Origin of the sequence: Bradyrhizobium sp. LCT2, assembly GCF_009931255.1 — a bacterium.
GTDB lineage: Bacteria > Pseudomonadota > Alphaproteobacteria > Rhizobiales > Xanthobacteraceae > Bradyrhizobium > Bradyrhizobium diazoefficiens.
On the sequence record NZ_CP034432.1, the window covers coordinates 8,088,117 to 8,203,459 of the forward strand.

Below are 115,343 nucleotides of genomic sequence, written 5' to 3' on the forward strand. Positions count from 1 at the left end.
CAATTCGCTGGCCGACATCATCGGCTGGAACGGCGACAAGAGCGATCTCTATCGCGAGATCGGTCGCTTCGTGTTCGAATACAGCCAGCTTGAGGCCGAGTTGCGCCGCATATTCCGGAAGAAGGTCAGCATCGATCTTGAGCACAACGACATCATGACGGCGGCTTTCGACTTCGCGAAGCTGGTCACAGCAATCCTCGCCGCATCAGCAATCGAGGAGGACCGTCAAGACGGCAAGCCGGATCCCGTGCTCGTAAAGCTGCTGAAGGCGCCTGCCACAAGGTCAACGAAGCTCGCGTCGCCGTTGTGCACGGTCGTTGGTCGTCGACCTACGGCGGAGATCGGGTCTACCAAGTCGCGCGCGGATCGATGAAGCAGCAGAAGATGTTCGAGTACGAGGGCGACCTGGACGAGCATTCGGACGCGATCGTCAAGCTACGCACAGACGTTGTTGAAGCCGTCCGCGCGGGCGACGAACGTCGGGGGCCGCCGAAGAAGAAGCCTATCATTCGCAAAAAGAGGGTCTGAGGAATCTGCGGTACAAATGATTGAGCCCGCACATTGGCCGATGTGCGGGCTCCCCTCGTTTAGAGGGTGGTTGCTAGGAGATACAGGATGGCCATGGCCACGCCCGGATCTATTGAAAGGCTTATCTTCACAAGCTTTCTCCTTCTGGTTGGAGGGCTTGGACCAAGCGGTTTCAGTGTTTTCGGCACCGCGCGATGCCTGCATTGTTTGTGGCTATCGGTCACAAGTCGTGAGGCTTTCGGCCCCAAGTCGTCCGGTACGACGCGTTGTCCGGCTAACGAGCGGTGCGGCTTTTGTCCTGGCCGCGGCTCCGAGGGTATATGACGCCCCGGACACCGGTGGGTGTACCTGAAGTTGTCTCAAATTGCCATCACTTCTCGCTGAAATCCGAGGCGGAAATGTCGCGGCCTGGACGCCGAGAGGCGCTTGAACGCTGGCCGGAACACGTCGCTGCCCTACCCGCTCAAAAACCGGGACGCGCTGACGTTGTGAAGAGGGAGGCCGGCCTCTCTCATCCGGTTTTCACCCACCGGGCTGCGGCGGTCCATTCGTAGCTCAATGAAGCTGGTCTGCGGGCAGTCAGCGACTCGAACCCCTGACTCCCGAAGGTTAGGCCAGCCCTGTTCTTAAGTAGAGTGACGCCGGTCTTTGCCCTGGCAAGCACGCGGCGCGGGAGGCTGACAAGGTGCACGAGCAGCTCGGCAAACCCGGCGACAAGGTGGTCGATGCGGCCAAGGCCGCTGCCGGTACCGCTGTCATCCTCGGGGACAGCAAGTAAGTCCGCCCTTACCCGAACGATGCCAGGCGGGGCCGTTGAGACGGCCGCCTCGCAAGACGTCGTGCACCGCGGCCACTTTTACTGCCTTGCGAGTTGTCGAGGGTTCGAGTCAGTGGAGCGAATAGAAGCCCCGACCCGAATAGTCCGGTACTGGTTATGCATCGAGGGATACCCGGCGACGGTCCGGCCGAAGCTGGGCATTCGTCGCACAATGACAGTTCCTCGTTATGCGGCTGCTACCCGAGCGGGGGGCGGAAATTATTGCGGAGAATAACCGTTTTAGTTCGGTCCTCTCAAACGGTTCGCGAGGGTAAGTCATTGAAAGACTTGGTGGGCGCACCAGGGCTCGAACCTGGGACCCGCTGATTAAGAGTCAGCCACGGGCCAAATACAATCAATGACTTATCGGTCGCACCCCAGGCTTATCCGGCTGAAATGGGCATCCGTCGCACGAGCATAGTCCTTCGTTGCTACAGCCATCGCCGCCCAAGGCCGTTCAACTCCCTCGAAGATTCAAGTCTCGTACGGCGACAAACGCGCGGTTCGTCTCGGCAGCACGGCGCTCCTTCCCTTCCAAAACCTCGATCAACGATACCTTGCGCGAGAGTACCTTGTAGAGATCAAGTCCGTCGGCGCAGATCAAGTTGGTCTGGCACCCTCGTGAGAACGCCTCTAGCCCCTCGGCCGTGAAGCCGGAATTGCTAACGAACAGTCCGCGCGACCAGGACGCCTTTCCGCCGACTTTGCCCGAAAATGTCATCAGGTCAGCAAAGCCTATCTGAGGCCCGTGCCATTTCGCTTCCACCAGGTAGGTCTGACCATGCAGCTTGAAACTGCCGTCGATCTGCTCGCCGACGAGACGGAACGAGCCACGCGGCGCGAGCCCGAAGCCGGCGAACAGGTCGTTGAGAAAACCCTCGAAGCGCAGGCCTCGCGCCTGGGGGGCGAGTTTGGTGATCTCGATAAGCAGCGTCGCGAGCTCCTGCGCCTTCGCCGCACTCAGCGTCGACGGTGCCTGCGGCATAGGCTCTCCCGCCTTCGGCGATGCGAAGCTGCCGAGGAAGCTCGGATCGAGCAACTCCGGAATTTTGAATTGCACGCCGGGAAGAAGGCTGTTCAGCCGATCAATCTCTTCGCGGCTCAGTGGATTGCCCTTCCCGCGCCGGTAGGTCATCGCCTGTCGGACGATCGCCACGATCAACTTCGTGAAACACGACCTGCGCTGTTCGAGCGTCGCGGTTAGAAGCTGCACGATCGCGGGCCGCTTGCTCCCGGGGCCCCATAGATCGCCAACGCCAGCCTGCGCGGCAGCAAGCGGAAATGCGGTCCTGTTGTTTCCGCTCCCGGGAAGGAAATCATAGAGGAGGTCCGCCAGGTCTTCGACCGCCTGGGCTTCACGAAATGACATCATAGACTACTCGCCCTCGGCCTCCTCCATTCGCGCTTCAAGTTCATCCAGGAAAGGCGAGCGCCCCCAATGCATCCTGCCGCGGCCCGTATCGACGTAACCGGAATAAAGCATATGGATTTCGTCCCGAGCGCGTGTCAGGCCGACATAGAAGAGCCGCCGGCTCTCGCGGCGGGCGGCGGGCAATTCATTGCGCCAGGGCAAACTCCCGAGATCGAGCCCAACCATGATCACAACATCGTATTCGCACCCCTTCGCGGAGTGCAGTGTCAACAAGTTCAGGTGCCGCGGAGAGCCATCGCGGCCGCCAAGGCTCGCCAGGTCGAGATCGGCGAGCGGTCCCCCGACCGCCAGAGCCGCAGACATGCGATCTACCTGCTCGTGCTGATCAGCGAGACCCGGCTCGGCCGCCATTAGCGTATCAAGCATACCTGCTCGCATCCCGGCCACGAAATCCCGAGCGAGTCCCTCCTCGACGCGAAGGGACCACAGAAGCTGCGTCAGACTCCGGGATTCATCTCTCGCCTGGACTTCGGATATCCGGGTACGATAAAATCCGACCCAGCGGTCGAGCAGACCGCGCAACTGTGGCCGGGCCTCGCGCCAGCCGCCGGCGCACCACGCCGCGCAATCCTCGATCCAGCTCGTAAGCGCGACTTTGCGGTAAGGTGCCGCAGTATCGACACGGACGAAATCGATGCCCGCGGCAGCAACGGCTTCCGCTACGACGTCGCCCGCCCGATAGTCCCGGTAGAGAATGGCGATGTCACCGAGCGCGCGTCCGGGCTTGGCCGCTAGAGCTGCCGGAATGATCTCTGCTACCGCGTGTGCCGCCTGTCCTTCAAGGCCATCGGCGCATTGAACGAATTCGATGACCGCCTGCCGGTCCAGGTCATTCGACCGATACCCGCGGGCCTCGCCGAGCGCCATTTCGGACGCGCTGACGATGCGCGACGCCGAACGATAGTTGAGCTGAAGCTGAACCCGCTCGACATCAACCCGCTCGGCCAGCTCTTGGAGCAGTGCTCCGTCGGCGCCGGTGAAGCCGTAGATCGACTGGTCGGGGTCTCCCACCGCAAAGAGCCGAACGCCGCCATCGAAGGCCACACGCTTGACGATGCGATGCAACGCCACGCCGAGGTCCTGATATTCATCGACCGCGAGGACCGGAAATTTCGCCTGCAACAGGGGCAGCACCCAGTCATGCTCTGACACCAGGCGCTGACCGAACACCACAAGGTCATCGAAATCGACAAGGCCCAGCCGTCGCAGCTCGGCCTCATATCCCTCCGCCCAAGCGGCGAGTTCCGCCTCGCTCGTCCAAGCGATCGACGTCCTGTCGAGGACCGACCGTCGATGCCGCCCCAGGTCCATGGGCTTATTGGGATGGCCAACGCCGAACAGTCGATCACCGATGCGCTTCATCGCCTGCTCGCTCTGCCGCTGCGTGGCCACGGCGAGCGGGAACGGCACCGGAAGATCGGCAAGCCGGCCATAAGGCATGAGGAGATGCCTCAGGCAGAAACCATGGACTGTACCAACAAAGAGATTGGGCGACTCGCGCAGGCCCAATCGCTCGAGCCGGCGTGTCAGCTCGCGCGCGCATTCCTGGCTGTAGGTGATGCATGCCGCACCGCGCGGCGCGCGGACGTCCTCCGCCATGATCCGCGCGAGCTTGAGAACCAGCGTCTTGGTCTTGCCGCTACCGGGCCCCGCGAGAACGACACAGTTTCCCGTCGAGTCATAGGCCGCCTGCTGACCCGGGTTGCCGGCCAGATCGCCCGCTTCGGCAAGATAGGCAGCGCTGACGCTACGTAACGGCATCGCGGATATGCTCCAGCGCCTGCCGGATGTAATCCGGGCACGCATCCTCATCGACGTGCGGCGCCAGCGCCTGCGCGAACCGTCCTTTGCCAATCCGCTCAATGACCTTGATCAGTTGCTCCTCGTCGAGACTGTCGGTGTCGTCGACCCATCCCTGGATCAGGTCGCGTGTCGCTTGGCCCATCGAAAGTTCCTGTTCGATGACCTCCTGCATCGCCTCAGCGAGGCCGCCGGCGAACAGCTCCGGCTCGAGCGTGTTGCTGTTCACGAAATACCCGAACGCCTCCGCACGCGCGATCACGGCGTCGGCATCCAGAGGCGTATAGTTCACGCCGTCTTCGACCAACCGCAGGACATTGATCAAGCGACGTCGGACCAGTGGAGGTTTCGTTCCGTTCGGGTCGCGATCGGTTAAAATGACATGCGGAATGTTGAGGCCCTCGGGACCCAGTAGCTTGACGTAGGGCGTGAAGTTCGTGCCGCTGACCGAGCATACTGTGATGCCCAGCATGTCGAGCGGAATGTCCAGCGCCTCGGCGAAGGCAGGCACGAGAAACCGCTCCGCGTCGCCCTCGACCAGGATGACCCCGCGAGCGAAGAAGATCTCGCCACGGCTTACGTCGATGTAGCGCTGGAGGTCCGCCTCGTCGCGCTCGTCGAGCGGCGCCTTGGCCGTCGAAACGGCGATCGTCGCATTTGTCGCCGCGTCTTGACGAAGCAGCACGACCGACCGGATCGGGGTGACGCTCGCGATATGCGGCGAATGCGTGGTCAGGATGGTTGTGAGTGGCGGCGTCTGCTCCTCGTCATCCCCGCCGCTGCCGAGGAAATAGCGGTAAACCAGACGTTGGACGTGCGGGTGAAGGTGCGCTTCCGGCTCCTCGACGACAAAGAAAGTGTGGTCGCGCTCGCCATCCGTCACGAGCCGATCGAGTTCCAGGCTCTTGAGCGCCAGGAAGATCAGGTTGGCGGTCCCAAGGCTGGCATCGGAAATGCCGCGCGCACCATTGTCGATCAGGAGACGCAGGCTGCGCAGCAGCGCATCAACCCGGGTCGGCGCGAGGCCGAGCGTCAACGGCACCGCATGTTGCTCGCCGGCGATCGCGATCAGCCGCTGGCCGATCCGCTCGGCGGTTGCGACCACTTCATCATGGCTGACCAACTCGGCCTGCGCCTCGTTGACCTGCTCCTGGATTTCGGCCCGCGCGTCTTCATCGAGAGAGGTCGCCAGTTCCTCGATCAAAGGCCTTAGCGGCGAATTGCGCCAACTCGACAGATCCTTCTCGGCATCGCGCAACGCGACCTGCACGTCGAGCGGAAGCATCCGTCGCAGCGACGGCCCGATGGACATCTCCGGATCGTTGCCGCCAAAGACGATGTACTCATAGTCGGCAATGCTCTCCGGATCCCGCCCGAGATTGGCCTTCGGTTGGAAACGGTAGGTGAGACGCGCAACCATCGGCGGCCCCGGATCGACCACGCAGTCGTTGAGGTGCGCCATCAACCGCGGATCGCCCGTGAAGTCAGTCAGCTCGACCGCGACCTCGATCGTCTCGCCAAGCTTGTCTTCTCCTAGACCATCCCAGAATTGCTCAAGCCCAAGCTGCCGATCGCGTTCAGAAAGACCAGGGTCCAGAATCAGTTGCAGCGCGCGGACGAAGTTGCTCTTGCCGACCTTGTTCTCGCCGACGATGACGATACTTTCGCCGGTCTCGACGTCGATCTCCGAGAAGTTCGCGAAGTTGCTTATTTTTACCCGTGATATGCGCACTCTGTCCCCGCCTTCTTATTCCGCCCGCCGATTAGCCCACGCGACAATATCGGCGCAGCGCGCCCTTAGCACCTCGAAGGGTTCGGCATCTTCCAAGAGCAGGCCGTTCTCGACCATATGGCGATAGTCTCTTCCAGGCTTTCGAGGCATCTCCGCCGGGCGTGAGCTGCAGACCGCCGTTGACGACGACCGCGTAATCGATCGGGTTGCGATCGGCCGCCTTCTCGGTGAAGAACATGCCCTTGTGGCGCACGACCGCACGCCAGCTCTCGAGCAGCGATAGCCGCATCCGCCAGACCGGCCTCATCCCAGCGCAATCGTCATCCAAGTGGCCTCGAAGCGATCAACGCGCAACCGCTGCTGGACGCAGAAGACGTGGATAGCCGTTGCCTCTTCCCAGAAGGTTCGCTCCGCATGCATCACCCGCGGACGAGCCGTCGGAAACGGACCGCATCTCAGCCAGCTTTAGCAGCTCGACCTCCTCAACTGTGATGGTGATGCCGACCTCACGAAGCGTCGCCGGCTTTTTACTCGCAAACATCAGACCAAACCCTTTCGTTGCGCGAAGCGGTTTCGCCCGCGCTTACGGTTGACGCAAGGCCTGGGGGGAGCCACAACGCTCGGCGTTGCGGGGGAGAACGCAGGACTTACCACCAGGCGACGAGCGGCGCTGTACGAGGCGCTGCACGTCTTCCGCACTTATCTGTGATTCCCTGAAAGATGAAGCGGCGATTCGCGATACGCGCAGATTATACCCGAAAAAATGGGCGCATTTCCTGTGGATGGCTTTTGAGTTTTGGAGAAAACCAATAGGACACAATGCCCTACCCTGTGGAAGCTCCTGTCGCCCAAACGTCAGTTTATGTTGACAAATTGCAGTATACGGCCACCCGCCGTTATTAGGATCATCCGCAACACAACCACGAACTTAAAAGCAAAGAACGGAGCAGCTTAGTTCAGCACACCAACTACCGAAGTAGGTTTGTGCTGCTGATTTTGTTGCCTAGCCCAACTTAGCTCGGCTGCTGATCAGCCTGATCCTGGTGGCTAGTACAGCTCAGCGTCGCATATTTTCTACGTCAAATCCCAAAACAGCGCGCAATTGCTGCACCGACCCACCAAACACGCCGGAAGAAAACGCAGCAGATATCTAATCTCGCCTAGACCGACGGAAGGGGCTCGAATGTCTGTTGGGGGGAAAATCGTGCAACACGAACGGCCGCAATGCGTCTGCGCAAGCACTTCCGCCTAACTCGCACGCGCACCAATAGCAACGTCTTCTCTCCTGGTCCAAGTCGGTACTGGGTCGAACACGAAGTGGCTAGACGCACGGGCGCATTCGGGTACTGCTCACTGTTCTGCGGCGGCGCGCGCTCTCCAGCCCAGGCTCATACCGCAACGCGGGGCAGTCGCCCCAATCACTTGGGCCCACATGCCACGTGATCGCTGCTGCCGCCGGCCTTGGGCGGTTGCCGCGACGATCAACATCGGTAAGCTCACACATCGAGGGAGGCTTGACGCCTACTCGAGCATTAAGGGGCGCTGCGAGCAGACCTCCGCGGAGAGGCTCTCAGGATAATTGGCCAAGGTTGAAGCCTGGCACCACAAACTTCATCGTGACTAACGGCTTGCCCGCCACTCGACCCTTAAGCATAATTTTGCGGCGGATAAAACCAAGACCAGCGGCGCGATGCCCGTAGTCGCCGAGGATCTAAGCGCAACGGGGCGGCAGGGCTATTTTGCACTCGTCTATAGCGCGACAATCAGGGGTTCTTCCGCATATTTGGTGCAGCTTGAGCAGCTGGGGTTGGATAGGTTGGGCGGTCGTTCTCAGGCAGCCAGAAGGACGCGTCGACGCAATAGCGGGTAGCTCGCCCGACCATACATTTGTCGTTTGATGGCTTTGATCCTGCTGATCTGGCCTTCGACCGGACTGGTTGTCCAGGAGGTAGTTATTGCCGCTCGGACCGCATCGATGTCGCGCGCGATGCCGTTGGCAAAGCTCTTGAGCTCGCTGTTGGCTGCTTGTGTGATCCATTCATCGAGCTCGGCGATGTCGCTACCACTGAGAAGGGACACAAACCGCTTCGCTAGCTCCGCCGTCGTGGCGAGTTCCGGAGCTCGCGCAAACAAGTGACCGAGGAACAGCCTGGCGTCAGCATCGATCTGATCCAGATCCCGACTCAAATACCAAGCACAGCGACGACGCGTGGGAGCTTTCCAGGTCGGGTGCGGTTGTGCTGCTCCTCCCGAGTCTGCATGTGCACGCCTGTCAGCGGCCCATCGCGCGACGGTCACTCGACTTCCAGTATAACCCTGTTGCTGAAGCTCGCGCCAAAGCTGCTGGCCCACCTGGCAGCCGGAGGCCCACCGCGCTTCCAGCCATGCCTCAAAGGGCGCGAGAAGATGTGAAGGTATGTGAGGACGCGAATGCTCCGGTTCGCCGCCAGCGGCCAGCCAGCGCTGAACCGTGCGCCTGTCGACGCCGAGCAGTTGGGCGATCCCAGATGTCGGGCAACCTTGCTCGCGTAGGCGACAGATTTCATCCCAGCGTTCGCGTCGTGCAGCCTTTCGATCCGCCCGCAATTGTGCAAGGCCGGGCGGCAGCAGTGGAACTGCCAGTCTTCGGTCGTTGCACGGACGCCATGATTTGCACGGCGGCGGCTACGTTGTGACGATGGCGGCCGACAGCGTGGCGCAGGGCCTCACCTAAACTGTTGAGCAGGTGCCAACGGTCCGCCACCTGCACCGCGTCGGGCGCGCCGCAGCGTGCGCCATCAGCATAAAGTCCCGCACGGTCGCGGGCTACGACCTTGATGCCCGGCCAGCGCTTCAGCCAGCGCGCAACACTGTCGGCATTACGATCGGGAAGCAGGTCAAGCACGCAATTGCGCTCCAGATCGCAGATGATCGTTCCATATCGCTGGCCACGACGCCAAGCCCAATCGTCGATGCCGACGACGGTCGGGGCAACGAAATCCGGCAAGGGAGCCGAGTGAACCATTCGGAGCAAGGTGTCGCCGCTGACCGGCATGGCCAGTTTGCGCGACAGGCGCGAGCCGGGCTCTCCGCCGACCGCAAAGCCGATCGCCAGTTGGCTCTCGCCGAGACGGGTTGTGCGTCTTGCTTTCGGCCGCACCGTTGCCGGTAGCCGCTCGGTGAATATCTGACGCGGGCATTGCGGATTCGCGCATCGAAACCGTCGCGCGTGAAGCCGGATTTCGACCACCCGACCTTGCCACGGCAGATCGGCCAAGCGTCGCACGTAATGGCTGTGGACGCGACCCGTCTGGCAGCCGCAACAGGGACAGAGCGAGACCGCTGACTTCGGCCGAGCCACGAGCACCACCCTGTCCGTCTGGGGAAGGATCTGGACAATCGAAAGCTCGGGAGAAATCAGCGAGCGGAAGGCATGAAGCAAGGCGAATCACGAGCGTCGACTGCGATTCCAACCTTATGCCCTTATTCGCACCGTCCGTGAATCCCGCACCTTGCACCAAATATGCGGAAGAACCCAATCAGGATGAGAGCGGCGCGTCAATCAAGGGTTCTTCCGCACATTTGGTGCAGCTTGAGTAGCTGGGGTTGGACAGGTTGCCCGGTCATACTCAAGCAGCCAGAAGGACGCGTCGACGCAATAGCGGATAGCTTGCCCGGCCATACATTTGTCGTTTGATGGCTTTGATCCTGCTGATCTGGCCTTCGACTGGACTGGTTGTCCAGGAGGTAGTTATTGCCGCTCGGACCGCGTCGATGTCGCGCGCGATGCCGTTGGCGAAGCTCTTGAGCTCGCTGGTGGCTGCTTGTGCGATCCATTTATCGAGCTCGGCGATGTCGCTGCCCCTGAGAAGAGACACAAACCTCTTCGCTAGCTCTGCTGTCGTGGCGAGTTCCGGAGCTCGCGCAAACAAGTGACCGAGGAACAGCCTGGCGTCAGCATCGATCTGATCCAGATCCCGGCTCAAATACCAAGCACAGCGACGACGCGAGGGAGCTTTCCAGGTTGGGTGCGGTTGTGCTGCTCCTCCGGAGCCTGCATGTGCACGCCTGTCAGCGGCCCATCGCGCGACGGTCACCCGACTTCCAGTATAACCCTGTTGCTGAAGCTCGCGCCAAAGCTGCTGGCCCCCTGGCAGCCGGAGGCCCACCGCGCTTCGAGCCATGCCGAGAAGGGCGCGAGAAGATGTGAAGGTCTGTGAGGACGCGAATGCTCTGGTTCGCCGCCAGCGGCCAGCCAGCGCTGAACCGTGCGCCTGTCGACGCCGAGCAGTTGGGCGATCCCGGATGTCGGGCAACCTTGCTCGCGTAGGCGACAGATTTCATCCCAGCGTTCGCGTCGTGCAGCCTTTCGATCCGCCCGCAATTGTGCAAGGCCGGGCGGGAGCGTGGAACTGCCAGTCTTCGGTCGTTGCACGGACGCCATGATTTGCACGGCGGCGGCTATGCTGTGACGATGGCGGCCGACCGCGTGGCGCAGGGCCTCACCCAGACTGTTGAGCAGGTGCCAGCGGTCCGCCACCTGCACCGCGTCGGGTGCGCCGCAGCGCGCGCCATCAGCATAAAGGCCCGCACGGTCGCGCGCGACGACCTTGATCTCCGGCCAGCGCTTCAGCCAGCGCGCAACACTGTCGGCATTACGATCGGGAAGCAGGTCAAGTACGCAATTGCGCTCCAGATCGCAGATGATCGTTCCATATCGCTGGCCACGACGCCAAGCCCAATCGTCGATGCCGACGACGGTCGGGGCCACGAAATCCGGCAAGGGAGCCGAGTGAACCATCCGGAGCAAGGTGTCGCCACTGACCGGCATGGCCAGTTTGCGCGACAGGCGCGAGCCGGGTTCTCCGCCGACCGCAAAGCCCATTGCCAGTAGGCTCTCGCCGAGGCGGGTTGTGCGTCTTGCTTTCGGCCGCACCGTTGCCGGTAGCCGCTCGGTGAATATCTGACGCGGGCATTGCGGATTAGCGCATCGAAAGCGTCGCGCCTGAAGCCGGATTTCGACCACTCGACCTTGCCACGGCAGATCGGCCAAGCGTCGCACGTAATGGCTGTGGACGCGACCCGTCTGGCAGCCGCAACAGGGACAGAGCGAGACCGCTGACTTCGGCCGAGCCACGAGCACCACCCTGTCCGTCTGGGGAAGGATCTGGACAATCGAAAGTTCGGGGGAAACCAGCGAGCGGAAGGCATGGAGCAAGGCGAATCACGGACGTCGACTGCGATTCCGACCTTATGCCCTTATTCGCACTGTTCGTGAATCCTGCACCCTGCACCAAATGTGCGGAAGAACCCCTGATTGTCGCCGGAGTCTCACCTTGATCGCCGCCGTGCACTCGTCGGTGAGTAGCACCGCAAGCAGATTTCCACGAGGAGCGAGCAAACAGGGCCGTAGAGTTCACAGCGAAGTGGACAGGAAAATCGGAGACGATGTCTCGGCTTGAGAGAGGTCCGCAGTTCGAGCACGGGGCCCACTGTTCGTCCAGTACTTCATGTCTCTCCTGAAGGTGGCACGATGACCCGCGCTCATTCTGCGATTTCCGTCACGATGCAGCAACCTATGCAACGGCCGTCTTCTGGGCACGTCCGGACGGTGATGCAGTTTCCACCGCGATCTTCGGGCCACCAAGACGGGCAGCCGGGGGGTGGAGGGAAATCGATCCCGTACTGCAACCCGTTCCTACTCATGCAAGCTCTGGAGCCGAACGGCCCGTCGACGCCATCCGGCCCACAAATGCGAAAGCGAGACCTTCCGGATGTCCTATACGGAGTGCTCGATCAGGCCGAAATCTCAGACGACGGAAGCGTCGTCCTCATGTTTGGCACGGTCGCCGGAGACTGGTTGCAGGCGCAACTTACCTCGGCGGTGACTGTCCCGCTCGACCCGGCAGGAAGCACACAGTTCTACGCTTCAATGCCTTTGTATCTGCTCGAAGTCCGGTACGACCCGGTTGACGTGATCGCGATCGGCGGCCCTACATCTTTCGGTTCGTCGATCGAGGCAGCGCTTCTGGCACTCGAGGGCATTTGGGTGAGAATAGCGCTGGCCTACGGCGGAAGGCCTGCAGCCTTGTTCGACAATCTGTTCGGCCCCGCGATCGATGTCGGGGTGGTATCGATAGAACCAGCCGCACCCGATGCCGGACAGTTCCTGAATTCTCTCGATCCGCTTGATCCGGTGACGGGAGTGCCGGACGCAACTGAGCAGGAGATCGAGAACGCGCTCCGCTCTTCGTCCACCTTAGACGAAATCGCGGTTTACGACGTAGGGCAAGGTTCGGCCAACGGACTCATCTCGAATCAGGAGGTCGTCTGCTACTTCGATTTCGGGGCGGCGCCGCTCCCAACGCCTTCACGTTCCCCGCAGCGCTTGCCTCGTTCTGCCAGTGCAATACCCCGCCGATTATCCTATCGCATTGGGATCACGATCACTGGTCTTCGGAGGGCCGCGATACCCGCGTCCATACGCAGACATGGATTGTGCCGCGACAGACTTCGAACAGCACCAAACGTGCGCCTCATCACTCTTCACTCATCAAGGCAATCCAAGCCGCAGGCGGCTCCATTCTGGTTTGGCCGTCCGGACTGAGCACGAAACGGATTGGTCAGCTTGCAATCAGTCTATGCACCGGCTCCTCGAAAAACACCTCCGAGCTGTCGCTTGAGGTCCATCCGCCGTCCGGGGTCACTGGGCTACCAGTACTCATGCCGGCCGACGCCGGATATGACGATCTCCGCGTGATTCCAGCAAGCGGCCAACATGATGCCATCCTGTGTCCCCACCACGGCGGCCGTTCGAATTCCCCGCACATCCCGAAACCCCCTTCCGGATCGTATCAGAGACTCATCTATTCCCTCGGCACTCGCCTGCGGCGCAGACCTGGACATCCAGCAGAAGTAAGCAGTCTCAGTTCGTATCCGAATGGCGCTAGATCTTGACGGCGATGCTCGTCCCTACATCACGCCGAACGGGGCGGCGAGATCAGGTTAATTCTCTGCCCCATGCTTACTGAAGGCCATCTTACACAACGCTGCAAATATCAATCCCTCGCTTCCGGCAAGTCGCTAGAGCTTCAACTCGATGTCGACGATAGCGCGTTTGCCGATCTTGTAAGGACCCCAGGAGTTTTTGAGCTCATTGCCCCCCTTATCGAGGCCTTTGACCTCGATTGCGTATTGAGCATCCGAAGCAACCGGACGACCTGCAGTCTGTGGGTAGCGTCCTTTGTCGCGCACGAAGAACCGCCAAAACTTGTTTTTTGGTGATGAACCTGGAATCGAGCCAGCTACGGCGTCGTTGATCCATACGGCTACGGTACCGACGGCCTTATCGCGCAAAAGCGTGACAGCTACCCACGCATGCTGTTCGTCCAGTTGTGGCGGCGGAGGTTGCTCCTCGACGCTACTCGGGCGAAAGCCGAATGCCTGGAAGACCTTATTAACACCAGCGCTTCCGCCAGCCACAATCATTGCTGTGAGCAGTGTCCCTGGCAACCCGTTCCAGCCACCCAGCTCAACCGTCCTCGGTGTATCGGTGTAGATACCGATCAGCTGGTTCGCGATATCAAGATTGAACAACAATACCAAGGCGAGCGAGAAAATGAACGCGACTAGTGGTTCATCACAGTGATTTTGACGTTTTGATACCGAGCCATTCGAGGATCGGCAAGCTTTCCGGTGGCACGAGGATTTCGATGCTTCTGGGGACGCCGGGTTGACGTCGGATGAAGCCGTTTCGTTCGAGGGTGACGATCATCTGATGGACCGAAGGCGGGCTGACGCGGAAGTGGCGCTGGATGTCGGCTTCGGCGGGGGGACGTCCGAACATATGGGCGTAGGTATGGATGAAGGCCAGGTAATAACCCTGCTTCTCGGTGAAGCGCGCGCCTGATTTTTGACTCATCGTTGGATTCGTCCCGGCCTCCGACAAGGAGGCAAAGCATGAATGTACGTTATCGGGTCGAATTGAGCCAAGCCGAGCGCGACGAACTGACGGCGATGCTCGGCGGCGGCAAGCACGCCGCCCGCAAGCTTAAGCGGGCGCAGATTTTGCTGGCGGCCGATGGAGGCTGCCGCGACGAGGAGATTGCCCGGACCGTGAGTGTCAGCCTCTCCACCGTCGGCCGGACCAGGCGCCGCTTCGTGGAAGGCAATATGGAGCGGGCCCTGAGCGAGGAGCCGCGTCCGGGCGCTGAGCGCAAGCTGACCGGCAAGGAGGAAGCCCTGCTGGTGGCGACCGCATGCGCCAAGCCGCCCGCTGGCTGCAAACGCTGGACGCTGACGCTGCTGGCCGACACGATGGTCAAGCTCACCGATCACAACAGCCTGTCGGGCGAGACCGTGCGTCGCCGGCTGGCCGAGAACGACCTCAAGCCGTGGCGCAGGGACATGTGGTGCATTCCCCATGTCGACGGCGAATACGTTGCCCGCATGGAGGACGTGCTCGACCTCTACGCCGAGACGCAGAATCCCGCCCGGCCGCTGGTCTGCTTCGACGAGACCCCCATCCAGCTGATCGGCGAGGTGCGCCAGCCGGTCCCGGCCCAACCGGGACAGCGCGAGCGCTACGATTACGAGTATCGCCGCAACGGCACCGCCAATCTCTTCGTCACCTTCGATCCACATCGGGGCTGGCGCAACGTCAAGGTCACCGACCGCCGCGCCGCCGTGGACTACGCCCACTGCATGCGTGATCTCGTCGACGTCCATTATCCCGACGCCGCCTGCATCCGTGTCGTGCAGGACAATTTGTCGATCCACAAGCCTGGGGCGCTGTATGAGGCCTTCGCGCCCGCCGAGGCCCGGCGCATCCTGCGCCGCCTCGAATTCCACTTCACCCCGAAGCACGCCAGTTGGCTCAATATGGTCGAGTGCGAGATCAGCGTGCTACAGCGTCAGTGTCTCGGCCGCCGCATCGACGATCCCAAAAGGCTCCGAAACGAGATCGCAGCATGGCAAAAGAGGCGGAATAAAACCCGAGCCCGCATCAAATGGATGTTCACAACAGAAAAAGCCCGCACCAAACTCGGCCGCGCCTATCCAGCCACCGCCAAAGAGTCATAATCACTGTGATGAACCACTAGTGCATTCGTGCTGCGGGAATCGAAATAGCTGAGAAACGGCCGCCAGCGGAACAGAAGTGCAAGCCCGTTTTCCACCAGAACCGCAAGAATGAACAACACGAAGAGCGCCTTGAACGAGGCATCATAGATGTTTGGGCTGTCCAGCGTCGGCGCGCGCGGCCGCACGCTGATCTCGATCGGCGTCTGGGGCGCATCGCCGATCTTGTAGCTCACCTTATCCTCGAGCTCACGCGCCCCGGCAGGCGGCAGGTAGATCAGAGTCGTCTGCGGGTTCGGACCTTTTGTCTCGGATAGGGCCACGGCTCCTCCCGACCCCGCCCGGGGCCACCTCGACTTTTGCATATGCTGCAGCAACGGGGATCAGCACTAGAATGGCGAGAGCTGTTGCAGCCCGCCGCGCAACATCGAAATTCATTCCATCGCCTTTCGTTCTCAAATTTTCCTTAGCGGCAATTCTATCGCTATTCCCTTGCCCGCGATGCGCTGACGGATGATCTCGAATCCGAGTTTCTGCATCGCCGTATAGGCTTCTCGCCCCTCCCAGATCGCATTGATACGCTCGCGCAACTCGTCCTGCTCCTCGCTGCCGGTCAGGACAGCCGTGCAGTATTGCTGCAGCAGTGCACGTGCGCTGCCAAAAGCAAGCTTGCGCGCCTTCACCAGGACCTCGCGGCGGTTCAGACCCAACAGGTGAAGCGTCTGCTTGCCCATCTCGGTTCTCGCAACGACCTCGCCGCTGTCCAGAAACTGCAGGTGATCATTCGGCTCATCCTTGCTCGGATTGATGAGCAGTGCGATCTCCTTTTTTTCTTCATCGGGCTCGGATGCGCGGAATCCGTCGACCGGAAAGCGATCCGCTTTGCCCGCGCCCTCGTCCTTGCCCGCGCCGTGTTTGCGATAGCGGTTGCAGTCAATGCAGGCGGGAAACAAGTTGTCCCAGTCGTAAGCGAGCCAGTAGTAGCCGGGATGATCGATTTCGCCCCACTTGCTGACCTTGACTTTGATTGGCTTGAAATTGTCGTCGGCAACGCGGCCCTTGGGACGGAAATGCTCGACGTCGCCGGGCTGATTGCTGCCGATCACAGTCTCGCAGTACGCGCATTTTTGATTGAACAGCTTCAGCAGAAAGCTCATGTACTTTTTGTAGAGCTGGTCGCTGACTGTGGTGTCGCCCCGTTTCTTGAACTCCTTGATCAGCTCGCCACGCTCACGCGTAGCCTCGGTGAAGACGTCCTGCCAGGACGGGTCCTGTTGGGGGTCTTTTGCTACCCTAATCATGAGACCACCTTCGAATTTTCTGTGCTAGCCGCCTCGAAGTGCTTGCGCAGGGTCTCCATCTGTTCGGCCGACCACTCCTCTGGCTCTGTGGTCTTGGCGACGGCGGCCTCGGTGATCGCGCCGTAGCTCACATTGTTGAGACGCTTGCCCAGCTCCTGCAGCTCCTTCTCCTCGGACTCGGTCCTCTTCACCTTCTCGAAAAGGTCGTAGTAGCGGTGGATGAGGCGTTCCGTTTCCGGATTGCGGTCGGACTGCAGGCCGAACACCACGCTTGTCAGGATTTCCTGGCTGCTGCGACCGTAGAAATCGAGGTCGAATGGCAGCGGGCCGACGCGTCCGGTGCGCCTGTCGCGCTCCAGCACGCACATTTCCTTGGCGCGCAGCGCACCTGCGAGCAGCGGCGAATGCGAGGTAGCGATCACCTGGACGTTCGGGAAGAATTTCTTCGATAGTTCGACGAGTCGCCGCTGCCAATCCGGATGCAGATGGGCGTCAATCTCGTCGATCAGGGTGATTGCATGCTGCTTCTGCGGGTCAGATACATGCGGATAGAAGTCGTACATCCGTTGCACCAGCACGCCGAGCCAGTTGAAGATCGATACCATACCCTGACTCAAATCATCGAACGGCACGTCCTCGGGCGAAGCAGCGTCCCTGTCATCGGTCTTCACACGGATGACATAGCTGCTGTCGAGCGGTGCAAGTTTGCGAAACATGCCTGGCACTACATCGCGGATCATGTCGTCGAGTAGGGTCTTCTTCGCCAAAGCGCGTGCATCTCCGCGGCCGGCTTGCTCCAGCACGTTGATCAGCCACTGCTTGAAGCTGCCGAGTCTGCGATCGACCTCACCGCTCACCAGTGGCAGCCCGTCCGCGGGCTCCGCAAGACGAGCCTCGATTGGAGCCACACCCTTCGGATTGATGGTAGGGGCGCCGCGCAGGGCCGGGAAGCCGAGCACGAGCGCCAGACCGCCTTGCACCGGGGTGGTCGCGCTCGCCACCACCGATACATCGCGATTGCGCACGAGCCGCGTGCGCAGAACCTGCGAGCCGAACGTGAGCTCGATTGTCGCTTCGCTTTTCCCCACCTGGAGCAGGCGGGTGGCAGCGGCCCCCGCTTCATTCCCGCAGAGCGCAAGACCGATGGCCCGCAAGATGCTCGACTTGCCGCAGCCATTAGGACCGAAGATCACCGTCCATGCGGCCCCGGGGACGCCGGAAATCTCCGTCTGGAATTTCAGGTCGAGGTTCTCGAACAGACCAATATTGGTTAGCTTGATCGCTTCGATCCGGCTGGTCGCGAACTCATGGGACGAGCCTTGCGGCCGGGCACGGGCCGGCGCGGCGGCGCGGCTGCGGGCGGCCAGCTTCCCTACGAACTCCGTTACCGCGGTGTGGGTCGCGTCCGCAGTGTAGGGCAAAAGCGTCACGCCGAATCGCGATAGCGTCGCACCTAACAGGCCGATGTCATGGCGATCGGGCACGAGCGCGAAGTGCCGGTCGCCCGTAACCTCCAGGTCGACGCCAACCGCCTGAAGGAACTGCTCTAGCGTGGTGGCGCCGACGCCGATGAACATGAAATTCTGCGTTTGCAGCAAGAGCGCCATCTGGCGCTGAAACTCCGGCCAGCGCGCGAGGTTGCGGCGGAATTCGGTCATCGACAGCGACAGGGAATCGGGCCGATCGAGATCGCCCATCGGCCGCAGGAACGGATGCGTACCGCTTTTGATCGCGTTCGGCAGCTCGCTTGCTTGGTCTAGCGCGAACTTCGCCCAGCCGGACTTGGTTGCGAAGATCCCGTCTGCCAGCGTGTCGCGCGCGAGCGTAATGGCGCCGCGCCACGCAAGATCAGCCAGAGTCGTGTGCACCGAACGATTCGGCCGCGTGCCGGAGACGATCTGTTGCATCTCGCGCGCGATGCGCTCGTGTGGGACCGCGGCTGCGATTGCATCCATGACTTTGTTAAAGCCATCGCCTGACACGGCCAATTTTGCCTCGGCTTCGACGCTGTCAATCAGGCTCTTCGGCAGCCCATCACGCAGCTGCTCCACTAGCCGGGCCACGAATGCCGGGCCATCCGGGAAACCAGCCTGCGCGGAGGCGCCCCCGCCGAGCGCCAACATCGCCCGCCCTTCCGCAAGTGCCGTTAGTAACGTCGGTGGCAGTTCGGGTGTCGGCAGTACCGGCCGCGCCACCGCGCCTGCCTCCGCTTCGGGCTGTTTGAACGGAACCACAATGGGTGGATCGAGCTTCTGAGGCTTGCCCCGAACAGTACGGAACGCGACGAGGCCGAACAGGGCAAAGAGTACCACGCCAGCCGCTGAGAAGCCGATCAGTGTCAGCAAGGGGCTGCGGACTGTAATGTTGAGAGGGTTCGACTTGATACCGGCTTCGCGGTCGATAAGGTAGACGATATGGGACGAGCCCCAGTTGATGCCGAGGAACGTTGAGCGCACTTGGCTATCGAGTGTGAAGACAATCGATCCCTTCATCCGATCAACGCGTGAGTTGCCTGCGCTCGCCTGGGGTGAATCAGGAAGGCGCGTCGAGGCCACACCCCGAACGATAGTCTCGCCATCGATCGCGATTGCCAGCCGATCCAACGCCTCGCCCATGCCCAGTCGGGCGCTCGAGTCGTCCACATACCGCACGAACAGTTCGAAATACCCAACCGCTGCGCTGCCCAGGATTACGGGATCCGGCTCGACGTTGCCGAGACTAAGATCAAGGATCTGGAGCGGGGACCCGAGCTGGACGGGCACCTCAGGTTTGGCTGGTGCTGACTTTTCGACGGCCGAGCGCTGTTGAGCGCTTGGCGACGTCTGCTCTACATTCAGTGGCATCTTCTGGGCGTTCAGTGGCTGCTGCTGAACGTCCTGCGGAGGTGCGGCACTGCCTGGCTTGTCCATGGCAAGTGAAGGTGCTGCGGCGATCATCAGCGTGACAACTGGAACGGCAATCGCGCGTCGCGCTCGCCACACGGAAATCAGCATCGCACGCATGGCAAAATCCCCTCCCCGTTTCGGCAGCCAATTTCAGATCGGTCCCAACTCTGGGCCGTTCCGGCCTGCACGTCCTTAAACTGTCGATCTCTCCGCAATTTGCCACGATTCACTGACTGGCTCTTAAAGCAAATGTCTCCGTCAATGTGCCGGCGCGTCACCGCTGCCGGGGGCAACTAGGTCACAACAACTCGCCCTTTCGCAGGTCCCAGTATCGACGCTCGGGCCGCAGCCGCGGATCGGAGAACAGAGCTAAGCCGTCGCCCTGAATGGCGATATCGAGATCAGCATCTGGCTCCGAACCTACTTCGATCGGCGCTACCGTTAGGTTGACCGTGTCTGGAACGCGCTCAAGGTTGTTAGCAACGGAGCGCAGAATCTCCTTGGCCGACGTTTCATGGATTCCGAACAACAACGGCTCGCGCCCCCACCAAGGCCACCATGGGACTCCCCGCGACGAACTCGTCCAGAAGGGACCGCTAGAGTGGTTTACAACCCAGAACTCTTGAATAGAGCGATCCGGACCTATGTCCGCAACTCCTCGTCCGTCAAGAATATTGCGCAGGAAGCCTGCAGCGATGTCGGCGCCGCAGAGGAGAAAGGCTGATTCATAGTTTGCATAAGCTATGCGGCCGCTTGCCGTTCTCTGTTCACGCTCCCGACGAGGGCCACCATCGGTGGGCCCGCCGGGACCGCCGGGCCCACGGGGCCCGTGTCTCCTTTGCTCGAGCTGTCGCCGCAACTCCTCCTGCTGTTGTTGCCGTTGCGGTACCTGTTGCACTTGAATTTTCTGAACCTGGCGCGGCCCGTAAGTTGCGGCGGCTGACAGTGAGTTTACTTTCGTTTTAGCCTTCGCCGCCACCACAGCGATCGATTCAGGGCTCGCAACCGCCAGTGTCGACACCTGTTCACCTACGGCGCCCGGGGCGTGGTCGCCCTGAATAGCGCCGAACGCAATTCCATATCCGCCGGCCACGATGACATCACGGGCTGGCTGGCCAATGACATGCTGCACTTGTTCCGCAAACGCCTTGCGCGAAAGCGTCCGTATCGCGGCGCGTTTTGCCCGGACTCTCGAGAGGCTTCCCTTAGCTTCGGCGACCACAACGCTTTTTGGTTGGAAGCCATACTTGCCGGCAGGATCGTAAACAAAATCCGGCCTTCTCTTTTTCGAGTCAGGATCGCCTACGGATGGACTAAGCTCGATCTCCAGTACATTTGCTCGCCAATGAAAGCCGAGGCGCTCCATCACGAGATCTGCGACAGCCACTCCCATTTTCGCAGCCAAAGAGGTCAGATCTTCATCCGGAAGGATATCGACCTTTGTCGTGACCGAAAACTCGGCATTCCGAGGACTGACGAAAAGATTTATCCGCTCAGCATGACAAGCCGCGTTCGAGTGAGCGAGCCATATCCTCTCCTCTTGAGATAGATTTGGGACCGCAGACTGGAGCGTCGTTGTGCGAACGAGCGATAGGACCAAATCCTTCCAGCTGAAGAGAAGCGGACTTGCATACGACAAAGTGCCTCCTTCATGCGTAAGAGGATGAGCAACTCGGATGGTTTGCAAACCGGTGATCCGCTTTTTGGCGGGCTTCCAATTCATTGGTACACCCAAATTTCTTGATAGAACTATGAGCTCCACGAGCGACGTCTTGGAGAGCCCGGGTTTTTGACGCCTACCCGTTTCCCGTCGTCCCGACGTAACAACACGTGATGCTTGCAATATCAAATGTATACTACCATACCGCCTGGGTGAATGGAAGGAGGCCTCTCCGTTACCGCGTGTTCGTATCCAGTCGTCCTGACGTGGATCTCCTTATGGACGGCAGCGGAGGGGCTACGTACTCCCAGATTTCCCGAAAATAAACCCGCCAAGATTACCAGCGGATAACTACCCTCCAAGGCTTTCAGGCGACGGTGTCTCAGCCACTTAAACCTCCCATCGCCAAGGTCGCGAAGAACCCCATCAATACCCGTTGGTAACTCAACCTGAACCCGAGCCGTAACGAGGCTGATCCATTGCTTTTTGGCCGAGCACGACCCACGGACTCAAATGGACGATGTACCGGGCAAACTTTTCTGGTCGAGGACGAGAAAATAATCTCCGGCTTTGGAGACCGGCATGACGGAAATTGCCAATGAACCCGCTTGTGACGCGCCGTCAGAGAGCGAGTTGTCTATCGGTCAACTGCAAATCATTACCCAAGTCTGACGCATCATTTATGCTTCTTCTGGAGCGAAATTGCATTTTTCCAGCGCGATCAACGCATAGACTTCAGGCCGCTCACGGCCGTCCGTCAGACAGCACCGCCTGAGAGCTGGCTTGCCGAATTCATCGAGCTTGCACCAAAGTGACGGTCGAGGTTTTTGGTAGCGCATCCTTGGAGGTGGCGGCGGTTATCACCTGTGACACCAAATCCAACACCTGCAGTGAACGTGCTTCTTCGGTGCTGCCAAAGGCAGGTGTCGGGATGAAGAAATTCTCGCCACTGTACGAGACGGCAGCGGCCGCTCCGGCGGGGGCTGGAACGGCCCGCCTGACCTCGAAAAGGGGAACCGTCAGTCTTCGGTTGTCCTTTTCGACCAGTACCTCGGGTACAAACGGATGCGTCGAGTAATTCTGGGCCGCGATCAGGTCGCCGAGATAATACAGAATCGCTTGGGTGGTACGCGGCTTGAATGGCAGTTCAATCTCGAGAAGCCGCAATTGTCTTACAAACGTCTGGAAGGTGACCATCGCACATAGATCACGGCCAACATTTAGCAGTGTCATGGTCGCATGGGTTTCCGGAAAGTCTCGGCAGCCGGCGTTGTCAAAGCGGTCACGATCCCGTTCCATTGCGTCGCAGATATCAGCATCACGTTGATTGGCTCTCGCTCTGCACTTCGCCGCCGCTTCGGCTGCGATCCGTTGCCTTTTTTGCACCGGAAGCGTGTACTCTTGTACAAAGATCAGCTTCACCAATTCCTTAGGAAACTTCAGCTGATCGAAATACTCGACAATGCTGGGCGGCAGCGGACGCTGCAGCTCCTGGGCGAAAGCCGCATAGTTCAGATTGTTCATCGTGAATGATGTGAATCCGCCATTCACGTTGAGCGTAGGATTGATATTGTACGTCGTGAGGCCCAACGGATCGAAATTGAACGTCCCCCCAGCAGCCCCCGAAAAAGTCGGAGTCGCAGCGACGTCTCCGAAGCCGACGAAGGACATCGGCGCACGTTGACTCGCTCGGACCGCATTCAGCAGGATTTGACGATTGTTCGATTCGGCAATGGCTTGATTGTAGGCGTCAGCCTTATGTTCAAGCTCGCCTCGTGTGCAGCCCGTAGCGCAAGCCAACAACATCATCAAAGCAACAGCACGACGTGCTGATCGCACCCGACATTTCAATTGAAAGCGCACAGCCCCCTCCTATAACCCAAAATAGTTACGTTGCGTCCATCGCAACCGGGAGTCAACGGGCAGTCAGTGGAAACCCAGGGCATGCTTGTGATCGGAGAGAGCGTGGCACGCTTCGCAGGATGAGCGGAGGGTCCATCACCCAATGGGTCGGTCGCTTGCCAATTCTACCGAAGCGTGTATCGTTATTTCCGCCCTTTCATAAAACCTACTTTGTATGTTCGTAAGCATATTGCGGAGCGGCATGCCAATTGATGGATGCTCCTCTAAGACCAACCTCTCAGCATGAAGCTATTGGAGCGTTTCTGATGTCCGTGGACGAGTTCATCGACAGAGCCCCCTCCCAGCCTGAAGAGGGAATTGGCCTCGCGCTCTCTGGGGGTGGCTACCGTGCCATGGTATTCCATGTCGGGGCACTGATCCGACTGAATGAGCTGTCGCTGCTGCGCAAAATCAAACGGATCTCCAGCGTGTCCGGCGGCTCAATTACCGCTGGGATACTCGGTTCTAACTGGAAGAAGCTTACTTTCCAGAACGATGTTGCAACCAACTTCGACATCATCATCAACCAAGTAAGATCCATGGCTGATACCACTATCGACGCTGGTGCGATCATAGGTGGCATCCTGCTGCCCGGCTCCATCAGCGACCGCGTCGCAAAAGCTTACGACGATGTCGCCTTGAAGGGGGCGAAACTTGCAGATCTTCCCGACGATAGCCAACCGGGCAATCCGCGCTTCGTCATAAACGCGACCAATATTCAGACGGCGGCACTCTGGCGCTTTTCGCGCAACTACATGGGCGACTACAGGGTAGGATTGGTCGAGCGCCCGGATGTTCCGCTTGCGAAGGCCGTGGCTGCGTCCTCGGCCTTTCCCCCGATCCTGTCCCCGTGCGAACTCGATATCTCACAGGACGTCGTGAACACCCCAGGGGCTGACCTTCACCGCGAGCCCTACACAAAGACGGCGATCTTGAGCGATGGCGGAGTGTATGACAATCTCGGCCTGGAGACGATTTCGAAGAGGTACACGACGTTGCTGGTCAGCGACGCAGGACAGAAAATCGCTCCTGAGCCTGATCCGCATCGGGATTGGGCCCGCCACTCCTTGCGCGTGCTTGATACAGTGGACAACCAGGTCAGGAGTTTGCGCAAGCGACACCTGATCGATTCCTTCCAACGTAAAGACCACACGGGAACGTACTGGGGTATTCGGACGACCTTCGCCGACTACAGGCTTGGCCAGGATCCGCTTGGATGTACGACCCGCAATCCGATCCCCCTCGCTGAGGTGCCGACCAGACTGGAGGCGATGCCCAGGAATTTACAGGATCGGCTCATGAACTGGGGCTATGCCATCTGCGATGCGGCCCTGCGTGCACATATTGATCCGGCACTGCAGACGAAGCTTGGCGTCACCATAACCCCTCCGACGCAATTTCCTTTTGCTGGTGGATATTGATCGTGCGCGAGCCCAGCTCTCCCGCGTTCCGACGATTGCGCGTCTATGCGTTCGACCCTTCCGCCTCGACCGATCTGCGGACCGCGACCATGAACGCGGCAGTGATCAAAGTACCCTGGGAACAACTTGAGGCTGGTCCAACGGGCGAATACCTTGAGGTGATTGACGTAGACCCCGCGAGTGGGGCGTTTTACGAACCGGTTGACCTGAACTCACCGCAGCTGCTGGCGCAAGACGGGCACGCTCCATCGGAGGGCAACCCGCAATTCCATCAACAGATGGTTTATGCGATCGGCATGACGACGATCCGCAATTTTGAGAGCGCGCTCGGGCGACGTGTTCTTTGGGCGTGGAGATGGGCGCGAAGGGACGATCTGACTGCGTATAAACGCAGGACTTACATTGGCAAACTCCGCATCCATCCACACGCGCTGCGTGAGGCCAACGCATACTACAGTCCGCAAAAGCGAGCTCTCTTGTTTGGCTACTTTCGGGCCAGTGGTGAGGACGTTGGCAATAATTTGCCGGGCGGAATGATCTTTTCTTGTCTGTCGCACGACATCATCGCGCACGAGATGAGTCATGCGATTCTGGACGGCATGCACAGAATGTATCTTGAGCCGAGCAATCCCGACTCGCTGGCATTCCACGAAGCATTCGCCGACATCGTTGCGCTCTTGCAGCACTTTACTATGCCCGAGGCGGTCAAGAACCAAATTGGACGGCTACGCGGCGATCTCTCCCAGCGATCGCTACTCAGCAATCTTGCTCTGCAGTTCGGCCAGGCGATCGGCAACTACGGAGCTCTGCGCGATGGGATCGACAAGATCGACCCCGTGACCGGTCTTCCGGACGCACGTGCGATTGCGCATGTGACGGAGCCACACGAGCGCGGCGCCATCCTTGTCGCGGCGGTCTTCGACGCATTCGTAACCATTTATAGAACCCGCGTGGCGGACCTTATCCGAATGGTTACTGGCGAAGGCGAGCGCTTTCCCGACCGAGATCTTCATCCCGATCTGCTAAACCGGTTGACTGCGGAGGCGAACAAGACGGCAGGCCATGTCCTGCGGATGTGCATCCGTGCGCTCGATTATCTTCCTCCCGTCGACATCACGTTCGGCGACTTTCTGAGAGCGGTTGTCACCGCCGACAGCGATCTCGTCGCTGATGATGATCGTGGATACCGCATTGCCTTTGTGGAATCGTTCAGAAGAAGAGGTATCTACCCGCGGGATTGCCGATCCTTGGCAGTCGACAGCCTGTTGTGGGGGGAGCCGGACGAGGACGTGGCTCTCGGATGGCTCGACGGAATCGACACGAGCCACAAGGAAAGCCGCGAGGATCTTTGGAAGCAAGCCGTCGATAACGCGGGGGTCTTCTATGGACGGCTGAAGGATCGAAACAGATTACCGGCAGAAACTCTCCGCAAGATGGGATTGGCGCTTGATGACGACGCGCCGAAGACGATCAGGCGGTCGATCAGGGATGGCGGAGCCCCGGCTTTTGATGTTCAGTCGGTCCGAACCACGCGTCGTATCGGTCCTGACGGCGAGGAACTTCCACAGCTCGTGGTGGAGATCGTCCAGGAGCGCAGAGGCTTCAGCGACGCCAAGGACCAAACGAACGCCGACGCATCAGGTCACCGGTCGCGCGGGGCGGACTTCACCTTCCGCGGCGGCTGCACGCTGATTATCGACCTTCATTCCGGGAAAGTTCGGTACATCGTAAGCAAGGACATCTTAAGCGCATCGCGACTCGAAGCGCAGAGGCGTTTTCTGTTTGAGCGTGAGACGGAGTCGCTCGGAGCTACATATTTCGGTCTCGATTCCCGCGAAGAGCCGTTCGCCTTTCTGCATCGGAACGGATAACGCCATGTTGAGCGCACGAAAAACGGCAGCAAAGCGAAAGACTGCGAAAAAGACAGCATATAAGAAGCAGGCGCGCAAGAGAGGTGCCCCCTCTGCTCCATCTCCTGAAGCGGGACTGGATAGCGCGGCGGATGCAGTGTCAGACGCAACACCTGCACGAGCCAAGCCCGGCCACATCTCCGTTCGCATGTACAACAACATCCTCGGCGACTGCTTTCTGATCAGGGTTCCCGTCGGCCCCGAACGCGACGTGAAGATCTTGATCGATTGCGGAGCGCTCCAGGGAATGCCGTCAGCGGCGGACATTATGAACGAGATCGCCGCTGACTTAGCAAGAACGACGGGTTCTCATCTCGATGTCTTGGTGGTCACCCATGAACATTGGGACCATCTGTCCGGATTTTGTCAGGCGGAGACTATTTTCCGAAAGTTCGAGATCGACGAGCTCTGGCTTGCCTGGACAGAGAACGACAAGGATGCGGATGCGGCACGGATTCGTGCGCGACGGCAAAAGGCACTTCAGCTCCTGCTGACGCTTGACAAGCACTTCGGGCCGGCCGCAGCCGCTCCGGACGAGGATGACGAAGAGGCAGCAACAGCGCAAAGACGCGCAGGACAACGCGATGAAGTGAGAGAGCTGCTTGCGTTCACGGGTCAATCGCCAGGTGCGGCTGCATCGAGGATGGATACCGGAGCCATTCTGACGATGCTCAAGGGGCTTGCCAAAAAGGTCAGATATTTCACGCCAGGCGCGGATCCGATTCCCCTGCGCGCTGGAATTCCCGTCGAAGCATACATTCTCGGTCCTCCGAAGGATACCAAGTTTCTCCTCCGCAGCAACCCGCGAAAGGGAGAGGTCTACCTGACCGACGAGAGCGCTGGACTCGGCGTCTATTTGGCCGCGGCGGTTCAGCTGGAGAAAGAAGCCATTGCGCTTGATGCTGACGAAGCCAGAGCCATCGAACTTTCGATGCCCTTCGACAACCAGCATTTCCGCCGGCTTTCGGAAGTCGAACGGGAACAGAACCAGCCTTATTTTTCCGAACGCGAAGAATGGCGGCGTATCGACCGCGATTGGCTCGGCGCCGCGGAACAGCTGGCTCTGAAGCTCGATTCGGATACCAACAACACGAGCTTGGTTCTTGCTTTCGCGTTTGGAAGCAAAACTGATCCTCGCGTGTTGCTCTTCCCGGGAGATGCACAGGTCGGAAACTGGGAGTCTTGGCAGCAATACGTTTGGCCGAGCGGCGCCAAGCGAGAAGACCCAGCCGCTATTGACATACAAAAACTTCTAGCCGCAACGGTGCTCTATAAGGTCGGCCATCATGCCAGCCATAATGCGACACTGCGGGCCAACGGACTTGAACTCATGACCCATCCAGATCTTGTCGCCATGATTCCGGTGAGAGAGGAATTCGCTCGCAAAACGAAGCACTGGAACATGCCATTTCCCTCGCTACTGGCACGTCTTTTGGAAAGAACGAAGGGGAGAGTATTGCGTGCAGACAAGTCTTTGGATGATTTGCATGCCGACCGGGATCACCGTCAGGACAAACCAGGCGAGCTCAGTCGCGATGACTGGGAATCCTTCTTCGCGCGCGTCAGCGCAGGTCCCAAGTCAGCACATTCAGACGCAGCACCGCTGTACGTAGAGTATTCAATACCGCTCGCATGAGCACCAGCGAAAGAACGCAGCGCGCACTTGACGTTTCAGGTATGCGGGTTCACAAACCCAGGCTGGGGTTTGGTTTATTGGATCGAGAGCGTCATCGTCCGAACGGCTCGGCGAATGACTGGTCTAACGGCGCGACCTAAGATAGATGTTGTGCGCTCAATAGGGAATCCTTCGACTTCGACAGGCAACGATTTCCTAATAGATCGCGGGGGCTGCAAATCTTCGCTCATCTTGTGCGTGGCAGCATGCTGACCGACGCTCAGGTCATGAATGGAGGGTAATCTTCTTCCGATGGGCCATAAAAATAGTCGTTGGAGATATACCAGCGCCCGGAAGATCGCGGACCGTAGATATAGCTATTGTTGATGTAGTACTGGCCACTGTTGCGCGGCCCGTAAATTGAGCTGCTGCCGGTTTGATGGACACCCGGTTAAGCTAATCCCACCTTGCGCTCGAACTCAACCGGGCTGAGATAGCCGATGGTCGAGTGCCTGCGGGTCGTGTTGTAAAATCGTTCGATGTAGTCGAACACATCGGCGCGTGCCTCGTCTCTGGTTCGATAAATCTTGTTGGCCGTACGCTCGGTCTTGAGCGAGGAGAAGAAGCTCTCCATCGCCGCGTTGTCCCAGACGTTGCCGGAGCGGCTCATGCTGCAAACGATGCCGTGGTCGGCCATCAGGCGCTGGAACTGCTCGTTGGTGTACTGGGCGGATTCAAACGGTCGTCGCAACACCAGTTGTTTTCACTCATGACAGCAATTCGTCAAGCGCCTCCGCCGGGGTTTTCCAGCCTAGAACCTATCTCAAAATTGTCGAAACAGGATCACAGGCAAGCGAGCTGGATGAAGCCGAGGAAGTTTTGCGGATAGAACTCCCAGCGGACCAGCAGGCGCCGCCGCCACTGTATCCAGGCGAAGAAGCGTTCGACTAGCCAACGCCGAGTATAACGACGGAGCCTGCGGCCGTCCTGGGTGAGCGACCTCACTCGGTTTGAACGATGTGGCGCGATCATCTCGATGCCTTGTGACCGCAGTTCATCGTCGAGCGCATCGCTGTCATAGGCGCGGTCGCCGATCAGGTTCTCTGGCTTGGCCTCGATCATGTAGAAGTCGAAGCAGAGCTGTACCAAGCGCACTTCGTGATGGTTCGCGGCATGCGTGCTCACTGAAAGCGGCAAACCGTGGCGATCCACAATCGCCATGATTTTTAAGCCCTTTCCGCGCCTCGTTGGGCCGATCTCTGCACCGCCGCCTTTGGCCATCGCAAAGGTCGCGTCGATGAAACACTCCTCTTCGTCGAGCAAGCCTTTCTCGCGAAGTTCGTTGGCGATATCGGTCAGAACGCGTCGCAACACTTCATTGCGACACCAGTTCTGAAAGCGACGATGTACGGTCTTATAGTTCGGATAGCACTGCGGCAGCATGTGCCACTGCGCGCCCGTGTTCAAAATCCAAAGAGCGGCTTCGAGAACTTGACGCGTCGCAATCGGCTTCCGGCCCGGCCGGCCGTCGGCAAGGTGCTCTTCCGGAAAGTGTTGCCGGATGCGCTCCCATTGCTCGTCCGTCAGCCGAATCATCTTTCCTTTATAGCCGATCGACGCTGATCTTCAATTTTGAGATAGGTTCTAGTGTCTTTCTCGGTCGGGCATTGAGGGCCGCTGCCACAGCGGATATCTCGTCGGCGCTGTGGATGCTCAGGTCTGTGCCTCTCGGGAAGTACTGCCGCAGCAATCCGTTGGTGTTCTCGTTAGTGCCGCGCTGCCAAGGGCTTTGCGGGTCGCAGAAGTAGACCTGGATACCCGCATCGATCTTGAGACGATCGTGCTGTGCCATTTCGGCTCCCTGATCCCAGGTTAGCGAGCGGCGCAGCTCTTCGGGCAAAGTGATGATGGTGCGCGTGATCGCGTCGCGCACGGCTTCGGCCCCATGTCCCGCGAGGGCGGGCCCGTTCTTCGCGCGCGGAGCTTCGCCATGCCCCGCCAACCGTGGAAGGTGCAAGAGCATCGTGAAGCGCGTCGTGCGCTCGACCAGCGTGCCGATTGCCGAGCTGCCAAGACCGAGGATAAGATCTCCCTCCCAATGTCCCGGCACGGCTCGATCGGCCGCTTCAGCGGGGCGCTCACTGATCATGATCTCTGGCGAGACAAAGCCCTTGCCTCGCCTGCGTACGCGCGCTCTTGGCGTCCGTAACACACGCCCTGTTCGCAAGCAGGCCGTCAGCTCGCGGCGTAGCGCCCCACGGCCCTGAACGAAGAGGGCTTGATAGATAGCTTCGTGGCTGATGCGCATCGTCTTGTCGTCCGGGAAGTCGATCGGCAAGCGTCGGGCAATCTGCTCAGGGCTCCAGGCTTTGGCCCATCGCCGATCCTTGCCGGCCCATGCCGGCGGCCCTTCCACGGAACGGCGGGACCAGGAACGGGAGTGCCGCTCGGAGCCACGACGACACCGGCAAGTCGCTCTTCCACATAAGTGCGCAAGGTGGTGTTGAGCGCAAGCTTGGTCAGCTTCGGACGACAGGCCGATCGATCTGCATGCCACTGGGCAGTCGTCGCCCGGTATTCCAACCCGCCGCTGCGGGTGGCCGCATTGCGCCGCAGTTCACGGGAGATTGTCGAGGCAGCCCGCGCGAGGCGGCGCCCAATCTCCTGTATGGAATGACCCTGCACCTTGAGGAGTGCGATCTCCTCGCGCTCTACCAATGAGAGGTACCGCCCAGAGAGCGGCTTGGCCGAAGATCTGAACATCGCTGGTGGCATGCCCCCCGCCTTTCGGAACCATCTGGTACCGACAGGTTGCGACACTCCTGCTTCGAGCGCAGCCTCTTCGCTGCTCAGCCCGCTGGCGATCGCCCGCCAGAATTTATTCTGTTCGTCGCGCCCTGCAGCAGACGGCCGCCCTGGCGATGGCAATGGCGCTCGTCCTGATCGTGCCGATCGCCGCTTTCGAATGTTCACCGCAACCTCCAACCTCGGAGTGTTGCGACGACCGCTTGAATCCGCCCTGACTGCCCTGGTCGGAGTGATGCAACAGCGCATCCGGCTTGCCGCGTCGCCAGACGGCCATCAACAATGCGTCCGTCACGAGTTGTGCCGTCATGGCCGCACTCATCGACCAGCCCACCACGCGACGTGAGAACAGGTCGATCACCGCTGCGACATAGAGCCAGCCTTCGGCCGTCCAGAGATAGGTGAAGTCGGCGATCCATTTCTGGTTGGGACGCTCGGCGGCGAACTGCCGGTCAAGGAGGTTCGCCGGTACGGTCTCGAGCTGTCGATCGCCGTCATCCTTCGGCAAGCGCCGGCGTCGCGGCCGCGCCCGCAAGCCTTGCAGGCGCATCAGCCGCTCAATCCGGTGCAGGCCGCAATCCGCCCCGTCGGCGAGCAGGTCACGCCACACCCGGCGTGCGCCATAAGTGCGGTCGCTGGCGACGAAGCTGGCCTTGACCTTGCCGCCGAGCTCCTCGTCGCTGCGGGATCTGGCGCTGGGAGAGCGGTTCAGCCAGGCATGGAAGCCCGACCGCGACACTCCCAGCGCATCGCATAGCCATGCCACCGGCCAGATCGTCCGGTGCTTCGCGACGAAGGCGAACTTCATGTCGCTTCCTTCGCGAAGTAGGCTGCGGCCTTCCTAAGAAACAACCATCTCAGCGTCACACGGAACAGCTTGCAAAACAAAGCCCAGTGACTTGGCGCGCCGCTTCAGATTGGCGAGGACACGGCTGCGATATTGTTCCTCATAGTGGTCCGCACCCGGATCCCTGTAGGTCATGCCGTGCCTGAGGGTGTTGTAGAATAGGACCGCAATTTTGCGGGCGGTCGCCGTCACGGCCTTTGCCTTGCCCGCACGAGAGGACAGCCGTCGATAGAATGCTCCGAGCGCCGTATCGCTCCGCCCGATAGTCGTGGCCGCCAGCCGTAACAACGCCGCTGCTCGACTGGACGATCTCCGCGTGCGCGAAGAGAGCAGCTTGCCGCCGGAGATTTTGTTCCCCGGTGCCAGGCACAGCCAGGAGGTGAAGTGCTTGGCGGTCGGCCATGCCCTGAGATCAGTGCCGCATTCGCCAATGAGCTTTAGCGCAAGTGAGGGACCCAACCCATGGATCTCGGTCAGATCGACGCCGAGGACACCGTATAGCGCGGCCCTGACATCGAACGACGGCGTGTTGACCTGCTTGGTTTTCACCCGCGGCCTGGATAGCTTGCCGACCGGCTTGATCCCTCTGTCAGTCAGCGCCGCTATCAAAGATTCCAGCTTGCGGTCGCAGTCGAGCATCTTGGCCTGGTAGGTGTCGTAGAGCTCCAACGACTGGGTCAGCGCGAAGACATGTTCGTCCCGATCGTTGCCGACCAGTGCGGCGCGGATCGTCTCGACGGAGGAATGGCAGCGAACATCGCGATAGGTCGCCAACACGTCGGGATTGCGCTCGCCCGCGACAATAGCTCGGATAATTCGCATCCCGGTCGCGCCGGTAATGTCGGAGACAACGTGATGAAGTTGCAGGTTCATCTCCATCAGGGCTTTTTGCATATGCTGGATATGGGCGGCTGCGTATTCCACGAGTCGCTCCCGCTGACGCAGATAGGCGCGCAGGGTTGCGATCTCGCCATCTGGGCGGAAGCTCCCGCGTAACAGACCGTAAGAATGGAGCTGGCGCAGCCATGCGGCATCGCTGACATCTGTCTTGCGCCCAGGCACGTTCTTGGCATAACGCGCATTGACGAGAATGACCTCGAACCCGCGCTGCTCGAGAATCTCGTAGGCCGGGATCCAATAGACCCCGGTGGATTCCATCGCCACACTGGTCACGCCACATGCCTTGAACCAGTCCGCGATATCGTTCAGGTCCTGCGTAAATGTGCCAAACGCGCGCACCGGTGCGTCGGTGCAGGTCGGGTCGACCGCTGCCATGTGCATTTTTGATCCAATGTCGATGGCGGCCGCACCAACATTGACCGGCTTCAATTCCGGGCGATTGCCGGTCGTCGTCTTGGACATCACAATCCTCCGTCAAAATATGAACGGGAGGGTCTGGGCTATGCCAATCGTCATCTTCCTAATCGGGATCGCCGCCGAAGCGGCGTCACCACTCTCAAGTTCGCATGCGCCCATGGACCACGTTTTTTAACGGGGACTAACCTCCAATAAGCCGACGGCCGCCACCCTCCGCAAGGTGAGGATAGCACGGGCAGTTTCTACCGCGCGCAGGCGGGCAACGGCCCGCGATAGTTTTTTAGGATATCCCGCTCGGCCTTCAGCTTGGCGACCTCGCGGCGCAGCCGCTCGATCTCTTGCTGCTCGGGCTTCATCTGCCCATGGCCGGGAAAGGCCTGCACCGGGTCAGAGCCGAACTCCTTCACCCATTTGCGCAGTACGTTCTCATGAACCCCCAGGTCGCGGCCGGCTTGCGCCACGGACACCCCGCGCTCCCTGACAAGCTTGACCGCTTCGATCTTGAACTCTCGGCTGAACTTCCGTCTCTGCATGACCAACCTCCGGCTTGATAAAACACCCAATCTCGGTGTCCATCAAACCGGCAGCAGCTCAAATGTAGTTGTTGCGGGAACTGACCGCCGTTTGTCGGTCCATAGATGTAGCCATTCTTAATGTAGAATTTTCCGCTTCCGCCCATTCGCGAGCCTCGCCACTCTTAAGTCGGTTTGCGTTGCAGCCTGTCGGGCGTTGTCGGTCTCATCCTGCGCCCGGCGGCCGAGCAAAAGGAGAATCTACGCCCCAAGAGCGCAACACAAGTATCCTCTATAGGCAGCAAATATTACAACATGATTCTGAACCTCCGCGTTCCTGCTTAGCTTTGTCTGTGTTCAGCGATGCGGGTAGCGATAGCGACGCAGAGACGATCTGGTGCAGTGAGTTTTAGGACTGAAGACGTTGTGGCGAAAAGCGCCGGTGGCAATTTCCACTCAAGGTCGATCTTGAGCCAGGACAGTGATGCCCTTGTGAACCGCCCCGGGTTTGCCGGAGGCCATTTGGTTTAAGTTATGCCGCCATGGCGGGTTGTTCCAGCATGGCGTAGTAGCGTTGCTCTGCTTCGGCCGGCGGTATGTTGCCGATGGGCTCAAGGAGCCTTCGGTTGTTGAACCAATCGACCCATTCCAGGGTAGCGAACTCGACGGCTTCGAAGCTGCGCCATGGCCCACGCCGATGTATCACCTCGGCCTTGTAGAGACCGTTGATGGTTTCGGCGAGAGCATTGTCATAGGAATCTCCAACGCTGCCGACGGAGGGCTCCACGCCTGCTTCAGCCAGGCGCTCGGTATATTTGATCGAGACGTATTGGCTACCCCTGTCGCTATGGTGCACGAGGCCGCCGCGATGGACCGGCCGTCGATCGTGCAGTGCCTGCTCCAGAGCATCGAGCACGAAGCCTGCATGCGCCGTGCGCGAGGCTCGCCAGCCCACGATCCTGCGGGCATAGGCGTCGATCACAAAGGCGACGTAGACAAAGCCGGTCCAGGTCGCGACATAGGTGAAGTCGGAGAGCCAGAGAACGTTCGGCCTTGTCGCCTTGAACTGGCGGTTGACGTGATCCAGCGGGCATGGCGCAGCCTTGTCGCTGATCGTAGTCTTGACGGATTTGCCGCGGATCACCCCTTGCAAACCCATGTCCCGCATCAATCGCGAGACTGTGCAACGGGCAACATCGAAGCCTTCGCGCTTGAGCTGACGCCACACCTTGCGCGCGCCATAGACGGAGAAGTTCTCCTCGAACACACGCCGAACCTCGATCTTCAGCCTGGCATCCTGCTTGGCGCGTACCGACAACTTGGCCGGATCGCGCCGCTTGGCCACATGGGCGTGGTAGGTCGAGGGGGCGATCGGCAACACCTTGCAGATCGGCTCGACCCCATGCGCCCCACGATGATCGTCGATGAAGGCGATCATGGCTTGGACCGGCGGTCGAGCTCCGCCATCGCAAAATAGGCGCTTGCCTTGCGCAGGATCTCGTTGGCCTGCCGAAGCTCGCGGTTCTCCCGTTCGAGCGCCTTCAGCTTCTCGGCCATCTCGGTTGGAACGCCGGCCCGCTGCCCGCTATCGACCTCGGCCTTCTTGACCCAGTCATGCAGCGTCTGCGGCGTGCAGCCGATCTTGGCCGCGATCGACGTCACTGCCGCCCAGCGCGACGGGTGCTCGCCGGCGTGATCCAGAACCATCCGAACCGCTCGGGTCCGGACCTCGGCTGAAAACTTGTTCGTTGTCTTGCTCGTCATGGCTCCATCCTCTCAGGAGTTGGAGCCTCCGGCAAACCCGGGGCGGTTCACTTGAAAGATCACAGCGATCTTTGCAGTGCTGAGAAAGCACGATGAAAAAGTGAGGCAGCTGTTGACCGGCTCGGTCGAACTCTTGTTGTCGTGAACGCGTCTGCGCCGGCCGGCAACAGGAAATCGTCGGAGGTGCAACGGCACTCCAGTCCTGAGTGCGCGCTGATCCACGCGATCACTATGAACTAGCGAGAGAGTGACCTAAGTCTGAATAGATGTGAGCAAGCGCTTTATCCGGAAGGGGCGCATCCCGCTTCGACATAGCTGGAAAATTCGAAACACAGAAATACACAAGAAGAATAGCCGACAATCGATAGGTGACCAACTCCTTGCGCCGCTGCAGAATGATCTCGCGCAAGAAACTCTTCTCAGACCACCATTTCCTAAGCTCGCTTTCAAAGCTCTCGCTGACCAGTTTGGCGTAGTGATCGACCAATAACGACTGCAGCGCCCCCTCACTGGACTCAACACCGAGCCATTCCGAGTAGCAGGTATCGAGAAGCCGGGATATTTCCTTCGACTTAGCCAGCGCCTCCTCAATCTCGTCATTGACCGCGGTGAAGTAGTCGCTTGTCGCTTCAATGAGCGCCATGCTCTTGGCGGCGGCGCGCTTCAATGCCGGGGAAGCTTGGACATTCGGCTTGTAGATGGTGTCGTGCGTGAGCTCACTATAGGCGTGTTGTAACAGTGTCCGTACCTGGACCTCACAGGGCAAGTCAGCCCAAATCTCAACCTCCTCAAATCGGAATGGCAAGCGCGATCTGAGTATGTAGTGCACCGACTGATAATCAAACTCATATGGCCGCGCTTTCTGCTCTTGCAGGTAGTCGCGCGCCTTCTCGGCTATCCAGTCGTCGATAGACAAAATGGCCTCTTGCACTTTGTCCACGTCATTTGCCAACAGGACGACGAAGCGAAGTCCGACCTTGTCTTCGATTTCGCTATATGGGTCCTGATAGCCTTTCTCGCGGTAAAAGGCCTTTTGAAGTAGTGAGTCGTCCTGCTTGGTGCGCGCTTTGACTGGGATCTTCAGGAACGCCTCAAGTGAGAGCGGCGAAACAGTAGCTTCGATTGCTCCACAAAGCCTTTGCGCGACGAATTTGCCCCAAGCCGTATAGGCTGGAAGCTCCTTGCGCCAGCGGTCCAAAAACTCTGCTTCTGTCACTATCGCTCGTCTGTCATTGAGTGACGGATTGTCACACGGGTCCAGGTATCTGAGCCTTCTCCCCCGAAATCTGATGCGGCTCCTGTCTCGATCACGACATCATGCGAATTTAGAGCATCGGTAGAAACGGAAAGCTCAATTTCTGCTCCGAAACGAAATCGCCGCCTGCGCAATCGTTGTCCCATCTGTGTGATGTCGCGGACGATGGCGCGGGACGGGAATCTGTTTGCCTCCATGAAAGCTCGGTAAGCATCACGTGCATCGGCGGGCAGATACTGCGTTGCGTATTCATTGCTACTGAAAGTATTTGCCGTCTCTGTCTTCACGAACGTATGCAGAGCATCCACAAGATCCTGCTTCTGGTCCCGCGAAAAACCGGATCGTCGAACGAAGTCCTTAGTGAGATCAAAAAATCGAGTGGTTTCGTAGGCTCCGTCTTCCATGAGGCCGCAGCCAAGGAACGCATCGTAGAAGTAGAGCGCAGCCGCCTCGCGATGACTTTTCGAGATATTGGTGTCGAACACATATGCATCCCAGCCATTTGGAGGAGCGAGTCCCGCCGAGGTTTCAACGAACATGCCGATTTTGTATAGTCGCTGAGTGGGTGTGAGGAACAAATCATCCAGGAATTCAGTGAATGTCGCATCGCGGCTTCTATACCGCCGGAATCCCGAGTGTTTCTCAGCCTTGATGACGCCGACGTACCTCCGGTTTCCTGCGCCTACTGTGCCGTCAAAAACAAGAACAACCCCGCCGGGGATGGACTGCGAGAGCTGCACATCGGCGAGCCGATCGGGCACTCGTCTCGAAATGGAAAGAAAATCAGTGTCGGCGGCGGCGACCAACTCCTGCACGTCGTACAGGTGGGAGCCTGGTCCATGCCGAATGATCCGCATCTGTAGGCTCTTCTGTTCTGCAGCTAGCGCTGCGGTCACTCGCTGCCGGAATTCAGCAATGGCGTCGACGTGAAGCTGCTCAAGAGCCTCGGCGTAGGATGGCTGCTTGCGCCTGCGGTCAGCCTCACGTTCGAAAACCTCGTGAATCGAAATTCGTTTGACGTTCAAATTTTCAAAAATCATGACCTCATCCCCTGGTTAGGACTGCAACCAGAAGATGAAAGATCCGTCAATGTCCGGCCGAGATGAATAGAACATATCAAGAACTGGCGTCAAGCACTTTCGTGCTCACTATCATTCCTGGTGCCGCATAGTTCACGTGGGAAGCTATATTGCTGGTACTCAAACTATTTTTTGTGCGGAGTTGCTTCATTTCCGAGCTTTTTCCTCGTTATGCCTTTGTGACGACAGGAAGGGTCCAGAACCCCACCAAAAGAGCCTCCAAGAACGTCCCGTTCGGGACTATGTTATTTTATTGGCCATCAGTTTCGGCAGAAACGTCCCGATCGGTTCTTTTTCATGTAATTCGGCCCGGAACCTACTATTATCGCCCCGATAGGGATGATTATGCCGAAGATAACTACCAGCAAAACCCTCGGAAATCTGATCCGAGATGAACGCAAGGACCAAGGCCTAACGCAGGAACAGCTTGCGGGCCTGACCGGGGTCGGCGTGCGTTTCGTGCGCGAATTGGAAGCCGGAAAAGAGAGCTGTCAGCTCGGTCGCGCGCTTCAGGTCGCGGCCGCATTGGGTCTCACCGTTTCAGTCAACAGCCGTCGGGAGACGCCCCGATGAACCATCTGCTGGATGTCTATTTCGGCAGCGTTAAGGCCGGCATCCTCAACCAGGATGATGCCGGGATGCTCAGCTACAGCTATGACACCGGCTACCTTGCCGGTGGGGCAGCTCGGGCAATCTCCTTTTCCATGCCGCTACAGGAGGCCCCCCACCCGGATCGCATTGTCCGTCCCTTCTTTTCAGGCCTTTTGCCCGATGAGGGCGCCCGGCAACGTCTGGCTGGTGCGCTGGGGATCTCGGCAGGAAATGCCTTCGGTCTCCTTGAGGTGATTGGTGGGGAATGCGCAGGCGCCTTGTCACTCTATCCAGCCGGTCAGGCACCTCCCTCCTCCGATGACGACGGTGTCGAAGTGCTCACTCCTGCCCGGCTCGAAGAAATTCTGGGCAAACTCCGCGAGCGCCCCCTCCTCGGCGGAGAGGAGGGCGTGCGGCTGTCGCTCGCCGGAGTGCAGGACAAGCTCGCCGTTTGTCTTGAGGGAGAGAGAATTGGACTCGCCAAGGGCGGGCGGCCGACCACGCACATTCTGAAGCCCTTCATTCAGGCGCTGGAGGGAAGCGTCGAGAATGAACTCTTCTGTCTGCGCCTAGCTGCGCTCCTGACGCTGCCTGTGCCTGACGTCCAGATGCGACGGCAGGGGGCCATTTCATATCTTCTAGTCGAGCGCTACGACCGTTCGAGAGACAACGATGGCACCATCTCGCGCCTGCATCAGGAGGATTTCTGCCAGGCGTTGAGCGTTCCTCCAGAGCTCAAGTACGAGGAGGAAGGAGGACCTGGGACCGAGCGTTCACTAGACCTCATCGGTCGCGCCACAGCACGCCCGGCAGCCGACCGGTTGAGCTTCATCCGCATGCTGATCTTTCACTATCTGGTCGGCAATGCCGACGCGCATGGGAAGAACTATGCTCTGCTTTACCGAGGCGAGGTGCCGGACCTCGCCCCGCTCTATGACGTCGTCTGCACAGCAGCTTACCAGCGCTTGGCAAAGAAGCTCGCCATGGCCATTGGCGGGCGTTCGGTTCCGGATACGATCCAGTTGCAGCACTGGCTGACACTCGTTCCCGCAACACGCGGGGCACAGCGTTTGCTCATCAAGGATATCAAGGAATCGGCAGACCGGATCAGAAGCGCGGCCGACGGCCTCCTGACGGAGCTGGAAGAGGCAGGCGTCACCCACGCGATTCTCAAGACGATCCGGACCGTCATTGAGACCCGCGCCTCTCATTTGCTTCGAATTACGGAGAAGGCGTGAGAAAGCGGATTTATACGATCATTGACTGGGAATAGCGCATCAATAACGATGTTGATTCTGCGCAGGTCTTCATTTCCGCGCGGGCTTTAGGCGCACAGAGCCATCAAGCGAGCCATGGTCAGGGGCTCGCAAGGCCGGGAGCGGCGCAACTACGAAAGCAGTCGACGACAAGGTCGTCGTCTGTATCAACGCGGGTCGGCACCTGGCTCCGGGATCAGCGGCGCGCCCCGGATCGAGATTGGCCCTTCTGGTTTAGACGGTTGGACTACTCTCTTCGCGGGCTTCAAAGCGGAGTGGACGGCCGGCAGAGAAGGAGCCTGGGGCACAGGGGCAGGAACCGGCAAATTCTGCAAAGATTCGATCTTCGCCGTGAGCGCCTCGATCTGGCCCGCCATCCGTTTCAAATCGGCTTGCTGCGCACCGATGTTGCGACTGAGCTCTGCGATCTCATCGCTCGCCTTCTGTTGTCCTGATCGTATCTGGAAGAGAGCTTCCCTATCCTCAGGTGACAAGCCTGCGATCGGAACAGGCTCACGCGCCGATGACGTCGCGAAAACTGTCTCGATGTTCGTCCAATAATAGGCTGCCCCGGCGCACAGACCAAAGGAGATGATCACGAGCGCGAGAATCCAAGAAAAGCGCCTTGGGGATTTGTGCAAGACGGGCGGCAACTCCGAGGCGTTCGCTTGATCAATCACATCCATCTCAGCTTGCCATTCCCATTCATCGGCCTTTCTCGTTGACGTGATAACTCGCAACGGTCAAGAGCTGCGGTGAGGCGCGGGTGCTGACCGCAATTTCCCCGGCAATTTCGCTATCGCCGTGTCAGCAATCGCGTTGCGATGTCGGGATTGGAGGTCAGCACCTTTCGTCACGCAGTTGCAGGTGAAGCGTTCTTCTAGATTCGGCACCATCGATCAACCATCTCCGTGAGCGCACCGCGAAGCGGGGTTTCAAAAACTGGAGCCGCGCGTTATCGATTTCTGGCCGGACAGGGTCATCGATACGACCGCAATCCATATAGGTTGTGTAGCGCAGTTCGATCTGCAACGCCTCGGTCGAAGCGCTGTAGTGTTTCCTGATGACATAGCCGCCGGCAAACGGTTAATTGGAAACTGCCCGGAAGCCCTGTCGCTCGAACGCGGTCGCGGGGATCGCTGTTGTGGCCGGTTGACATGACGCGCCCCGCAAGTCGCCGATGCATACATCGTCTTCGATGGGCCCGTAAAACGCGTGCAGATCGAGAAGCAGGACGCGCCCGCACGGTTTTCGGAGACGGCCGATGATGTGAGATAGCGCCTGGTGATAAGGTAAGTGGTACTCGGCCAATCTTTGCGAAAGAGTCCTTGGGTCCGGCCGCTCCTGATAAATCGATGTCATGTCGAACATAGACTCGGAAATCACAGCGTCCTGGAAAGGACCAAATAGCAGCCCTACCGGATCTCGATTTAAATCGGCAACGTATCAACTGTGTGTGTGTCGCCGCGATGCTTGTGATTCCCAGATCTGGCAGGAAGTCGTAGACCTCTGGAAGATGCCAATCGGTATTTCTTAGCCATGTTCGGTGAAGCGAGTGAAAGCGGCCGCAATCGACGACGGAACGAAGGTGACGCTGTTTCGCACAGCTCTGGGCTGTCCACGATCAGTCAGGTTCGATGCTTGACTGCCTGCGAGCCCTGCCGGAACGGCCGAGGAATTGCATCGAAAGGCCTCCCCAGATCCGAAAGGACGGTCTAAGCTTGCGTCCAAACTTGTCGGACGATCCGTACATTAGCATTTGTTTTCAGGTTCTTGTTTTGAAGCCGAGCGCGGGGTCCGCTAGGTGCCGCTAATGTATGCGGCGATCGTGCTGCTGCGTTTGGTTAACGAATGTGAGTTTTCAGCTCTCGATACTTAAGATTCTCGCCGGCCAACCGGAGGGCCGTGCGAGTCTCGCTGCCCTGAAGGATTAACTGGCGGTATTCTACACCAGCGGTCCGGAGTGGACGGCTCGTATGAAGCGATTGGCAGAGCGGGCCCCGGATCTCGATATTTTCGGACAGAAGCTGGTTGCGCGAGAATCCGGACAATGGATTATAACGGAAAAAGGCAGGGCCTTTCTTGGTTCGCTGGAACAGATGGCCGTACCGACCACACAAGAGCGAGCGCTCGAAGGAGCGAGTGAGAAGTCTCTCGTAAGTAAGCTTCCCGTGCTTCCTCCGGCGCTGCAACGCCGCAGCGCCAGTCGCAGGCATCGCCGCCGGAAGCAGCCGAGGACGCGGGACGATCGGTCGGCCTGACCCTTCTGTGAGGCTCATTGCGACGACGATGTTGCTCAATATTGCGCGGCGGACAACATCGCAGGCGACCTATGAGGAGGGTCTTGATCATTCTGCAAATCGTAGATAGATCGCGGTCGTTTGCATGGAGATATTGTAGTGGCAACCGGTATAGTAAAGTGGTTCAACGCGACGAAGGGCTACGGCTTTATCAAGCCGGATGATGGCGGAGCCGACGTATTCGTGCACATCAGAGCAGTCGAGAAGGCCGGCTACACCGCTCTTGCGGAGGGGGCGCGGATCAGCTTCGAGGTCAAGACGGGCAGCGCCGGCAAGGTGTCCGCAGAAAATCTGCGTATTGGATGATTTGCTCCATCAGTTACACGCCGTCGTTGTGCAAGCCGAGCAATGTAACTGTGTGACGAGAGCGCACAATCCAGATGGGCAGGACTCGCTTTCCAAAAGAGCGGCACGACACTGACTTTGGCGTCCACGGTGGATCAGCCCATTCCACGCCGCTCTCGACAGCTCAAAGTCGCTTTCCGCGATTCGCCCTATTCTGCGCGCTACAGTTGCGGATTAAACGCACAGAAACCGCCTATCTACAGAAATCCTGCGGAGAGTTGGAAGTTTTTGACGGATTTCACGACAGTGATTGTGTGAAGTTGCGTGGTATAATTGGGGGGTAGACTAGCGAATTTCCTCCATAACGTTGGCCCGGGAGCGAGCTGGCCTGAATGCGGCTCGTTAATCCAGGCTCCGGCGCTTGGCAGGTCGAAACGATCAACGCATCTCACTCCTTTTGTTGAGCTCAGCCAGCAAGGAATAGTTTCGAGGATGGAGCTCCTGAGATCAGATGGCGCCGAAGTTGCCTGGAATAAAAACACAGCTCGGAAAGGACCCTCGCGGGGGGCAGGATGTACTCAGGCGATTCACGTGGGAGATCAGATCGATTAATGTGTGTCTGGAAGATCTCCGATATTACCAGGCGAGTGCCCTCGGCATTACAGGTCCGCAAATGCTGATCTTGATGGCGCTGACCGACCTGGAAGGAGATGACGGTGTTCCAGTCAACGTGGTTGCAAAGCTGATGAAAGTTGAATCGGGCTTCATCACGAAAAATGCGAAGGAGCTTGAGGACAAGCGGTTCGTGCGCCGGAAATCCGACACAAATGATGCTCGGTTTGTACTCCTGTCGCTAACAGACAACGCTCGCAAACGTCTTGCGAGCATCGCGGCACAGCACGAAGAACTCGAGCAGTTTGTCTTTAATTATCTCAGTATTCAGGAATTCGCCAAATTGGCGAGCTGCCTTAGTGGACTCAGGTCTCGGTTGGAAAAGGCTCGGCTGCACGCTGCGCTGAAATCTGAGACGAGCTGAGACGAGCGCTGGAAAGGTCAGCCTCCTTTCGCCGTGCGAGAGTTCTTCTGAATCGGTAAGAACCATCTTGGGCCGCGGTGAGGCGAGTCGAGACCCACTCAAGTCGCAGCGAACAGACGCGGTGCAGGCGCTCTTTGGATAGTCGGTCAAGGCTTGGATTTGAGGAGACCATCTCCCAAAAACGGATATACAGCGCATTCCAAATCTCAGAGCCTAAAAAGGCGACAAGCTCCAGCTTCATTGCCAGACGACCGTAGCGAAAAAATTCGCGAACTGGATCTACTCGCCGCCTTCGTAGAACAGCTCGAGCGGCAGGCCGACCAGCGCCTTACCGATCCAGTCCCGAGCAATCACGTTTGATGGTCCCATGGCGATGGCTGCCCGCGCGTCACGGAAGGCGCGCTCGATCGGGCCGCGGTGGTAACCGTAACCTCCCGTGACCGTGAGCGCTGCTGCCGCGACCTTGGCGCTTGAACGCTGGGCAGAATACGTCGCGGCCCTGCCAGCCCAAAGGGCGGGACGCGCTGACGCTGTGATAGCGGGAGCCAGCCCCTCTCATCCTGGCTTCACCCACGGGGCTGCCAGGGTCCATCCCTAAATCAAGGAGGGCACGGGCATAGGCTGGCCAAAACCGCCCTCGGCATCGACGTTCGTCGCGCGAAGCACGGTCAACCGGGCAGAGTGGTTCTCGTCCCTGGCCGACCCGCCCGTTCACAAGGCCGGACGGCACTGACCCGTTCGGGGGCGAGCTTCAAGCTGACTTTCCGTACTGAGCGCTCTTGCAGGAAGAATAGCGAAATCTACCCGATTTCCCCTGCGGAGGGTCAAACCGCCCGATCAGTTGCCATGGCTACATCGCGTCGGCTGCGCCGACCGGGCTCTTGCGTCGCCTTCACATTGCAATTTCTGGGTGATAGACTTCAGCCATTGTAAAGGGGGGAGGATTACATGTTGCGTTTCCCTGTTCCCCGCGGGTCACTTCAAATTCCTCCGGGTGTGGTCAGTCAAATTCCTCCACCCGCGAGGCAGGACAAGGGACTGTTAGTTTGAGTTTGTTTCCCGGGCAAGAGCTTCAGCGGCTTCTTTGAGCCGATAGCTGCGTCCGTCGAACTCAAGCAGATGGCAATGATGCATAAGGCGATCGAGGATCGTCGTGCTCATAGTGTTGTCCCCAAGGTATGCCCCCCAATCCTGCACGACGCGATTGGAGGTGACGATGACGCTGCGGCGCAGTTTGTAGCGCTGATGGATCAGGGTCTGCAGCAAAGTGCCGGCGTCGTCGGGGATGGCGCGTGCGAGGAATAGATCGTCCAGCACGAGGAGATCGCAGTCGATGATGGTTCGCAGCCGGACCTCGCGTTGTGCCGGAGAGTTCAGGGCGTAGCGGTGGAAGAAGTCGTCGGTCTCAAGATACTGGACCTTGTGGCTTTGCAGGATCGCCTGATAGGCAATCGCCTTGGCGATGTGCGACTTCCCGGTGCCAGGTTTGCCGACAAGCAGAGCGTTCTCGCCAGCGGCAATGAACGCCAGGGTGTGGAGCTGGAAGCAGGTCTGACGTGGCAGTTTGGGATTGAAGGACCAGTCGAACTCGGCGAGCGTCAGCTTTTCGTCGAGCCCGGATTGCTGGTATCGCCGCTCGATAAGACGGGACTGACGACGATCCAGTTCATCCTGCAGGATAAGGGAGAAGGTCTCGAGGAAGGGCTGGGTGGCGCCCTGCGCCTGGAGCACGCGCGTCTGCAGCGTGTCGCGGACACCCGACAGGCGCAGCTGTCGTAGGCAACGCTCAATTTCCGGCATGGTCATCATGTGGCTAGGTCTCCAGTTTAAGGTGAGAAGGTGCAGCGGGAGCGCTCGTGGCGGCGGAGCTGGCCGGGGTTGCGCAGGCGACACGAGCGCGGATTGCCGTGGCGTGATCGTCGTGAGCCTCGGCCTGCCGACCATTATCGTCGGCGTCGCGCCGCACAGCGCGGCTGAAGAGGTCGCCGTATTCCGCGGGGGTACGGATCAGCGGATGATCCTGGGTGAGCGGCGATGCCGGCTGTGGCGTCGCTCCAACCTGCGCGATCGCCTGTTCGAACAACCGCTCGACGGTCGCACGCACGTGCTTGTAACGGTAGATGCGGTTGCCGATGGCGTGCGCGCAGGCCTGCTCGACCAGCCGTGCTGGATACTTCCGGCTCAGCCCGACAATGCCCCACATCGCGCGCTGTCCGGGGCGCCCCTCGGTGTCGAACACTTGCTGGCATAGCGCCCTGGTCTGCGGCCCGATGCGCTCGGCGCTCGCCAGCAGCACGGCGGTTTGCCGCGACGGATTGAACGGCCGTTCGCTGGTCGGCAGGACAACAGAACCGGGGTGCGTCATCCGGGAATGAACACGCAGCAGCGCATGGGTGTGGCGATCACGGATCTCGATCGTGGAGGCGTAGATCCGCACCACGACCTGACTGCCGATCGGCGCGGGCCGCGCGGCGTAATAGCTGTTGTCGACGCGTACGGTGGTGTCGTCGCAGACAGTCCGGACGACTTCGGTGAAGATGCGGAAGGCAGCCACAGGCAGCGGCCGCAGGTGCGACTTCTCTTCCTGGAACATCGCCTCGACCTGACGGCGCGTGCTGCCGTGGATGCGCTTGGAGGCCCAATTCTCCTCCCAGTGCCTCAGGAACTCGTTCTGGGCTTCCAGTGTCTCGAAGCGCCGTCCGGCCAGCGCGGTGCCCTGGGTATGTTGAATCGCACTCTCGACGCAGCCTTTCCGATTTGGATCGGCCACCCGCGCGGGATCGGCGACCACGGCGTAATGAGCCAGCATCGCGCTGTAAATCGGGTTGAGCTGGGGCTCGTACAAATCCGGCTTGAGGACGCCTTCCTTCAGGTTGTCGAGCACGACATCGCTGGCGGACCCCGCCAAAATACCGGAACGCCTCTTCGTGGAGCTGCGCCCAGACTTGTTGGCTGGACTTCCAGACTACCCGCCGGAAGCTGCGCCGCGAGTAGGTAGCGTCATCACGAACAGGCGGGGACGACGGTACCGCCCGCTCCTGGGATCAATCGTCAGAGCGCCCTCGCCATAGTCGACCTGGGCTTCCTCGCCGGGGAGGAACTCAAGACGATCAAACTGCTCAGGATCAGCGTGCCGCAACCGGCGCACAAACCGCTTGACACTCTGGTAGCTGGACGGAAAGCCAAATTGATCAACCAGGTCCTGGTAAATCGCCTGCGCATTCCGCTTCAGCCGGACCTGTTCTTCGATATCCTTTGCCCTCGCGGAAGCCATCGCAACGAAGTATTGCGAGAAGCACGGACAGTCCTGCGACAAGCCGGACGGGAGCGTAACGATTGACGCAGACTATCTGAAAAGCCGGTCTCTTGGGAAGCAGCAGGATTCCATGCGTTTCGTACTACTCGAAAAGCCTGCCACAGCGGAAGCGCGCAAGGCCGAGCGTGACAGCCTCGACCGTCTTATCATGTCGAACGGGTCGGTACTTGGGAAGGTCACGAAGACTTCATTTAAAACAGAGAAGGGCGCAGGAGGAACGAAACTCGTTCCCATTCCGAATTTCCCGCTCGAAAAATGGTTTGTCGACGAAGAACTGGCGCGGAAGGACGGCAAAGGGTTCGTGTTCTTCGTTCATACAAAATTCCTCCTGATCGATCCGCTGTCGGACGCCCCTCTTGTCTGCACAGGCTCGGCTAACTTTTCAGGCGCGTCGCTCACGGCGAACGACGAGAATATGCTTTTCATCCGGGGCGACACCCGCGTCGCCGATATCTATATGACGGAGTTCGATCGCATCTTCCGTCACTTTTTTTCCGAATGACCGCCAACCGCGCAGCGATGAACCATGAGGATGAGGAAGAGGCGAAGAGAAAGGCGGCCATACTGGACACTGGCGCGATTTGGCTTGCGCCTTTCTTTCAGGATGGAAATTTCAAATGCATTCGCAGGATCATGTTTTTCGCGGACCGCGGTCTGACGTGGGCACCGCAGGCGGCCCGCGATCCCGACGTATTCGTCAATGAAGCGCAGCGGGCCAAGGACAAACGCGCGAAGGCAAAGGCGGCCAGGGATGCCAAGAAGGAGGAGGAAGGAACGACTGCTCCGAAAAAGTCGAAGAAAAAGGCCGCCGCTAAAGCGGTGAAGAAAAGAGCCGTAAAGAAAACATCGAAAAAGGCTGCGAAAAGAAGAAGGCCGTTAAGAAGAAGAAAGCCGCAAAAAGGAAGAAGGCGGCGGGCAAGAAGCGAGGGTGACGGCTAAAGGCAAAGGAGAGGTCCGTGGAAAATTATGGGCTTTATCTCCACAACGACCGGGAAGCGCGGTCAAGTTTCCAGGCGTCATCATTCCCGACGAGGCGGAAGCGTTGGCCAGCACCGCAGGACCGCAAGCACTCATTTTCGACGACCAATTCCCCCGAAGTTTTTTTTACGAATCTGAACGTCTCACACGCTCTCGCTGGATCGACTAAATTCACAGACGAAAAGCCGTCTCTTCTCGGCGTTAATGGCGACGATCGTCTGCATCCCTGCGTGAGCCACCGGCAGTCGAGGGCAACGCAATGATGACTTTCGCGAGGAGGTGTGGGATCGGCGCTTTGCTTCTCGGCCTTGCCGCCGCGGATTACACCCAGCCTCTTTTTGGCGCACCGGGCGACGCCTGGCCGGTCAAACACAAGCTGCTTGGAAAGGACGGTGGCAAAGCCAAAGATGTCAGCGGCATCGCTTGCGCGAAAGCGCAGGGATTCCCCCGCTCATGCCTTGTCATCTACGACAATGTGCAGGAGGCGCAATTCGTCACAGTGACCGACGGAAAACTCGTTGCGGGCAGCACGGCCAGCCTGATCGGCGACAAGCTCGACGGCGAAGCGCTTGAGCTTGACGGCGAAGGCGTCGCCTTTGCCGGCGGTCGCTACTATGTCATGGGGTCGCACGGGCATCCGCGGGACAAGAAAGGCAAGCTAACCGGCAGGGAAATCAAGGCGCGGATTTCCGCAAGTAGCCAGATTATTCGTTTCCGCACCAAGGGCGAAGACGGCACTGCTTCGGAGATCGAGCGCACGCCGAGACTAAGAGAGATCATCGCGGCGGAGCCGTTACTTGCCCCTTTCATGGACAAGCGGCTTGAAAACAACGGCCTGATGATCGAAGGCGTTGCAATCAAGGATAATGTCTTGCTCTTGGCGGGATTCCGCGGCCCGGTTCTCGACGGCAACCGCGCCATCGTTCTGTCGGCCCGGATTGATACTTTGTTCGGCGGATCGGGGACAGACCATCGGCTTTTCCGGCTACCCTTGGGAAATGGCCGCGGCGTGCGCGACCTTGCGGTCTTTGAGAATGGCATTCTCATTCTCGCGGGGCCTGCCGGGAACGGACCCGGCGTGTACGCGATCTACGCCTGTGACGGAGAAAGTGAGGAGGTCAGGCGACTCGCCGAACTGTCCTCCTTTGATCCCAAGCGGAAGCCCGAGGGTCTCCTGCCGCTGGACCGAACCCCGTCGGGACTGCGCGTCCCTGATCCTCTTTGACAGTGAAAAGAAAGGCGCGCCAACCCCGATTGAGATCGGAGCCCCGTAGCGCCGCCGCAAAGCTTCACAGCAAAAATTATCGAATATCACGTCTTGGAGGAGCCATGAAAACGATCTGGTTAGCAATTCTGGCACTCGCGCTTCCCTGCGAACAGGTATTCGCGTGGGGCCAGGAGGGCCATTCCATCGTTGCCGAACTTGCGGAGCATCGGCTTGACCAACCGACCCTAGAAAAAATCCGCGTGTTGCTTAAAATCGAGATTCCGTCGGCAACCCATGATCCTCGCGTATCGCTCGGATCAATTGTCAGCTGGGCGGACGATTACCGTGCGCAGCATGACGAGACTCGCAACTGGCATTTCGTTAACATTCCGTTCGAGCGCGGGACCTATGATCCGCGGGTTGACTGCAAGGCGGACCCTAAATTCGGCGATTGCATCATAAACGCGATTGAGCGGAACCGAGTTCTCTTAGCCGACTGCACTAGAACGCCGGCCGAGCGGGCGCAAGCGCTAAAATTCCTCGTTCATCTCATCGGCGATATCCATCAGCCGCTGCACGACACCGATTGCAACGACCACGGCGGAAACGATGTCGTCGTGACGTTCTTCGGCAAGAGCGTGAAACTTCATGCTGGCTGGGATACCGAAATTATCATGCACACCGTTTTTGCCTGGGGCGCCTACGTGACTCGGCTTGAGACGACATGGTTTCCCGGGCGCGACGTGACTAGCCTCGACGGCGGGTCGCCGACCGACTGGGCGCTTGAGGCGCACCAATTGGCTCGCGAGACCGCTTACGTAATTCCGGACGGCGGCGCGCTGGAGATGAATTACTACACTGCGGCGCTGCCAGTTGTGGACCGTCAGCTTGCGGTCGCCGGCATGCGGCTCGCGAAATTTTTGAAGGATACGTTTAAACGTGAGCGTCATCTGGCGACCACGCACTGAGGGTTGATCTAGTCGGCTAGGAAGATCTCGTGGAGAGGTTTGTCACGAGGTCACCATGTCAAGAGCGAGTTGTAAGGATGGCGATAAGGATAGGCATACGCCTATCCTTGAGGACGGCTCCGACACGCTGCGGCGCGTCGAGATCATCACGGGGACCGGCCGACGACGGCGCTGGTCGACCGATGCGAAAGCGGCGTGTCATTCGGCCTGCAATATTGACCCCCTAAGCCGGGGGATCGGCGTCCAAAATTGACCCCCTATAGGTTGGTCTGTTGCGCTGCCTGCTTTGGAATGAAGCAGGTGGTCGAGGATGCTGATCGTGGAGACGATTGCGCGGATTCGGCGCGAGCACTTCATCAAGGGCAAGACGATCAAGGAGATTGCCCGTGACCTGAAGGTGTCGCGGAACACGGTCCGGAAGGTGCTGAGGTCAGGAGAGACCTCCTTCGAGTACGAGCGGCAAGTGCAGCCGCGGCCAAAGCTGGGACGATGGGCAGTAGAGCTCGACGGACTGCTGGCGGCGAACGCGGCCAAACCGGCTCGTGAACAGCTGACGTTAATCCGGATCTTCGAAGAGCTGCGCAGCCGTGGCTATGACGGCGGCTACGATGCGGTGCGGCGTTACGCCAGGCGGTGGAGCAAGGAACGCGGGCAATCGACCGCGGCTGCTTATGTCCCGCTAAGCTTTGCCCCAGGCGAAGCCTACCAGTTCGACTGGAGCCACGAGGTGGTCTTGCTGAGCGGCACCACGGTGATGGTGAAGGCCGCCCATGTCCGGCTCTGTCACAGCCGCATGCTGTTCGTGCGGGCCTATCCGCGGGAGACGCAGGAGATGGTGTTCGACGCCCACGACCGGGCGTTCGCCCTGTTCAAAGGCACCTGCACCCGCGGCATCTACGACAACATGAAGACCGCCGTAGAGACGATCTTCGTCGGTAAAGGGCGTCTCTACAATCGCCGCTTCCTGCAGATGTGCAGCCACTATCTGGTCGATCCGGTCGCCTGCACGCCAGCGTCGGGCTGGGAGAAGGGCAGGTCGAGAACCAGGTCGGGCTGGTCAGGGAACGCTTCTTCACGCCGCGGCTGCGGTTCAAAAACCTCGACGAGTTAAACGCCTGGCTGCTCGACAAATGCATCGCCTACGCCAAGGTTCATCGCCATCCGGAGCTGGTCGATCAGACGATCTGGGAAGTGTTCGAAGCCGAACGCCCCAAACTCGTTCCCTATGCCGGCCGCTTCGACGGCTTCCATGCGGTGACGGCATCGGTCTCGAAGACCTGCCTGGTGCGCTTCGACAACAACAAGTACTCGGTCGCAGCCAGCGCAGTCGGGCGACCGGTCGAGGTTCAAGCCTATGCCGATCGCATCGTGATCCGTCAGGATGGACGCATCGTTGCCGAGCACCCGCGATCCTTTGGCCGCGGCGATACCGTCTACGACCCCTGGCATTATGTGCCGGTGCTCGCCCGCAAACCCGGCGCCTTGCGCAACGGTGCTCCCTTCAAAGACTGGGTGCTGCCAGCCGCGATCGAGCGGATCCGGCGCAAGCTTGCCAGCACCGACGACGGCAATCGACAGATGGTCGACATCCTCAACGCGGTGCTGACTGACGGTCTGCCCGCGGTGGAAGCGGCCTGTGCCGAAGCGCTCAGTCACAGCGTCCATTCGGCCGATGTCGTTCTCAATATCCTGGCCCGTCAACGTGAACCCGCCCCACCGGCCAACATCATGACGCCGGCCGCACTGACGCTCCGTCATGCACCGATCGCCGATTGTGCCCGCTACGACAACCTCCGGAGGACCATCTGATGGAACGAACCCAAATCTTCGACCTCATGGGCGAACTCAAGCTCTACGGCATGAAGGCTGCCTTCGACGAGATCATGGCAACTGCCGTCAAGCGCCAGCACGAACCTCAGCGCATTGTCGGCGACCTGCTCAACGCCGAGATCAACGAGAAGCAAGCCAGGTCGATCAAATACCAGCTCACCATTGCCAAGCTTCCGCTTGCCAAGGACATCGCCGACTTCCAGTTCGACGGCACGCCGATCAATCAGACACTCGTCAATGATCTTGCTGGCGGCGGCTTCATCGCCCAACAACGCAACGTCGTGCTGGTTGGCGGCACCGGCACAGGCAAAACCCACCTGGCCATTGCCATCGCCAGAAGCTGCATCCGATCCGGTGCCCGCGGCCGCTTCTTCAACGTAGTCGACCTCGTCAATCGCCTCGAGACCGAGACCCGCAACGGACGGCAAGGACGGCTCGCCGAGCATCTGACCCGGATGGACTTCATTGTGCTGGATGAACTCGGCTATTTGCCCTTCGCCCAGTCCGGTGGCCAGCTTCTCTTCCACCTCGTCAGCCGGCTCTATGAGCGCGCCTCCGTCATCGTGACCACCAATCTCGCCTTCGGCGAATGGCCGAGCGTGTTCGGCGACGCCAAAATGACCACCGCGCTGCTCGATCGGTTGACCCATCACTGTGACATCGTCGAGACCGGCAATGACAGCTGGCGCTTCAAAAGCCGCGACGACGATCACGCCACCCGCGCTCGTCTCGTCTCCGCTATCCCGGCCAGCTCCAACGAGCCGAGCGCTACCGTCAAACCGCGGCGCACGAAGGGGTCAAAATTGGACGCCGATGAGGGGTCAAATTTACAGGCCGATTGACAAGCGGCGATTGTCGCGGAGAGTTTTGCGCCGGGTGCAAGCGCTTCCGGGGTGGCGCGGCGACACGACATCAGCCCGAGCCTGTTGTTTCTTTGGCGTCGTCAGACAACGCGGGCGAAGCTCGAGGAGCATGGAGGCATGCCATCAGGCTTTGTGCCGGTCGCAATCACCGACTGTGGAGGCAAATTGCCGCTATGCGAGGAGCAGGGAGCGATTGAGATCGAGGTCGGCGCAGTTCGCATCCGTGTCATGGGAACGGTCGACCGGCGAGCACTCTGCGAGGTGCTTGCGGCAGTCGGGACGGTCGGCCGATGATCGGGCCCCGCGCTGGGTTATCGATCTGGATCGCGACGCAGCCGGTCGATTTCCGTCGCGGCATGGACTCGCTGGCGATGCTGGTAAGCGAGGCGTTTGGAGCCGATCCGTTCGACGGCGGGCTGTGGGTGTTTCGATCCAAGCGCCGAGATCGCGTGAAGATCCTGACCTGGGACGGAAGTGGCCTTGTTCTCTACTACAAGAGAATCGAAGGGCAGTTCAGCTGGCCTCCGATCAAGGAAGGCGTCATGCCGCTATCTCATGCTCAGCTCTCGGTGCTGCTCGACGGCTCGGACTGGAAGCGTGTGCCGATGCGGGTTGTGGATCAACCAACACGAGCTGGTTGATCATCATCAAGAGTAGTTCGTCATTCATGCAGAGCTGTAGTAGAACGCGCTGCATGATTGATTTGCCTTCCGATCGAGCATTGCTCCAGCAAGCCGTGACGGCACTGTCGTCACGGCTTGCCGTGGTGTCGGCGGAATGCAGCACGCTGGCGGCCGAGCGTGATGTGGCGATCGCCCAACGCGATGCTGCAGTCCAGGAGAACGACAAGCTCCTGATGATCCTGTCCCAGTACAAGCGCACGATCTTTGGTCCCCGCTCCGAGACACTGGATCCCGGACAGCTGTCTCTCTTCACCATCACGGCGCAGGCGGCAGGTGCCGCCGCCAACGACGACGGGACCGGAGGCAGGCTGCCTGATGGAGCGGAAGGCCGTAGCAAGCGACCGGCGCGACGCAACCGGGGGAGGCTTCCGGAGCATTTGCCGCGCATCGACGTCGTGATCGATATCGAGAGCCACATCTGCCCCTGCTGCGGCGAGCGGCTGCACAAGATCGGGGAGACCGTCAAGGAAGCCTTCGACGTCATTCCGATGCAGTACCAGGTCAAGCGCATTGTGCGTCCGCGCTACGGCTGCCGGGGATGCCGCCAGGGTGTGCTGCAGGCACCGGCGCCGGCCCAGGCGATCGACGGCGGGATGGTGACGGAAGCCTTGCTGGCCCACATCGCGGTGATGAAATACGGCTACCAGCTGCCGCTGTATCGGCAGGAACAGATGTTCGCCGCGCAAGGCATCACGCTTGACCGGCAGACGCTGGCCTCATGGATGGGCCGCGCCGCCTGGTGGCTGAAGCCGCTTCACACGCTGTTGCGCGACACAGTGATGTCCTACCCGCGGCTGTTTGCCGACGAGACGCCACTGCCGGTTCTCGATCCCGGCCGTGGCAGAACCAAAGTCTGCCAGTTCTGGGCGATCGCCACCGATGACCGTCCGTGGGGCGGCCCCGCGCCGCCGGCGGTGGTCTACATGTTTGCCGAGGATCGCAAGGCGATCCGCGCCAAGCAGCTGTTCGGGGATTACCAGGGCATCCTGCAGGTCGACGGCTATGCCGCCTACAAGGGCCTGATCAAGAACGGCGGCCGTCTGGTGCTGCTGGCGTTCTGCTTCGCGCATGCGCGGCGGAAGTTCTGGGACGTTCACGTCGCGACGAAGTCGCCGATTGCCGCGGAAGCGCTGCAACGGATCGCGATGTTCTACGCCATTGAGGATCGCATCCGCGGTCTGCCGGCGGCGCATCGGGCTGCGGTGCGGCAAACCGACACCAGGCCGCTGATCGAGGACTTCAAACCCTGGCTCGAGGCGCGACTGCTGGAAGTCTCGAAGAAGTCCGGTCTGGGCAAAGCCATCCGCTACACCCTCAACCATTGGGACGGCCTGACGCGCTTCATCGATGACGGACGCATTGAAATAGACAGCAATACGGTCGAGCGCAGCATCAAGCCGATAGGCCTGGGAAAGAAGAACTACTTGTTCGCCGGCAGTGAAGGCGGCGCCGAAACATGGGCCATTCTCGCCTCGCTCATCAACACGGCAAAGCTGCAAGACATCGACCCGCGACACTATCTGACCGATGTTCTCGAGCGCATCGTCTCCGGACGTACAAAGATCAATCAGCTGCACATGCTGTTGCCGTGGAATTGGAAGGCCGAGCGCGACAGTTCGCTGGCAAAGCTCGCCGCCTGATCAGTTCGACGGCAAGGACTCTGGAACTTCCTGCGCATCGCTGGTGTCGTCATAGATCTCCTCGCGGATCACGCGCAGCGTCATCTCGTGCAGATAAACTTGCAACGCCCTCTCCAGCTCGGTGAACTCCGGCAACAGAACTTTGTCGACGAAGCCTCGGGACGCACGGATCACCACCGTGTTGCGTCGTTGGCGGTGATAACGAAACGGCCGCAGCCCGTACCGGCGGCAAAGCGCCAAAAACAGGTGCCGCGACCATTGGTCAGGAAGTGAGAATTGCTGCTCGATCGGCGGATCGTGGCGAGCGAGCTCCGCGACCCGGGCACGCACCCGCTGTAGCGCAGCTTCCGCCGCAAGGCGCTCACCGGCAGTTCCGGCACCCGCGAACAACGCCTCGATCTTCCGAAGCTTCTCGCGCAGCTGCGATTCGCTGGTCATTCTGATCCCCGTTGCCCGCTCCGAACCGGGATCACCCCATCACCGCGCGCCGGCAGCGTCAATCATCCAGACCGCGCTATCCAGAGCATTCCGCGCAAGTCAAGCCCAGGCGCCAGTGATCCTCTCGTGACGCTCACGTTTAAACCGACAACCGCCTGCCCGTGATTCTTGGACCCGGTATGCATGGGAGACCCGAATGAAGCTCTTCAATTGATCGCAGCCGCGGCCGTAACCGCATATGCGGCCGCTATCCCCACGGCCACCCGCGCCGAGACCTCCACCGAATGCACGCCAAACGGGCTATGCTACTGCGTTCAGAACGACCTCAAGAGCGTCATCGCGACTCGCGTCGAACAAATCCGCACCCGCATCTCAGCGCAGCGCCAGCAGGGGAAAGCCATCGGATATCTCAGCATTCCGATTTCAACCATTCAAGGCAGCTATCTTCCCGTCAACGTCAAGATAGCGGCGCGGACGAAAGAGCGAGTCGAGGAACGTTTCGGTCCCCGGTCCCTATGGCTCCTGAACACCGCCGCGAAGGAATTTTCATTGCCCGAGGCAGCGAAAGGCGAGGACTACATGCTGATGTGGACGCGCGTCCTCGAAGGCCATGACGGCTTCGGCCGCGATTTTGATTTCATATATTTCGCGGGCCCTTCCGACTTCGCGAATTATTTCTCCTTCGACGGCCGGGCCGATCTAGAGAAATTGGAACGCTTTTACGAAGGGCTCGCCAAAACCGACAGCAAGCTAGCTGAAATCAAGAAGGCGGACTTCCGAAACTATTACGGGCTGCGCGCGTCCGTGGCTTTCAGCTTCGGGTCTCACGACGAATGGAACATCGCTCGGACGATCAACGCCAAGCGGACGGCGAAGAGGGAGGGCGAGGATGCTTTTGGCATCGCAAAGCAGATCGCCGTCATGTTTAATGGCACGAGCGTCGCCCCCGGCCTGTTCGACGCGTTCACCGCGACAGGCAACGAAGGACAGTGCCGTTTGCCTAAGAAATGAGACCTCCCTAATCTGACAAGGTAACTCCCGGAAGCGCTGGAAATCTGATCGTCACCGGGTCGGATGCAGAGGGATTCCGTGTTGCTCCAATACGTTCTGGAGAGGCGCGCTTAGCGTGTCGAGAGAGCGGCCACCTATCTTGAAGTCGACATAGATCTCGTTGTCCTTAGAGGCCGGGACTTCGACTTCCGCGGTTGCCGACACTCCGTTTGACTTTTCGACCTTTTTCTTGATCGTCGCATGCAGGCCGCCTAGCGCATCGCTGAGCTATGGCGGAATCTGGGTGATGACGGTGTGAGGAAGGCGGCGTATCGAGGCGGGTGACGAGCCTGCCAGAACCTCTCGAGGAGAGCGATACGCCATGACCGAGACTACCAATGTTCTTGCTTTCCGTCAGCCGTCCGCGGTTGATGATCCACTGACCGATATCGTTCGTGCCGGCGCGCGGGACCTGCTTGCCAGGGCGATCGAGATCGAGGTTGGCGCGTTTCTGGCCAGCACGGCCAATCTGACGCTGCCCGACGGTCGAGCGCGCCTGGTCCGACATGGGCACGGTCCGGTGCGCGAGATTGCGACCGGCATCGGTCCAGTGGAGGTCGCTCGTCCCAAGGTCCGCGACCGCGGAGCGAGCGGGCCAGGCGACCGCCTCCGCTTCAGTTCGGCAATCCTGCCGCTATGGGCGCGGCGGACGAAGAGCCTGGATGCCTTGATCCCGGTCCTCTATTTGCGCGGCATCTCGACCGGCGACTTCCAGGAGGCGCTCTCGGCGCTGCTCGGCAAGGATGCGCCGAACCTGTCGCCTTCGGTGATCGCCGGCCTGAAGGCCGATTGGCAGGTCGAGTACGAACGCTGGCAGAGACGCGATCTGTCGGCGCGTCGCTATGTCTACATCTGGGCCGATGGCGTGTACCTGCAGGCCCGCATGGAAGATCACAGCGAATGCATGCTGGTGCTGATTGGCACCACGCCGGAAGGCAAGAAGGAGCTGATCGGCTTCCAGGTCGGCGTGCGCGAGAGCGCGCAGAGCTGGCGCGAACTCCTGATCGACCTGCGGCAACGCGGGTTACGGATTGCCCCGCAACTCGCCATCGGCGACGGCGCCCTCGGCTTCTGGAAGGCACTGGACGAGGCCTTTCCCGGCACGCGGCACCAACGATGCTGGTGCCATAAAGTGAGCAACGTACTCGACAAGGTCGCCAAATCCGTGCAGGGCCCCATGAAGAACGACCTGCGGAACATCTATCTGGCCCCACACCGGGCCGAAGCTGAAACCGCGATCGACGTCTTCGTCGAGAAATACCACGTCAAATACGGACGTGCGGTGGAGTGCCTGATCAAGGATCGCCATGCGCTGCTCGCCTTCTTCGACTTCCCTGCTGAGCACTGGATCCACCTACGCAGCTCGAACCCGATCGAGAGCGTCTTCGCCACGGTGCGCCACCGAACGGTGCGGACCAAGGGATCGCTGTCGCAACAAACTGCGAAGCTGATGGTGTTCAAGCTCATCGACGCCGCATCGAAGACCTGGCGGCGATTGAAGAGCACGAACCAGTTGCCGAAAGTCATCGCCGGTGTAAAGTTCATCGACGGAATCGAAGTCATTCCGAACACTGAAAGCCACGCCGCCTGATCAGGCCGCGTCACCCAAAATCAGCCATAGCTCCGCATCGCTAATTGTCACCGTTACCATGCTTCCGACTTTGAGCGAATCCACCGATCCGGTTAACACGTGCTTGCCATTGAGCACGATAGGTAACTCACGCGATATTTGTGCTTCCAGCTTCAGCTTTATGGTGCGCTTGCTCTTTTGTGTGACGTCGATCGAGAGGCCGGTAAGCAAATCGACATCCGCATCCTGGAGGTATGCCTCCAACATCCGCTGCACGCGAGGCTCGTCGCCTTTGCTCTTGCCGTAGTCGGGAATGCGCGACTGGTCCAGCTTGTGGTCCTTGTCCTTAAGGGTGGCAATCGCGTATGCCGCCGCCCACCGGACGTCAGGGGCCTCGTCGAAAAGTGCATCAACAAATGCCTTCTCGATGGCACGAACCCGCTTAGCCCGGTCCGGCTTTTCGGATGACTGCGCACGAACGACGCCGACGTGCGCCAGCATCGACCGGACCGCGGCGAGGCGGCCAGGTACGTCCCCCTCCTCGAGATCAACAAACGCACTCAACAGTTCGTTCTCCGACCCTACGACTGTATCAGACGACAGCACGTAGTCGTTTAAATTTGGTTCGATATACCGGCCCGGTTTAGGTACCTCTTTAGGGAGCGGCTTTTTGACTGCATCCCGAACCCGTATCCAAGCATGCTTTGGGCCAGGAACAGCTCCGCACACTTTTATGACGCCGTGGAATGTGTCTACTTCCACGACGCGCAGGCTTAGGGCGGTTACCCGCTCGCCGCCCATTTGCCCCGGCATCTTCTTGTTTTTCCAGGTTTTTCCGGGGTCTTGGCGACCACCTGTCGAGCCGATCGATCGATGGGAAATAGATACTCCGTGGGTGGCACGCAAACCCCCGAACCCGTGCTTTTTCATGCCTCCTTGGAAGCCTTTGCCAATTGTAGTGCCGGTGACGTCGACAAATTGACCCACCACGAAGTGATCGGCCGTGATTTCCGCCCCCACCGGGATAAGGGCGTCCTCCGATACACGGAATTCTTCCAAACGTCCCTTCGGTTCGACCTTCGCGACGGCGAACTGCCCGCGCAAGGCCTTCGGCATGTTAACCGTCTTGCGAGTTCCCGCCCCCAATTGCATGGCGACATAGCCGTGCTTCTCCTCCGTGCGGTGCCCAAGAACTTGGCAGTTCGGCAGTCGCAAAATGGTAACCGGGACCACATTGCCGCTGGCGTCGAAGACCCGCGACATCCCCTCTTTCACAGCTAATACTCCCGTCCTCACGCTGCCGCTCCTTCCCCAGTAAGGTCGGTCCAGACGTCACCGAACGCAGTCCAAAACAGAGCGGTCGGATTCGATTTCACCTGCAGGATATGCCTGCGCGCGAAAAGCAACGAAAGGCCGATCCCCTGCCCGCCCATGACGTTCTGAAAAAACTGATCCGATAGCTGCTCTGAAAGCAGATGATCAACCTTTCCGATTGGCGCGACCACGACGGCTGCACCGTTGTGGTGCATTTTTTCGGCCAGGCTCGGCGCGGGAGACAGGGCGTTATAAGCCGCGTAATCGACATCAAGGAATACGAGCAAGTGGTCGTGACCGCGTAGCTTCAAGTTTGTAGTATCCGCAAACCGCCACTCGAAACGGTCCCAGATCCTCATGTCTACCGAATAGCTTGGCCGCGGAGTTCGCCAAAGCCCGCAGGTGAATAGGAAGCTATCGACGGGCTGAAGGAGAAAAGTTCGAAGACGATCGAGCATCTGCGGGCGAACTGAAGCGGCGGCCGTCAGTTGGGGGAGTGCTTGGACGCTTATGTGGGGACGAGAAGAAAACCAAGCCGAAGAAATATGCCGCGATGATTTGTTATCCCTCCAATCATCGTAGATCACGCCGACGTCTAACTTCCCTGTACCCGTTTGCTTGCCGCCCTCGCCTTGGTAGGGACGGTAGCTACCGTCACTCCGCGATGGTGAATGCAGCGGTGGAGCGATTCTCGGCAGAAGATACAGCTGCCCTAGAAAGCCGAGCGGATTGTAGCGCTCTGTGGCGGGTTTGATGTAGACGAATTCCCAGGGAACGCGCACGGCCGTCGAACGCACACTAACTGCACCGTCCTCTCCCGCATGCTCGTGAAGACTCTTGATGAATTCTTCCTTGTCCTCGTCCGCGATCAGCGCATCGAAAAGCTCAGCTCCTCTCTTTGCGACCTGATCGAGAAGCTCTGCCTTTTTTTCGTCGGACAGACTATCAAACCTTAATTGCTCAAAGTCGCTGCCTCCAACAAAGTCCAATATGTCGTTAGAGTGCCTTCTGATCTCGTCATGTTTGGCCGGAGCATAAAAGTCTATGTCGTCCTTATCGTCGAAAACGAGAGAAGTGATCAGATCGCCGTTGGCGATCGAGTTACGAATGTAGACCGGGCGCCGGCCACTGTAATGTACGCGATTTATTTTCATTATGCTGCTACATGGGATTTTGAGAGAGAGGTCCTGACCACCAGCGGCGAACCGCTAGAAAAGTGAAACTCGACGTCAACGGCGCCATTGCCGGGACGTCGGGCCGCGACATGGAAATATCCAGGCTCACCAATCGAACGCTCGATGCGGGTGGGAACCACTTCGCAGGAAGCACTGTATGCCCGCAACTCACAAATCCCGTCCTTAATCCCTGCTTTGCCGGGAATGCCGAGACGAACTGCCAGCTCCGAGTCAAGGACGGCGCGAACTTCGAAATCGATTAACGAGGCGCCTAGCGGTCGTGCGCTAACCATCGGCTGAAGTTTTGCCGATGGCACACCTCTAATCCATGCACACAGTTGCGCTTCCGGTATCGCTGGCAGCGGTAATTCGTCACGATAACCTCCGCCGCGCGCGGTACCCCTCATCGACTCGTTTACGGTCAATCGTTGAGCGAGCATCGGTACCGCACGATATCCGGCGCGATACCACGAAGGCTGCTCCTTAGCGGAATCACCGAAAAGATCAGGAAGCTCGCCGGTTTGACGGAACACCCGATGCGGCCGCCGCGCCATTCGCGTTGCCCCAAGCTGCGAGAAGCGGTCTGTCCATTCCAGATACTCTCGCCTGCTCACTCCGGATTTTGCCATCCAACGCGCGTCGATCCGCTCAAGCTCGACCAGCGCGACGAGCAGCGGATCCGCATCTCGCGGCAGGAGCTCCAATATCGCTCGGCATCTCTGCTCACGAACTTCAGGAAGATCACGCGTAGAGTGGTGACGTAGCGTCGCTAATGCCCGCTCGAGCGGGGTACTCAATGTTGGCGGCGTCCAATTGCTTATTCCGCCATCGCCCAAAAACAGGCCAATCACGTCACAGGTAGGTTCCCGAGCGACGACGTTTCGGCTGATAAAAATAAAGCGTCGGATCGATTCCAGCACGGAGCCTCCGTCAACTCCGACAGGCCCGAACGCCAAGAACGAGCCGTCCGAGCGATGCAGAAGAATGACGTCTTGAGGAAGGACCACCGGCCTGCCGTCGCGTCCATCCACGATTGCATGGGCTCGCTGCCGAAAGCGCGCGGCGACAGCCTCTTCAAAACGAGATTCGCATGCAAGGAGCCAGACGTACGACACCGGTTCAGGCACTCGCTCAGCGAACGGCAAGCCCAACTGCACCTGACAATCTCCCGGCAAAGCTGCGATTCGTGGTTGCGAGTCTCGCACGGGCAGCACGACCCGCGGCTCGTTTTCCCGCGATCCACAGCAAAATTGATCGGCAGCCAAGGACATGTTCAGACACGCATATCGGACGCATCGCGCACTTCCGCGACGATGGACGTTCTGGTTCGTTGCTCCTCGTTAGAGAAGCCGTCGAAATCGCGCAGTTGCCCGAAGGAAAGGCCCGTCATTTTCTCAATGGAGCGCACGCTCCGTTGATAGGTCTTGAAGGCTCCAAAGACCGCTTCGAGCTCCTTCAGTTCCTGAACCTGATCAATCGTGTAAGCGGTCGAGGACGGCCTTCCTGCATTGGACACGAACGAGATCACCTTCCAGTACGCCACAGGTATCTTTGCCCCGCGATACAGACGGTCATTGTCTCGGAAGATCGGGCCGCTAAATACGTTCACTTTGGCTTCCTGAGCCTTCGTATTCTTAAGGATGTAGTCTTCCAGGCTCAGCCATGTCTGTTGATTGAAATGTGAAGCCTGCGGCGTACAATTCGTAAAATGGAATGTATCGTAGTTTGCACTCTCAGCCGTCTCTCCCCAATTGGGATCTTCCCTGCGGACCAGATGGCCACGATCGAGGATATTGTCGACGTACAGGTCTTCGCCGATTTGGGCTTCGTCCGGGATGCGCCCGTCGTAGAGCCATTTATCGGGCGGACTGCGGACCACCTTGACGGCCGCCTCGCCGTCGATATTGACGCCTACGAACATCGGCATCCGTCGCGACTTCGACATCACCACCGAGAAGTGTTCGTAATCCAGGCGATTTTCCGCGTTACCTTCGATTTCCAGCACATCCCCTCTTAGTCTAGCAGGATCCGGGAGCGGGATCGCGAAACCAAGGAAGTTGGCGTTGTATCCCGTACGACCTTCGAACCGCTCGGGAGGAGAGCGCCTAACCCTGCGGGCACCCTCCAAGTCAGCTGCCTCGAGGCCGGCATCACCGGCGCGAGGCGCCACGAACTCCAAGTCGGAAAGAAAGGGACGCGCCTCCAGATTGAACTTCATCGTCTTCCCCTCACGCGAGCATTCTTGCTGGGCTTTGGCTGTTTTCCGGTAAGCAAGAGCGAGTCGTACTTTTCCATGAGTTGCGACATCACTCGTACTCTCTCTAGGGCCACACCGTGAAAGCAGGTGACAAAGCTTTTCAGGAGGCCGCAAACATCGACAAACTCGATAAGTCGGAGCAACAAGAAATCAGCTTGGCGGGCTTTTTGCAGTTCGGAGAGCAGTCGCTCCGGGCGCATATCAGCAGGCCAAATTCGGCGCTCGCGTGAGAACCGTTCAAGCACGTCGCCTAACTGCCCCGGGGCATATCGCACGACATCGATTAGCGCGGCTCGGATGGGATCATAGAGCTCGGGCGTTCGACCTCGAACGAAAGCACGCAGCTGGCTGTTTTCCAAAATCTCGGGGTGCGGGCGAACCGGTTGATTTGAATTGTACATCTCACTGAGCGCGAGATAACGATGGACGTCGCTTTTCTGAAGAAGGAGCATTTGAACCCTTGCTTCTTCAGAAAACTCGAACGGACCGAATCCTCTTTCCGCCGATGACCACCCTTCGTCCGAGAACGCCTGGCTGAGCGACATTGGAAGTACAGGATCGATATCGAACGCGACCAGGTCCAGCGCGATCATTCTCATGCCGTCAAGATCAAGCATATCGCCCGAAGTCATCCACGGTCGGTTTCTACGTGATTGGAACAGCGAAACGTCGCACGCTGCTATGCGAGCAATGGCGATCAAAGGAACGTAGTCAACCCAACCCGGGCGTATGTCGAGATCGCGCAGTTGCCACTGCTCGACCACTGTTCTCCCACTGCCCAAGGCGAGGTGCGCGCAAGCCCACTTCCACGTCCAATGATTAGTCAGGCGCTGAAACATCGATGACGGCAGTCTACCAATCATCTGCCGCGATAAGCTCTCCATCGAAGGCGCCGCTAGCCTCGTCGCCTCCAGAAAGTCCGCTGATTTGAATGCGACGTCGACACGAGCGGCCAAATCAGCATCGTCGAAGATTTCCTCGAGCGTCGCTTGTCGACGGATTGAAGGGGAACTTGGAGGGCCCGGCACTTCGGCCGGGACGCCGTAAGTATCGGTGCGCTGCGGCGCGGAGGCGCTAGGTGGCTGGGAGGCGCGGATGACACCCGCTTTCGATCGCCTTTTTAAGTTGCGGACTTCCACGTCTCGCTTCTGGGGTTCAGGTAGCGCGGCCCTTTCCTCGGAAGTCAAAGACTGTTCATCTTTCAGCAGAATCGCGCGTGCGGCCGGAGGCATCGCGTGAATGTCGTCCCGTCCAATATGGAGTACCCTTCGCGCGAGCGCCTCATCTACAGTGATCGCAGAAACGTCTCCGTAGAATGCTCGATAGTAGGCAGCCATGGCGGGCGACTCCGGCTCTTGCACCCGAGATGGTTCCTCGTACCATTCCGCGGCCCTTTGCTGCACAAAGCGTACCCGAATATGCAGATCCGATGGCTCACCGTCTGGGGTTCGCGTCGTACCGCAAAGCATCGGCAGCATAAGCCGACGTAGATTCGTTACGTGCCGGACCTCATTTGGCCCGTAAGAGTCGACCAACCACGCTTCCTTGGACAACGCGCGTAGAAGATCCTTGGCTCGGTCAATGTCGATATTGCCTAGCCCGCAAGGTCCGGCGAGCACATCGCGAATGAGTTCAGCAGTAACCGTCTTAAGCGCAAGACCGGGATGGGCGAGCTGGCAAATCTGCTCTTTCGGTATCGTTCTTCTGTCGTTCGGCCCTCTCGATACTATGTGGTCCTTAATTCTATCCAGGAACCTCGAGTACAGGACTCTCATTGCCTCGACGGTTCCGTATAACGTCGCGCCCCCCACATCGCGAGCGATCTCGTCGAGCTCTTGGCTGCTCTTTTGTGCCGCAAATTTAATTAACACGATGAGAAAAAGCGGATACCACCTGATCTTGGACTCCGAAATGAGCTCAATCCACTGCTTATTGAATTTGTTCTCCGTATCCCTTACTCGCAAAAAGTCTCCGGTCTCCTGTGGGGAGAACGGCCCGAGTTCGAGGTGCCCACAGAACCAAGCTGGCAGCCTACGGGGTTCGCTTACGAATGGTTGGATACGTCCCGCAACGATAGCCCTGACGGTCTTGAACGCCGGCGACCCATCTTCAGTTTGAAGGTCCATGAGCCGGTCTATCCAGGATAGGACCAGCCCGAACGGCTCGCGCTCAAGTTCCTCGTCGGCCAGCCCCATTTCAGAGGAAACAATCAGCTCCTCAAATGTATCGACGACGAGAAGGAGGTCATGCCGAACCGCCTGACGACCGAGGGTGTCACCGAGTCGCTCAAGCAGGATGTCCGCGGACTTGAGGTCACTACTGGTTTCAGCAGCGACGCGAAGCGCGTCGCGTCTGAGTTCGTCCATCTCGCCGTCCAGTTCCGTCCGCGCGCGTCCAATTTGGCGAGTCAGTTCCGCCGTCCAATCTTTCTCCGCGCCCAGCGCCAGATTTGGCCGATCATAGTCGAGCAGTACCGTAATTGGGCCGCTCCAATCGTCCTTCCGCACCGTTCTTACCAGTTCGGCCACCAGCGCCGACTTTCCACTCCCCCCAATCCCGGTGAGAAGAAGCGGCCGCAACCAATCCAACTTCTTTGGGTCGGCGATAATGCTGTCAAGTTCGATCGAGCTCTCGACGTTTCCGTTGGCAGCGTAAGCCGTAAGTAGTCCTAGCTCGTGAGTTCGTCCAACCAACTTCGGCGCGACGTGACGTAACCTTTGCTCATCATCCATCCTGGCGAGCTTCCAACGGGGATCCGACTTGCCGGTGGGTGAAGGCTTCTTACGAGCCCGATGTACGAAGTCCTGAGCCGAAGCAAGGTCCTGCAGCTCGGACCTCGATAGCTGCTGGTTCTCCAGGAATTCCTCGTAGTCTTCGTTCTCTCTGAGGAGTGCGATGAGATAGTGTGCGAAGCGTTCGCTAGGATGGGGTTTCGCTTCTTGAAGGAGAGTTTCAAAGTCGGTGCGCGCAATCGCACGTTCCAACGCGTCGTGCCGCGCTCTGGCCGTCAATTTCCAATACATTCTATCTTCGAACACAACTTCCTGAACATGATCAACGATCTTGTCCAGGATGCGCTCGCCCATGCCGCCGCTCTGAGCCAACTCCAGCAACTCCAGCGGATCGAAGACGCCGACAAGCGCGGCGCGGGCCAGCACCTCGTCGGTCTTTTCTCGGAGCCGCTGGTCGGTGTGGGCTGTCATGTCGTGGTCGACGGCATAAAGATGTCATTTACGATTTTGGCGATGGCAGCACTCCTGCTCAGAGCTCCCTCTTGGCGTTCCCGCTTACGCGTTTCGCGCTCGCGCTCGCGCTCGGCTTGTTTTTCTTCTTCGGTAAGCATCTCTCGCTCAGCGAGCATGGTCGCGATGCGACCAAGGCTGAGCAGCATGCGGTCGGGATCTGCACTGAGCCTGTTGCGGATCCAGGCAATGACGTCTTCGATATTCAGGTGATCCTTTAGTGGATCAACCGATTTGGAGTTGACGTTTTTAAGGGCCGGCATGTCCGGATCGGACATGCCAATCAGAACGAGACGCAACTTCTGTCGCGTAGCGATCTCCGGATAGAGCTTTTCGAGAAACACCCTCGTCGACGTGTCGCTAATCTGGTGCCGGTCCATTTCGTCGATCGCAATCCAGATCGTGTCCCGCGTTGCGTCCTCTTCCATTACGTTTGCTACATCGCGAGCAAGTGTCGCGATCGTATCGTTGATCTCGGTCGATTCTCCGGCACCCGCCAGCTGACTCGGTGAAGTCAATTTTCTTGAAAGATTGTTGCCGACGCTGATCCTATCCAGAAGCAGTTGCGCCGTCGAATACGCATTGTCCTTAATATCTGATGCGTTGATGGTAATGAGTCGATGCCAGCCCGGCGCAAGGGCATCATCAAGAATTTCGTACGAGAACGATTTGCCGATCTGACTGAGAGGCTTCCGGTCCAAGCCATAGTGAATCTGAACGACCAGAATCTTGGGGCCACCTGGCGTCTGGGCGGCGGCAATTGCTTCCTGCAAACTGTAACGACCGATAAGTGCCTTTCCGCTTCTCTGGAGCGTGCACCGCGGAGCGCTCAGGCTACCCATGCGCGACTTGATCGTCTCCTGGGCCCTCTGCATGATTTTGGACAGTGGGATTGCTACGTTCGTCGCGTGCTGTTCGACCTTGCCCTTGGTCTTTCTTTCTACCTGGTAGACAAACTGATGCAGAGCCGCCGGCTTCATGTCGTAGGTGAGACAAGGTCCACCCGACGATCCGCGTATCGTATTCGCCGTATGCAGAACCCGCTCACCGCTGGCTGCGATGCCATTGAACTTCGGCACGGGGCTACTGGATTCGAACTCGCCGGGTGAGAAGCGCATCGTGAAATTTCCGGGATGATGCGATACGATCATCTTTCCTGTAGCCTCGCGAGGAGTCTCATTCACGAGGTTGTAGTATGGTCGATCAAAGCCCGCCGGCTTGTTCAGCTCGATCACTACGAAATCTAGATAAGTATCAAGCTGCTGGGGCTTCCAATTGCCCAGCCTCTCCTCTGGATCTGCGCTAAGTCGGCTACCCACCACGAGCCAGTCTTCCGTGACACCATACGTCCACTTGTTTCCGATTTGACCCGCTCTGACTTCGTAGTCGAACTCGACCGAAAGACGAGAAGACAGCCGTCTATCCGGAACGCCGGGCCAATCGGGCTCTCCTTGGGGCCCTTCTAAGCCAGCCTCGAAGGTTACGAGCGAACTAATGACATGCCAGCATGTGAGCACCAGTCTCGGCCCGATCAGAAGACCGGTCCCGGTCTCTAGTGATCCGTCCGAGAGCTTGACGGTGAGCTTGCAGGTGTTCCTTGCCAGCCTCGGCATTCCCTCTTTGATTTTGCCCGCATCGGTCATGGGCGTGAAATCATCGAGAATCTTCTGGAGCGTCGCCCGGTACGTTTCTTCTCCCTCTTCGTCATCCAGCAGGTCGGAGGCTTCAACTTCTGTTGCCGACGACGTGAACAGCCGCTCCGAGTACGTCTTAACGAACGAAGCCAGGAATCCCTTTCGTTCTGCTTCCTCCAAAGCAGCCTCGAAGTCCGCACGATTTAGGCCGGGTCCCAACGGCACCGGTGCGCCCCTTTGACGAAGCGCCGTGATCGTCATAAAGCGTCTGGCGCCCTCATAATTCGCCGCAAATTCGTCGTAGCACTTCTTGAAGATATCTCGCGACGCAGTGACCTGTTGGGCGAGCTTGGATGGACTAAGAGCGGTGTTGGCTCCGTTCGGCATTTCAGGCTGTCCATCCCAATCGCTCAAGGATCGCGGCTGGCACCTGACCGGATGCGCGCACAGCCGCAAGAGAATGGGCGTAGTTCGCCGTCAGATTTCGCCCAGCAAAATGCAGACCAAGGATCGGGAAAAAGTCGATAAGTTGCGACACGCATGAGCCGGAGCATCCAGCGAGCGTCGTCGAGTCGTGCGAGAACACCCAGCGATGGGATTGATCGTCGCCTAGGCTGCCAGCGACATCTTCAATGCGTCCTGGCGCCAAGTATTTACGCCCGTAATCGAGGCCAAAGATTTCGCCGAGCCGTTTGGCAATATCGTCGCGAACTTGATGGGTTTCGGGATCTTCGAGCGCAGATACGTCTGGCCTCGCAGGATAGCCGACGACGATGAGCTCAACTTTGCTCTCGCCAACATCCCTGTCGCCGACTTGAGACATCTTTGTAGGAAAACTCGAACTTCCGTTGCTGGTCTCGACCTCAAACAAGGCCATGTCCAGATGAGCGAAATTCACCTCGCGCCCTATTGTATCGCTGCCGGCGAACACTAACGACTTTATTCGGAACTTTTTCGCAGAGCCCAGACCGCGATCGTCGAAATTGATGGAGGCATTGTCTTGTACAATCCAGGTAGACGGCCCTCTTCCGCGGATCTCGTCTGCGATGGCTTCCGCCACGTGACGGTTCGTCATAATCAGACCTTCACCGACGACGAAGCCCGTTCCGACATGCTCGCCATCCAGATCGACGCGACCGACTCTTTCGAAAAGCGTCTGCAGACCCTTCGGGTCGACCTTGAAGGTGTCCTCCCATTCGGTCGCCGCCAACGCCGCCGGATCGACCTTCCCGTCTGTAATCTTCAGGGCGGGTCGTCCGGTTAGTCGGACAAGTGCCTCTATGTCTGCGCGCTCGGTCCAGATCAGATTGTGCGCGCCGCCCGATCCCTCGGCCTTTTTGAGCAGTTTTTCACTTCGATCGAACAGGTCACGCCGTCGCGACTTGCTTTCGGGCGTGGCGTCGGGACGATCATCCATTTTTTTGATGGCGCTGTTGAGCCGATCCTGTATCTCTTGTGCACTCCTTCCTCGAAGAGGAGACTCTGCGCTGACTCCGGGACGCACGATACGAGATCGCGACAAGAGCGTTCGAAACGTGCTTTTGGCCTCTGGTTGCCGATCGAGTGGGGCTATCAGCTCTGGAGCGTACTCCAGCCGCGTCAGCACCCGTTGGAGTACGGGGGGTGCACTAGCGCTGAGCCCCGACGTCGGCTTCGGCCGAATGCGCGACTCGACAAGGCCCGCTTTTGTCGGATCCGACCGGCGTCGCTCATCCGCGGCCAGGAAGCTCGCTTCGGCGCCGTATCTTGCCCAATCGAACCCCTCGATTTTTGCACGCGACGCTGCAAGTTCGAACACCGTCGCCGTATCTCGGTCTTCCTCTGACAAGCCAGTTGGTGCTGCGGCTTCGGCCGTCGCAGAGGGTGACGGAATTTCGGCAAGCGGTAGCTGCAGGAGCGACTGCGCATCGACGATCCCCGCACCGTAGAGATTCCCATTCCAGCCCGCAGGTTTGCGAGCAGTCCGCCGTAACGCCGCGCGAAACAGTTCCTGAACGTGGTCATTGCGGCGCTTCGCTTCGGCACGAACGCGATCCCGGCCAAAGTGGGAAAGCCAAATTGCGGCCGCGCCGGCCGTCAGCGCCGTAGCGAAGGACGTGCCTTGGCCACCGGCAACGACACCAGTTTCGTTGTCTTCAGGGGTACGACGGGCGACGAAGACGTTCTCAGCTGGAGCGGAGACGTCAACGGCCGAACCGCGGCTCGTGCCCTTCCATGGCACGTCGCCGGCATTCACGCCAGCAAGTGCTATGGAGTTGCGGTCGGACGCGGGGTAAACCACGAAGCCAACGCAATTTCCGGATGCAACCACCACGATGCAGCCGGCGGCGACCGCCTTTTCGAGTGCCGCAGCAATCGAAGGGCTATAAATTCCGCCGAGACTCATCGAGATGATGTCGGCATTGACCGATACTGCGTGCAGGATTGCACGAGCTACCGGAGCACCATCGAAAATCTTGACATCCTCGATGCACCTGATGGGAATGACTTTGGCGAGAGGGGCCGCGCCGACGATCTTCCCCTGTACTCTGCTGGCCACAACGCTGGAGGTTGCTGTACCATGGCCCGGATTGGCAGTTCCGGCGCGCAGCGGATCTTTAGGATCTGAGCCTCCCTCGAGCACGTTCGCGGCTCGCTCGAGGTCGAACATCCCCAGCTCCAACTCGGGATGTGTAGCAATGCCCGTATCGGGCTGAGCAACGAGAATGCCATCACCCTTGCCGTTCTCCAGAGTCCAAGCCAGGTTTGCCTTGATCGCGTTGGGAGCCCAGTGCATGTCCTCCGGTGCAGCGGCATCTGACCAGCAGAATGCATTCGTGATTGCCGACTCAGGCGCACCATCGCGCAGAAGGCGTGCATCGGGCTCGGCATAGAGAGTTGATCCAATGTCAGGCACACAAGACACAAGGCTGAGCTTATCGCAAAGGAAATCGGCCGCAGCAAAAAGCCGGGGCGGCGCAATGGTGCGTGGCACACCCGGGAATTGAAGCACGAAAAACTTTGGTAGCTGGTCATCCAACGGGCGAAGATCGAACTTATCCGATCCAAGAATGGATCTGAGCTGTACTCCGGCCTCTGCCAGGTCCGGCGCGCTCGGAAATTCCAGGACGAACCTGATGATATGCATCGGAAGGCCATCGACCGTGCCATGTGCCTGCCGCGCAATCTCCCTGAGAACCGTCTCTGAAATAGAGACGCTGGTGCCTTCCGCTGCCATTTTCTCCTCGACAATTATTGGTTACCGGCTGCAGGCGCCGGCAAAAAGCCCGCTTGAAAATGCGATGTGGAACGGAGCAATCACCGACCGTTTCAACCATCAATTGAAACGTAAAATCAATCAATTGTCCATGGCCCGTGAGTTATCTCGAACGTTTTTTTTCGCGTAAGATCGCTTCACGCGAGCGTCCGTTGCCCATCTCGGGGCAGCATGATTGACCGTTCGGGATCAGCCGGAGGCGCACGCGTTGACATGTTGGGTCAGGTGGTGCCTTCGAATTGGAGCCCTGGCGCGTATTTTTGTCTGAAATTTGGACTGTTTGCCGACATTAAAGGTTCGCTATCCGCGCTCGTCCGATCGGCCGGTACGTGTTTGGACCAGCCACTTGAGTTCGACCTGCACCGCACCTTCCGTAAGAACGTCGAGATTGCGATGGAGCACGACGACATCATGCCTGCCGGGAAGAGATAGCATTCGGCGAGCCGCAGTCTTCAATCGTTGATGGCCTTCACTAGGTGTTTAGTCCCGGCATTTGCTGGAGCGGATTGAGCTTGAATCGTTCTGGCTGGGATGTCCAGCATTTGCAGATGTATTCGTAGGGCGTGAGGCCTTTCAGGGTCTTCAGCCGCCGAGCATAGTTGTAGGCGTTGATGAAGTCAGCCAGGTGAGCTTCGAGCTGATCGTGTCGATCGTAATGGTAGCGTTGCACGGTCGCTTCCTTGATCGTGCGATTCATGCGTTCGACCTGGCCATTGGTCCAGGGATGCTTGATCTTGGTCAGCCGATGTTCGATCCCGTTCTCTTGGCAGCGCATGTCGAACATATGCGTCGCGTATCTTGCCGTCGGGCCGTCCGCATAGCGCGGGGGGAAGGTGAACTGGATCCCATTGTCGGTGAGAACCGTGTGGATCTTGTAGGGGACAGCCGCGATCAGAGCTTCGAGGAAGGCCGCGGCCGAGGTCCGTCCCGTCTTCCTGGCCAGTTGCACGAACGCGAACTTGCTGGTGCGATCGATCGCGACATAGAGGTAGAGCTTGCCTTCGGCGGTCTGGAGCTCGGCGATGTCGATGTGGAAATAGCCGATCGGATAAGCCTTGAACTTTTTCTTCGCGGGCCTGCTGCCTTCGACCTCCGGCAATCGGCTGATGCCATGGCGCTGGAGGCAGCGATGCAGGGATGACCGCGTCAGATGGGGGATGGTGGGCTGCAGAGCATAGAAGCAATCGTCGAGCGGCAGCAGCGTGTGCTGCCGAAAAGCGACGATGATCGCCTCCTCCTCGATGGAGAGCACGGTGGACTTGGCTTCCTTGGGGCCTGTCGGGAGATCGGCGACCGTCCCACGCTGCTTCCACTTTGCGACAGTCTTCTGGTTGATCCCATAGCGCTTAGCGAGGCCTCTCAGGCTCTCTTGACTATTTTGTATTGCTCGACGGACTGCCTCCGTCGTGGTGGCGCAGCCGTGTAAAATCTGTCCCATAGCGCTTCCTTCGAATCGTGCGATAAGGATGCACCATCAAAGTCTGGGACTAAACACCTAGCATTACAGTTGCTTTTATTGCGGGCTTCTGAATCCATGGGCAACCATGATTCGAATGTCGTGGGCGCGGGCCGCGTCGGTTGAGGAGACGCTTGCGTTGTGGGCGGCGTCGCTTCGAGAGATCAAGCAACGGATACGTCCGTTGTTCACGCAAGAGCGTGTTGCGACGAATGCAGGCCTGTTCCTGGAAGGTCTGCTCGGAGATGAGCAGCGCAAGACCGGTTGGATGCGCGCGGAGGCGGCTGGCGATCCCGGCCCATGGCGGCAGCAGGCGATTCTGGGTCGTGGAGACTGGGACGCTGATGCCCTGCGCGATATCGTGCACGACTATGTCATCGAGCATTTGGCGGATGACGATGCGGTGCTGGTGATCGACGAGACCGGTTTTCTCAAACAGGGCAAAGCGTCATGCGGAGTGGCGCGGCAATACACTGGTTCGGCAGGGAAGATCACGAACTGCCAGATCGGCGTCTTCGCTGCCTATGTTTCGCGTCATGGCCATGCGTTCATCGATCGCGCGTTGTATCTTCCGAAGGAATGGACCGACGATCCAGATCGTCTGGAAGCCACATATGTGCCTGCCGATGTCGGCTTTGCGACCAAACCAAAGCTGGCGACGAGAATGATCGCGCGCGCGATAGCCGCGTCTATACCATTCAAGTGGATTGCCGGTGATACCGTCTACGGTGTTGGCAACATCGAACAGCAACTACGTCGGGCAGGCAAAGGCTACGTGCTTGGGGTCAGCAGCGCTCATGTGTTTCGATCCTGGGGCAAGCGACCGCCGGTCGCTGGTACGGCTGCAGACCTCGCCCGGACGCGGCGCTCATCCGACTGGAAGCGCCTGTCGGCGGGAGCCGGAACCAAGGGGCCGCGGCTGCACGATTGGTGTTATCTCGAATTGGCCGATCTCGAGGCCGAGCAGTCCAACAGTGCAAATGACGGTTTGTGGACACGCGGTCTACTGATCCGTCGTCGCATCGCCGATGATGACCTCGCCTTCTTCACCACCTGGTGCCCAGCGGGAACAGCCATTGAAACGCTGGTCGCGGTCGAAGGCCATCGATGGGCGATCGAGGACAGCTTTGAAACCGCGAAAAACGAGTTCGGGCTTGATCACAACGAAAGCAGGTCCTGGCATGGCTGGCACCGTCATGTGTCCCTGGTGATGCTCGCCTTCGCCATGATGGCCGCGATCCGACATCGCGCTAATCCGCCACCGCCCAAAAAAACGAAACGGCGCCCCCCGGCAAAAGCCAAAGCATAACCACCCCACCACTGATCCGTTGGTCAATCCAGGAAATACGCCGCATTGCCATCAGACTTGCTCGAAAGCGGATTCAACCCGCACACATCATCGCATGGTCTTTCTGGCGCAGAGCTCACCAGGCTGCCGCTCAACGCGCCCACTTCAAATCAAAAAAGCAACTGTAATGCTAGTTCGGTCCGCGCGTGAAGCAGTCTTCGAGGAGTCAGAGGTACGTGGCGCCGACGGTTCACACCGGCAGTCTCCTTTCCATCTTTAAAGTAGGTCAATGAGGTGAGAGCGAATGCGCTCGACGACCTTCGCGCCGTTGGCCGCATCGGGAGAATGATTCTGAAACAATCGGAGACTCGCAACCACCAGTACCGACATTCGCTGTTGGAGGCCGTTTGACTTAGAGCTAGCCGCAGTGGGACCGACCATCAGGAAGTCGACCTGCCGCCCCTGCCTCCCGAACGCAGTGAGCATCTTCTAAGCTATTGATTTTCTTGCTGTGGCGGATCCTTCCGTCCCGTTTTGTTCACGCTCGTTTCACCCAATTCGTTGCGATTTCGTTGCGGCGGTCTGGAGCGAGAACGGTGAACATCGCCGCGATTCCTCGGAGCCCAACAGTTCGCCTCGCTGGATGCACGCCTTAACGGGTGGGTATGGCGAGTCTGGCTACCTGGTCTTGAAAGCCATCGAACGATGCGCTGCGCCACCGTCGCCGTTTGCGAGATTGGGACAGCTTGCCGTCGGGGAGGATCGGTCAGTGCGCTCGCTTTTGCGCCAACAACTGACAGTCTGAGCACCGGTGAAAATTCGCTCGGTCCGGAACGAGATCTCCCATGTGCGCGGGTAGACCCGCGATCCGCCGCCCAGTGAGATGCGGATACTGCCGCAGACGGGGGTCTCGAGCGTCTGGGCCCAGCTCCTGCTCGCGCGCATGCTGACGAAGGCCGATAACCTCTGTCGCCAGCGCGAGGCGCTGCGGGCGCCCCCTTACGCTGCAGGGATCAAAAAGATGGATGCAGAGGCAAGAATGCTAACGGTCGGTTCGAAGGCCGCGGTCGCTGAGTTCAAGACCATCGCGATATTCTGCGGCTCCGGACCGCTGCTCTCCCTCACCGCATGAGCTACGGCCCGGATCCGGCAGCCGTCTGAGCGGGCGCCGCGGGGCAGACTAGCAAGCGTTCGCCCGCGCCCGTTCGCGCGCCTCGCGTCGACGCTCGAGACGCGCGCGTCGCCACCTCGCCCGTTCGGTCGGCTGCGGTAGCCGAGGCAGCGGCGCATCCACCCTCTCGGTCCACACTGTCTCCATTGGCTTAACGGAGCCAGGATGGGCCTCCATGAATTCCAGCACGGTGCGCCCCTTAGCGGTGATCTTCCAGCCACCGTTTTCGCGCTCGACGAGTCTTTGCGAAAAGATGTCGAGATTCGGAACGCGCGCAGCCAGCCGCTTGGTGCGATCGGTCCACTCTCGACCGCTGGTCGCCAGGATCGCCATGTCGCGCTTAAGGTCGGCCATCACGGCAAATCCATCCGGGTAGCTCACCAGGATCTTCAGCACCGTGACCTGAAAATTCACCCCGCCCCCCGTCGGCCGTCAGCGCCACATGGTGGGCGCTTGTGAGAGAGCTTCGCGCCCGACCTTCTTGAGGTGGTCCGGAGATTTGTCGCCCCGGCTTGCGGCTTCCAGAATTTTCGAAGCCACGTGGGTACGGGCACCGGTCTCGGATCGGGGAGACGTTTTCGCATACCTCGTCCAGGACCGCGCGCAAAAGTGCGGTGGTGGCAGGATCGAACATGGGGACCCCCCAGAAGAAAGAACTATCGTAACGCAACCACAAGGGCGTCGAATTTAAGCTTGTTAAAATCCCTAGGACTCTACATCGCGGCCTGGACTTGGCAACAGCAGCGCCAATAGCAAACGACCGACAGAAACGAACGATCGGATCATTGACATGATGCCGCCGACGGCAGCTGAAAGATTCTCCCATCTATCGAAAGGTAGCCCAGCTTGGCTCGGGACGCGCCGCCCGGCCCTAAAGCAGTCGCTTGTGCGTGATCAACGTCGTTGTAGCAGTTCAAAATATGTGAGGCGCGATGCCGTTAAGTCAGCCGACTGTGACTGGACTGCGCCGCTTTTCCAAACGCGCGCTAGGATTTAGCGCTTACCGGAGTTTGTGCGGAGCGATCTCAGCGCCTTAAGCCTCGTTTAGGCCGCAACGCATTGACCCTCCGAATGGCGGAATCAAAATCAGTTTGATTATTGAACGACTTCAAGGCGCATTTGGAAAACGGCTCTAGAACAGATTCAATTGCTTGGCAGCCGTTTCCAAGTGAAAGCAGCGTTCCACGTGGTTCGCTATTCCTGTCTATGGCTAACCCAAAAGAGCCATCGAGCTCTTGTGAAGGACCGTCGGCAGCCAGCCCGGCGGGCGTTCCCTCACCAGTCAGCGCACGATTGCCACACCGTCTAAGTTCCTAGAAAGGAACAGCATTTTCTTCGAACGACGAAATACTGCTGAAATAATGCAGTGTTCTGATCGCGCGTACCGGGGCTGGCCGCATACTTCACTTAGTTCTTTTTACCCGGAATTTTTGACAAGCGCGGGCCGCAGCAGCATCCTTGCTGCGGCCTTCGTGCGTTTTGCGCGAAGCAACCTTGACTCTGGGTCAGTGCTCCATTGATCTCCAGACAGAAAAAGCCACCGACCTTGGCGTAGGAACGCGATAGGCGTCGATCGCGCGGTTAGCGAGCATCAACTTCCGGTGCTCGCCTTTGAGGACCATCTCATCGACCGTCTTCAGAAGAAACCTGCTCGCTTCGGCAGAATCGATGATCTGGCCCGTCGACTCGAGGTAGTGCCAGGCAATCTGTATCGCATTCTCGATCAGCCACGGAATAGGTTCGCTCATCAAAATAGAACCTGCGTCGAATGCCTCCGTTCCTGCGTCCTCGGTCGAGCGGCAGTGTCGGCGCTTGCTCGCGAGGCGCGAGGCTGGCATCGAAGGTCAGATTTGCTGGCCTCATAAACGACTCGCATATCGGGAAAACTTGGCTAGTCTAATGCTTTCCCGCACGGGGGCGCCTCATGTTCGACGCAGCCACCACCGCGCTTTTGCGCGCGGTTCTCGACGAGGTTTGCGAGAGCGTTTCGGCGCGCGAAACCGGAGCGCGCACGCACGTCGCGTCAAAGATCCTGGAAGCCGCGACCCGTGGAGACGTCTCGCCCGAAGACCTTAGACGGGTCGGCCGCGAAGCCCTTTCCGGGGCGCCGACCATGTGGCGCTGAAAGCGAGACGCGGCGGTGAATATTCAGGTCACGGTGTTGAAGGTCCTGGTTTCCTACCCGGACGGATTCGCTGTGATGGACGACATCAAACGCGACATGGCGATCTTGGCGACCAGCGGCCGGGACTGGGCCGACCGGACCAAGCGGCTGGCTGCGCGCGTACCGGACCTCAATATATTTTCGCAAGGATTGGTCGATCGCGAAAGCGGTGGGTGGAAGATCACGGAAAAAGGTCGGGCCGTGCTCGAATTCATGGAGGCGCGCACCGTACTCAATCAATCGGTCGAGACGGCTCAGTCCGAGACGGTCGATGCACCCGTGCCCCCTCTGCCGCCGCTCGCGGACCGGGCGAAGCGACGCCGTGAACGACGTGAGCGCCGCCGTGAAGGACGCGAGCGCGCTCGATCGAACGCCTCCTGAAGCCGCAAGCGCGTCAGAAGCAACAGGACACACCTCCACGCCTGATGAGGATTCGACGAAGGAGGCGTAAGCGGTCGAAGCGGCCTCATGCGAAGCATTACAGAGTTGCATTCGCAATGAAAGCTGGCGTCGGTGCGCAGCAGGCGCCCGGCCCGCATCGTCACAGCCCTGACACTACGTTGCTGTCAACGCCTGGTCCAAGTCGGCGATGATGTCATCGATATGTTCGATGCCGAGCGAAAGCCTGACATACCCTTCTCTATTTGCGGCCAAACCACAAGTCCGCGACGTCTTCTAGGTGCAAGGCGGGGTCGTGGCTTAAACCGGGAGGTTGTCGGTCATGCCGGGCGGTAGCTCGCCTTGCGTTGATCGCTCGGCAAGGAGCTGCTTCTCGGCTTCATACCAGAACGTATCCATCTTCCCGCACGGTTCGCCTGCACCTTTCCAAAGCTCATAGGCGCGTTTGCGGATATCTTCTTCGCTTAAGTCTGACATCTCAAACTCCCCAGTTGCATTAGGCCCAAGCCGCCAATGGAACGGGAGTTCCTTGTGGCAGCATCGGTCGTCCTTCGGACCACACCGCGAACTCGCTTAGAAATCCTTTATATAATTGGAAACGTCGTTTCCTCCGCACGTTGGTGACAACAAAACCTACGGAGGAACTTTCATCATGCGGCTATTAGCATTCGCAGCACTCGTGGCGATCTCGTGTGTGACGGGACCAGCCATTGCCCAACAGACGACGCCATCGCAGAGCCTCCAGAACGAGGCGGACAAGGGCATCAAGACACAAAACTCAGGCGCATCGGGATACGTCGGTGAACAGGACAAGCCCGGCTCGGCCTCTCATATGCCAGGCGACGCGAATCGGGCGGACACATCCGGCACGGTTTCGACAGCTCCGAGCGCCCAGAATTCTGGGGCGGGGATTAGCGGAGCGCCTGGCGGCAAGAACGGTCCCTCGCAACAGGGCACGGTTGGCTCGGCGTCGCAGAACCTCTCCGTGCAGGAACAGGATCCGGCGAACGTAAAGGGACTGCCAGGAAACAAGAGCGGTCCGCCCGCAAAGCGATGACTTGCAACGTGCAACGTTATGCGCCCCGCATCGGCAACGGTGTGGGGCCTCTTCCGTCGCTCAGGAACGAAACGCAGGAGCGTGGCTTGGTCGCTAAAGGAGTTGCGCCGTGAGAATTTCGAGCATTGCACTTGTCTTGGCTATCCTCGCCCCCTGCCCAGAGCGGAGGCGGCGGTGGCGGTAGCGGTGGTGGCGCCGGCAGTTCCGCTGGTGGCGGCCTTGGTGGGGCCGCTTCCTCCGCGGGCGCGGGAGGCTCAGCCGCAACTGTTCCGTCCGGCACCGGCGCAGGGGCGCGGCGAATTCGTAACGGCAGCTCCGTCGACTGAAGCTCCAGCACGAATACCAATTCCGACAACAGGCAACGCTAACAGCACCGCGGCAGGCCGATCATGGCGCATTCTCCTCTGGCCGAACAATGAGCGCGTCGAAATATTGTTCCTGGCTTACGTCCGACGGTTCACCCGCGGCGGTGAGGCGAGGCCCGCGAGTTTGGCCCATTCCCTGCTAAGGCGAAGCCATGCTTCCTTATCGAGCGGGCTGATGGTTCTCTCCGCCTCGCGTTCACAATCCCTGGCTTCCTTGCGGCAATGGTCTGCAAATTGCTCGTCGGTCATCACTGCTAACGCGCGGGCGAGCGCTTGGTTGTCAACGCGCAATTGCGATTGAGACGATTGGGTAGTGGTTTGCACGCTATGGAGCTTAGGAACATCTCCGTCCGACTCTTGTTGGGCCGATGATCGTCGCAGAGCGTCGCTTAATGCGGCGAAAGGAGTACTGCGGTGGCCAGAACAGCGATCTTGAGGAAAGATCTTGAGCTTGTCGCGCTTCAGGAGATCCGCAGCTTTCCAGGTGGGGAGCATGTTGTGTCCGTCGAGATCGAATGCAGCGCAGAAGAGGACAGCGACATGGGCTGGCGACTTCATGTGATCGCCAAGGATGAAGCCGAGCTCGGCCGTATCAACTATGCCGCGAAGACCACAACTGAGAGATTGAAACGCCGGTATTGCCTCAAGTGGTGACCAGATGATCCATCACGTTTCTCTCGGTAGCAATGACGTTAAGTGCGCAAGAGCCTTCTACGATCCGCTCATGTCCCTCATTGGACTGCGGCTCCTTAAGCACTCGGAGCGTTCGCTGCACTACGGCGCCTCCGACTCCTTTCATTCGATATGGCTATCCACATCCCTATCCGCAGTGGCCTTCCGTTCCGACCCGCCGCGAGTTGACGATTTGACTCGGCCACCAACTCGGACATTCTTAGCGGGATACCTCGCCCGAGACGCATCACCCCGACCAGCCCCGGTGGCCGCCCAGTCAAGATTACACCCTTGGCGAGATGCGCGAGATGGGCGTCCGGGGTCCTGATCTATTGCTGCTCCTGCGGCCACCACATTGCCTTGAGCGCGGATCGCTGGCCTGATGAGGTGCGGCTGTTTGATGTCGACTTGCGCCTCGTCTGCACCGCCTGCGGCCGGCGCGGTGCCGAGGTCAGGCCGGACTTCAACTGGAACGGCTAGAGGGCCGATCGGTGGCATGGGTTATCGAAATACGAAGTGACGCGGCGGTCTGCTTCGTCACAGCCCCTTCCTCTTTCGTCGCCATGTCCAGTCTTTCCAGTTGACCAGCTAAACCAACAAGGCTCCTGGCGATATTTCTCAACAGGAAGGCTCGGCTTTCGGAAATGCCGGGACTCGAAGAAAGGGCTTTGTAGTGATTTGAGAGCTCTTTGCATCTGGCGGCCGTAATCATGCAAGCTCCACGAGTCAGTGACCATTTCCGACTCAATGTCGCGACGTGCTTCGGGTTCCAGCCGGCGAGATATTCTCCATGACGGCTGGTTCCTGAGTTCGGCTGCCAGTGCCTACGGTTGTCCCGATCCGCCTGCCGAGCCATAGACTTGCCCGGTCGCATAGCTTGCGTCGGCCGCTGCGAGTTGCACATAGATCGAGGCGAGCTCCGCGGGCTGGCCGGGACGGCCGAGCGGCGTCATGCCGCCAAACTTCTCGAGCTTTTCCATCGTGGCGCCGCCCGAAACCTGGAGCGGTGTCCAGATCGGTCCCGGCGCAACGCCATTGACGCGGATGCCCTTGGAGGCGAGCTGCTTCGCCAGGGATTTCACGTAATTCATCGTCGCCGCCTTGGTCTGTGCGTAGTCGTAGAGGTCGGGCGAGGGATCGTAGGCCTGCTCGGATGTCGTGCCGACAATACAAGAGCCGGGCTTGAGGTGCGGCAGCGCGGCCTTGATGATCCAGAACGGCGCGTAGATGTTGGTCTTCATGGTCGCGTCGAAATCTTCCGACGAGACGTCGGGGATGGACGCGCGGGTCTGCTGACGTGCCGCGTTGCAGACGATGATGTCGAGTCCGCCGAGACCTTCCATGGCCTGCTCGACCAGCTTCTTGCAGAAGGCTTCCTCCTTGAGGTCGCCGGTGATCGCGAGGGCGGTACGGCCTTCCTTCTTGATCAGCGCGATCACCTCCTGCGCGTCGGGCTCTTCCGCGGGCAGATAGTTGATGGCGACGTCGGCGCCTTCGCGCGCATAGGCAATCGCAGCCGCGCGGCCCATGCCGGAATCGCCGCCGGTGATCAGTGCCTTGCGGCCAGCGAGCCGTCCAGAGCCCTTGTAGCTGGTCTCGCCATGGTCTGGTCGCGGCTCCATCTTGCCGGCGAGGCCAGGCCAAGGCTGCGACTGCTTCTTGAACGGCGGTTTCGGATAGCGGGTAACGGGATCGATCAGGTCCTGCTCGGCCATATCAGTGTTTCCTTTCGCGGTCGAAGATGCCAGCGAGGCCGCAACGAGCGTTGCGCTCGCCGCATGCACGAGGTGCCGGCGGGATATAGAATTCTTGCCTTGAGCGGTCATGAGGGTTTCCGCGACTTGCCGTCTCGTCCGTGGGACCTGCCGTCTCGTCCGTGGAGAGGAGCATCGTTGCCAATGGAGGACGCGGGGCGGCCGGCGTCCCCGGAGAGACCTATTTCGACTGTCCGACGCTCGGTGCCTTGCCGAGCTCCTCCGCCATGTCGAGGTGATGGCGCAACGCCGGAAGCGTCTTGCCGGCCCAGTCCTTCAGCGCGGCATTGTCGCCACCGTTGGCGTAACGCTCGAACAGCGCTACCGCGTCCTTGTGCGCGCTGACCTGGTAGGAGTCGTAGTCCGAGCTGAAATCCTTGCCCGTGGCATCGTTGAGCTTGTCGAGCTTGCTCTGGTGCGAGCTGTCGAGCGCCGTCGGCAGTGTCGCCTGCACCTTGCCGGCGCCGACGAGGGACTTGAGTTCGCTGCTGGTCTTGGTGTGGTCGGTCACCATCTGGTGCGCGAAGCTCTTCTCCTGCGCGTTGCCCTTCTGCTCTGCGAGCTTGCTCGACTGCATCTCGAACATGTCGCTGACGGCAACCTCCTTGACAAAATCGGCAGTCGTCGGCGCGACACCGAGCGCCGAGTTGACGCCGGTCTTCTCGCCGAGCGACTGGGCGAGCGCTGGTCCTGCAAGAAGCACGCAGGCTGCGGCGATGATGGTACGTTTCATGGTGCGGGTCCCTCTGATTGGACACGCGGCTACGAGCCGCGCGGATCTTTGCGCCGATCAACACGGCGCCGGGACCGATGTTCCTAATCCGTCGGATGGCGACCGGTGCGGGGATTGATCGGATCAGTTGGCTTCCGCCGCAGCCGTTCCGGCAGGAACGGTTCGGACGGCGAGGCCGACGGGGCAGCACGTACATCGGCATGATGCTGCGCCCGCTCATGCGGCGTCTGGTTGGTATTGATCTGGTGCTTCACGTCGACGCCGTCGACGGGGTCGTTGACGCCGTGCTGAATGTCGCGGAAGTCGCTCATGGTTCACCTCATTCCTTTCCCGGCAGGATTTTTTCAAGCATCTGCCGTGCCGCCCCCTTGATCACGCCGCTTTGGTTGGGGTCACCCCTCATCAGGGCAAGCGAGAAGTTCTTGGCCTGCTGCAAAGTGATGTGCGGCGACGCCTGCCGCAGGAGCCACCTTTACTGAGATGCTTGCGATCGATTTACTCGGGTAGCATTTCTCGGTACTTTACCCCACGGCAAATCCGAAATTTTGTTATGGCGGTGGCGTTCTGTCGAGTGCGACTGAGTTGATCGTTGGTAGCAGGCCCCATTGCCTGCTATCAATACGTAGCGTTGGCATTACGGCAGAGGTCGGGGATCCGCCACACGACTCTTATGCCAGCGATTAGAATGGGCCATCCACTCGGCAATCGGCTCGCCATCGCGATGCCGGCCTCCGGCCTCCGCACCGGCCCAAGCCGCGACAGCCCCGAACAGCAATGCTGCAGCCGTCGAGAAGGCAATGATAATGCTCGCCGCACGAGCCCTTGAGATCGCGCTCTTGGCATTGGCCAACGTTGTATCTACCCGCCTTTCGGCCTCCGGCGCTGCCAGCCCGGTCAACGCCGTGACCTGCTGAACAAGATAGGCGCGATCCTCGGGAAGGACCCCGCTGTGGCTCGAAGCGGTTGCCAGAATTCGCGCGGCTTCAGCGCGCTCACCCGTCAGATCAACGTTCGGCGGTCGCCGAGGGGCACGGAAAAGATGGTCGAGCTCGAAACTTAGGACAGAAGGTTCGGTAGCCGACGGCGGCTGCGTAGTTGCGGACGGACGGTTTGCAGCACCCGCTATCAACGCGGTCAGAACGGCTCCGATCAAGACCGCCAGCGCCCAGGCAGCAACGCCATGCAGTCCGTCGCGCGTCTCGATGTCGTCGGTCGCCGAGGCGTAGGGTGGCCGGACGCGCCCGGCAAAATAGCCTCCGCAGCCAAAACTGATAAGGGATTGGAAGATCAGGTAGACACCCGACAACAGCCATAGCGCAACGGAGGCATCCCTCCAGGTCGGCGCAGCGGAGGCCATGCCTAGGCCGAGCGCTGTTCCAAAGGAGATCAGGATCAGCGACAACGCCGTCGCGACGAAGGCTCCGACAATGACGGACGTCCACTGCAACCCCCATGGCCTGGTCAGGCCGGTGGCTGGGAGAGTTTCGGTTTCGATCCCGGAGAGCGGTTCAATGGTCATGGCGTCTTACCGAAGACCGAGCAGCGACAGGATGAACATGACGACTACGATCAGGCCCACGAGATAGATGATCCCATTCATGTGAAGTCCTCCTCTTCGCGACTTCAATGCGAGACACGCGAGCAGGTTCCTTGCTGGCCCACAATGTGCCGCCTGTAATCAAGGAAAGCCGCGTTTCCCGATAACCGGGTAAGCACCGGAGGACTGCCGGGTTGCTTCAGCTGTCGCTCCCGTCCGGACGGGGCGCCCCGGATCAGGCTTCATCGGGCCTGGAAAGAAACCACGAGCCCGTGCCGTTGATGCTACGCCGAGGCGCTTTTTCGCAGGACGATCGCTGGAAAGGCAACAGCCATCAACCTCAGTCGACTCAGCGCGGCGCGCTTGGTTCCTGGCCACGGTGTTTCAGGCGCCCGTACCCCAGCGCCTAGCGCGAACGGCGTGATACCGCGCATTTGTTTGCGGCTTGATGAACAGAGCCGCGACGCTCGGATGCTGTCTGCGTATCTCGGTCTCGATCGAGATGACGCACTGCTCGATATCATCGGCGCGCTTGTCGTCCGCGAACTCGACGCTCAGCGCCGCGACGACCTCGGCCGGCGACAGTTGCACCGTCAGCAGCCCGTTGGCCCGGAGCACGCCGGGTGACCGTCGCGCGATGTCGAGGATGGATCGTGACAGATCGGAATGAGCGGGTTCGCCGATGAGCAGGCTCTTGCTTTCCCTGGCGAGGCCGATGGAGGTGATGCCCAACAGAATGCCGATCAGGATCGAGCCGACGCCATCCCAGACCGGCTGAGCGAACCACTCTGCCGCCGCGGTCGCGGCAACCGCAATGACGATGCCGATCAGCGCCGCGCTGTCCTCGAACAGCACCATGAAAGCGGGCGGGTCCTTGCTGCGCACGAAGGCCTCATACCACCCGAGGCGCGAGGTCTCGGACCGGAAACGCCGCCAGGCGAAGAGCCACGAGATACCCTCGAATACAAAGGACATGCCGAGCACGATGAAGCTGACGATCGGATCTTCGATCGGCTCTGGCGCGGTGACGTGGAGGACGCCCTGATAGAGCGAGACGCCCGCCCCGAGCGCGAAGATCAACAGAGCGACAATGAAGCTCCAGAAGTATAGCTCGCGCCCGTTGCCAAGCGGATGGGATTCATCAGGCGGACGGCTCGCGCGATGGTAACCGTAAAGCAGCAGCACCTCATTGGTGGTATCGACCACCGAGTGCACGGCTTCGCTCATCATCGCCGAGCTTCCGGTCCAGACCGCAGCTCCGATCTTGGTGACGGCAACGAGGAAGTTGCCGACGAGCGCGGCATAGACGATGGTCTTCGACGATCCTTCCGCCGTCTTGCTCACCCGACGACATCCTCAATTGACGACCGCGATCAACCCGCGGCGATCGGCAGCGACAGGCAGGTCGCACTTCATTTCGGATCCGGATCCGAGAGTTCGGCCCCCGGATCCTCAAACCGACCGCTGCGGGCGAGCTTCACAGCACGGCCCAGCGCCTTGGCTGTATTCAGCACCTCCTGCTGAAATGCGCGGTCTTCGTCCAGCTCCCGGTGAGAGGTCGCATATTGTTCCATGTAGCCGACGTAGCCGTCCGTCTCACCGAAGCGGCCGGCCGAAATCAGGTGCATGTCGGTCAGCCAGTCGGATAGGGTTCGGCGCACGCTCTCGGCGCCGACGCTGTCGCCGTGAACGATGAGGCCGAAATGGCGGCCGGCGAGATGACGCGGATACGGCCAACCCTTCAGCTCGAGCGCCTTGGCTTCGGCGACCTTCTTGCCATGCGTCGATGTCGGATCCGGGTTGCCGCCGTCGGCGCAGACCAGGCGATCCATCATCGCCTTGAGGCCGCCCGGCACGTGGTACCAGTTCACCGGCGTCACGATCAGGATGCCGTGGGCGGCCACCCAGAGCGGATAGATTTCGTTCATCCAGTCGCTGGTCTGGCCGAGCGAATAGTTGGGATAGCAGCTGCACGGCCAGTGGCAGAGCGGCATGGCGGTGGAGACGCACGACTTGCAGGGATGAATATTCTTGCCGAACTCCGAGGTCAGGCGAGAGAGATCTAGGATGTCGACGGCAAAGCCCTTCTCGACGAAGACGGGCTCGGCGAGTTTGACCATGCGCCAGGTCTTGGACATCTCGCCTGGACAGGTGTGCTCGCTGCGCGCCGAGCCGTTGATGACGAGGATACGCGGCGGCGCGCCAGCGTCGTCGTGCCGGCGCTGTGCCTCAAGGATGGCGGTACGCGCCGCCAGCCAGTCGACGGCGAGATCGTAGTCAGGATCGGCGAACCCCACACCCGCCTTCCGCGTCTCTGGCGATTTGCGCGAATGGCTGTAGGCATCCCAAGCAGCCCCGACGATCGCATCGAGTTCCCGCTTGAGCGGGGCGAAGGCAGGATCGACGAACTGGCTCCTGTAACGGCTTTCGAATTCCTCACGCGACAAATTGACGGGCGGCATTCCCTTGCGAACGTCCGGTTCCGTCATGCTGGCGCCTCGATGGATTGGTCCAAGCCGACCAACCCAGGGCTCGGGACACGGTTCCTAGGCGGTGTGGAGGAGGCAGTCTCGCTGTCGACTGTTCCCTCAGGCGCCGGCTATGAAGAATGATAGAGCGGCAGATTTGCAGGTTCCTGACCGCCTGATCGCGCGCCCCATCAGGAGCGCCCTTTCACCCCACGCGGGTGCGCCCGTTAGTCGACCTGTCGGACGTGATAGCCGGCCGGCAGGAGCTGGCCGCCTTCCTCGTCTGCGACTGGAACATCTGTGACAAGCCCTCGATCAAGGCGGGGTGCAGATGAAGCACGGACTCCGTGATCGTCACCTCCAGCGTTGGCTGCACTGATCCCGACAGAAGGTGGCCTCTGCGCAGCGTGCCATCCTGCAGGCCGAGCACAGCGTGAAGATGCAGGCTGGCGTTGCCGTCATCGCCTTGCGCGACGTCGCCGAGCACGCTCAGCCCCTCGCATTGCTGGTTGATTTCGATCGGCTTGTACGTCTTGGCCGCGAAATCGAACCAGCCGACCTTCGCTGGTGAGAGGGCGCCGATCGCCGAGACCGAGGCGCCGGTAGTATTCTCGCGATCGGCGAACTCGGTGATGGATTTGAAGACCTCCGCGCCCTGATCCAGAATCAAGACAAAGACCCACTCGACGCCGCTGTTGTGATATCCGCCGTGCGATCCTCGGTCCGGTTAAGTGGCCGAGATCGGGATCTCTCACGCTTCGACGACACGGCGCTCGCAAAGTAGGACGACGACCGGCGCTGCGCGGCTACTCTTGCGGCGGTTGTCCATTGGAGGCGGATACACCCCCGTCCACCGCTACGTTGGCGCCAGTCATGAAGCTCGCATCGTCGCTTGCGAGAAACGCGATCACGGCGGCGACTTCCTCCGGTTCGCAGACCCGGCTTAACGGGATCCGCCCGGCGAACTTCGCCAGCAGCTTCTTATCGTTCATCATGTCCTCCGTCATGCCCGTACGGGTGAGACTGGGACAGACCGCGTTCACGCGGATGCCCTTCTTGCCGAGATCCAGGGCAAGGGCACGCGTCAGATTGACCACGGCGCCCTTCGCCGCGTTGTAGGGGCTCATGCCCCAATCGCCACCGGTCCCGGAGACTGACGCCGTGTTCACGATCGAGCCCTTGGTCTTTTCAATATGGGGCAGTGCCGCGCGGCAACCATAGAACACGCCGTCGATGTCGGTCGACATTACCTTCCGCCATTTCTCGTCAGTGATTGAAGCCGGGTCTCCGCCTTCATGGACGCCGGCGTTGTTCACGATGACGTCCAACCGTCCGAAGCGGCCGACGACAGCCGCAACCATTCCATCGACGGCACTCGAATCCGACACGTCGGTGGCTTGCATCATTACCTGGTCGGCGGGCAGACTCTTGGCGACCTCTTCCAGTGAGGCTTTATCGCGATCGACCAGCGCCACTTTCGCGCCCTCCGTAACGAAGCGGCGCGCCGTCGCTTCTCCAATACCGGAAGCTGCTCCCGTGACGATGACGACCTTGCCGTGGAACCTGTCGACCATGCGAAACTCTCCTGCTGCTTTCAATCCTCATAACCGTCGTCGCGGCGGTCGGGTCCTAATCGCCGACCGATCTGGCCTTTTCAGGAACGATGTTCGAGAAGATCGATTGTTGGACAAAACCCCAAAACGAAGGATTGGACCCATGGATCTGACCGGCAAAAAGATCGCCATTCTCGCCACAAACGGCTTCGAGCAGGCCGAGCTGGAAGTGCCGCAGGAGCGCTTGAAGAAGGCCGGCGCGACGGTCGATGTCGTCTCGCTCGCCGCAGGCGAGATCAAGGGCTGGAACAAGAAGGATTGGGGTCGGCCGGTAAAGGTCGACAAGACGCTCGACGAGGCATCGGCCGCCGACTACGACGCAATCGTATTGCCCGGCGGGCAGATCAATCCGGATCTTCTCCGGGTTGAGCCCAAGGCGCTGAAGTTCATCAAGGATATTTTCGATGCCAAGAAGATCGTCGCGGCCGTGTGCCACGCCCCTTGGCTTCTCATCGAGACCGGGATCGCGAAAGGTCGCAAGATGACCTCCTTCAAGTCGATCAAGACGGATGTAGCGAACGCAGGAGCGAAGTGGGAGGACGCTGAGGTCGTCGTCGATCAGGGCGTCATCACTTCCCGCAACCCGGGCGATCTCGAGGCCTTCTGCGCCAAGATCGTGGAAGAGGTCAAGGAAGGTCGACACACCCAGCGCAGCGCGGCCTGACGACGATGGAGAGTGTCAAGATATCGGGCAAGGCGGGTCTTGAAACCCGCGTCGTCATCCTCGACTCCGGCGAGGAAGCGTTCACGACGCTCACCAAGTTCGCGAACGACGCCGCCATCACGGCGGCGTCGCTCACAGCCATCGGCGCCTTCGAAAGGGCAACCGTTGGCTGGTTCGATTTCGAGAAGAAGACCTACAAGAAAATCGAGGTCGCGGAGCAGTGTGAGGTGTTGAGCGCGATTGGCGATATTGCGGTTGGCGACGACGGAAAGGCGAGCCTCCACGTGCATGTGGTCCTGGGTCTGGCCGACGGTACAACCCGGGGCGGCATCTTCTCGAAGGAAAGGTTAGACCGACGCTCGAGATTGTCATCGCGGACACGCCAGCTCACCTCAGACGGAAGAAGGAGCCAGATCTGGGCATAGCGCTGATCGATATCGCAAAGGGAAAGACGTGACGGGTCGGTATGGTCGACGTCGACTAGACAGACTGCGTCGCACTAAGTTTCGTTCTTCCGATATCTCTCGCGCGTGACGTCTTCGGCTAGGCGATCCAACGCCCGGTTTCGATAGCGATAGCTAAGGACGCCGTAGATCAGCGCCGTGAGTAGTACAAGCGCTCCAAGGAAAAAGACGGCTTCGAGACCCATCTTGCTCTCCTTTCGATGACTTACGCCGCGCGTCGTTTTCTCGTCTTGGCAGCCTTCTTGGCGGACCTCGAACGCTCCGATGCCGGCCGCTTGGCCGAGGCCGCACCGCCCAATCGGCCACCTTTTCGAGATGGCGAATGATCTTCCTCAGTGCCGCGGCCGGATCCGCTCTTCTTCCCGCCGTGGGTCTCCTTGTTCACGGTCGCCCACGCGCGTCGTTCGGCTTCTTTCTCCGGGACGCCACGGTGTTCATAGCCTTCTTCGATATGCTCGGCCTGTCGCTTCTGCTTGTCCGTGTAACTTGACTTGTCGCCACGAGGCATGTCGTTGCTCCCGTCGGTTGGAATATTCGTTTTAAGACTCGGAAGGGCCGCCAGTTCCAATCTAAGGACGTCTCTCAACGCGGAAGCGATGCGAGGTGTGGGCATGCAAACCGATCATGCGCCCCGCTGCTCGCCGGCGGATCAGGAGGCGTAGCATCGATGGAGTCGTGCTGTTAGGCGGACCTCTTTGTCGCTTCCGCGAGTGCCGCCCGCGCGATCTCCGTCAATCCGGATAACGTCTTGTTGCCCTGGACGGCGCTGTCGAGCAGCTTTTGTGCGATTTCCCGTCTGATTTCGTGATCGCCCCCGTGAGGGAGTGATCGACAAGCTTCTTCGAGGGCGACATCGAGATTGGCCATCGTCCGGTCGTCTAGAGCTTTCATGGATCGTCGATGCTCCGGGTCGGCGGCTGCGGTCCGCGCGAGTGGGCCCATTCATCCAGGTGGGACGCGATGTCTGCTTAGCGGACTTTTTTGAGCATCCCTTCGCGGTCGCTGCCGGGCGGAAGATTCGATGCTTCTTGAGGGCTTCCTCGGCGAAATTGGCGAGCCGGTCTTTGAGGGAAATTGATTGCTTGAAACGACGCCGTTTCGACATGGCGTTGCTTCCTCCTCGGGCGGGATCACAACGGTGTTCTCGCCGCCGATAGTTGCCTCCGGCCGTTCGGCGACGGATTAAATTTAGGCCCCGGCGGTCGAAGCCGCCAACAAGAAAAACGGCGTGAGCGGCTTCACAATTTCTGGAACCAAACACGTTGCCGCGCTGCAAAAACCTTTCTTTGCGGCCACTTGCGCGTTCAGTGTCGCGGCGGACATTCGGGGCAAGTGTCACCGATAGCCCCAACGCCTCGTCGAGCTCTATGGCGGCTTCCTCCCGCGATACGCCGGACGGCGGGTCTTGGCGGGCTATGCCGAAGGCGCGTTCTCGGGCATGAGGATCGGCCGGTCCTTCGCCCAGCCATGCTCTTCACGTTCGTGAATGACGCCGACCTCCCCTCGTGGCTCCTTCGTCGGCATCAATGTTACTCTCTCCGCGGAGCGAATCCTTCCGACCCTGAATTCGTTCCGGGGTGGTCGCACAGAATTCAGAATCGGCACGGCCGCAGATCGCTACCTGTTCGGCCCGACTGCGCACAAGCCCAGGCCGACCGGCGATACGAATGACATTAAGGTTGCGCGCCGGGATCATGCACAGCGATCTTGGTCGTCACCAGTAGCGCTAAGCAGGCGAAGGACGACCGCCGCCCCCAAAGAACGAGGAAGCCGGCTGACCTTTTGGAGGGGTAAATGCGACCGGGAACGTTTGGGCGGCCAGCGCCTTTAGCGCTGTCTCCTCCTCGGCGAGGCGTCTCTCGATAAATTGGCGTTCGATGTCCGACAGCCTCGTCCCTAGCAGGCGTCGATAGCGGTGGATGTTGTTGCGGTGCGCACGAATGCGGGCAAAGTCTTCGTCGAGCATCGTCGTCACTCCTGACGGTCGTCACGGTCATTCGGTGCTTAGAAAACTGGGAAAGGGAATTTCCCGACGCAAAGATATTCGGGGCGATACCTGAGTCAAGATTCGGCGGCGGTCGAACGCCCAAATCTTGGCCGGCGTTTGCGGTGCCGCGATGGCCGACAGTTCTGCACCGCGACCGAGCGCGCATAAATTTTTTTCGATCCGCCCCTTGAAACGACTTCTCGATTTTCTAATTCATTTTTCGCCGCGAGAGCGGTGTGCCGGGCGCCTTCACGGGTCCGGCGCGGGCGCCGGGCCGGACACCAGACCCGCTCTGATTCCAGCCTTGCGCTCCTTGTATCCATCTTGCTCTTTGGAGGACTTGGTTATGAGGACCACCTTTGATTTCGCGCCCCTGTGGCGCTCCACCATCGGCTTCGACCACCTGGCCGACCTCGTCGACAGCACGCTCCGCCAGGCGAGCGAAGACCACTATCCCCCGTACAACATCGAACGCACCAGCGAGGACCACTACCGGATCTCGGTCGCCGTCGCTGGCTTCGGAGCCGACGATGTCGCCGTAACGGCTGAGCAGAATGCGCTCACGATCGAGGGCAGGAAGCCCGAGGAAGCGGCCGGCGAATACCTCTACCGGGGCATCGCCGCGCGTCCTTTCCGGCGCGTGTTCAACCTCGCCGACTACGTTCAGGTGAAGGAGGCCTCCTTCCGCGACGGACTCCTGATCATCGATCTCGTCCGCGAGGTGCCGGAAGCCATGAAGCCCCGCCGGATCCAGATCGGAAGCGGCGCCTCTCCCGCTTCGCAGATCGAGCAGAAGAAGGCGGCCTGACGCCTGATCGAGGTTCAACAGCGGAACGCGGCGCGCGCAAGCGCGGCCGCGCTCCCTGCCTCATGCAACAAAGGAGAAAAACCATGGCAGTTCGTGATCTCATTCCCTGGTCCAGAAACCAGGAGCTCGCGCCGGCGCGCGCCAGCCACGATCCGTTCATGACGCTGCATCGCGAAATGAATCGGCTGTTCGACGATGTCTTCCGCGGCTTCGGCGGCACAAGCCTGTCGCCGCTCATGGAAGGGCAATTCGGTTGGCCAAAGATCGAGCTCAGCGAGACCGAGAAGGCACTGACGATCTCGGCCGAGCTTCCCGGCATGACCGAGAACGACGTCCAGATCGAAATCGCCAACGGGGTGCTGACCATCTGCGGCGAGAAGAAGAGCGAGCGCAAGGACGAAGGCAGATACTTCACCGAGCGCTACTACGGCTCGTTCCAGCGGCAGATCGCGCTCGAGGACGTCGCGGAGGACAAGGCCGAAGCTTCGTTCAAGAACGGCGTCCTGACGATCTCGCTGCCGAAGTCCGAGAACCCGCGGGCCGGCGTCAAGCGCATCGCTATCAACTCGCAGTAAACACCATCACGGGCGGCGGTCGTCGCCCCCCGTAACCCGTCCCGACGAAAGGAGCGTAAAGGGAGGCAATCGATGACCAACGCCAACACGAACACCGGCAATCTCGATCCATTCTTCCATCCGGCAGCGCACTATGCGTCTCCGGAGGACGTCCTGAACGACGACGAACTCTCCGGACCGGAGAAGCGGATCATCCTGTCGTCATGGGCGTCCGACATGTTCGCGGTCGAATCCTGTCCCGCGCTACGCGAAATTCCCGGCATGGGCCACACGATCCGGCTCGCGGACATCCTCGCCGCGCTGAGGCGGCTTGACGGCGACGACGATCCCCCGCCGCCCGGGGGCGTGCCGATGCGGCTGCGGCGGCCCTGGGCCGCCGCCTTGCGGAGGTAAGCGGGATGCTCACACAGGTTGTCGTGACGATAGTCCTGCTGGGGCATGCTTCGGCGACGTGGGCCGTCCCGTTCATTGCATTCATGAGCGAGTTGGGTGACCGGCCCGTGCAGCGAACGTAGGCGACACTCTGACGCTAATCTCGCGCCCGGCGCAGGACGGCCGATCCGGATGCTGCAGCGAGCCGGCGTTCCGACGGCAGCCGCCGAGCTTCTGCTGTCGCGGATGAGAGCGAAGGTCGACGACCTCCGCGAGGAGCGCGAGGCGCTTCGCAAATCCGGCGCCTCACTTACGCGTCGGTCTTAGCGATCGAGAAAGCGGAGGAACGAGCACCTACCGATCGCAGTTGTCCTGCATCATCGTTTTTAGGAGGAGGATGACGATGGAAACGGAAAGGCGTGAAACAGGAACGTTGATCGGTAGCGACAAGGTCGAAGGCACTGCCGTCTATGGCACCGACGCCCAGAAGATCGGCTCGATCGAGCGCGTGATGATCGACAAGGTTAGCGGCCAAGTATCGTACGCGGTTCTCGGCTTCGGCGGCTTCCTGGGCATCGGAGACGATCACTACCCGCTGCCATGGCAGTCGTTGAAGTACGACACGGGCCTTGGCGGGTACCGAACCAATCTCACCGCAGACAGGCTCCAGGGTGCGCCGAAGTATGGCAACGACAACGCCTGGGATTGGAATGACCCCGGACGAGCAAGAGCAGTAAATGATTACTATTCCGGGTTCTGACACCTGCCGGCAAGCCCGCCGCTGAGAGCGGGCTTGCCGGCGGCGATCAAGGCGTCAGCGGTCGGCAGAAACGCTCTGTCAGGAATTTGAAGGTGTCGGCGGTGCGAATACTCCTCGTCGAGGACGACCCTCTCATCCGCGAGTTCGTGGTGGAGACTCTACGAGAGGAAGGATACCACGTCGTCCATGCAGCCAATGGCGAGGAGGCGCTGGCGTGGTGCGGGCGGCGGGTCGTCGACCTTCTCATCACGGACGTCAAACTGCCCGGAAGCGTCGACGGATGGCAGATCGCCGAACGCTGCCGTGAGCATGATCCCGGACTCCCGGTGATCTATGCGACCGGCTTCTCGCCCGTCGCGCCCCGTCCGGTGCCCGGAAGTCTGATGTTGCAGAAGCCCTATCGTCCGGAGGACATCGTCAGGGCCGTCAGGCGGGTAGCTCCGGATCAGGCGTAGGCGCCGCCAACGCCGCAGCGGGAATTCCGCGAACGGCGAATTTCGGCGACGCCAGCCGATCCGGAAATTCGGCGACGCGCGGGCGACCGGAGTGCGTTGCGAAGCTCGACTAACCCGGGAGCGAATGCTCGAGGAAGAAACGCAGCATCTCCCTCGTCGCATCCGGCCCGCGCGGATCGGTGTAGGACCGGCGGGACTGCCGCCCGACCAGGCGTGGCCGGCGCCGTGAACGTTCCAATGCTCGGAGACGACGCGCCCGTCCGCGTCGGCAAGGTTCGTGCGGGTGTAGGCGTGCCCATGGGGCACTCGTCCGCCGCTCACCTTCACTTTCAAACCTGCCGCCTTGACGGACTGCTCGACAATCCTGTCGCCGTTGTTCGGGTGCACCGTGGCGTCGCGGTCGCCATGGAAAACGATGGCCGGCACCGGCGGTCCGCCATCGGCATTTTTAGATCCGCCTCCTTGCCGCATGGCGACGAACGCGGAGGGAAGATCGCTAGCCGCCCCGCAGGCGAGGCCTGAATGGATCCCGACGGCCGCGTACAGATCGGCGTAGGTCGCTGCCATGATGGCGGCGGCCGCCCCGCCGGCCGACAGACCTGCGACGTAGACCCGCTTCGGATCGATCGGATAGTCCCGCATGACCTGGCGAGTGATGCCTGCGATCAACGAAGGCTCCCCGCCGTACCGCTGCTGGTCGCCCGTGCGAAACCAATTCCAGCATTTCGCCTGGTTGGCTCCGCTGGGCTGCTCCGGATAGACCACGAAGCAATTCCGCTCTTCCGCCAGGAAGTTCATCCGGGTGCCTGCCGCGAAGTCGTCTGGCGACTGGGTGCAGCCGTGAAGCATGACCACGAGGGGAAGCGGTTTTTCCTGCGAGCGGCTTGGGACGAACAGCTTGTAGCTCCGGCTTCCATTCGCGCTGCGGAAGGTGCCTGCGATGAACCTCGTGCCTTCGGGTGCGATATCCGTCGTGGCAGGCGGAGCGCGGGTCATCTGACCACGCAGGTTGAGTCCGGGGAAGTCTTTCAAGCGATCGAAGCGTTGCAAAGGAGCGGGAGAAACCCGGGTGGCTCGTCGGCTTTCCTTCTCCTCGACGACGCTGGCCGTCACGTCGATGGTCGGCGGCTCGAGCCGAGCTGGCGCGCCACGGGCGGTGCTGGCCGACGGCTCGGAGGCGCTCTCGCCGCGGAGCATGCGCTGCAGGAGCGCGGTGGCCTCGACCAGGTGGCCCGCACGCGTGAGGCGCGTGGCCTCGGAAATCAAGTTCTGGCTCAGCATCGCATTCACCTTGTTCTGTCGGAGAGGGCGGCCTTGACCGCGGGAGTGGCGTGAAGGGCACCGAGCACCGAGACCGAAGCAATGGTGGCGCGGGCCAGCTCGGGGGTGACGTCCTGGGCGATGGTCGCGAGACCCAGCACGTTGATGTGCAGTATCTCGCCGGCGCGCCGCGCCGCTTCGAGATCCTCGCGACTGTAGTTCCGCAAGCCCAAGTCCAAGCTCTTTCGAACCGTCGACTGCTTCACGACGTCCGCGTGGCGTTCGAGCTGGTTGCGGATGGCCGTCCGGATGAAGTCCGTGCGGTTCGAATAGAACCCTTCCTGCACCATCAGATCGACCTGACCCAGATCGACATAGCCAAGGTTGATCGTGATCTTCTCGGTATCGGGGATCCGGGGTCGCAGCTCGCGCACATTGTCATATGGATGTCCGGAGGCGGCGTTCAAGGGGCGGCGAAAAATCGGTTAGCTGGGCGCCGGTTGTTCGTCGGTCGGCATCGTTGCGCGCCGATGTTCAGCGTTTGGCGCCGCGAATGCCGCAGCCGAGTGCCCCACCGCGGCAGACATTAATCCGCGATACGCGCTTTCATACTCTCGCGCCATTCGGTCCGCGGAGAAGCGTTCCTCGAAGCGGGCGCGTATTTTTCGTCTGTCGAGCCGGCCCAGATCGCCCACGGCTCTGACAGCCTGCTCCTCGTTCTCGACGATGAAGCCGGTCACGCCGTCCTCGACGACCTCGGGCACGGAGCCGGAGCGGTAGGCGATCACTGGCGTCCCACAGGCCATCGCCTCGATCATGACAAGGCCGAAAGGCTCCGGCCAATCGATCGGAAACAGCAGGGCCGCGGCCTTTGCGAGGAACGGCTGCTTCTTCACCTCGTCGACCTCGCCGACGAGCTGGACCGCCCGACCGTCGATGTGGGGCTCAAGTTGCTTCTTGAAGTAGGCCGTCTCGCCGCGCGGAATCTTGGCGGCGATGCGCAAGGGCATTCCGGCGGCGCGCGCGATGCGGATGGCGTCCTGGGGGCCCTTTTCCGCGGTCAGGCGGCCGAGGAACGCCAAATAGGATCCTTGATCGAAAGACGGGCGAAAGTTGTTCGATGGCAGTCCGTGCTGGATCGTGGCGATCCAATTCGCCTCCGGCAACGGCAGACGCTGATGGTCCGATATCGACACGAAGCCCGCGCCGGGAAACTGCCGCAGCACCTCGGAAAGGCCCGGCAGGTCGAGCCGGCCATGCATGGTGGTCACGAAGGGCACGCCGAGCCGACTGAGCAGCGGAAGGGGCAGCCAGTCGATGTGCGCGTGGATCACGTCGAAGTCTTTCGCGCGCTTTGCGATCGCCTCCAGCAGCACGGCGCAGGCGGCATTTGGATCGGCGCCCTTCCGTCCGAGACGCAGCGCGCGGGGCCACACGGAATGAAGCTCGCCTTTCGTCCGGGAGTCGCCGCTCGCGAACAGCGTGACGTCGTGGCCGAGCTCGACCAGTTCATCCACCAGCCATGCCACGACCCGTTCCGTGCCTCCGTACAGCTTCGGGGGGACGCTTTCGGCCAGGGGAGCGAGTTGAGCGATGCGCATCGATGCCGATCCTCTAGACCGAAAACATCGAGCGGAAGAACAGGACGATGGCCGCGGAGGCAAGTTCTGAGACGGCCAGCAACGTCCAATCCGGCCTGGCGCTGTCGACCGCAGCTCGCCTGACGAGCGCCTCCACCAGCCTCAACATTCGTTTTCGGGAAGGCGCTCAAGGTAAGCCACGCCGAATCCCGTGAGTTCTTCGGCATCGCTCACATGCGCTTCCCATCTCCCTTGCAGATGACGCTCCAGCAGACAGCGGCGGGTGTCGGAAGCATCGACATTGCGATGCTTCGTCAGGTAGAGAGACCAGACCGTATGTACCGCCGTGCGCAGCGGGACGTCATCGACCATGTTCGGCTCCGACGAGAAGAGATATCGCTGGATGCCAACTCGTCTCGGAAGATGAAGTTTCTACTTTTCCCGAAAAATCGTGTCCCGTCGAGTCGAGTCAATCGACGGGCGCGAGATGTTCGCGCAGCCTGTAAGCTCGGACTCGAGAGCGTGGTATCGAAGGTCCGTGACTGCGCCTACGTGAGCGGCAGCGGCAACAATAGGGTGAAGAAGACCTGCGCGGAGCGGTAGACCCTGACCATCGGCGGCTTCGCGCTCGACGAGGGTAAACGAGACGGTATCTACCTCGGCTGACGCAAAGACGGCGAGCTGATCTACGCCGGCAAGGTCGACCATGGCTTCGACAAGGCCTCCGCCGCCGACCTGCAGAAGCGGCTGAAGCCGCTGATCCGGGAGACGCAGCCCTACGCGAAGCGCGTCGGCCACAAGGGCATCTGGGTCGAGCCGAAGTTGTTAGCGGAGATCCCGGGCCATGTCTGCGGAGGGCAAGGTCCGGCATCCCTACTTCAAGGGCTTGCAGGAGAATCTGTGATCGGTAGGCGCCTCGCCGCTCGACCGGGACGCCGCTGCATTGTCCCCGCCCGCAAATGCCTCGACTTGCAACGGCGACCCTGAACCTAAACGCCACATCGCGTTCAACGTGGCCGGAATCTTCATTTGCTCGCAAGCGCCTTTACCGGGACTGCAGCCCATGAGGCCGCCGGACTTGGATTGACCGGCTCGGTACGGCTAGGCGGGTACCGCCCTCCAAAACTTCCTAACGACCCAGAGGAACGATAGCTCGGCTGCCAAGTTTTCCCAAAGCCCCTGCCCCAAGGGGCAACCCCGAACTGGCCCCAGCTCACCGCCCCCCAAGCCCCCGAGCTGGGGCTTTCGGTTGTCTGCGAGCCCGCCAGGGGGCTGGTGAGTTAACGGCCCCTCAGTCTTTAGTCCGTCGGCTCTGCTCCGGGAGACTCTTCAGCCCCGAGAAGCTTCAGCGCGGTATCGATCTTGGCGAGAAGCGCCTGGATTTCGGCACGCTCGTTCGGGCCGGGTCCGGCTTCAAGCCGCGCCAGCAGTTGCTCTTTCTGTCCTAGCAATCTGGCAAGAGCGGCCATCCGATCACCGCAACGTCGATATCCGTAAGAAAGGGCCGCTCGGGAGCGGCCCTTTCTTTGGTCACCAACGGCCGGTGCCGAAGCTGAAGCCGATGCTCGGGCCACCGCCGTAGTAGCCGTAGCCGCGATCGTAGTATCCTGGTCCGCCGTAGTAGCCGTAGCTCCGGCGCACGACGTAACCGTCATCGTCGCCGTAATAGCGCTGGACATAGCGGGGACCGCCGGTCCGGAAGCAGCGGCCGTACTCGTTGCAAACGAGCCGGACCTGATCGATGCCCGATAACTCGGGTGAACCGACCGCGGTCGGATTGAGCGGAGCGGCGGGGGCAGCCGACGCCAACAAGGCCGTCGCGAAAGCTCCAAGTGCAATTGTCTTCATGAGCGTTCTCCTTCCTTGGCGAGATCAGTCGATCTCTTCGATGACACGACGTTCCTGCGGTTCTACGATGTAGGTGCGGCTATCCCGGTGAATGTATCGGTACTCCCGCAGACTCGGCGCCTCGCGATAGACCTCGTCCGGGAAAGCATCGATCTCCACGCCCTCCGGCACTCGCTCGCCTCGGCGGATCTCGGTTCGCACCGTACTGCCGGTCGTTTGTCGTTCGCGCTCGACGGGACGCGCCTTGGCGTGCTTGCGGATCACCTCGCGGTCACGATCGCTGAAGGTGACATTGCGTTGCTCGGAGCGCGCCGGCGCTGCCGCCGTCGAGCGGCCCGAGTACGGCATCAAGGCGACGATCTTGTAGCTGGAGGGCTCCACGATGACGATCTCGTCTTTCACCAGAACGAAGTCGTAGCCTCGGTACTGGGGCACGATCTCGACCACCTCCGCCGGCAGCGGCCGCACGCGGACGTCGCGCGGCACGACCGTGCCGACCGACAGCGAGAAGTTCACGTTGTTGAGGGGCTGCACGTTCAGGTGCGAAATCGACGTGCTGATCCGCGTCCGCTGCAGATCGTTGATGTTCACCGACGCATTCATGTTGGTGTTCGACGAGCGATCGGCCGTGTTCTGCTGGTTGTTCGGCTGCTGGGCCGTGTTGGTCGAGTTGCTTCCGGTCGGAGACTGCGCCTGATTGCTGGTCGAGGCCGGCGGATTCGCGCTCTGGGTCTGGCCGGTCGAGGGCGAATTGGTCTGCGCCTGGTTCGAGGGCGTAGTGGTCTGGTTGGAAGGCTGGCTGGTCTGGGCCTGATTGGTCGAGTTGCCGGAGGTCGGCGCCTGCGTGGTGTTGGACCCGGTCCCGGAATTGGACGACTGGTTCGCAGCGTTCTGACCGGTCGAAGAAGGTTGCTGCGTCTGGGCCGAGTTCGTCGACGGATTGCTGGCCTGCCCGGACGAGTTGGACGACGGTGTAGTGGCCGTGGAGGACGGCGTCGTCGTGGAAGTGGAATCCTGCGGTCGTTGCGCGGTCGGCGAATTCGAGTTCGAAGTGTTGGGGGACGACTGCGCAAATGCCGAAGTCGCAATCGCGACTGCAGCCGTCGTAGCCAAAAATAAACGCTTATTCATGTGAGACCTCCTGAATGCGGTCGCTTAACACGCGATGGCGGGCCGAGTTCCAAATCGGGAAAACTCGGCAATCAAAATTGCATTTGTCTCAGCGAGAGGAAGATTGCTGCGACACCGCAGCAGCGCGCTACGGCATCTTTCGGGAACAAGTGGAACTTGCAACTGAACCCGTCGTTGGCAGTGACTACTTTGAAGCCACTGGAGGAGACAGAAATGAAGAAGCTGATCGTTTGCGGCGCGCTCGCCGCGTTCGCTCTGGGTACCCAGGCGGCCAGCGCCGCCGAGTTCTACATCATCCGCGATGCCACCACGAAGAAGTGCACCGTGGTCGACACCAAGCCGACGACGACTACCACGACAGTCGTGGGCGACGGTGTCTACAAGACCAAGACGGAAGCGGAGTCCGCAGTCAAGACCACCAAGGTCTGCACCGAGCAGTAAGAACTTCGGACGGACCGGCATCGGCCCAGGCAAATACAGTTGCCAGTATTCCTGTTGTGGGTCGTCGCCCCGGCGATCGTCATCGGCGGCGCCGGCTATTGGTAAATTCACATGCATTGAGTAAATGGAGGTTCGCTTCGAAAGTGGCCCGTCCAATCCCCTCGGATGGGCCACTTCTCCGTCAAGCGCTGCTGTCCAAAGGACCCGCGTCCCTGCTCTCAAGGCATTCGAATATTTTCGGAGACGTCGTACAAGGCGACCGCCTCCGGCGATCGGAAAAGCGAAGTGAAGGCCGACATATTGCGCGTTGCCTGTCACTGCTTCAGATGCGGCTCTCACCCGTCTGGCTGGCGACCTCTCATCTCGCTCCTCAAGTCATGGGAGGCAACGATCCGCATCCGCGCCCCGTGGGTTGCAGGAACGGATAGCTGCCGAGACATTTGTTGTGCGGCAGGCCTGCAGGAGGATCAAATGGACAACGAAGACGCCATGGCGAAAATGAAAGAAGTGTCGGAAGGCGTGCGGGAGACTGCCCGCACTGTGCGGCAGAGTCTCGAAGAGGGTCAGGCCCCTGGCCAAGCGCTCGGCTTTCTCCGCGACGTGGTTCGTGAGGCTCCGCTTCCCTCATTGCTCGTCGCTTTCATGCTTGGCTGCCTTGTCGCCCGCCGCTAGCCGCAAATGTCACGGTCGATCGCAAAGTCATCGAGCAGGGGCGACGATCCCGCGTACGCGATACTCCAAGCGCTCGATGGCCCAGGCGCTGGTCGAGGCAATGGCTACACTTGGCCACGATCGCTTTGCGGTCGTGGGACATGATCGTGGTGGTCGTGTCGCGTATCGGATGGCGCTCGACCGCAAGTATGTCGTAAGCAAACTCGTCGTCCTTGACGTGATCCCGACAGGGATGCTGTGGGACCGAGCCGATGCGCGCCTGACGCTCAGTTTTTGGCCTTTCTCGCTTCTGGCCCAGCCAGAGCCATTGCCAGAGCGGCTGATCGGCTCCTGCCCAGAAGCGGTGATCGACAATGCGCTCGCCAACTGGGGATCGCCGCCCCACGTCTTCCCACCGGACATAAGAACCGCCTATGTCGAGGCACTGAGCGACCCCGCCCACATTCACGCGATATGTGAGGAATATCGTGCGGCAGCATCGATCGACCGGGACCACGACCGAGAGGATATGAAAGCCCGCAGACGAATCGCTTGCCCGCTGCTCGCGTTGTGGAGCGAAATGGGAGGATTAAATAACTGGTATCGGACGAGGGGGGCCCGCTCGCGATCTGGAGGGCGTTGGCTGACAACGTAGAGGGTGGTCCCGTTGCCGGTGGTCACTTCTTCCCGGAGGAGAATCCTGAGGATACCGCCAATCGGTTGCGAGCGTTTCTCTTGTCCTGAACTGGCGGCGCGCTCGCCGACGTGTTCCGGCGGACTGCCGCTTGGAAGTTTGGGGACGTGCCGGACGATCTGAGCGCACTCTGACCGCCGGCAAATCCGGGTCACTCGTCGCACTGACCGACGACATCTCTCGGCTCGAACAAGTTCAGTGCGGTCTCGATCTGCGCGAGCAACCTTTCGATTTCCTCGCTCATTCGGCCCGGGATCGCTCGCCAGTTGCGCCAGGAGCCGTTCCTTCCTCGCAAGCAATTTCGCGAAGGTCGACATAGCGGCGCCCTCCCGATGTTCTGCAGCGGCACCATTCAAATAAGTTGGTGCGCCGGCGACGATCCCGCCAGTCCTGTTGCCGGCACGGATGACCCACCGCGGGTTGGACGGCCACAAACCCTGAATGGAAGACGGATGGACAACCGGCCTCGGCGCCGGATTCTTCGGAAGCTACTTAGCCGGCGGGCGCAGCGGGCCGTCCGCCCATTTTTGGGGCGGCGGGGTCGTACAGCGGATCCTCCTCGCAGGCGGGACAGACGTATCGCTCGCCGCCTCGGCCCGTCTCGTCGGGGACGAGCTTCATCGCCTTCCCGCATTGCGGACACCGCTTCCGGGTGCGGTGCAGCTCGGACATCTGAATTTTCCTGCCACGCCCAGCTTAGTGCCGCAACGAGCGCTCGCTCAAGGGAAATCGCGAAGCACGCCACAGCGAACGATGCCGCTTGCGCCGCCGATGTTATCAACTTCATCCGTCGGTAGCGTTGGTGGGGTGACTCGCCATGGCGCTGGAATGCGTTGCCGTTGCGCACCGTTCCGCCGGCCACCGCCCTACCCGGATCGGGCAAGGCTTGCGGGACCTCACCCCTCCTCGTCCTTGGCGGCTTGAGCGCGCCGTTCGTATTCATCAGCCAGCGCATTGAGGCGCTCGGCGGTCTCCGGATCGTTGATCCAAGCCGCCAGGCGCTGGCACCTTTGGGCCTCCGCGAGCAATCGGGTCTTCTCGTCTTCCATAGGCATCCAACCCGCTGCTGGCGGTCCGGTTGCTCCCTGGTTAATGGACGCTCACCGTAACGCGTAAGATCCCGGACACCATGATGAGGCAACCCTTACCCGATGGCCGCATCCTGCCGCGGTCGCAACCGACCATTAAGGCCTAGGTGGCAGCTTGCGCGAAAAGGAGCCACGGTCCGATGCCAAGCAGCCGCCGCGAGGTCGAGAAAGCTCGCTTCCCGTTGTGGGCCGCGGCCTTCGTCGCGTTGGCTTGCGTGGCCATTCTGGCGCTGAGCGGATGGCGCGAGTGGGAGTCCCGCCAGGTCGAGCTGCGCAATGCGGAAGTCGACATGGCCAATCTGGCCCAGTCGCTGACCCAGCACGCCGAAGACACATTCGAGCTCGCGGACACCATTCTTGCCGGAATGGTCGACCGGATGGAGGTCGGCGGAACGAGCCCGGCCGCGGTCGCGAAGATCCAAAACTTCCTGCAAGCCCGCAAGTACAACAGGCAACGCGTCCGCGGCATCTTTGTCTACGACGAAACAGGTCACTGGCTCGCTACGACCGAGGAGATCGACTTCGCCGGCCTCAACAACAGTGACCGCGACTACTTTCAGCGTCATCGCGCCACGGCTGATCGCGGGACATTGCTAGGTCGGCCGGTCAAGAGCCGGTCCGGCGGACAGTGGATCATCACCGCGTCCCGCCGCTTCAATCACCCCGACGGCAGTTTCGCCGGCGTGGTGCTGACGAGCGTCGACGTGGGCTACTTCACCGAGTTCTACCGCCGCTTCGACATCGGACCGAACGGTGCGGTCTCGCTGCTGACCGCCGACGGCATCATGCTGGCCAGGAGCCGCGACGACGACGGCGCCTACGTCGGGCGCGACATGTCGGGCTCGCCGTTGTTCCGGACCATGGGCCGGCGGCCCGATGCCGGCGCCTACTACTTCAAGTCTCCGTTGGACGGACAGGAGCGACTGAGCTTCTACCAGAAGAGCAGCCGGTATCCGATCCTGGTTTTGGCGACCAAGGCGCAGAGCGACGTCCTCTCTCCATGGTGGCAGGAAGCGTTCACGCGCTTTGGCATCGTCACCGGTCTGACCCTGTCGATCGCCCTGATCGGCTTCTTCTTGGTGCGTTACCTTTCGAAGGGGCAGCGCATGGCCGCGGCCCTCGTCGCCAAGGAGGGGGATTTTCGCCTGATCGCCGAACAGTGTAGTGACGTGGTGATGCGGGTCGGGCTGGACGAGCGTATTCTCTACGCGTCCCCGTCATGTGCCCGCATCCTCGGCTGGGACCCCGCCAGGCTGCTGGGGACCTCGGCGCTCGACGGCGTCAATCCGGAGGATCGACCGCGCTTGGAGCAGGTCGTTGCGGCACTGAAGGCCGGAGAGGCCGAAGAGGCGCGCATCATCTATCGCGCCAATCATCGCCAGAAGAAGGATATCTGGGTCGAGACGGCGTTGCGGGTCACCCGGTCGTCGGAAACCCATGAGATCGACGGCGTGGTGGCGATCTCGCGCGACATGACCGAGCACAAGGACCTGCAGGACAAGCTCGCCGCGCTCGCCACGTCCGACGGCCTCACCGGCATCGCCAACCGCCGCCACTTCGACGACCGCCTCGCCGAGGAATGGGCGCGGGCCAAGCGCGACGGCACGCCCCTCTCATTGCTGCTGGTGGACGTCGATCACTTCAAGAAATTCAACGATCAGTATGGCCATCAGGCCGGCGACGCCTGCCTGTGTGCGCTGGCGCGGATCCTTGCTGCGCAGGTGCGCAGGCCGGCCGATCTACGGCGGCGAGGAGTTCGCGCTGCTCCTGCCGAACACCGACGCAGAGGGCTGCGAGCTAGTCGGTGAGAATGTGCGCCGGGCGCTCGGCGACCTCGGCATGCTGCACGCGCTGAACCCCCCGTCCAAGATCGTCACGGTGAGTCTCGGTGGCGCGGCCAACATGCCCTCTCAGGGCGCGATGGACTGCGGCTCCCTGGTGGCAGCGGCCGATCGCGCGCTCTATGCCGCCAAGGACAGCGGCCGTGATCGCCTCGTGATGTCGGGACAGGTGGTCGCCTGGCCCGGCGCCAGAAGCGCCTGAGACTGCCGCGGCCTCCGGCAGTTTTGAAATGAAGCCGATAGAACCCGGCTCCCTAGCAGCGAGAGCGCGCGACCTACCTGGCCCGACCGCGACTGCTCCCGAATTCCACAAGCCATCCCGACGGAGAAAACGGCATCTCGTATAGCGCGACGATCTGGGTCGGAAGAGCGCGGCGATCAGGATGGCGAGTCAGTGTCGCGGCGCGATGATGATCGCCGCGATGATTGTCGCGTGCAAGCGTTTTGTTGGCTCTGGTTGTCGCGGAGCGTCAATCAAGCGAGCGTTTTTTGTGTCGCGTGCTCCGGTGGCCGCCCTGGACCACGCTTTCGCTCGAGGGCAGTGCGCCTGCGATAGCTCTCGACGTTCATCTCGACGATGGTGGCGTGGTGAACAAGGCGATCGATCGCCGCGAGGGTCATAGCTGGGTCCGGAAAGACCTTGTTCCATTCTCCAAAGGGCTGATTGGCGGTGATCAGCAAAGAGCGTCGCTCGTAGCGTGCGCTGATGAGCTCGAACAGCACACTGGTCTCGGCCTGGTCCTTGGTGACATAGGCAAGATCGTCCAAGATGACGAGATCGAAGCGATCGAGGCGGTTGATGGCGCCCTCGAGGTTGAGCTCGCGGCGAGCCACCTGGAGCTTCTGCACGAGATCGGTGGTGCGGGTGAACAGGACGCGCCATCCGTTCTCGATGAGGGCCAAGCCGATTGCTGCCGCCAAGTGGCTCTTGCCTCCACCGGGCGGACCAAACAGCAGCAGATTGGCGCCCTTGCCGAGCCAGCCGTCGCCGGCGGCGAGTGCGGTCATTTGCGCCTTGGAGATCATCGGCACGGCCTCGAAGTCGAAGCTGTCAAAGGTCTTTCCGGTAGGCAGCCGCGCCTCGACGAGATGGCGCTCGATGCGGCGGCGGCCGCGCTCAGCGATCTCGTGCTCGGCAATGGTGGCGAGGAAGCGCGCCGCCGGCCAGCCTTCTTTATCGGATTGCTCGGCAAATTGCGGCCACAGCGCCTTGATGGCGGGCAGCCGCAGCTCGTTGAGCAACAGATTGAGGCGCGCGGTGTCGACTACGTTGGTTGTGCTCATGCGGCGCCTCCGATCTCGGCGGTACCGATGAGGCATTCATAGGTGGCGAGCGGTGCGAGGCGTACCACGACGTTCGGCACCTGGGCGGGATCCGGGCGAAGTGAGTACGTAGCCGGTTGAGGTCGGGCAGCCGGCCGTCGTTCAGGTCGGCCGTGAGCTGATTGGCGAGTTCGGCCTCGCAACCGCGCTCATGGCGAGTGCGAGGAGATCGACCATGATCCGGCAGGCCTTCTTGTCCGGTAAGCGTTTGCGCAAGACGTCGAAGGCTCGGCGGTAAGCTTCCCGGGGGAACAGCTGGTCGCGGTAGACCAGGTTGAGGAGCGCCATCGGCTTGCGCCGCAAGGAATGGATCACGTGCCGATAATCGACGACCTGATCGTGCTTGCCATTGGGATGCGGCCGCCCGCGCGGCAAGGTGAGGAGATGCGTGCCGCCGACAAACACGTCGAGGTGATCGTCATACAGGCGCACCCGCAGCCGATGGCCGATCAAGCGCGACGGCACCGTGTAGAACACCTTGCGCAAGGTGAAGCCGCCGGACGACGTCACGTGGACGATCACCTCTTCATAGTCCGACGTGCGGCGGTCCGGCAGATCCTGAAGTGCGCTACGTTCACTGTCGATCCGCTTGGCGTTGCGGGCATTGCGGCGGCTGGCGATCTCATGGATGAAGCCACGATAGGCAGCCAGATCGTCGAAGTCGGCGGTGCCACGCAGCAACAGCGCGTCGCCAATCGCTCGCTTGAGATGACCATGCGAACTCTCGATCGCCCCGTTCTCGTGGGCGATGCCACGATTGTTGCGGGAAGGCCGCATGCTGTAATGGGCACAGAGGTCTTCGTATCGCCGCGTCAGATCGTCTTTGGCGTCGCGGTCGAGATTGCAAAAGGCGGCCGACAGGCTGTCGGTGCGATGCTCCCGTGGCGCCCCACCGAGTGACCACAAGGCATTCTGCAGGCCTTCGGCCAGAGCGACGAAGCTCTCACCGCCGAGCACGACATGGGCGTGCTCAAACCCGGAATAGGCCAGCCGGAAGTGATAGAGACGATGGTCGAGCGGTACGCCCGCGATCGTGACACCCAATTCGCCCATGTCGGTGAAGTCGGACAGGCCGCGCTGACCGGGTTCGTGGGTCTGGCGGAAGATGACCTCCTGCTCCTCGCCGTGGATCGCCCGCCAGGCCCGGATCCGGCGCTCCAGCGTGCGACGGATGCCGGCGCCGAGCTCGGGATGGCGTCGGAGCAACTCCTCGAAGATCGTGACCGGCCGCACACCGGGGGCGGCCTTCAGCATCGGCACGATATCTGTCTCAAATACGCGGGCCAAGGGATCTGGCCGGCGACGGCCGCGGGGAGCCTTCTTCTGCGACGGAAGGCGTCGATCCTTCTCGATCCGGTAAGCGGTCGAGGTGCTGAACGACGCCTTGGCGGCGGCCACGGGTGGGCTATCGGTCTGACGGTACTTCATGTAGAGCCTCATTTGGTGATCGGTAATGTGTCGGCCTGGCACGCGAGTGATTCCTCTTGGCGGAAGAACCACTTGCATAACCAGCCGGCCGCGATCACCAGTCGGCGCGGTCCGCTGTGGATCGCGCCGACGCCGGGCTCGTAACTCCGGTCGGGCTACGCCCTCCCTGCGTCATGAGCCCGGCGTAGCCCTCTCATCATGGTCGACGCTCCACTTCCATCCTGTTCGCCGCGCGGCAATCTCGGGCCATCTGCGTCAAAACAGATCCTAGGACGCCGCCGATCACGTGGTGCAGGCAGCGGTCCGGTTTGCGCCGACGGCAGTATCCGGGCGCCATCATGACATGGTTGGCATGACGAATTCCGCCCCGGCTCGTATTCCGGTTGGCCAGCGGCTGGTGACCGTTTTCATTCGCGTGTAGAAGCGAACGCCTTCAGGTCCATGCATGTGGTGATCGCCAAAGATGGAAGCCTTCCAGCCGCCGAACGAATGGAACGCCATCGGGACCGGAATCGGAACGTTGATGCCGACCATGCCGACTTTGATCTGGTGAGCGAATTCACGCGCGGCATCGCCGTCGCGCGTGAAGATCGACGTGCCATTGCCGAACGCGTGCTCATTGATGAGCCTCGCGGCTGTCGCGTAGTCCGGCGCACGAACGACGGACAGCACCGGCCCGAAGATCTCCTCCATGTAGATCTTCATGCTCGGCTTGACATGATCGAACAAGGTCCCACCGAGGTAATAGCCACGCTCATAACCCTGCATCCTGAACCTGCGTCCGTCGACCAGCAGTCTTGCACCGTCCGCGACGCCCGCATCGATGTAGCTTCGGACCCTCTCCAGATGCTGCTTCGTGACGAGAGGACCCATCTCGGCTTCGGGATCGGTACCCGGCCCGACCTTCAGGCCTCGAACCTTGGGCTCGAGCGCGGAGATCAGCCTGTCCGCGGTCCCCTCGCCGACCGGCACGGCAACCGAGATCGCCATGCAGCGCTCACCGGCGGAGCCATAGGCGGCGCCCATCAGCGCATCGACCGCCTGATCCATGTCGGCATCGGGCATGACGATCATGTGGTTCTTGGCGCCGCCGAGCGCCTGGCAACGCTTCCCGGTGTTCGCGGCGGTCGAATAGATGTACTGCGCGATGGGCGTGGACCCTACGAAGCTGACCGCCGAGACATCAGGGTGATGCAGCAGTGCATCCACGGCCTCCTTGTCGCCCTGCACGACGTTGAAGACGCCATCCGGCAGGCCCGCTTCCTTCAGCCATTCCGCCATGACGAGGGATGCCGAGGGAACGCGCTCCGACGGCTTCAGGATGAAGGTGTTTCCGCAGGCGAGCGCGACCGGAAACATCCACATCGGGACCATGATCGGAAAATTGAAAGGCGTGATTCCGGCGACTACCCCGAGCGGCTGACGCGTGGAATAGCTGTCGACGCGGGTCCCGACATTCTCGGTGAGCTCGCCCTTGAGCAACTGCGGGGCAGCCGTCGCAAACTCGACCACTTCCATCCCGCGCTGAACTTCCCCGAGGGCATCGGAATGAACCTTGCCGTGCTCTGATACGATCACGTCGGCGAGCTGTCCTGCGCGGTCTTCAAGGATCCGTAGAAAGCGATTCAATACCCGCGCCCGTCGCAAGGGCGTCGTATCGGCCCAGCCCTGCGCTGCCCGGCTGGCTGCAGCCACGGCGTCCGCCACATCGGTCGCGTTGGCGGCCGCGACAGATCCCGTCTGCTCGCCGGTTGCCGGGTTGAAGACAGGCAACCTACGTTCCGTACCGCCTGGCACTCGCCTGCCATTGATGAAATGATTTATCTGCGTAACCACGAGCAGCCTCCTTGTACGTTCCGATACGCGCCTTAAGTTAGGCCGCTTTCATTCCCGCCATATATTTTCCGATCACGCGCTTGTCGGCGCCGTCAGCCGAAACCTCATGGACAATGCGCCCCCCGCTCATGACGAGGATCCTGTCGACCAGGCCAAGCAGTTCGTCGAGGTCTTCAGAGATGAGCAGCACAGCAGCGCCGCCGTTCCGTGCCTCGACGATCCGGCGGTAGGTCTCTTCGCAGGCAACGAAATCGAGTCCGAAGGTCGGATTGGACGCGATCAGCAATCGGACATCTTGAGTGAGTTCTCGCGCCAGAACCGCCCGTTGCACGTTGCCTCCGGACAGCGCGCTCATGCTCGCCGTCAAGCCAGGGGATTTGACACGAAATTGCTTCACGAGCTTCTTGGCCTGCTCCGTGAGCGCTCCATAATTCATTGCAATACCGCGACAGAGCGGCGCCCGATCGAAGTTGCGCAAGGCAAGGTTCTCCGCCAGCGACATCCGATCGATGCAGGCGTTCTTGAGCGGCTCCTGCGGCAACCCGTAGACGCCGAGGCGGGCAATTTCCTTCCGCGTGCCGTTGAACGCGGCGCCGGATACGGCGATCGTACCGCTGCGATCGCGCTGGCCCATCAAGGTCTCGACCAACTCCAACTGTCCGTTCCCGGACACCCCAGCAATTCCCACAATTTCACCTTCGCGAACCTCCAGTGAGAGATCCTTCACGGCTGGTAGTCCGTTGTCCCCGTTCACGGACACCTGTTTCATGGAAAGGACAATATTGCTCTTCGGCGGCAATTTCGGTGCGTGCTGCACGGCCTTGCTGACGGGTTCTCCGATCATTGCTTCGGCCAGGGCATCGTCTGACAGATTCGCGACCGCTCCGGTTCGAACTGACGCGCCACGCCGCAGTACCGTGACGTCGTCGGCGTATCGGCGCACTTCGTGAAACTTGTGGCTGATCAGAACGGCGCTGAGCTCGCCCGCCCGCGTCAGGCTACGAACATAGCCGAGCACCTCATCGGCTTCTGCCGGCGTGAGTACGGACGTCGGCTCGTCCAGGATGAGAAGCTTGCGCCCGAGATAGAGCTGCTTGACGATCTCGGCTTTCTGCTTCTCGCCCGCAGAGAGCTGCGAGACTCGCACGTCGAGCGGGACGTGGAACGGAAGCTTCTTGGTGACTTCGGCCAGCCGCTTCAGCTCGCTTTGCCAGTTGATGTAGGCCGGCAGTCTCGCGCCGCTGACAACGAGGTTCTGCGCGACCGTCATGGACGGAACCAGCGTGAAATGCTGGTACACCATACCGATGCCGAGCGCGTCGGCATCCTTGGGCGAGTTCAGCCGGTGCTCGTGCCCATCCACTTGGATGTGGCCGTCGTCCGGATGGTAAAAGCCGACGAGGCATTTGACCAACGTGCTCTTCCCGGCTCCGTTCTCCCCGAGCAGCGCATGGACGGTGCCCGACCGGATCAGCAGCGACACGTTGTTCAGAGCGAGATTCGCTCCGAAACGCTTCGTCATGTTCTTGAGTTCGACTTGCGGAGCGGTCATCGGACGATCCTCAGAGGATGTATTCCCGTCACAGCGCTTCTCATCGGTGCAGCTTGAGTTCGCCGGGCGCATCGGCGAACGGCGCCGCGCGCGACGTCGAGGCCACCATGATCGCCAGGGTCAGGATGTAGGGAGCCGCGTTGAACAGGTAGTAATAGCCGGTGACGCCAACACCCTGCAGCGCCGGCCCGAGGGCGCCTGCACCGCCGAACAGAAGTGATGCGCCGAGGGCGTTGATGGAACGCCAACGCGCAAAGATGACGAGCGCCACCGCCATGATGCCCTGCCCGCTGGACAGCCCCTCGCTCCAGCTCCCAGGATATGAGAGCGACAGGAAGCTGCCACCGATGCCTGCGAGGAAGCCGCCGGCCATCGTCGCCAGGATGCGCACCCGCAATACCGGAAAGCCAAGCGCGCGTGCCGCATCCTCGCTGTCCCCGACGGTGCGCAGCATCAGTCCCCAGCCAGTCCTGTTCAGGAAGACATAGACGGCAAAGGCCAGTAAAATTCCGACAAAGAACAGCGCGTTCACGTCCAAAGCTGCTCGCACTTGCGGCACGCTCGACCAGAATCCTAGAGATATCGAAGGAAGCGCTGGCGCCTTGGGTTCGATCAAGGGTTTGCCGAAGAAAAACGCCAGGCCTGTGCCGAGCACGATGAGGCTGATACCGATCGCCGTATCGTTGACGCGTTTCACGCTGCACAGGAGACCGTGCAGCAGGCCGAAAGCGGTTCCGGCCAGTCCCGCTGCGAGCACGCCGAGCCAGGGCGAACCAGAAAGATAGGAGACCCCGTATCCCGCCATGGCGCCCAGCATGAGCGTGCCTTCGAGACCCAGATTAATGCGCCCCGATTTTTCGGTGATGAGCTCGCCGATGCTGACGAAGATGAAGGGCGTGGAAACACGGATCGCTCCTCCCAGAATTGCGAGTGGCAGCGTGAGCCAGCCGATTGATGTCACGTCCATGCCTTACCTCCGTGTGTTTTCTCGGAGTTGTTGCGCAATTGCATCCGCGACGAGGACGCAAACGAAGATCAAGCCCTGAAACACCAGCATCGTCGCGTCGGGAAGCTCGAGGCGCCGTTGCAGCAGGCTGGCGCTCGCCTGCATGCCGCCGATCAAGAGCGCGACTGCGACAATCGCAAGCGGCTGGTGGCGCGCCAGGAACGCGACCAGGATTCCACTGTAGCCATAGCCAACGATGAGTGAGGAGTTGGCCGTCCCCTGCACGGCCGCCACTTCGATAGCGCCGGCAACTCCTGCCATTCCGCCCGCCACAAATGTCGCACCGATGACCCAGCGGTTCACGGCCAGGCCGACCATCTTCGCGACCCTGGCGCTACCGCCGACCACGCGCAGCGCAAAGCCCCATCGTGTGTAGCGCAGCACGACGTGGGCGATGATGGCCAGCGCCAGGCTGACCGCAAGCCCGGCAGGAACGCCAACGCCCGGCAGCATGGGCAACATGTAGGACGGATCGATCGGATGGGTCGACGGCTTGTCCAGGCTCGCCGGATCCCGGAGCAGTCCTTCCGTCAGATGGTGAAAAATCGCGATCCCGATGTAGGACAGGAGCAGGCTCGAGATCGTTTCATTCACACCGCGATATTGCCGGAGCACAGCGGCCAAACCGAACCAGAGTCCTCCGGCGAGAGCGCCTGCAGCTAACATGATGACTTGCATCGGAAGTGCGTGCGACCCCGCAAACGGCAACGTCACGACGGCCCCTGCAAGTCCTCCGAGCACCAGAGCGCCCTCGCCGCCGATGATCACCAGCCCTGCCTGTGCGGGTATGGCAACGGCCAAGCCAACCAAGATCAACGGTGCGGCCCGCGACAAGGTATCCTGCCAGGCGAAGCTGCTGCCGAAGCCGCCTTGAACGATCAGGCCGAATACCGTGAAAGGGTTCTGACCATACAAGGCGACGAAGGCTGCAAAGACCGCCGATGCAAGCAGCACCGCCAGGACGGGCAAAGCCACGCTGAGCTGGGCTGCGGTTCGCGGCTGTCTCGAAGGCACGGACTCGATTCCCGAGATCGAAGACAAGATCGCCTCCTAGACTTGGCCGATGATTCCCTCGACGAGGTAGTTGATGCCGTCGAGGACACGGTCGTTGCTGTTCTGCATGACGCCGGCAGGAACAATGACGTTGCCCTTATTGTCCTTGAGCGGGCCGCTGTAGATCACGAGCGTGCCGCCGATAAGGTCTGCTCTTGCCTTATCGGCCGCCGCGCGGGCCTCGGGCGTGACGAGCTTTCCGAAAGGGCTGTTCTTGACGAAATGGTCGGAGATGCCGGCACGCAGGTAGTGCTCCGGCTTTTTGCCGCCACGCACGCTTCCGGCATACACAAGATAAGGCGTGATCCAATTCCATTCGGCTCCCGTGAGATAGCCGTTGGGAGCGACATCCGCCTGGCTCGAATGGTAGCCGCACGACATGACGCCGCGCTTCTCGGCCGTCTCGATCACCACCTTCGGGCTGTCCACCTGGGCCGCGATGACGTCGGCGCCCTGGTCGACGAGCGTATTCGTCGCCTCTGCTTCGCGCACGGGAAGCACCCAATCGCCCGTGAAGATGACCTGCACTTGAATGGCCGGATCGACCGAACGTGCGCCGATTGCGAACGCATTGATGCTGCGAAGAAGATTGGGCGTCGGCTTCGCAGCGACGAGGCCGAGCTTCTTGCTCTTTGTCATGTGGCCCGCGACGATTCCCGAAATGTACTGCGCCTCGAAAATGTAGGCGTAGAATGTGCCGATGTTTTCGGGCATGCCTGCCGTCCAGACGCCGCCGGTGTGAGCGAAGGTGACATCCGGATATTTGGCCGCCATCTCCAGAACGTGAGGCTTGAAGTAGCCGAAGGACGTCGCCAGGATGAGCTGAGCGCCATCCTGGCGGATCATCCCTTCCATGCTGCGCTGGGCCGCGATTGTTTCCGGCACGCGCTCCTCTTCGACGACCTTGATGCCAGGCAGCTTCTTGAGCGCGGCGGCGGCCTGCGCGTGGGACTGGTTGAAGCCGTAATCCTGCTTGGAGCCGGAGTAGAGGATCCCAACCGTAAGGGGTGTTTCAGCGTGCGCAGCCGGAATATCGAGAACGAATGGTGCGGAGCCGGCAGCGGCAAGCATCTGAAGGAACGAGCGACGGTCGAAGGGTTTCAAGGTCATTTTTCTCTCCTGGATGATCAGGCTATGACGAGAATCGTTCGGCAGCAGAGAGCAGGCCTGGCGCATGACATGCGACGAGATCTGCTTCCAGTTCTCTCCGCTCGGCGGCGGACAGAGGCGTGACGGGCGAGCGCACGGCGCCACCGGCAATGCCGATCAGATCGCACCAGTGCTTGACCGCCGCGTTCGGCATATGACCGCTCTTCAGCGGGTCCATGATCCACTTGTTGAAGACGACCCGTTGCGGTGCGAGTGAGGCGCAGATGCGCGCCGCCTCATCCGTTTGTCCGGACGCCAGCAGCGTCACGTAGTTCGCGATCGGACGAAAGTCCCCGCGTTGGTAAAGATACGGCTCAGGGTCGGCATACAGGATCGACTGACCTTCGCCCTGCATGTTGACGAAGAAGTTTTCTTCCAAAGGATCGGAGACGAGCACGCCATTGCGCGCGGCTTGGCGAAGCGCAGCGTTCTCGGCTGTAGTGCCGGTCGTCTTCAGCAGCTTGAGATTGGGCAGCGAACAAAGCTGCGTGAAAACGGCAGGATCCAACGGGCTGGCTGCAGCGGTTCGGGCGTTGAAGATGACGATCGGCATCTCCAGACGTGTGCAGATGTGGTGCAGATACTCGAACTGCTGCGCAGGGGATCGCGGCCCTGAGGTCGGGACCATCAGCACGGCGTGACTGACGCCGAGTCGACGCGCGTGCTCGCCAAGCTCGATGGTCTCTTCAACCGAAGGACCCGAGATCACCACTGAGATCCCGAGACGGCCTCCGGCCTCATCGGCGATCACTTCGATAACGCGCTTCCTCTCCTGCAACGTGAGCGACCAGACCTCGCCGATCAGTCCATTGCAGAACACTCCCGCAAGGCCAGTTGCGATGTAGTGGCGGACATTCCGGCGAACCCCGGCCTCGTCGATAGCTCCGGAATTGTCGAAAGGCGTGTGAATCGCCGCCCAGATTTCAGGGATGTTCTGCCCAATCACCATGCCCGTTTCCGCTTATTGACCGGTTCATTCTATTTATCATGATAAACCGGATTTGCATGAATATGCCCGTTGTGGGAGAAGTGTCAATCGACGAGTCGGTTCTTTTTCGCGGGCCCGCGCTTGATCCGCCCGGAGCATGCACAGGAACCCATTGATGGCTCTGGAGAATTCAGATGACGGTGGAACTGGAAAAAATGCCGAAGCAGCCCGGGCGGCTGAAAATTCAAAAGCGGGCGGATCTCGTTACCGAAGAGATCAAGCAATTGATCACACAGAAGAACCTGCGCCCCGGCGCCAAGCTCCCGATGGAAAAGGAGCTTCAGCGGCTGTTTTCGGTCAGCAAGAGCACCATCCGCGAGGCGCTAAAATCGCTTGAGGTGCAAGGACTGATCACGGTCAGCACCGGTCCGACCGGCGGCGCAACCATTATCGAGGTGCCGCTCGCGCGGACGTTTCAACTGCTACAGAACTATCTGTTCTTCAAGGAAGTCAGCATGGAGGACATCTATGCAGCGCGCCGATTGCTCGAGCCGGAACTGGCTGCCGGCTCAGTGCCATTCCTTTCCGACGAGCAGCTCGACGCTCTGGAGCACAACATCGAGACCTGCCAACCGACCTCGCAAGAACCTGCTCTTCTGGTCCGTCAACGCCAGGCAGATCTGGATTTTCACGACATCCTGGCTGCTGCGAATCCCAATCCCTTCCTGCGCTTCGCATGCGAGCTGATCAACGAGATGCTCCGTCGTCTGGTTGTCTTCAGCACGCAGACACCTCCGGAAGAACACACCAAATTCGGGTGCGCCAACGTCAAGATTCACGCGGAGATCGCGAAAGCCGCCCGTGCGCGAGACAGCGAGCGCGTGCGAGCGCTCATGAAGGCGCATATGGAAGAGGCTTCTGAGTACGTGAAGCGTCTGGATGGCCGACTCGATGGACGACTGATCCTCGACTCGGAGATGGCGCCGCGCCTGCGACCGCTCTCCTAACGAGGTTTGCCGACGCAGCACCACCCGATGAGGTCGCGCTTTTGCGACGTTAGCCACCTGTCTCTGTAATGGCGACAAATGCGAACGCCCGTACGTCGGCAGTATCGTGATTGCCGCGGGCGGATCTTTATGCTCGGCGGCGATCTCGATCTGTGCGCTGGCACTGCGCGCAAGCAATTGACGAGTCGACTGCGACGTACGATCAACAGCTATCATCTTCGAGCGTTTGACCAACAT

98 protein-coding genes, 17 pseudogenes and 1 other annotated feature (1 of these 116 only partly in view) are annotated in these 115,343 nt (G+C 60.3%); of the genes and pseudogenes, 43 read left to right on the forward strand and 72 right to left on the reverse strand.

The window, feature by feature from the left end; all coding sequences use genetic code 11:
* A protein-coding gene (locus tag EI171_RS38225) for a hypothetical protein (RefSeq protein ID WP_246740352.1) crosses the window boundary here: on the forward strand, window positions 1-373 show its 3' portion. It extends 53 nt beyond the left edge of the window; 373 of the gene's 426 nt are visible here — the last part of the coding sequence; its start codon lies beyond the left edge, outside the window; the stop codon is at window positions 371-373.
* On the forward strand, window positions 370-528 hold the full coding sequence (locus tag EI171_RS45985; protein WP_246740353.1) for a hypothetical protein: 159 nt from the start codon (window positions 370-372) through the stop codon (window positions 526-528). Before EI171_RS38225 ends, EI171_RS45985 begins: the two co-directional genes overlap by 4 nt.
* Window positions 529-1,802: 1,274 nt before the next feature.
* Here the strand turns inward: EI171_RS45985 and EI171_RS38230 are convergent.
* From EI171_RS38230 to EI171_RS38240, 3 genes are read right to left on the reverse strand one after another with little or no spacing between them, the layout of a single operon-like run.
* A complete protein-coding gene (locus EI171_RS38230; RefSeq protein WP_246740354.1) occupies window positions 1,803-2,717 on the reverse strand; it encodes a restriction endonuclease in 915 nt (304 codons plus the stop codon).
* Between the two features lie 3 nt (window positions 2,718-2,720).
* The gene (locus EI171_RS38235; RefSeq protein WP_161536342.1) at window positions 2,721-4,538 is read right to left on the reverse strand and encodes an ATP-dependent helicase; all 1,818 of its coding nucleotides are present in this window, start codon (window positions 4,536-4,538) and stop codon (window positions 2,721-2,723) included.
* Window positions 4,525-6,039 (reverse strand): ATP-dependent endonuclease, encoded by a 1,515-nt coding sequence (locus tag EI171_RS38240; RefSeq protein ID WP_246740355.1) that lies wholly within the window; start codon window positions 6,037-6,039, stop codon window positions 4,525-4,527. Before EI171_RS38240 ends, EI171_RS38235 begins: the two co-directional genes overlap by 14 nt.
* A gap of 87 nt (window positions 6,040-6,126) precedes the next feature.
* Here EI171_RS38240 and EI171_RS45990 point away from each other — a divergent pair, with 87 nt between their 5' ends.
* Window positions 6,127-6,300: a hypothetical protein gene (locus EI171_RS45990; RefSeq protein ID WP_246740356.1), complete on the forward strand. Its 174-nt coding sequence runs from the start codon at window positions 6,127-6,129 to the stop codon at window positions 6,298-6,300.
* A 24-nt stretch (window positions 6,301-6,324) separates the two neighbouring features.
* On the opposite strand, the pseudogene EI171_RS45995 reads toward EI171_RS45990, so the two are convergent.
* The 5 genes and pseudogenes from EI171_RS45995 to EI171_RS45115 all read right to left on the reverse strand — a co-directional run.
* A pseudogene (locus EI171_RS45995) lies at window positions 6,325-6,753 on the reverse strand (nucleotidyl transferase AbiEii/AbiGii toxin family protein); the annotation flags it as partial.
* Window positions 6,754-8,139: 1,386 nt separating this feature from the next.
* A complete protein-coding gene (locus EI171_RS46860; protein WP_371740328.1) occupies window positions 8,140-8,895 on the reverse strand; it encodes a transposase in 756 nt (251 codons plus the stop codon).
* Window positions 8,852-9,658, reverse strand: coding sequence for an ISL3 family transposase (locus EI171_RS45105; protein WP_371740552.1), 807 nt, complete (start codon window positions 9,656-9,658; stop codon window positions 8,852-8,854). Before EI171_RS45105 ends, EI171_RS46860 begins: the two co-directional genes overlap by 44 nt.
* 259 nt (window positions 9,659-9,917) lie before the next feature.
* On the reverse strand, window positions 9,918-10,274 hold the full coding sequence (locus tag EI171_RS45110; RefSeq protein WP_202633055.1) for a transposase: 357 nt from the start codon (window positions 10,272-10,274) through the stop codon (window positions 9,918-9,920).
* A gap of 107 nt (window positions 10,275-10,381) precedes the next feature.
* Window positions 10,382-11,434 carry an ISL3 family transposase gene (locus tag EI171_RS45115; RefSeq protein ID WP_371740553.1) on the reverse strand — a complete coding sequence of 351 codons (1,053 nt, stop codon included), beginning with the start codon at window positions 11,432-11,434 and terminating at the stop codon, window positions 10,382-10,384.
* A gap of 642 nt (window positions 11,435-12,076) precedes the next feature.
* Between EI171_RS45115 and EI171_RS38265 the strand changes: the two genes are divergently transcribed.
* Window positions 12,077-12,895: a hypothetical protein gene (locus EI171_RS38265; protein ID WP_161536344.1), complete on the forward strand. Its 819-nt coding sequence runs from the start codon at window positions 12,077-12,079 to the stop codon at window positions 12,893-12,895.
* Between the two features lie 476 nt (window positions 12,896-13,371).
* Here EI171_RS38265 and EI171_RS38270 read toward each other — a convergent pair whose 3' ends face one another.
* Both EI171_RS38270 and EI171_RS38275 read right to left on the reverse strand, forming a co-directional pair.
* The gene (locus tag EI171_RS38270) at window positions 13,372-13,884 is read right to left on the reverse strand and encodes a hypothetical protein (protein WP_161536345.1); all 513 of its coding nucleotides are present in this window, start codon (window positions 13,882-13,884) and stop codon (window positions 13,372-13,374) included.
* A 43-nt stretch (window positions 13,885-13,927) separates the two neighbouring features.
* Window positions 13,928-14,209, reverse strand: coding sequence for a LexA family transcriptional regulator (locus tag EI171_RS38275; protein WP_126262178.1), 282 nt, complete (start codon window positions 14,207-14,209; stop codon window positions 13,928-13,930).
* A gap of 38 nt (window positions 14,210-14,247) precedes the next feature.
* Here EI171_RS38275 and EI171_RS38280 point away from each other — a divergent pair, with 38 nt between their 5' ends.
* Window positions 14,248-15,369 carry an IS630 family transposase gene (locus EI171_RS38280; protein ID WP_161532241.1) on the forward strand — a complete coding sequence of 374 codons (1,122 nt, stop codon included), beginning with the start codon at window positions 14,248-14,250 and terminating at the stop codon, window positions 15,367-15,369.
* On the opposite strand, the gene EI171_RS38285 is transcribed toward EI171_RS38280, so the two are convergent.
* From EI171_RS38285 to EI171_RS38305, 5 genes are all read right to left on the reverse strand, one after another.
* Window positions 15,342-15,689, reverse strand: coding sequence for a hypothetical protein (locus EI171_RS38285; RefSeq protein WP_161536346.1), 348 nt, complete (start codon window positions 15,687-15,689; stop codon window positions 15,342-15,344). The genes EI171_RS38280 and EI171_RS38285 overlap by 28 nt on opposite strands.
* A 132-nt stretch (window positions 15,690-15,821) precedes the next feature.
* On the reverse strand, window positions 15,822-16,667 hold the full coding sequence (locus tag EI171_RS38290; RefSeq protein ID WP_161536347.1) for a hypothetical protein: 846 nt from the start codon (window positions 16,665-16,667) through the stop codon (window positions 15,822-15,824).
* Window positions 16,664-19,669, reverse strand: coding sequence for an AAA family ATPase (locus tag EI171_RS38295; protein ID WP_161536348.1), 3,006 nt, complete (start codon window positions 19,667-19,669; stop codon window positions 16,664-16,666). The genes EI171_RS38290 and EI171_RS38295 overlap by 4 nt, the downstream gene beginning before the upstream one ends.
* 181 nt (window positions 19,670-19,850) lie before the next feature.
* Complete coding sequence (locus EI171_RS38300; protein WP_161536349.1) at window positions 19,851-21,275, reverse strand: hypothetical protein; 1,425 nt, start codon at window positions 21,273-21,275, stop codon at window positions 19,851-19,853.
* Between the two features lie 729 nt (window positions 21,276-22,004).
* Window positions 22,005-23,075 carry a hypothetical protein gene (locus tag EI171_RS38305; protein ID WP_161536350.1) on the reverse strand — a complete coding sequence of 357 codons (1,071 nt, stop codon included), beginning with the start codon at window positions 23,073-23,075 and terminating at the stop codon, window positions 22,005-22,007.
* A gap of 305 nt (window positions 23,076-23,380) precedes the next feature.
* On the opposite strand from EI171_RS38305, the gene EI171_RS38310 reads away from it, so the two are divergent.
* Genes EI171_RS38310 through EI171_RS38320 form a run of 3 tightly spaced genes read left to right on the forward strand, consistent with a single transcriptional unit; the run spans window position 23,381 to window position 28,081 of the window.
* Window positions 23,381-24,535 (forward strand): patatin-like phospholipase family protein, encoded by a 1,155-nt coding sequence (locus EI171_RS38310; protein WP_161536351.1) that lies wholly within the window; start codon window positions 23,381-23,383, stop codon window positions 24,533-24,535.
* Between the two features lie 2 nt (window positions 24,536-24,537).
* Entirely contained in the window at window positions 24,538-26,406 is a 1,869-nt protein-coding gene (locus EI171_RS38315) for a hypothetical protein (RefSeq protein WP_161536352.1), read from the forward strand.
* A gap of 4 nt (window positions 26,407-26,410) precedes the next feature.
* A complete protein-coding gene (locus tag EI171_RS38320) occupies window positions 26,411-28,081 on the forward strand; it encodes an MBL fold metallo-hydrolase (protein ID WP_161536353.1) in 1,671 nt (556 codons plus the stop codon).
* 430 nt (window positions 28,082-28,511) lie between these two features.
* Here the strand turns inward: EI171_RS38320 and EI171_RS38325 are convergent.
* From EI171_RS38325 to EI171_RS38365, 9 genes and pseudogenes are all read right to left on the reverse strand, one after another.
* Window positions 28,512-28,790 (reverse strand): annotated as a pseudogene (locus EI171_RS38325) (IS3 family transposase); the annotation flags it as partial.
* A gap of 113 nt (window positions 28,791-28,903) precedes the next feature.
* A complete protein-coding gene (locus EI171_RS38330; RefSeq protein ID WP_161536354.1) occupies window positions 28,904-29,656 on the reverse strand; it encodes an IS5 family transposase in 753 nt (250 codons plus the stop codon).
* Window positions 29,657-29,663: 7 nt separating this feature from the next.
* Window positions 29,664-30,835: pseudogene (locus EI171_RS38335) on the reverse strand (IS30 family transposase).
* Between the two features lie 244 nt (window positions 30,836-31,079).
* A pseudogene (locus EI171_RS38340) lies at window positions 31,080-31,706 on the reverse strand (IS3 family transposase); the annotation flags it as partial.
* The gene (locus tag EI171_RS38345; protein ID WP_161536355.1) at window positions 31,707-33,074 is read right to left on the reverse strand and encodes an IS110 family transposase; all 1,368 of its coding nucleotides are present in this window, start codon (window positions 33,072-33,074) and stop codon (window positions 31,707-31,709) included.
* A 215-nt stretch (window positions 33,075-33,289) separates the two neighbouring features.
* Window positions 33,290-33,562 (reverse strand): annotated as a pseudogene (locus tag EI171_RS38350) (transposase); the annotation flags it as partial.
* 511 nt (window positions 33,563-34,073) lie between these two features.
* Window positions 34,074-35,305 (reverse strand): IS3 family transposase gene (locus EI171_RS38355; protein ID WP_246740238.1). Its coding sequence is split into 2 segments (ribosomal slippage): window positions 34,074-35,014 and window positions 35,014-35,305, totalling 1,233 coding nucleotides; the frame shifts between segments, so codons are not numbered across the junction.
* Window positions 34,905-35,021 (reverse strand) — a sequence feature (AL1L pseudoknot). Its footprint overlaps the gene before it by 117 nt.
* 229 nt (window positions 35,306-35,534) lie before the next feature.
* Window positions 35,535-36,521 carry a GTP pyrophosphokinase family protein gene (locus tag EI171_RS38360; protein WP_161536356.1) on the reverse strand — a complete coding sequence of 329 codons (987 nt, stop codon included), beginning with the start codon at window positions 36,519-36,521 and terminating at the stop codon, window positions 35,535-35,537.
* Window positions 36,521-37,600, reverse strand: a complete 1,080-nt coding sequence (locus tag EI171_RS38365; RefSeq protein ID WP_161536357.1) for a nucleoid-associated protein — start codon at window positions 37,598-37,600, stop codon at window positions 36,521-36,523. The genes EI171_RS38360 and EI171_RS38365 overlap by 1 nt, the downstream gene beginning before the upstream one ends.
* A 384-nt stretch (window positions 37,601-37,984) precedes the next feature.
* On the opposite strand from EI171_RS38365, the gene EI171_RS38370 reads away from it, so the two are divergent.
* Both EI171_RS38370 and EI171_RS38375 read left to right on the forward strand, forming a co-directional pair.
* Entirely contained in the window at window positions 37,985-38,212 is a 228-nt protein-coding gene (locus EI171_RS38370; RefSeq protein WP_161536358.1) for a type II toxin-antitoxin system Y4mF family antitoxin, read from the forward strand.
* Window positions 38,209-39,468, forward strand: a complete 1,260-nt coding sequence (locus tag EI171_RS38375; RefSeq protein ID WP_161536359.1) for a HipA domain-containing protein — start codon at window positions 38,209-38,211, stop codon at window positions 39,466-39,468. The genes EI171_RS38370 and EI171_RS38375 overlap by 4 nt, the downstream gene beginning before the upstream one ends.
* A 185-nt stretch (window positions 39,469-39,653) precedes the next feature.
* Here EI171_RS38375 and EI171_RS38380 read toward each other — a convergent pair whose 3' ends face one another.
* Both EI171_RS38380 and EI171_RS46865 read right to left on the reverse strand, forming a co-directional pair.
* On the reverse strand, window positions 39,654-40,172 hold the full coding sequence (locus EI171_RS38380; RefSeq protein WP_161536360.1) for a hypothetical protein: 519 nt from the start codon (window positions 40,170-40,172) through the stop codon (window positions 39,654-39,656).
* A 400-nt stretch (window positions 40,173-40,572) separates the two neighbouring features.
* Window positions 40,573-40,920: pseudogene (locus tag EI171_RS46865) on the reverse strand (N-formylglutamate amidohydrolase); the annotation flags it as partial.
* A 965-nt stretch (window positions 40,921-41,885) separates the two neighbouring features.
* Here EI171_RS46865 and EI171_RS38390 point away from each other — a divergent pair.
* A complete protein-coding gene (locus EI171_RS38390; protein ID WP_161536361.1) occupies window positions 41,886-42,092 on the forward strand; it encodes a cold-shock protein in 207 nt (68 codons plus the stop codon).
* A 490-nt stretch (window positions 42,093-42,582) separates the two neighbouring features.
* Window positions 42,583-43,107, forward strand: coding sequence for a MarR family winged helix-turn-helix transcriptional regulator (locus EI171_RS38395; protein ID WP_161536362.1), 525 nt, complete (start codon window positions 42,583-42,585; stop codon window positions 43,105-43,107).
* Window positions 43,108-43,386: 279 nt separating this feature from the next.
* Here EI171_RS38395 and EI171_RS46870 read toward each other — a convergent pair whose 3' ends face one another.
* From EI171_RS46870 to istA (EI171_RS38410), 3 genes and pseudogenes are all read right to left on the reverse strand, one after another.
* Window positions 43,387-43,656: an acyl-CoA dehydrogenase family protein gene (locus tag EI171_RS46870; RefSeq protein ID WP_371740554.1), complete on the reverse strand. Its 270-nt coding sequence runs from the start codon at window positions 43,654-43,656 to the stop codon at window positions 43,387-43,389.
* 492 nt (window positions 43,657-44,148) lie between these two features.
* A complete protein-coding gene (istB, locus tag EI171_RS38405) occupies window positions 44,149-44,916 on the reverse strand; it encodes an IS21-like element IS1631 family helper ATPase IstB (protein WP_161536363.1) in 768 nt (255 codons plus the stop codon).
* A 4-nt stretch (window positions 44,917-44,920) separates the two neighbouring features.
* Window positions 44,921-46,357 (reverse strand): annotated as a pseudogene (gene istA / locus EI171_RS38410) (IS21 family transposase); the annotation flags it as partial.
* Window positions 46,358-46,493: 136 nt separating this feature from the next.
* Between istA (EI171_RS38410) and EI171_RS38415 the strand changes: the two are divergent.
* The 9 genes and pseudogenes from EI171_RS38415 to EI171_RS38455 all read left to right on the forward strand — a co-directional run bounded on the left by EI171_RS38415 (window position 46,494) and on the right by EI171_RS38455 (window position 54,592).
* Window positions 46,494-46,925, forward strand: coding sequence for a phospholipase D-like domain-containing protein (locus tag EI171_RS38415; RefSeq protein ID WP_161536364.1), 432 nt, complete (start codon window positions 46,494-46,496; stop codon window positions 46,923-46,925).
* Window positions 46,922-47,362: a hypothetical protein gene (locus tag EI171_RS38420; RefSeq protein WP_161536365.1), complete on the forward strand. Its 441-nt coding sequence runs from the start codon at window positions 46,922-46,924 to the stop codon at window positions 47,360-47,362. Before EI171_RS38415 ends, EI171_RS38420 begins: the two co-directional genes overlap by 4 nt.
* Before the next feature lie 298 nt (window positions 47,363-47,660).
* Window positions 47,661-48,626, forward strand: coding sequence for a DUF3616 domain-containing protein (locus tag EI171_RS38425; RefSeq protein ID WP_161536366.1), 966 nt, complete (start codon window positions 47,661-47,663; stop codon window positions 48,624-48,626).
* 104 nt (window positions 48,627-48,730) lie between these two features.
* Window positions 48,731-49,576 carry a S1/P1 nuclease gene (locus EI171_RS38430; protein WP_161536367.1) on the forward strand — a complete coding sequence of 282 codons (846 nt, stop codon included), beginning with the start codon at window positions 48,731-48,733 and terminating at the stop codon, window positions 49,574-49,576.
* Window positions 49,577-49,886: 310 nt separating this feature from the next.
* Window positions 49,887-51,376, forward strand: a pseudogene (gene istA / locus EI171_RS38435) (IS21 family transposase); the annotation flags it as partial.
* 8 nt (window positions 51,377-51,384) lie between these two features.
* Window positions 51,385-52,248 (forward strand): IS21-like element helper ATPase IstB, encoded by an 864-nt coding sequence (gene istB / locus EI171_RS38440; protein ID WP_039183785.1) that lies wholly within the window; start codon window positions 51,385-51,387, stop codon window positions 52,246-52,248.
* Window positions 52,249-52,257: 9 nt separating this feature from the next.
* A complete protein-coding gene (locus EI171_RS46875) occupies window positions 52,258-52,563 on the forward strand; it encodes a transposase (protein ID WP_161537154.1) in 306 nt (101 codons plus the stop codon).
* The gene (gene tnpB / locus EI171_RS38450; RefSeq protein WP_038379303.1) at window positions 52,560-52,910 is read left to right on the forward strand and encodes an IS66 family insertion sequence element accessory protein TnpB; all 351 of its coding nucleotides are present in this window, start codon (window positions 52,560-52,562) and stop codon (window positions 52,908-52,910) included. The genes EI171_RS46875 and tnpB overlap by 4 nt, the downstream gene beginning before the upstream one ends.
* Window positions 52,911-53,005: 95 nt before the next feature.
* Window positions 53,006-54,592: an IS66 family transposase gene (locus EI171_RS38455; protein ID WP_371740555.1), complete on the forward strand. Its 1,587-nt coding sequence runs from the start codon at window positions 53,006-53,008 to the stop codon at window positions 54,590-54,592.
* Here the strand turns inward: EI171_RS38455 and EI171_RS38460 are convergent, their stop codons facing one another.
* Entirely contained in the window at window positions 54,593-55,030 is a 438-nt protein-coding gene (locus tag EI171_RS38460) for a hypothetical protein (protein ID WP_060908463.1), read from the reverse strand.
* A 183-nt stretch (window positions 55,031-55,213) separates the two neighbouring features.
* Between EI171_RS38460 and EI171_RS38465 the strand changes: the two genes are divergently transcribed.
* Together EI171_RS38465 and EI171_RS38470 are read left to right on the forward strand one after the other, a co-directional pair.
* On the forward strand, window positions 55,214-56,041 hold the full coding sequence (locus EI171_RS38465; RefSeq protein ID WP_246740359.1) for a hypothetical protein: 828 nt from the start codon (window positions 55,214-55,216) through the stop codon (window positions 56,039-56,041).
* Window positions 56,042-56,402: 361 nt separating this feature from the next.
* Window positions 56,403-57,671 (forward strand): IS256 family transposase, encoded by a 1,269-nt coding sequence (locus EI171_RS38470; RefSeq protein ID WP_038952271.1) that lies wholly within the window; start codon window positions 56,403-56,405, stop codon window positions 57,669-57,671.
* Window positions 57,672-58,280: 609 nt separating this feature from the next.
* Here EI171_RS38470 and rplC read toward each other — a convergent pair.
* The 7 genes and pseudogenes from rplC to EI171_RS38505 form a co-directional block, all read right to left on the reverse strand.
* Window positions 58,281-58,946, reverse strand: a pseudogene (gene rplC, locus EI171_RS46005) (50S ribosomal protein L3); the annotation flags it as partial.
* The gene (locus EI171_RS38480) at window positions 58,943-60,118 is read right to left on the reverse strand and encodes a hypothetical protein (protein WP_161536369.1); all 1,176 of its coding nucleotides are present in this window, start codon (window positions 60,116-60,118) and stop codon (window positions 58,943-58,945) included. The pseudogene rplC and the gene EI171_RS38480, both read right to left, overlap by 4 nt.
* Window positions 60,118-61,296, reverse strand: coding sequence for a hypothetical protein (locus tag EI171_RS38485; protein WP_161536370.1), 1,179 nt, complete (start codon window positions 61,294-61,296; stop codon window positions 60,118-60,120). The genes EI171_RS38480 and EI171_RS38485 overlap by 1 nt, the downstream gene beginning before the upstream one ends.
* A 116-nt stretch (window positions 61,297-61,412) precedes the next feature.
* Window positions 61,413-62,357, reverse strand: coding sequence for a DNA/RNA non-specific endonuclease (locus tag EI171_RS38490; RefSeq protein ID WP_161536371.1), 945 nt, complete (start codon window positions 62,355-62,357; stop codon window positions 61,413-61,415).
* Window positions 62,354-65,599, reverse strand: coding sequence for an ATP-binding protein (locus tag EI171_RS38495; RefSeq protein ID WP_161536372.1), 3,246 nt, complete (start codon window positions 65,597-65,599; stop codon window positions 62,354-62,356). Before EI171_RS38495 ends, EI171_RS38490 begins: the two co-directional genes overlap by 4 nt.
* The gene (locus EI171_RS38500) at window positions 65,596-67,659 is read right to left on the reverse strand and encodes a serine protease (RefSeq protein WP_161536373.1); all 2,064 of its coding nucleotides are present in this window, start codon (window positions 67,657-67,659) and stop codon (window positions 65,596-65,598) included. The genes EI171_RS38495 and EI171_RS38500 overlap by 4 nt, the downstream gene beginning before the upstream one ends.
* A gap of 1 nt (window position 67,660) precedes the next feature.
* The gene (locus EI171_RS38505) at window positions 67,661-70,489 is read right to left on the reverse strand and encodes a S8 family serine peptidase (RefSeq protein ID WP_161536374.1); all 2,829 of its coding nucleotides are present in this window, start codon (window positions 70,487-70,489) and stop codon (window positions 67,661-67,663) included.
* On the opposite strand from EI171_RS38505, the gene EI171_RS38510 reads away from it, so the two are divergent.
* Window positions 70,473-70,658, forward strand: coding sequence for a hypothetical protein (locus EI171_RS38510; protein ID WP_161536375.1), 186 nt, complete (start codon window positions 70,473-70,475; stop codon window positions 70,656-70,658). The genes EI171_RS38505 and EI171_RS38510 overlap by 17 nt on opposite strands.
* 342 nt (window positions 70,659-71,000) lie before the next feature.
* On the opposite strand, the gene EI171_RS38515 is transcribed toward EI171_RS38510, so the two are convergent.
* Window positions 71,001-71,966, reverse strand: coding sequence for an IS481 family transposase (locus EI171_RS38515; protein WP_161536376.1), 966 nt, complete (start codon window positions 71,964-71,966; stop codon window positions 71,001-71,003).
* Window positions 71,967-72,072: 106 nt separating this feature from the next.
* On the opposite strand from EI171_RS38515, the gene EI171_RS38520 reads away from it, so the two are divergent.
* The gene (locus tag EI171_RS38520) at window positions 72,073-73,293 is read left to right on the forward strand and encodes an IS701 family transposase (protein WP_097669484.1); all 1,221 of its coding nucleotides are present in this window, start codon (window positions 72,073-72,075) and stop codon (window positions 73,291-73,293) included.
* A 922-nt stretch (window positions 73,294-74,215) separates the two neighbouring features.
* Window positions 74,216-74,404: a hypothetical protein gene (locus EI171_RS38525; RefSeq protein WP_161536377.1), complete on the forward strand. Its 189-nt coding sequence runs from the start codon at window positions 74,216-74,218 to the stop codon at window positions 74,402-74,404.
* Window positions 74,405-74,452: 48 nt separating this feature from the next.
* Here EI171_RS38525 and EI171_RS38530 read toward each other — a convergent pair whose 3' ends face one another.
* From EI171_RS38530 to EI171_RS38535, 3 genes and pseudogenes are all read right to left on the reverse strand, one after another.
* Window positions 74,453-74,857: a hypothetical protein gene (locus EI171_RS38530; protein ID WP_161536378.1), complete on the reverse strand. Its 405-nt coding sequence runs from the start codon at window positions 74,855-74,857 to the stop codon at window positions 74,453-74,455.
* A gap of 18 nt (window positions 74,858-74,875) precedes the next feature.
* Window positions 74,876-75,077 (reverse strand): annotated as a pseudogene (locus EI171_RS46010) (hypothetical protein).
* 871 nt (window positions 75,078-75,948) lie between these two features.
* The gene (locus tag EI171_RS38535; RefSeq protein WP_161536379.1) at window positions 75,949-76,191 is read right to left on the reverse strand and encodes a hypothetical protein; all 243 of its coding nucleotides are present in this window, start codon (window positions 76,189-76,191) and stop codon (window positions 75,949-75,951) included.
* A gap of 176 nt (window positions 76,192-76,367) precedes the next feature.
* On the opposite strand from EI171_RS38535, the gene EI171_RS38540 reads away from it, so the two are divergent.
* Window positions 76,368-76,568, forward strand: coding sequence for a hypothetical protein (locus tag EI171_RS38540; RefSeq protein ID WP_161536380.1), 201 nt, complete (start codon window positions 76,368-76,370; stop codon window positions 76,566-76,568).
* 15 nt (window positions 76,569-76,583) lie between these two features.
* A complete protein-coding gene (locus EI171_RS38545) occupies window positions 76,584-76,988 on the forward strand; it encodes a hypothetical protein (RefSeq protein WP_161536381.1) in 405 nt (134 codons plus the stop codon).
* A 174-nt stretch (window positions 76,989-77,162) separates the two neighbouring features.
* On the opposite strand, the pseudogene EI171_RS38550 reads toward EI171_RS38545, so the two are convergent.
* A pseudogene (locus tag EI171_RS38550) lies at window positions 77,163-77,246 on the reverse strand (PLP-dependent transferase); the annotation flags it as partial.
* A 60-nt stretch (window positions 77,247-77,306) separates the two neighbouring features.
* Window positions 77,307-77,483 (reverse strand): DUF2934 domain-containing protein, encoded by a 177-nt coding sequence (locus tag EI171_RS38555; RefSeq protein WP_161536382.1) that lies wholly within the window; start codon window positions 77,481-77,483, stop codon window positions 77,307-77,309.
* A 355-nt stretch (window positions 77,484-77,838) separates the two neighbouring features.
* Between EI171_RS38555 and EI171_RS46015 the strand changes: the two genes are divergently transcribed.
* Complete coding sequence (locus EI171_RS46015) at window positions 77,839-78,063, forward strand: hypothetical protein (protein WP_371740556.1); 225 nt, start codon at window positions 77,839-77,841, stop codon at window positions 78,061-78,063.
* Between the two features lie 779 nt (window positions 78,064-78,842).
* On the forward strand, window positions 78,843-79,082 hold the full coding sequence (locus EI171_RS38560; RefSeq protein WP_161536383.1) for a hypothetical protein: 240 nt from the start codon (window positions 78,843-78,845) through the stop codon (window positions 79,080-79,082).
* Between the two features lie 842 nt (window positions 79,083-79,924).
* Here the strand turns inward: EI171_RS38560 and EI171_RS38570 are convergent.
* From EI171_RS38570 to EI171_RS38605, 8 genes are all read right to left on the reverse strand, one after another.
* On the reverse strand, window positions 79,925-80,815 hold the full coding sequence (locus tag EI171_RS38570; RefSeq protein WP_202633224.1) for an SDR family oxidoreductase: 891 nt from the start codon (window positions 80,813-80,815) through the stop codon (window positions 79,925-79,927).
* Between the two features lie 220 nt (window positions 80,816-81,035).
* Window positions 81,036-81,587 carry a DUF4142 domain-containing protein gene (locus tag EI171_RS38575; RefSeq protein ID WP_161536385.1) on the reverse strand — a complete coding sequence of 184 codons (552 nt, stop codon included), beginning with the start codon at window positions 81,585-81,587 and terminating at the stop codon, window positions 81,036-81,038.
* An 83-nt stretch (window positions 81,588-81,670) separates the two neighbouring features.
* On the reverse strand, window positions 81,671-81,898 hold the full coding sequence (locus tag EI171_RS38580; protein WP_161536386.1) for a hypothetical protein: 228 nt from the start codon (window positions 81,896-81,898) through the stop codon (window positions 81,671-81,673).
* Window positions 81,899-82,221: 323 nt separating this feature from the next.
* Window positions 82,222-83,106, reverse strand: a complete 885-nt coding sequence (locus EI171_RS38585) for a hypothetical protein (protein WP_161536387.1) — start codon at window positions 83,104-83,106, stop codon at window positions 82,222-82,224.
* 402 nt (window positions 83,107-83,508) lie between these two features.
* A complete protein-coding gene (locus EI171_RS38590) occupies window positions 83,509-84,468 on the reverse strand; it encodes a cation diffusion facilitator family transporter (RefSeq protein WP_161536388.1) in 960 nt (319 codons plus the stop codon).
* A gap of 68 nt (window positions 84,469-84,536) precedes the next feature.
* Complete coding sequence (locus tag EI171_RS38595; protein WP_161536389.1) at window positions 84,537-85,613, reverse strand: flavodoxin family protein; 1,077 nt, start codon at window positions 85,611-85,613, stop codon at window positions 84,537-84,539.
* 184 nt (window positions 85,614-85,797) lie between these two features.
* On the reverse strand, window positions 85,798-86,262 hold the full coding sequence (locus EI171_RS38600) for a PPC domain-containing DNA-binding protein (protein ID WP_161536390.1): 465 nt from the start codon (window positions 86,260-86,262) through the stop codon (window positions 85,798-85,800).
* A gap of 136 nt (window positions 86,263-86,398) precedes the next feature.
* Window positions 86,399-87,166, reverse strand: coding sequence for an SDR family NAD(P)-dependent oxidoreductase (locus EI171_RS38605; RefSeq protein WP_161536391.1), 768 nt, complete (start codon window positions 87,164-87,166; stop codon window positions 86,399-86,401).
* Window positions 87,167-87,308: 142 nt separating this feature from the next.
* On the opposite strand from EI171_RS38605, the gene EI171_RS38610 reads away from it, so the two are divergent.
* Entirely contained in the window at window positions 87,309-87,869 is a 561-nt protein-coding gene (locus EI171_RS38610; RefSeq protein WP_148770279.1) for a type 1 glutamine amidotransferase domain-containing protein, read from the forward strand.
* Window positions 87,870-87,874: 5 nt separating this feature from the next.
* A pseudogene (locus tag EI171_RS38615) lies at window positions 87,875-88,326 on the forward strand (PPC domain-containing DNA-binding protein).
* 212 nt (window positions 88,327-88,538) lie between these two features.
* Here the strand turns inward: EI171_RS38615 and EI171_RS38620 are convergent.
* From EI171_RS38620 to EI171_RS38630, 4 genes and pseudogenes are all read right to left on the reverse strand, one after another.
* Window positions 88,539-88,841 carry a hypothetical protein gene (locus tag EI171_RS38620; protein ID WP_028154436.1) on the reverse strand — a complete coding sequence of 101 codons (303 nt, stop codon included), beginning with the start codon at window positions 88,839-88,841 and terminating at the stop codon, window positions 88,539-88,541.
* A gap of 173 nt (window positions 88,842-89,014) precedes the next feature.
* Window positions 89,015-89,200, reverse strand: a complete 186-nt coding sequence (locus tag EI171_RS38625) for a hypothetical protein (protein ID WP_246740360.1) — start codon at window positions 89,198-89,200, stop codon at window positions 89,015-89,017.
* A gap of 437 nt (window positions 89,201-89,637) precedes the next feature.
* Window positions 89,638-89,833 (reverse strand): annotated as a pseudogene (locus EI171_RS46020) (hypothetical protein); the annotation flags it as partial.
* Between the two features lie 226 nt (window positions 89,834-90,059).
* Window positions 90,060-90,299: a hypothetical protein gene (locus EI171_RS38630; protein ID WP_161536393.1), complete on the reverse strand. Its 240-nt coding sequence runs from the start codon at window positions 90,297-90,299 to the stop codon at window positions 90,060-90,062.
* A gap of 367 nt (window positions 90,300-90,666) precedes the next feature.
* Between EI171_RS38630 and EI171_RS38635 the strand changes: the two genes are divergently transcribed.
* From EI171_RS38635 to EI171_RS38655, 5 genes are all read left to right on the forward strand, one after another.
* Window positions 90,667-91,128, forward strand: a complete 462-nt coding sequence (locus EI171_RS38635) for an Hsp20 family protein (RefSeq protein ID WP_161536394.1) — start codon at window positions 90,667-90,669, stop codon at window positions 91,126-91,128.
* A gap of 83 nt (window positions 91,129-91,211) precedes the next feature.
* A complete protein-coding gene (locus tag EI171_RS38640; RefSeq protein WP_161536395.1) occupies window positions 91,212-91,703 on the forward strand; it encodes an Hsp20/alpha crystallin family protein in 492 nt (163 codons plus the stop codon).
* A gap of 72 nt (window positions 91,704-91,775) precedes the next feature.
* On the forward strand, window positions 91,776-92,096 hold the full coding sequence (locus EI171_RS38645; protein ID WP_161536396.1) for a hypothetical protein: 321 nt from the start codon (window positions 91,776-91,778) through the stop codon (window positions 92,094-92,096).
* Between the two features lie 382 nt (window positions 92,097-92,478).
* Window positions 92,479-92,835 (forward strand): PRC-barrel domain-containing protein, encoded by a 357-nt coding sequence (locus EI171_RS38650; RefSeq protein ID WP_038958306.1) that lies wholly within the window; start codon window positions 92,479-92,481, stop codon window positions 92,833-92,835.
* Window positions 92,836-92,984: 149 nt separating this feature from the next.
* Window positions 92,985-93,290 (forward strand): response regulator, encoded by a 306-nt coding sequence (locus EI171_RS38655; RefSeq protein ID WP_246740653.1) that lies wholly within the window; start codon window positions 92,985-92,987, stop codon window positions 93,288-93,290.
* 109 nt (window positions 93,291-93,399) lie between these two features.
* Here the strand turns inward: EI171_RS38655 and EI171_RS38660 are convergent.
* From EI171_RS38660 to EI171_RS38675, 5 genes and pseudogenes are all read right to left on the reverse strand, one after another.
* A pseudogene (locus EI171_RS38660) lies at window positions 93,400-94,571 on the reverse strand (PHB depolymerase family esterase).
* 5 nt (window positions 94,572-94,576) lie between these two features.
* On the reverse strand, window positions 94,577-95,017 hold the full coding sequence (locus tag EI171_RS38665; RefSeq protein ID WP_161536398.1) for a CopG family transcriptional regulator: 441 nt from the start codon (window positions 95,015-95,017) through the stop codon (window positions 94,577-94,579).
* Window positions 95,018-95,035: 18 nt separating this feature from the next.
* The gene (locus EI171_RS38670; protein ID WP_161537157.1) at window positions 95,036-96,151 is read right to left on the reverse strand and encodes a glycosyltransferase family 4 protein; all 1,116 of its coding nucleotides are present in this window, start codon (window positions 96,149-96,151) and stop codon (window positions 95,036-95,038) included.
* Between the two features lie 13 nt (window positions 96,152-96,164).
* Complete coding sequence (locus EI171_RS46500) at window positions 96,165-96,299, reverse strand: hypothetical protein (RefSeq protein WP_256380432.1); 135 nt, start codon at window positions 96,297-96,299, stop codon at window positions 96,165-96,167.
* Complete coding sequence (locus tag EI171_RS38675) at window positions 96,293-96,502, reverse strand: hypothetical protein (protein ID WP_161536399.1); 210 nt, start codon at window positions 96,500-96,502, stop codon at window positions 96,293-96,295. The genes EI171_RS46500 and EI171_RS38675 overlap by 7 nt, the downstream gene beginning before the upstream one ends.
* 100 nt (window positions 96,503-96,602) lie before the next feature.
* Between EI171_RS38675 and EI171_RS46880 the strand changes: the two are divergent.
* A pseudogene (locus EI171_RS46880) lies at window positions 96,603-97,034 on the forward strand (DNA ligase); the annotation flags it as partial.
* 394 nt (window positions 97,035-97,428) lie between these two features.
* Here EI171_RS46880 and EI171_RS45120 read toward each other — a convergent pair.
* The 3 genes from EI171_RS45120 to EI171_RS38690 form a co-directional block, all read right to left on the reverse strand.
* A complete protein-coding gene (locus EI171_RS45120; RefSeq protein WP_202633057.1) occupies window positions 97,429-97,599 on the reverse strand; it encodes a hypothetical protein in 171 nt (56 codons plus the stop codon).
* A gap of 61 nt (window positions 97,600-97,660) precedes the next feature.
* Window positions 97,661-97,978, reverse strand: a complete 318-nt coding sequence (locus EI171_RS38685; RefSeq protein ID WP_071911000.1) for a hypothetical protein — start codon at window positions 97,976-97,978, stop codon at window positions 97,661-97,663.
* Between the two features lie 24 nt (window positions 97,979-98,002).
* Window positions 98,003-99,109, reverse strand: coding sequence for a DUF1236 domain-containing protein (locus tag EI171_RS38690; RefSeq protein WP_161536400.1), 1,107 nt, complete (start codon window positions 99,107-99,109; stop codon window positions 98,003-98,005).
* Window positions 99,110-99,322: 213 nt separating this feature from the next.
* On the opposite strand from EI171_RS38690, the gene EI171_RS38695 reads away from it, so the two are divergent.
* From EI171_RS38695 to EI171_RS38705, 3 genes are all read left to right on the forward strand, one after another.
* Window positions 99,323-99,550, forward strand: a complete 228-nt coding sequence (locus EI171_RS38695; protein WP_071910996.1) for a hypothetical protein — start codon at window positions 99,323-99,325, stop codon at window positions 99,548-99,550.
* A 471-nt stretch (window positions 99,551-100,021) separates the two neighbouring features.
* Window positions 100,022-100,222, forward strand: a complete 201-nt coding sequence (locus EI171_RS38700; protein WP_161536401.1) for a hypothetical protein — start codon at window positions 100,022-100,024, stop codon at window positions 100,220-100,222.
* Entirely contained in the window at window positions 100,158-100,856 is a 699-nt protein-coding gene (locus EI171_RS38705) for an alpha/beta fold hydrolase (RefSeq protein ID WP_371740333.1), read from the forward strand. The genes EI171_RS38700 and EI171_RS38705 overlap by 65 nt, the downstream gene beginning before the upstream one ends.
* A gap of 935 nt (window positions 100,857-101,791) precedes the next feature.
* On the opposite strand, the gene EI171_RS38710 is transcribed toward EI171_RS38705, so the two are convergent.
* Window positions 101,792-101,944 (reverse strand): hypothetical protein, encoded by a 153-nt coding sequence (locus EI171_RS38710; RefSeq protein WP_161536402.1) that lies wholly within the window; start codon window positions 101,942-101,944, stop codon window positions 101,792-101,794.
* Between the two features lie 179 nt (window positions 101,945-102,123).
* On the opposite strand from EI171_RS38710, the pseudogene EI171_RS38715 reads away from it, so the two are divergent.
* Window positions 102,124-104,026, forward strand: a pseudogene (locus tag EI171_RS38715) (diguanylate cyclase).
* 272 nt (window positions 104,027-104,298) lie between these two features.
* On the opposite strand, the gene istB (EI171_RS38720) reads toward EI171_RS38715, so the two are convergent.
* The 8 genes and pseudogenes from istB (EI171_RS38720) to EI171_RS38755 all read right to left on the reverse strand — a co-directional run bounded on the left by istB (EI171_RS38720) (window position 104,299) and on the right by EI171_RS38755 (window position 114,120).
* Window positions 104,299-105,108, reverse strand: a complete 810-nt coding sequence (istB, locus tag EI171_RS38720) for an IS21-like element ISBj11 family helper ATPase IstB (RefSeq protein WP_018270204.1) — start codon at window positions 105,106-105,108, stop codon at window positions 104,299-104,301.
* Window positions 105,105-106,653: pseudogene (gene istA / locus EI171_RS38725) on the reverse strand (IS21-like element ISBj11 family transposase). Before istA (EI171_RS38725) ends, istB (EI171_RS38720) begins: the two are co-directional and overlap by 4 nt.
* Window positions 106,654-106,911: 258 nt before the next feature.
* Window positions 106,912-108,411: a CoA-acylating methylmalonate-semialdehyde dehydrogenase gene (locus EI171_RS38730; RefSeq protein ID WP_161536403.1), complete on the reverse strand. Its 1,500-nt coding sequence runs from the start codon at window positions 108,409-108,411 to the stop codon at window positions 106,912-106,914.
* A gap of 37 nt (window positions 108,412-108,448) precedes the next feature.
* Window positions 108,449-109,963, reverse strand: coding sequence for an ABC transporter ATP-binding protein (locus tag EI171_RS38735; RefSeq protein WP_161536404.1), 1,515 nt, complete (start codon window positions 109,961-109,963; stop codon window positions 108,449-108,451).
* A 40-nt stretch (window positions 109,964-110,003) separates the two neighbouring features.
* Window positions 110,004-110,930 carry an ABC transporter permease gene (locus EI171_RS38740; protein ID WP_161536405.1) on the reverse strand — a complete coding sequence of 309 codons (927 nt, stop codon included), beginning with the start codon at window positions 110,928-110,930 and terminating at the stop codon, window positions 110,004-110,006.
* Between the two features lie 3 nt (window positions 110,931-110,933).
* Entirely contained in the window at window positions 110,934-112,010 is a 1,077-nt protein-coding gene (locus tag EI171_RS38745) for an ABC transporter permease (RefSeq protein ID WP_161536406.1), read from the reverse strand.
* A 9-nt stretch (window positions 112,011-112,019) separates the two neighbouring features.
* Complete coding sequence (locus EI171_RS38750) at window positions 112,020-113,132, reverse strand: BMP family ABC transporter substrate-binding protein (RefSeq protein ID WP_202633058.1); 1,113 nt, start codon at window positions 113,130-113,132, stop codon at window positions 112,020-112,022.
* A 22-nt stretch (window positions 113,133-113,154) separates the two neighbouring features.
* Window positions 113,155-114,120 (reverse strand): dihydrodipicolinate synthase family protein, encoded by a 966-nt coding sequence (locus tag EI171_RS38755; RefSeq protein WP_161536407.1) that lies wholly within the window; start codon window positions 114,118-114,120, stop codon window positions 113,155-113,157.
* Between the two features lie 173 nt (window positions 114,121-114,293).
* Between EI171_RS38755 and EI171_RS38760 the strand changes: the two genes are divergently transcribed.
* Entirely contained in the window at window positions 114,294-115,106 is an 813-nt protein-coding gene (locus tag EI171_RS38760; protein WP_202633059.1) for a FadR/GntR family transcriptional regulator, read from the forward strand.
* Window positions 115,107-115,343 lie beyond the last annotated feature (237 nt).

Coding starts and splice junctions, on each gene's coding strand:
- EI171_RS45985 (WP_246740353.1), top strand. CDS start 370: ATGAAGCAGCAGAAGATGTTCGAGTACGAGGGCGACCTGGACGAGCAT.
- EI171_RS38230 (WP_246740354.1), bottom strand. CDS start 2,717: ATGATGTCATTTCGTGAAGCCCAGGCGGTCGAAGACCTGGCGGACCTC.
- EI171_RS38235 (WP_161536342.1), bottom strand. CDS start 4,538: ATGCCGTTACGTAGCGTCAGCGCTGCCTATCTTGCCGAAGCGGGCGAT.
- EI171_RS38240 (WP_246740355.1), bottom strand. CDS start 6,039: ATGGCGCACCTCAACGACTGCGTGGTCGATCCGGGGCCGCCGATGGTT.
- EI171_RS38275 (WP_126262178.1), bottom strand. CDS start 14,209: ATGAGTCAAAAATCAGGCGCGCGCTTCACCGAGAAGCAGGGTTATTAC.
- EI171_RS38280 (WP_161532241.1), top strand. CDS start 14,248: ATGAATGTACGTTATCGGGTCGAATTGAGCCAAGCCGAGCGCGACGAA.
- EI171_RS38290 (WP_161536347.1), bottom strand. CDS start 16,667: ATGATTAGGGTAGCAAAAGACCCCCAACAGGACCCGTCCTGGCAGGAC.
- EI171_RS38295 (WP_161536348.1), bottom strand. CDS start 19,669: ATGCGTGCGATGCTGATTTCCGTGTGGCGAGCGCGACGCGCGATTGCC.
- EI171_RS38300 (WP_161536349.1), bottom strand. CDS start 21,275: ATGAATTGGAAGCCCGCCAAAAAGCGGATCACCGGTTTGCAAACCATC.
- EI171_RS38310 (WP_161536351.1), top strand. CDS start 23,381: ATGTCCGTGGACGAGTTCATCGACAGAGCCCCCTCCCAGCCTGAAGAG.
- EI171_RS38320 (WP_161536353.1), top strand. CDS start 26,411: ATGTTGAGCGCACGAAAAACGGCAGCAAAGCGAAAGACTGCGAAAAAG.
- EI171_RS38330 (WP_161536354.1), bottom strand. CDS start 29,656: ATGATTCGGCTGACGGACGAGCAATGGGAGCGCATCCGGCAACACTTT.
- EI171_RS38345 (WP_161536355.1), bottom strand. CDS start 33,074: ATGTCCAAGACGACGACCGGCAATCGCCCGGAATTGAAGCCGGTCAAT.
- EI171_RS38365 (WP_161536357.1), bottom strand. CDS start 37,600: ATGATTTTTGAAAATTTGAACGTCAAACGAATTTCGATTCACGAGGTT.
- EI171_RS38370 (WP_161536358.1), top strand. CDS start 37,985: ATGCCGAAGATAACTACCAGCAAAACCCTCGGAAATCTGATCCGAGAT.
- EI171_RS38375 (WP_161536359.1), top strand. CDS start 38,209: ATGAACCATCTGCTGGATGTCTATTTCGGCAGCGTTAAGGCCGGCATC.
- EI171_RS38380 (WP_161536360.1), bottom strand. CDS start 40,172: ATGGATGTGATTGATCAAGCGAACGCCTCGGAGTTGCCGCCCGTCTTG.
- EI171_RS38395 (WP_161536362.1), top strand. CDS start 42,583: ATGGCGCCGAAGTTGCCTGGAATAAAAACACAGCTCGGAAAGGACCCT.
- istB (WP_161536363.1), bottom strand. CDS start 44,916: ATGATGACCATGCCGGAAATTGAGCGTTGCCTACGACAGCTGCGCCTG.
- EI171_RS38415 (WP_161536364.1), top strand. CDS start 46,494: ATGCGTTTCGTACTACTCGAAAAGCCTGCCACAGCGGAAGCGCGCAAG.
- EI171_RS38420 (WP_161536365.1), top strand. CDS start 46,922: ATGACCGCCAACCGCGCAGCGATGAACCATGAGGATGAGGAAGAGGCG.
- EI171_RS38425 (WP_161536366.1), top strand. CDS start 47,661: ATGATGACTTTCGCGAGGAGGTGTGGGATCGGCGCTTTGCTTCTCGGC.
- EI171_RS38430 (WP_161536367.1), top strand. CDS start 48,731: ATGAAAACGATCTGGTTAGCAATTCTGGCACTCGCGCTTCCCTGCGAA.
- istB (WP_039183785.1), top strand. CDS start 51,385: ATGGAACGAACCCAAATCTTCGACCTCATGGGCGAACTCAAGCTCTAC.
- tnpB (WP_038379303.1), top strand. CDS start 52,560: ATGATCGGGCCCCGCGCTGGGTTATCGATCTGGATCGCGACGCAGCCG.
- EI171_RS38460 (WP_060908463.1), bottom strand. CDS start 55,030: ATGACCAGCGAATCGCAGCTGCGCGAGAAGCTTCGGAAGATCGAGGCG.
- EI171_RS38465 (WP_246740359.1), top strand. CDS start 55,214: ATGGGAGACCCGAATGAAGCTCTTCAATTGATCGCAGCCGCGGCCGTA.
- EI171_RS38470 (WP_038952271.1), top strand. CDS start 56,403: ATGACCGAGACTACCAATGTTCTTGCTTTCCGTCAGCCGTCCGCGGTT.
- EI171_RS38480 (WP_161536369.1), bottom strand. CDS start 60,118: ATGAAAATAAATCGCGTACATTACAGTGGCCGGCGCCCGGTCTACATT.
- EI171_RS38490 (WP_161536371.1), bottom strand. CDS start 62,357: ATGAAGTTCAATCTGGAGGCGCGTCCCTTTCTTTCCGACTTGGAGTTC.
- EI171_RS38495 (WP_161536372.1), bottom strand. CDS start 65,599: ATGACAGCCCACACCGACCAGCGGCTCCGAGAAAAGACCGACGAGGTG.
- EI171_RS38500 (WP_161536373.1), bottom strand. CDS start 67,659: ATGCCGAACGGAGCCAACACCGCTCTTAGTCCATCCAAGCTCGCCCAA.
- EI171_RS38505 (WP_161536374.1), bottom strand. CDS start 70,489: ATGGCAGCGGAAGGCACCAGCGTCTCTATTTCAGAGACGGTTCTCAGG.
- EI171_RS38515 (WP_161536376.1), bottom strand. CDS start 71,966: ATGGGACAGATTTTACACGGCTGCGCCACCACGACGGAGGCAGTCCGT.
- EI171_RS38520 (WP_097669484.1), top strand. CDS start 72,073: ATGATTCGAATGTCGTGGGCGCGGGCCGCGTCGGTTGAGGAGACGCTT.
- EI171_RS38525 (WP_161536377.1), top strand. CDS start 74,216: ATGCTGACGAAGGCCGATAACCTCTGTCGCCAGCGCGAGGCGCTGCGG.
- EI171_RS38535 (WP_161536379.1), bottom strand. CDS start 76,191: ATGAGCGAACCTATTCCGTGGCTGATCGAGAATGCGATACAGATTGCC.
- EI171_RS38540 (WP_161536380.1), top strand. CDS start 76,368: ATGTTCGACGCAGCCACCACCGCGCTTTTGCGCGCGGTTCTCGACGAG.
- EI171_RS38555 (WP_161536382.1), bottom strand. CDS start 77,483: ATGTCAGACTTAAGCGAAGAAGATATCCGCAAACGCGCCTATGAGCTT.
- EI171_RS46015 (WP_371740556.1), top strand. CDS start 77,839: ATGCCAGGCGACGCGAATCGGGCGGACACATCCGGCACGGTTTCGACA.
- EI171_RS38570 (WP_202633224.1), bottom strand. CDS start 80,815: ATGGCCGAGCAGGACCTGATCGATCCCGTTACCCGCTATCCGAAACCG.
- EI171_RS38575 (WP_161536385.1), bottom strand. CDS start 81,587: ATGAAACGTACCATCATCGCCGCAGCCTGCGTGCTTCTTGCAGGACCA.
- EI171_RS38580 (WP_161536386.1), bottom strand. CDS start 81,898: ATGAGCGACTTCCGCGACATTCAGCACGGCGTCAACGACCCCGTCGAC.
- EI171_RS38585 (WP_161536387.1), bottom strand. CDS start 83,106: ATGACCATTGAACCGCTCTCCGGGATCGAAACCGAAACTCTCCCAGCC.
- EI171_RS38595 (WP_161536389.1), bottom strand. CDS start 85,613: ATGACGGAACCGGACGTTCGCAAGGGAATGCCGCCCGTCAATTTGTCG.
- EI171_RS38605 (WP_161536391.1), bottom strand. CDS start 87,166: ATGGTCGACAGGTTCCACGGCAAGGTCGTCATCGTCACGGGAGCAGCT.
- EI171_RS38610 (WP_148770279.1), top strand. CDS start 87,309: ATGGATCTGACCGGCAAAAAGATCGCCATTCTCGCCACAAACGGCTTC.
- EI171_RS38620 (WP_028154436.1), bottom strand. CDS start 88,841: ATGCCTCGTGGCGACAAGTCAAGTTACACGGACAAGCAGAAGCGACAG.
- EI171_RS38625 (WP_246740360.1), bottom strand. CDS start 89,200: ATGGCCAATCTCGATGTCGCCCTCGAAGAAGCTTGTCGATCACTCCCT.
- EI171_RS38630 (WP_161536393.1), bottom strand. CDS start 90,299: ATGCTCGACGAAGACTTTGCCCGCATTCGTGCGCACCGCAACAACATC.
- EI171_RS38635 (WP_161536394.1), top strand. CDS start 90,667: ATGAGGACCACCTTTGATTTCGCGCCCCTGTGGCGCTCCACCATCGGC.
- EI171_RS38640 (WP_161536395.1), top strand. CDS start 91,212: ATGGCAGTTCGTGATCTCATTCCCTGGTCCAGAAACCAGGAGCTCGCG.
- EI171_RS38645 (WP_161536396.1), top strand. CDS start 91,776: ATGACCAACGCCAACACGAACACCGGCAATCTCGATCCATTCTTCCAT.
- EI171_RS38650 (WP_038958306.1), top strand. CDS start 92,479: ATGGAAACGGAAAGGCGTGAAACAGGAACGTTGATCGGTAGCGACAAG.
- EI171_RS38670 (WP_161537157.1), bottom strand. CDS start 96,151: ATGCGCATCGCTCAACTCGCTCCCCTGGCCGAAAGCGTCCCCCCGAAG.
- EI171_RS46500 (WP_256380432.1), bottom strand. CDS start 96,299: ATGTTGAGGCTGGTGGAGGCGCTCGTCAGGCGAGCTGCGGTCGACAGC.
- EI171_RS38675 (WP_161536399.1), bottom strand. CDS start 96,502: ATGGTCGATGACGTCCCGCTGCGCACGGCGGTACATACGGTCTGGTCT.
- EI171_RS45120 (WP_202633057.1), bottom strand. CDS start 97,599: ATGGCCGCTCTTGCCAGATTGCTAGGACAGAAAGAGCAACTGCTGGCG.
- EI171_RS38685 (WP_071911000.1), bottom strand. CDS start 97,978: ATGAAGACAATTGCACTTGGAGCTTTCGCGACGGCCTTGTTGGCGTCG.
- EI171_RS38690 (WP_161536400.1), bottom strand. CDS start 99,109: ATGAATAAGCGTTTATTTTTGGCTACGACGGCTGCAGTCGCGATTGCG.
- EI171_RS38695 (WP_071910996.1), top strand. CDS start 99,323: ATGAAGAAGCTGATCGTTTGCGGCGCGCTCGCCGCGTTCGCTCTGGGT.
- EI171_RS38700 (WP_161536401.1), top strand. CDS start 100,022: ATGGACAACGAAGACGCCATGGCGAAAATGAAAGAAGTGTCGGAAGGC.
- EI171_RS38710 (WP_161536402.1), bottom strand. CDS start 101,944: ATGGAAGACGAGAAGACCCGATTGCTCGCGGAGGCCCAAAGGTGCCAG.
- istB (WP_018270204.1), bottom strand. CDS start 105,108: ATGAGCACAACCAACGTAGTCGACACCGCGCGCCTCAATCTGTTGCTC.
- EI171_RS38735 (WP_161536404.1), bottom strand. CDS start 109,963: ATGACCGCTCCGCAAGTCGAACTCAAGAACATGACGAAGCGTTTCGGA.
- EI171_RS38740 (WP_161536405.1), bottom strand. CDS start 110,930: ATGGACGTGACATCAATCGGCTGGCTCACGCTGCCACTCGCAATTCTG.
- EI171_RS38750 (WP_202633058.1), bottom strand. CDS start 113,132: ATGACCTTGAAACCCTTCGACCGTCGCTCGTTCCTTCAGATGCTTGCC.
- EI171_RS38755 (WP_161536407.1), bottom strand. CDS start 114,120: ATGGTGATTGGGCAGAACATCCCTGAAATCTGGGCGGCGATTCACACG.
- EI171_RS38760 (WP_202633059.1), top strand. CDS start 114,294: ATGACGGTGGAACTGGAAAAAATGCCGAAGCAGCCCGGGCGGCTGAAA.